Here is a 114475-nt window from a genome sequence, read left to right as displayed (position 1 = left end):
GATGGTCACGGGCTTGAACAGCACCTTGTCGTCCGGGCCGACGGTCGCAACGCGCAGGCCGCTGCTGTTGAAGATCAGCGCGCTGGCGGGAATGCTGAGCGGCGCCGAGTCGCGCTGAAGGTTGAGCTTCACGCTGGCATAGCCGCCGGGCATCAGCTCGCCGGAGGAATTGTCGAGCCCGAGCTGCATGCGCGTGGTGCCGGAGGCGACATCGACCGCCTGCGAAGAGGCTTCCACGGTCGCCTGGAAGGTCCGGTTCGGGTATTCCGGCAGCGTGATGGTGGCCTTGGCGCCGATCTTGATGGCTGGCACGTAGTTCTGGGGCACGTTGACGTAGACGCGCAGCTTGGTGATATCCGAGATCACGAACATCGCCGGGCCCGAGCCGCCGCCGGCATTGATCAGTGCGCCGACGTCGGTATCGCGTGCGGTGACGACGCCGTCGAACGGCGCGGTGATCTTCTTGTAGCCGGCCAGTGCTTCCAGCCGCTCGACATTGGCCTTGCCCGAATTGACCGCGGCATTCTTGTTGGAGAGATCCGCCGTGCGCTCGTCGATCTCCTGCGCCGAGACGAAGTTCGAGGCGACAAGCGTCTTGCGCCGGTTCAGCGTCGCTTCCGACAGCCGGGCGCTGGCCTGCTGGCTGGCGAGGTCGGCGCGGGCTTGCAAGAGCTGCTGATCGAGGTCCGGCGCCTCGATCTCGGCGATCACCTGCCCTGCCTTGACGCGGGCGCCGATGTCGGCGTTCCAGCTCTTCAGGTATCCCGACACGCGCGCAAAAATCGGGGCGCGATAATAGGCTTCGAGCCGGCCGGGCAGATCGAGGGTGGCGTGGAGCGCCTTGGCGTTGGGTTGGGTCACCGCGACGCTGGGAATGGCCTGATCGTCGGTCCATTCCTTCAGCTTGGTGCCCTGCTCCTCGCGGGCTCGGATGCCGGTACCGACGACGAGGCCTGCCGCAATCAGCGCCACCACGCCGAAGATGCCCAGTTTCCGGTGCGACACCGGGGAGCGGGGTTCAGTGGGCGACATGCGCGGTCTCCAATGGGGCGGCGGCCTTCGCGCCTTGTTTCTTATGTACCATGCTGAACACCACGGGAACGAACATCAGCGTGGCGAAGGTTGCAAAGATCAGGCCGCCGATCACGGCGCGGCCGAGCGGCGCGTTCTGCTCGCCGCCTTCGCCCAGCCCCAGGGCCATCGGCGCCATGCCGATGATCATGGCGAGCGCGGTCATCAGCACGGGACGGAACCGGACGAAGCCGGCTTCGAGCGCCGCCGCGATGGGATCGCCGAGTTCCTCGTAGCGCTCGCGGGCGAAGGAGATCACGAGCACGCTGTTGGCGGTGGCGACGCCCATGCACATGATGGCGCCGGTCAGGGCCGGCACCGACAGCGTCGTCTCGGTCATGAACAGCATCCAGACGATGCCGGCGAGCGCGGCAGGCAATGCGGTGATGATCACGAACGGATCGGACCAGGACTGGAAGTTCACGACGATCAGGAAGTAGATCAGCACGACGGCACCGAGCAGGCCGAACAAAAGCCCAGTGAAGGCACTGTTCATGGTCTGCACTTGGCCGAGCAACACGACGGAAGAGCCCTTCGGCACGTCCTTGGCGGTGTCGGCGATGAGCTGGCGGATATCGGCCGCGACGGCACCGAGATCGCGGCCCGTGGTCGTGGCAAAGATCTGCACCATCGACTGGATGTCGTATTGCGAGACCACCGCACTCGAGGTCGAGCGCTTGATGTCGGCGATGCCGCCGAGGATCGGCGATTGAGGGTTGCCGGCAGCCGTGATCGGCAGCGTCTGCAGCGCGCTGAGCGAGTCGATCTGATATTGCGGTGTCTGCATCACGATCGAGTAGGACACGCCGTTGTCGGGGTTGAGGTAGTAGGTCGGCGCCACCTGCGAGGAGCCGGCGAGGTTGACCACGAGGCTGTTGGTGACGTCGCGCTCGGTCAGGCCGACATACTGCGCGCGGGTGCGGTCGACGTCGATGTTGAAGGTCGGGTTGTTCGGCGATTGCTGGATACGCGCATCGGCTACGCCGGGAATCTTGCGGACCTTCGCCAGCAAATTATTGGCGTAAGCGAAATTGGCGCTGAGATTGGCGCCGCGGATCTGCAGGTCGATCGGCGCCGGCGCGCCGAAATTCAGGATCTGGCTGACGATGTCTGCGGGGAGGAACGCGAAGCTGACGCCGGGGAACAGCCGCGGTAGCTGCTCGCGCAGCACCTTCACGTGCTCCTCCGTCGGCTTGTGGCCTTCCTTCAGCTTGATCTGGATGTCGCCATCCTGCGGACCGATCACGCCGGTGTTGTTGTAGGTCATGTTGATGCCGGAGATCGGCATGCCGATATTGTCGGTCATGGTCTCGATCTCGCCCGGAATCAGCTTGCGGACGGCCTTCTGGATGTCGGCGAGCTGATTGGCGGTCTCCTCGACGCGGGTGCCGACTTGTGTGCGGACATGCATCAGGATGTTGCCGGCATCGACCGCGGGGAAGAAGTTGCGCCCGAGGAACGGCACCAGCGCGAAGGACGCGCCGACGACGCAGAGAAAACCGATCACGAACACGCCCCGGTGCGCCAGCGCGAGGCCAAGGAAGTTGTGGTAGCCGCTGCGGATACGCTCGAACCGCGCTTCGAATCCGCGCTGGAACCAGACGAAGGGATTGCGCGATTTGGGCGGTCCGCCTTCGTGATGGACATGAGCCTTGAGCAGATAGTTCGCCATGGTCGGCACCAGCGTGCGCGACAGGATGAACGACCAGATCATCGCGAACATCACGGCTTCCGCCATCGGCACGAACAGGAAGCGCGCAACGCCGGTGAGGAAGAACATCGGCACGAACACGATGCAGATGCAGAGCAGCGACACGAAGGCCGGCGTCACGATCTGGTTGGCGCCGTCAAGGATCGACTGCTCGACCGGCTTGCCCTGCTCGAGATGGTAGTTGATGTTCTCGATCGTCACCGTGGCATCGTCGACGAGGATGCCGACCGCGAGCGCAAGGCCGCCGAGCGTCATGATATTCAGAGTCTCGCCGATCGCCGACAGCATGATGATGGCGCCGAGCACCGAGAGCGGGATCGAGACCGCGATGATGATCGTTGAGCGCCAGCTGCCGAGGAACAGCAGGATCATGACGCTGGTGAGCAGCGCCGCGATCACGCCCTCGACGGCGACGCCCTGGATTGCGCCTCGGACGAATACCGACTGGTCGCCGATGAAGCCGATCTTCAGCGCCTCCGGCATCTGATCCCTGACGTCGATGACCTTCTGCTTGATGCCGGCAATGATGTCGAGCGTCGACGTCGCGCCGGCTTTCAGCACCATCATCAGCACCGAGCGGTTGCCGTCGACATGGACGATATTGGTCTGCGGCGGATTGCCGTCGCGCACGGTCGCGACGTCGCGCACATAGACCATGGCGCCGTTGACGGTCTTGATCGGCAGATTGCCGAGCTCGTCGATCCGCAGCGGCGAATTGTTGAGCTGGATGTTGTACTCGAACTGGCCGATCTTCTGGGTGCCGACCGGCGTGATCAGGTTCTGGGCAGCCAGCGCATTGGCGACGTCCTGCCCCGAGAGACCGCGGGCCTGGAGCGCGGTCGGATCGAGGTCGATCTGGACCTGGCGCTGCTTGCCGCCGAAGGGATACGGGATCGCCGCGCCGGGCACGGTGACCAGGGGCGTGCGAAGCTGGTTGATGCCGATATCGGCGAGATTCTGCTCGGTAAGTCCCTCACCTGACAGCGCGACCTGGATGATCGGCACGGTGGAAGCCGAGTAGTTCAGGATCAAGGGCGGCGTCGCGCCCGGCGGCATCTGCTTGAGCAGCGTCTGCGAGATCGCGGTGACCTGGGCGTTGGCGGTGCGGATGTCGACGTTCGGCTGAAAGAAGATCTTGATGATGCCGAAGCCGTTGTACGAGTTGGCCGTGATGTGCTCGATGTCGTTGACCGTCGTCGTCAGCGCACGCTGGAATGGCGTGGTGATGCGGCCGGACATCTGGTCGGGCGGCAGGCCGGTGTACTGCCAGACCACGCCGATCACGGGAATGCGAATGTCCGGGAAGATGTCGGTCGGCGTCCGCAGCGCCGCCAGCGGTCCGATGATCAGCAGCAGAAGCGCGAGCACGACGAAAGTATAGGGCCGGCTCAGGGCGATACGGACCAGTGCAATCATGCGCCAGGCAATTCCAGGTCAAGCAAGAATGTGGAAGCCGCCCCCGCGGCGATCCCCATTCCCCTTTACCCGAGCACCGCCGGAAACGCTAACCTCCGGGAGCCTTCCCGCATTCACTTCCCTGCTACCGCACTGCGAAATCTACATCGCAGCCATGCGGCCGTGCCTCACACGGCGCGGACGGAGTTGAGGAACTTGCCGACCTCGAGCTTGAGCCGGTTGGAATCGCGGGACAGCATCTGTGCCGCCGACAGCACCTGCGAGGAAGCCGTGCCGGTCTCAGTCGCACCGCGCTGCACGTCGGTGATGTTGGAAGAAACCTGCTGGGTGCCTTGCGCTGCCTGCTGCACGTTGCGAGCAATCTCCTGGGTCGCTGCGCCCTGCTCCTCCACGGCCGCCGCGATCGCCGAAGAGATCTCGGACAGACGCTCGATGGTCGAGGAGATCTCCTTGATCGCGCCGACCGAATCGTTGGTCGCGGCCTGGATGCCGGAGATCTGCTGGCCGATCTCGCCGGTCGCCTTCGCCGTCTGCTCGGCGAGCGCCTTCACCTCGGAAGCCACCACGGCGAAGCCGCGGCCGGCTTCGCCGGCGCGCGCCGCCTCGATGGTCGCGTTGAGCGCCAGCAGGTTGGTCTGTCCGGCGATGGTGTTGATGAGCTCGACGACGTCGCCAATGCGGGCAGCTGCCTTGGAGAGCTCGCTGACGCGCTCGGTGGTGCTGCGCGCCTGGCCGACGGCATCGCCGGCCATGCGAGCCGATTCCTGCACCTGACGGCTGATCTCGCCGACCGATGACGCCATCTCCTCGGTCGCCGAGGCCACCGACTGCACGTTGGTCGAGGCTTCCTCCGAAGCGCCGGCAACCGTGGTCGCGAGTCGCTGGGAGCGGTCGGCGGTCGATGTCAGCGTCGAGGCGGAAGCCTCCAACTGGGTCGAGGCCGACGACACCGTCTGGACGATCTCGCCGATCATGGTTTCGAATTCGCGGGTGATGTTGTCGACGCGGCGGCCGCGCTCGATCTTGGCTTCGGCGTCGGCCGCAGCGGCTTCGTCGGCAGCCTTCTTGGCGATCAACGCCTCCTTGAAGATCTGGAGCACGTCGGCCATGGCGCCGATCTCCGTCTTCTCGCCCCGGTGCGGCACTTCGGCAGACAGGTCGCCCTTGCCCAGTGCCTGCATCGGTTCGGTGATTGAGTTGATGCCGTTGGAGACGTCACGGACGAGATAGAAGCTGAGACCGATGCCGATCACGACGGCGATGCCGAGAATGACCGAAACCAGCATGAAGGCATAGGCATAGCTATCCGCTGCATCCTGGGCGGCCTGGTCGCCGCCCTTGTTGTTGAGTTCGATGTCCTTGTTCAGAACCTCGTCGGCCTGAAGCCCGATCTTGTTGACGGTCTTGGAGTTGAGTTCCTGCGCTTCGCGGGGAAGCTTGCCAGCCTCCTTGCGCGACAGCGCCATGACCTCCTCGGTGCCCTTCTTGTACTCGTCCCAAAGCTTGGACCACTGGCTGTAAAGCGCCCGCTCTTCCGGGGAGGTGATCATCGGCTCGTACTTGGCGCGCACCTTGGCGAGCGCCTCAGTCACGGTGGCCGCGGTCTTCTCGGTCGCCAGCTTGTCGTCGAGCGTTTCGGATAGCATGTGCTGGCGGACTACATTGCGATAGGTGATGACGCTCGCCCGAAGCTCGCCGAGCACCCGCACACTGGGCATCCAGTTCGTGGTGATGTCGACGGTATTGGCGTTCATCGACCGCATCTTCATGACAGCGAGGACGCCCATGCCGGCCATCGCAACCAGCAAGAACGCCACGACACTGATGATCTTGGCGCGAATGGAAATGGTGGCGAGCATCGTTGGGTCTCTTTGTACTGAAGCCGGCGCGCGTCCGGGAATTACGAATCAACCAAAGGGAGCAGCGCCGACATCCAACACCAGAGCAACTGAGCAGATGTTAACTACGCCTCCGTACGAGTACGGAAGCCAGAAAGAAATGAACGGGCGGCTAAGAACGCCCTGCGCTCAGCGCATGAGCCCAAGCGCGTCGGAGAAAAACGCCGGGCCGCCGAAATTCCCCGACTTCAGAGCGAGCAGCATCTCGCCAGCCTCTGCGCCCACCGCGCGCAGCACCGGAACGCCTGCTGCAATTTCTACTCCGACGAGAAATCCAGGAATCTTCAACCGATCGACCACGGCGCCGGACGTCTCGCCGCCGGCAACGACCAGGCGCCTGACGCCGGCCTGCACCAGCCCTTCGGCGATATCGGCCATGGCCTGTTCGATGGCGTGGCCGGCGGCGTCGCGGCCGTGGCGTGACTGAACGGCGGCGACGGCCTCCGGCGTTGCGCTAGAAGCAACCAGAACGGGACCATCCGCCAACCGCGGCCGAGCCCAGGCCAGCGCGCGCTGCGCTTCGCCACCGCCCGCGACGATTTGCTCGGGATCGAGGTGCAGCACGGGCATGACGCGCTCGGCATTGGCGATCTGCTGAAGCGTTGCCTGTGAGCAGCTTCCGGCAAGGCAGGCTGACGGGCCGCCGACGGCCGCGCCCGTCCCGCTGCTTGCTGACGCCGCCTTGACCTTGCCTGTCGAGACCAGCGCCCGCGCCAGCCCGAGGCCGATGCCGGAGGCGCCGACCGATAGCCGATGCTCGGCGGCAACGAGCCCGATGGTCTCGAGATCGCGGTCGAACACGGCGTCGGTGATTGCAGCGCCGATGCCCTTGCCCGCGAGCTCCGCCAGCCGCGCCCGGACCGCATCTGCGCTGCGAGTGACGGTAGCGAGATCGACGAGGCCCACCTGCGTCTTGCTCTGGCGCGCGAGCACGCGCACCAGGTTGGAATCGTGCATCGGGTTGAGCGGATGATCCTTCAGCGGACTTTCGTTCAGCGGCACGGCGCCGACGAAGAGGTTGCCCTGATAGACGGTACGGCCGGTCTCCGGGAAGGCCGGCGTCACCAGCACGATGGCCTCGCCGCAATCGGCGCGCAGTGTGTCCATCACCGGGCCGATATTGCCGGCATCCGTGGAATCGAAGGTCGAGCAGATCTTGAACAGCACGTGGCGCGCGCCGCGGCCGCGCAGCCATGTCTCCGCCGCGCGCGAGCGCGACACGGCAAGGCCCGCCTCGATCGAGCGGCTCTTGAGCGACACCACGACCGCGTCGACCTCGGGCAGCGCGAGATCGTCCGCGGGCACGCCGATGGTCTGGACGGTGCGCAAGCCCGCACGCGTCAGCGTGTTGGCGAGGTCGGAGGCGCCGGTGTAGTCGTCGGCGATGCAGCCCAGCGCAAGTGTCACGGCTTCACTCCAGCATAAGGCTTGAACCAGGCGAGCCCATCGGTGGTCTTGCCGCGCGGATTGTATTCGCAGCCGACGAAGCCGGCATAGCCGAGCCTGTCGAGCTCTTCGAACAGGAACGGATAGTTCAGCTCCTCGCCGTCGGGCTCGTTGCGCGAGGGGATGCTGGCGATCTGGACGTGCCCGATGATCGGCATCATCTCGCGCAGGCGCATGGTAACGTCACCGTGAATGATCCCGCAGTGATAGATGTCGAACTGGAGCTTCAGGTTCTGAAGGCGGAGTTCCTGGATCAGGTCGCGCGCGAAGCCGAAATCGTTGAGGAAATAGCCGGGTACGTTGCGTGCATTGATCGGCTCGATCACGACGTCGATGCCGTGGGGCGCGAAGAACTCCGCAGCCCACGCCACCGACTTGTAGAAGGCCTCGATCGCGACGCGCTCACCCCGATTGGCGATGCCTGCCATCAGGTGCAGGCGCTTGACGCCGGTCGCCTTGGCATAAGGCAGTGCCGTCTCCAGGCTCGCCTTGAGATCATTGAAGCGCGAGGGAAGCGCCGCAAAGCCCTTCTCGCCGGCGTTCCAGTCGCCCGGCGGGAGGTTGAACAGCGCCTGGGTCAGGCCGTTGCGTTTGAGCCGCTCGCCGACCACCTCGGCCGGATGCTCATAGGGAAAGAGAAACTCGACGGCGGTGAAGCCGGCTGAAGCAGCGGCATCGAAGCGGTCGAGGAACGGCACCTCGGTGAACATCATCGAGAGGTTGGCGGCAAAACGGGGCATTGGAGTCCTCTTCGTTACTTGTCGCCGGGAAGCTTCACGCCGGTGACCTGCGCATACATCCGCGCCACCGAAGCGTCGTCATCGCGGCCCATGCCGGCAGCTGCCGTCATCAGGAACATCTGCAGCGCGGCTGCGGACACTGGCACCGGGAATCGCGCGGTGCGCGCCATGTCCTGGATAATGCCGAGGTCCTTGACGAAGATCTCGACCGCGCTGCGCGGCGTGTAATCGCCGTCGAGCACATGCGGCATCCGATTCTCGAACATCCAGGAATTGCCGGCGGAGGCCGTGATCACCTCATAGACCTTGCGGATGTCGAGGCCCTGCTTGGCAGCGAAAGCCATGGCTTCCGATGCGGCGGCAATGTGCACACCGGCAAGAAGCTGGTTGATCATCTTGAAGGCCGCGCCCTGCCCCGCGGCATCGCCGAGCTCGTAGAGCTTTGCCGCCATGGCATCCAGCGCGGGCCGCGCCTTGGCAAAGGCGGCGGAGCTGCCGGAGGCGAGGATGGTCAGCTCGCCTTGCGCGGCGCGCTGCGCCCCGCCGGAGATCGGCGCATCCAGATAATGCCGGCCGGTCGCCTCCAGCTGCTTGGCGAGGCGCCGCGCCACATCCGGATCCATGGTCGCCGAGGAGATGAAGACGCTGTCCTTCGGCATGGTCTCGGCCGCGCCATCCTTGCCGAACAGGATGGCCTCGGTCTGGGCCGCGTTGACCACGACGCTGACGACGATGTCGGCGGCCTTGGCTGCTTCGGCCGGCGTCTTTGCTCCCGCGCCGCCGTCTTTCACGAAACGCGCGACCGCGTCGGCCGAGACGTCGCAGCCGGTGACGGCATGGCCGGCGCGCTTCAGCGAAGTCGCCATGCCATATCCCATCGAGCCGAGCCCGACGACGGCGATACGCTGATTTTGTGACGTGGAGGCGGACATATGCAACTGACCCTTGCGAGCGTTTCCCGAATAGCCGCCCTTTGCGGCGGCTTGGCAATCGAATAACACGGCTTGGCCGCGCTGCCAAAGCGTGAGACAAGCAGGCATGACGGCCATGAGCAACGAGACAAGGCTGCGCGAGGATATCTGCCGCTTCGGACGGTCCTTGTTCGAACGCGGGCTGACGCCGGGCTCCTCCGGCAATATCAGCGTGAGGATGGACGATGGCGGCTGGCTGGTGACGCCGACCAACGCCTCGCTCGGCTTCCTCGATCCGGCGAAGCTGTCGCGGCTGGATAGCCAGGGCCGGCTGGTTTCGGGCGATGCCCCGACCAAAGAAGTTCCTCTGCACACCGCGCTTTACGACACGCGCGGCAGTGCGCGCGCGGTCGTGCATCTGCACTCCACCCATTCGGTCGCGCTCTCGATGCTGCCCGAGATCGATCCACGCTCCGCGCTGCCGCCGATGACGGCGTATTACCTGATGAAATGCGGCGCCACCGCCCTCGTGCCCTATTACCGCCCCGGCGATCCCGCGGTTGCCGATGCAATCAAGGGGCTGGCGGGGAAATACTCATCCGTGCTGCTCGCCAATCACGGCCCCGTGGTCGCCGGCGACACGCTGGAGGCGGCGGTGTTCGCGACGGAAGAGTTGGAGGAGACGGCGAAGCTGTACCTGCTGCTGCGCGGAATGAACCCGCGGTATTTGTCGCCGGAGCAGGTGACGGATCTGGTGAAGGTGTTCGGGGTAACGCTACCGGAGCATAGGCATTGAGCCCGGCTCTATCCTCGTCATTGCGAGCGCGGCGAAGCAATCCAGAATCCCTCCGCGGAAAGACTCTGGATTGCATCGCTGCGCTCGCTGACGGAGGATACGGCTACGACGCTTCGCTCATCCGGGCTACGGCAGCATGCTCGGAGCTACAGCCCCAGATACGCCCTGCGCACGTCCGGATTGCCCCTGATCTCGGCTGCCGCGCCCTGCATCAGCACACGGCCGGTTTGCAGGATGTAGGCGCGGTCGGCGATCTCCAGGCACTCCGCCATGCGCTGCTCGACTATCAGGACGGTCATGCCGGTGTCACGGATGAGCTTCACGGCCTGGAAGATCTCATCCACCAGCTTCGGCATGATGCCCTGCGAGGGCTCGTCCAGCATCAACAGCCGCGGACGCGTCATCAGCGCGCGGCCGATGGCAAGCATCTGCTGCTCGCCGCCGCTTAGCGTCTCGGCGCGCTGCTCCAAACGCTCCTGAAGGCGCGGGAACAGCTTGAAGACGAGGTCGAGTGGCTCTTCGCGGTTCGCTTCGCCCCGGTAGAGATAGCTGCCGAGGCGAAGGTTGTCGCGCACGGACAGGCGCGGAAACAGGCGACGGTTCTCCGGCACATAGGCGATGCCAGTGGCGGTGATGTGGTGCTGCGCCATGCCGTCGAGGCGCTTGCCGTCGAACGTCACGGTGCCCGAACGCGGCCGCTCGGCGCCGGCGATGGATTTGAGCAGCGTCGACTTGCCCGCGCCGTTGGCGCCGGCGACGCAGACAATCTCGCCTTTCTCGACCTCGATCGAGACCGCGGAGATCGCGACCAGGCCCTGGTAGGCCGTCGTGACTTCACGCACCGACAGCATGACGATCTCCCAGATATGCCTTGATCACCTTGGGATCACGGACGACGTCGGCCGGCTTGCCCTCGACCAGCACCTTGCCGAGGTCGAGCACGATGGCGCGGTCGACCAGCGGCATCACGATCTCCATGACATGCTCGACCATCAGCACGGTGATGCCGGCATCGCGCACCTTGCGCACCAGCGCCACGCCGGTCTGCGCTTCGGTCGGCGTGAGACCGGTGAGGACTTCGTCGAGCAGCAGCAATTTGGGCTCGGTCGCGAGCGCACGGGCGACTTCGAGGCGGCGCTTTTCGGCCGGCACGAGGTCGCTCGCGAGCACGTCGGCGCGCGCGGCAAGGCCGGTGAACTCCAGCACCTCATGCGCCTTGCGGCGCGCTTCGCGCATCACGGTGTTGCGCAGGAGCGCCCCGACGATGACGTTGTCGATGACACTCATGCTCTCGAAGCTCTTGACCACCTGGAAGGTTCGCCCGACCCCACGCTGGCAACGCTCGGCCGCCGGCAAGCTGGTGACATCCTCGCCGTCGAATAGAATCGAGCCTTGCGTCGGCGGCAGCACGCCGGCAATCAGATTGAACAGCGTCGACTTGCCGGCGCCGTTCGGCCCGATCAGGCCGACGATCTCGCCGCGTCCGACCGTGATCGAAACATCGCTGTTGGCGACGAGGCCGCCGAACCGCTGCCAGACGCCGCGGGTTTCAAGGAGCGCGGTCACCGCGTGGCTCCCTTCGCTTTTGAACGCGAGAACAGGCTCACCAGCCCCTGCGGCAAAGCCAGCGAGATCAGCACGATCAGCGTGCCATAGACGATGAGATCGACGCCGCGGCCGGAGCCGCCGATATAGGAGCGCGTGAGTTCAGTGAGCGGGATCAGGATCACGGCGCCGAGCAGCGGCCCCCACAGCGTGCCGATGCCGCCCAGCACCGCTGGCAACGCCATCAATAGCGAGAATTGGAAGCCCATGACGCTTCCGGGGTCGATATAGGAAACGAACTGCGCATAGAAGCTGCCGCCGACCGCGACCAGGAAGGCGGAGACTGCTGCAGCGCCCATCTTCGAGTTGAACACGACGACGCCAAGGCTCTCGGCCGCCTGCGGATTGTCCTTCACCGCCCGCCACCAATAGCCCCATTTGGAATCTTCCAGCCACCAGGTGACGAACCAGGCGATGCAGGCGAGCGCCAGCGCGAAGTAGAAGTATGGCAGTTTCGAGCGCGTGAACTGGAATTTCAGCCAGCTGTCGCCGCGCACGGGAATGTCGATGCCGAGGGCCGCGCCCGCCCAGTCCCAGTTCTGGATCAAGAGCAATCCGATCTCGGCGATCACGATGGTGGCGATCGCGAAGTAGTGGCCGCCGAGGCGGAAGCAGGGATAGCCCAGCGCCATGGCGATTACGGCCGAGATCAGCCCGCCGGCGATCATGCCGAACCATGGCAGCACGCCGAACTTGGTGAACAGCAGCGCAGTGGTGTAGGCCCCGAGCCCGAAATACAGCGCGTGCCCCAGCGAGATCTGCCCGCAATAGCCGGACAGGATGTTCCAGCTCTGCGACAACGCCGCGTACATCAGGGTCAGCACCATGATGTTCTGGACGTAGACGTCCTTGACGAACAGCGGCACGATCGCGGCGACGGCCGCGAGCCCGGCGGCGGTGATGAGGTCGCGGCGACGCCGCTCGACGAAATTCGTATCCATCACATCGACCCGAACAGGCCACGCGGCCGGATGAACACGACGAGCAGATAGACCGCGTAGATGCCGACCGACTTCAACGATGGCGGCAGGATCAACGCGGTGGTGGCTTCGACCAGGCCGACGATGATGCCGCCGGCAAAGGCGCCGAACACGCTGCCGAAGCCGCCGAGCGCCACCGTGACATAGGCGATCAGTGCAAAGGATGCGCCGACGTCGGGATAAATGTAGAAGAAGGTCGCCATGATGGCGCCGGCTAGCCCGACCAGCGCGCCGCCAAGGCCCCAGCCGAGTGCGAACACCCGGTTCTTGTCGATGCCGACGAGGGCCACCGCGCCGGGATCCTCACGGGTCGCCTCGAGCGCGCGGCCGAAATCGGTGCGGTTGATGAAGAGGTAGAGCCCGCCGAACGCGGCGATCGCGACCAGCGCGCCGAACAGCTGTGGCTGCGGCAGGAAGATGCCGGCGACCGATACCGTCTTGCCGCCGAGCCATGAGTTGGGGACGCTACGATAGTCGGCCGTGAAAAACAGCTGCGCCAGGCCGCGCATCACGATCGCGAGGCCAAAGGTCGCGAAGATCTGCACCATGCCGACATTGGCCTTGGCGCGCATCGCAAACCGCACGATCACGAGGTAGACCGCCGCCCCCAGCACAAATAAGGCGGCGGCGGCCAGCGGCGCCGACAGCAGCGGATCGATCGCGAAGAACGTGAACAGGAAGAACGTCACGTACATCGCGAGCATCAGGAATTCGCCGTGGGCGAAGTTGACGACGTCCATCAGGCCGAAGATCAACGCCAGGCCAACGGCGATCAGTCCGTAGAGCAGCCCCATCAAGAGGCCGCTCGCAAGACTCTGAATAATAGTTTCGGCTGTCACGTGGCTTCGTCCCCCGCCCGGTCGCCTGATCGCTTATTTCATCGGCCAGATCGCATCGGCCACCGCCGCCTGCGTCGGGAAGATGGTGACGAACTTGCCGCCGACATACTGCAGGAGCACCGGGTCGGCGTCGTTGTTCTGGCCCATCTCGTCGAACTTGACGCGCTTCCAGGGCATGATGGTCTGCTCGCCCGGCATCTCGGTCGCGGCCAGCGCGTCTCTGATCTTCTCGCCGTCGGTGGATTTGGCGCGGTTGATCGCGTCAGCCATGATGATCATGGCCATGAACTGCCGCGACGTGTTGTCGTTGAGGTCCTTGCCCGACTTCGCCTTGAACAGATCGTTGATCTTGCCGACCATCGGCCGCTTGGCAGCGAGATCGAGCGAGAAGCTGCCGCGGGTGATCGCGCCCTCGAGCTTGTCGCCGACCGCGTCATACAGCGCCTTCTCGGAGAAGCCGGCGGCCTGCGCCACGATGGCGTTCGGCTTGTAGCCGAGCTCGGCCATGGTCTTGACCAGCAGAATGCCGTCGGTGGTGTAGCTCGAGGGCATCAGCACGTCGGCATTGGCGGCCTTGAGCTGCTGCACCTCGGCCGAGAGTGACGGCGAGTTGGCGCGGTACTTGATGTCGGCGACGATCTTGTAACCACGCTCGGCTGCGAGCTTGGTCTGGGCGTTGGCGGAGTCGGTGCCGAAGATCGTGTCTTCGTGGAACAGCGCCAGCGTATTGGCCTTGGCGCCCTTCTTCTTCATTGCGTCGAGGAAGTCGAACATCCCGGCCGAGAACATCTCGTCATGCGGCGAGGCGCGGAAATAGTATTTCAGGCCGCGGCGATGCAGGCTCGGCGAGGAGTTGTCCGCCGAGATGAACGGAGTCTGGTAGCGTTCGCAGATCTGGCTGATCGTGACTGCGACCGCGCTTTGATAGGTACCGAGGATGGCGCAGACCTTTTCCTGCGTGATCAGGCGCTCGGCTTCGGCCCGCCCCTTCTGCGGGTCGCCCTGGGTGTCGGCATAGACGAGACGGATCTTGGCACCACCGAGACCCGGCAAGCCGACGCCTTTGGCAAGCGGAAGGTCGAGGTCCTGGTCGTTGTTGATGATGTCGACCGCCGTCTCGAACGCGCGCTGCGCATCGACACCCACCTGGGCGCCGGACCCCGACAACGGATAGGTCGCGCCGATCACCACTTCAGAAGTTTGCGCGCGCGCGGCTAGCGGCAGCAGCGCGGCAGCGGCGGTGGCTCCGAGCAGAACGTCGCGGCGAGTGATCGTCATTGGCAAAGTCCCCTATTATTCGAATTTTGCGTGTATCGCATGAAACGATTGTCAGATGGCGTAAAGCGCGAACAAGCAGCAGATGCTGCCTACTATATCACGGCCATGGTCCTGTTCTTCATATCCGTCACCAGCATCAGGCCGGGCGAATGCGTGATGGCGAACGGCAGCTTGGCAGCGTTGATGACCGATTGTGGCGTCACGCCGCAAGCCCAGAACACCGGGATCTCGTCGTCGGCAACCGGCACCGGATCGCCGTAGTCGGGCTTGGCGATGTCCTTGATGCCGATCAGATGCGGATGGCCGAGATGCACGGGAGCACCGTGCACGGCCGGATAACGCGAGGTGATCTGCACCGCACGGATCGCGTCCGCCGGCTTGAACGGACGCATCGACACTACCATGGGACCGGCGAACGGACCGGCCTCGCCGCAGGCGATGTTGGTGCGGTACATCGGCACGCGCACGTTCTGCTCGATGTGGCGGATCGGCATGCCCTCGTCGAGCAGCGCTTCCTCGAACGAGAAGGAGCAGCCGAGCACGAAGGTGACGAGGTCGTCGCGCCAATGCTTGGTGACGTCGGTCGGCTCGTCCACGACCTCGCCGTCGCGCCAGACCCGGTAGCGCGGCACGTCGGTGCGGATGTCGAGATCAGCGCCGAGCGAAGGGATGAAAGGGCTGCCGACGTCGGACATGCCGATGATCGGGCACGGCTTCGGATTGAGCTGGCAGAAGCGGTGGAAGGCGCCGGCATATTCGGCCGGCAGGATCGCCAGATTGCCCTGGACGAAGCCCGGAGCCACTCCGGCGGTGGAGGCGACCAATCCCTCACGATAGGCGAGCCGGGCCTTGCGGCTCGGGAGCGTGTCGGGCGTTTCAGTTTGCTGCGCTGCCACCAAAACAGTCATGTGATCGACCTGCCTATAAACTCGACAAAGACAGCCAACACCAAGCGTGCTATAAAGTCTAATCGTCGTTTCTAATCAATCTCGATAAATCTATTTTATCGACTGGGAAAATCCTTCCAATGCTGGACTTCAGGTCGATCGAGACGTTCCTCTGGGTTGTGAAGCTCGGCAGCTTTCGCGGCGCCGCACAACGGCTCAACACAACCCAGCCGGCGATCTCCCAACGCATCGCCCAGCTCGAGCGTGAGATGGGGGTGAAGTTGCTCAACCGCGACCATCGCGTGGCCTCACCGACCCCAAGCGGCCGGCAGATGATGGTCTATGCGGAGAAGCTGATCGGCCTGCGCGCTCAGATGATGGCGGAGATCGGCGATGCGTCCGCGATGCGCGGCGTGATGCGGCTCGGTGTTGCCGAGACCATCGTGCACACCTGGCTGCCGCGGCTGGTGAAGAGCGTGAACGAGATCTATCCGAACCTGTCGCTCGAGATCGAAGTCGACATCACGCCGAACCTCACGGCACGCCTGCTCGCGCAGGAGATCGAGCTCGCCTTCGTCGTCGGGCCGCTATCCGCTTCCGGCGTGCATAATCGCGTGCTCGCCGACTATCCGATCGGCTTCCTCGCCAGCCCCTCGCTCGGGCTCGGCAAGGGCCCGTTGACGCCGGCGCAGCTCGCGCGGTTTCCGATCATCACTTTCCCGCGCAAGACCAAGCCCTACGAGGTCGTGCGCGAGGTGTTCGACCGGCCGGAGCTGCCGCCGATCCGGCTGCACGCCTCCGCCTCGCTCGCGACCGTGATCCACATGGCGATCGAAGGGCTCGGCATCGCCGTGATCCCCGACGCCATCGTCGAGAACGAGCTGGCCGACGGGCGGCTGCAACTGCTCGATACCGATCTTGCGATCGCGCCGCTCACCTTCACCGCAAGCTGGCTCGCCTCGCCCGACGTCGTCGCCGTGGAGCGCGTCGCCGAGTTGGCCCGGCAGATTGCGCAGAGCAGCCTCGCGGTTGACGCGCCCGCGCTGGCGCGCCATTGAAAAAGAGCCGGATTTTCTACCGTCATTCCGGGGCTCGCGCAGCGAGAACCCGGAATCTCGAGATTCCGGGTTCGCCCTTCGGGCGCCCCGGAATGACAGCGACCAATGGAAGAGACGCATGAGCCGAGCCGCCACCAATCTGCAAATCGATTCCGCCCGCCTCTGGGGCTCGATCCACGAGACCGCAAAGTTCGGCGCGACGGCCAAAGGCGGCGTGCGGCGGCTGACGCTGAGCAACGAAGACAAGCAGGTGCGCGACTGGTTTCGCAAGGCCTGCGAAGACGCCGGATTGGAGGTCCATGTCGATGCGCTCGGCTCGATGTTCGGCCTCCGCAAGGGCCGCGACATGTCGAAGCCGCCCGTCGGCATCGGCTCGCATCTCGACACCCAGCCGACCGGCGGCAAGTATGACGGCATCCTGGGGACACTCGGCGCGCTGGAAGTGATCCGCACGCTGAACGACGCCGGCATCGAGACCGAGGCCCCGATCTGCGTCGTCAACTGGACCAACGAGGAAGGCTCGCGCTTCGCGCCCGCGATGATGGCCTCCGCGGCCTATGTCGGCGATTTCACCACCGACGACATTTTGTCGCGCAAGGACGCCGAGGGCACCACGGTCGGCCAGGCGCTCGATGGCATCGGCTATCGCGGTGACAAGCCGGTCGGCTTCCAGAAGCTCGGCTGCTTCGTCGAGCTGCACATCGAGCAGGGTCCGATCCTCGAGGCCGAAGGCAAGACCATCGGCGTGGTCGATTCCGGCCAGGGCGTGCTCTGGTACGACGGCAAGATTTCCGGCTTCGAGAGCCATGCGGGCTCGACCCCGATGCCGCTGCGGCGCGATGCGTTGGCGACGCTGTCGGAAATCGTGCTGGCGATGGAGTCCATCGCCAAGAAACATGGGCCGAACGCGGTCGGCACCATCGGCGAAGCCGTCATCGCCAATCCCTCGCGCAACGTCATTCCCGGCGAGATCGCCTTCACCATGGACTGCCGCAGCGCGGACGGCGCCATCATGGACGCGCTCGATCGCGATTTGCGCGCCGCCATTGCCGAGATCGCCGACCGCCGCAAGGTCGAGGTCAAGGTCGATCTGGTCTGGCGCAAGCCGCCGACGCATTTCGATCCCAAGCTCATCGCCGCGGTCGAGAACGCAGCGAAGACGCTCGGCTATTCCTCTCGTCGCATCACCTCCGGCGCCGGCCACGATGCCTGCAACCTCAACACCACCATGCCGGCGGCCATGGTGTTCGTGCCCTGCAAGGACGGCATCAGCCACAACGAGCTGGAGGACGCGACGCAGCCGGACTGCGCCGCGGGCACCAACGTTCTCATGCACACCGTGCTGGCAATCGCCGGCGTCGCTTCCTGATTTGGAGAGGATCATGCGCGGAGTTTTCGTCGACGCCAACGAAGCGCTTGCCGTGATCATGGAGCGGCTGGAGAAGCCTGGGGATCCCAAGGTCCGGATCCACAGGGACCCCGACATCAAGCCGGAGCAATATCCTGAGATTCTCGACGGCGCGGAGATCGCCATCGTCGATCATACGGCACTGCCGACCGAGGTCGCGAAGAAGTGCACCGGGCTGAAGCACGTCGTGTTCCTCGGCACCGGCGCGCGCAGCTACATGAATCCGGAGGAGCTCGCAGAGCTCGGCATCTCCGTACATCTGATCAAGGGCTATGGCGACACCGCAGTGGCCGAATCCGCGATCGCGCTGATGTGGGCGTCGGCCCGCGTCATCGCGATGATGGATCGCGAGATGCGCGGCGGCAACTGGCTGCGCGAGGACGGCATGCAGCTCACCGGCAAGACGCTCGGCCTGATCGGTTTCGGCGGCATCGCCGCTGAGGTCGCGCGCATCGCGTCCGGCAGCGGCATGAAGGTGATCGCCTGGAATCGCTCGCCCAAGAGCCATCCCGGCGTCGAGTTCACCGATCTCGACACCGTGCTGGCCAAGAGCGACGTCGTGTCGCTGCATCTGCTGCTCAACGACGAGACGCGCGGCATGATCACGCGCGAGAAGATCTTTGCGATGAAGCCCGGCGTCATCCTCGTCAACACCGCCCGCGCCGCGATCGTCGACGAGGCCGCCATGATCGACGCGCTGAAGTCGGGCCACATCCGCCATGCCGGCCTCGACGTCTTCAACATCGAGCCGCTGCCGGGCGATCATCCGCTGACGAAATTGCCGAACGTGACGCTGTCGGCGCATTCGGCCTTCCGCACGCCGGAGGCGAGCGAGAACCTGATTGGCGCGGCATGGGAGCACTGCCGCCGGATCGTGAAGGGGTAACAGAAGACAACAATGGCCGACTATCGCACCATCAAGGCAGAGCCACTCACCAACGCCATCCGCGCCATCGTCAAGGCCGGCGGCTCCTCGGACCGCGAAGCCGATCTCGTCGCCACCAATCTCGTCGAGGCCAATCTCAAGGGACATGACTCGCACGGGGTCGGCATGATCCCGCGCTATGTGCAGAGCGTCACCACGGGCGGGCTCGCCGTGAACCAGCACGTCAAGATCGTCCTCGACACGGGTCCGCTGCTCACCCTCGACGGCCTCACCGGCTACGGCCAGGTGATCGGCCATGAAGCGATGGAGCTGGCTGCCGAGCGCGCCAAGCGCAACGGCGTGTGTCTCGTTGGCCTCTCCAACTCGCATCACATCGGCCGCATCGGCCACTGGGCCGAGCAATGCATCGACCACGGGCTGGTCTCGATCCACTTCGTCAACGTGATCTCGCGCCCGATCGTGGCGCCCTGGGGCGGTAGCGATGCGCGCCACGGCACCAACCCCTTCTGCGTCGGCATTCCGCGCAGGGGCAAGCATCCGATCGTGCTCGACTTCGCCACCAGCCGGATTGCACAGGGCAAGACCCGCGTCGCCCACAACAAGGGCGTCGAGCTCGAGCCCGGCACCATCATCGACAATGAAGGCAAGCCCACTGTCCATCCGCGCTATACCGTGATCCCACCCTACGGCGCCATCCTGCCGTTTGGCGAGCACAAGGGTTCGGGTCTCGCGCTGGTGTGCGAAATCCTCGGCGGCGCGCTCTCCGGCGGGCAGGTGGTCAAGGGCCCGTCCGACGGCAAGTACAACGTCCTCAACGGCATGCTCTCGATCGTCATCGACCCGGACAAGCTCGGCACCGGCGAGAACCTCGCACGCGAGGTCGAGAGCTTCGTCGCCTGGCACACCGGCTCGTCACCCGGCCCCGGCGTCGACAAGGTCAAGATCGCCGGCGAACCCGAGCGCGAGACCAAGAAGAAGCGCCTCGCCGAAGGCATTCCGGTCGACCCGACCACCTGGCAGGACATTCTGGAGGCCGGGAAGAAGTTTGGGCTGGACCAGACGGCGATCGAGAAGATCGCGAGCTAGTCCGGAATGAGGCGGGTCCCTCGGCGTGCCCCGATCTCATGCACAATTGCGCAAGAGAAACTGGACCGCGGCGAAAACGTCGGCGCACCAGCGGTGCGGATTGAACCGCCCCGCTTCGCATTGCGACAACGCGGATATCCCGCCTCCAGCCGCCCCAGAGGTTCACATGCTCTCCCGTCTCGCAAAGTTCGTGTCCGGTTCAAATCGGCCGCACGCCTCCGACCTCTACCTGCAACGGCTCGCCATTTATGAAAGCGAGCTCGACGAACCCGAACGCACATTCACGGGCGGCACAGAACGCCGCATCGACATCCATGCCTTCGGCCGCGATTTCGTACCGGAGTGCCAGGAGGGCTCCGACGAAGGCTATGTCCTTCTGACCAACGGCATGAGCGAGCAGCGGATGCCCGGGGTACATGGCGACGCCAAGCCGCGCGCAGAGCTGATGTGGTACGTCCGCGAGCCGACGGAGGAGATTTGCGCCAATCTGCGCTGGCTCGCCAACCTGCCGTTCATCGACTCCACCTGGTTCGGCTTCGGTCACCGGGTCGCGTTGCCGAGACCGCCGGTTGCAGGAACGGACTTCGAGACTTTTCTGTTTCTCACGCCGATCATCGCTCCCGACAAGCGGATTGCCGAAACGCTGGAGATCGCGGGCGATCCAGTGGAGATCCTGACCGTAAACCTGATCTCGCATCAGGAACTCGCACTGATCAAGTCCGAGGGACTGGATCCGTTTCTCGATCTCCTCGACGAGAACGACTATCCGCCGATCTTCGATCCGGCGCGGAAGTCGTACGTGTAGTCGAAGGGGTGGGTTATGCCAGCGGCCTGCGCTTTGCGCTGCCGCCGGCGAACCCACCTTACGCAATTCGCTTCAGTCCACCATATCCGCGACCGCCTTGCCGCACGCAGTGGTGTCGGCGTTGCCGCCGAGATCCTTGGTGCGCAGCGTGCGCTCGGCGAGCGTGCGCTCGATCGCCTCGACGATCGATTTGCCGGCTTCCTTCTCGCCGAGATGTTCGAGCATCATCGCACCCGACCAGATCATGCCGATCGGATTGGCGATGCCCTGCCCCGCGATATCGGGCGCCGAGCCGTGCACGGGCTCGAACACCGAGGGGAAATCCCCCTCCGGATTGATGTTGCCTGACGGTGCGATGCCGATGGTGCCGGTGCAGGCCGGGCCGAGGTCGGAGAGAATGTCGCCGAACAAATTGGAGCCGACCACGACGTCGAACCAGTCCGGATGCAGCACGAAGTTCGCGGTCAGGATGTCGATGTGGTACTTGTCCCACTTCACGCCGGGAAACTTCTTCGCCATCGCCTCCACGCGCTCGTCCCAATAGGGCATGGTGATGGAGATGCCGTTCGACTTCGTCGCCGAGGTCAGGTGCTTCTTCGGCCGCGACTGGGCCAGCTCGAAGGCGAATTTCAGGATGCGGTCGACGCCGGTGCGGGTCATCACCGTCTGCTGCGTCACGAACTCGCGGTCGGTATCCGGGAACATGCGGCCGCCGACGGAGGAATATTCACCTTCCGTGTTCTCGCGCACCACCCAGAAGTCGATGTCGCCGGGCTTGCGGTTCGCCAGCGGCGACGGCACGCCGGGCATCAGCCGCACCGGGCGCAGGTTCACGTACTGGTCGAACTCGCGGCGGAATTTTATCAGCGAGCCCCACAGCGAGACGTGGTCCGGGATCTTGGCCGGCCAGCCGACCGCGCCGAAAAAGATCGCGTCGTGCTTGCCGATCTTTTCCTTCCAGTCGTCCGGCATCATCTGGCCGTGCTTCTCGTAATAGTCCCATGACGAGAAGTCGAAATGGTCGAAATGCACGGCGACCCCGTGCTTCTTCGCCGCCGCCTCCAGAACGCGCAGGCCTTCGGGCATCACTTCCTTGCCGATGCCGTCGCCGGGAATGACTGCGATCCGGTATTGTTTCTTGCTCATCGAGAGGTCCTTGGTTGGTTCGGCAGCCGCCGCCTTTTGACCGCACTGCAATGGACCAAACGCGGCGACAGCGCAACGCTGCACTGCAATGTTGACCGTGGCACGACTGAGCGCCTACTGGTTTGATCCTGTTCCCATCCCGCGAGAGTACCCCTCATGGATCTGCATCTGCGTGGCAAGCGCGTCCTGATCACGGGCGCCTCCAAGGGCATCGGCGCGGCTGCCGCCGAGGCATTTGCCGAAGAGGGCGCGCACCTGCTGCTGGCTGCCCGCAGCGGCGACCAGCTCAAGGCGCTGGCGGATCGCTTGCGCTCGGCGCACCAGATCGATGCCGCGACCAGCGTCGTAGACCTGCGCAAGGCGGAGGACGTGGCACGGCTCGCCAGGGAAGCCGCAGACATCGACGTGCTCGTCAACAATGCCGGCGACATTCCCGGCGGCTCGATCGACAAGATCGATGAGGCGACCTGGCGGCACGCCTGGGAATTGAAAGTCTTCGGTTACGTCAACCTCACGCGGCAGGTCTATGCGCAGATGAAGGCGAAGGGCGGCGGCGTGATCGTCAACGACATCGGCGCGGCCGGCGAGAAATTCGACGCCAATTACATCTGCGGCAGCGCCGGCAATGCCGCGCTGATGGCCTTCACCCGCGCGCTCGGCGGCAAGAGCCTCGCCGACAACATCCGCGTTGTCGGCATCAATCCCGGCCCTGTCGGCACCGACCGTCACGTCACCCTGCTCAAGACGCGCGCCAAGCACCAGTTCGGCGACGAGAGCCGCTACAAGGAATTCCAGAAGAGCCTGCCGCTCGGCCGCCCCGCGCATGCGCGCGAGATCGGCGATCTCATGGCGTTCCTGGCGTCGGATCGCTCGGGATATACCTCGGGGGTGATCTACACGGTCGATGGCGGCATCAGCGCCGGCTGGGGTTAGTTTCTTCCGTCATTGCGAGCGAAGCAAAACGATCCAGGAATGCCCCAGCGGTCACAAACTGGATTGCTTCGCTGCGCTCGCAATGACGACAGGCCAAGCACGGGAGTAAAATAATGTCTCAAGACCTGATCCGCCAAACCGCTTGCACCGTCGTCGACAAATTGCGGTCGGGCGACGTCTCGCCGCTCGAACTGCTGGACGTGGTGGAGAAGCGCATCAAGGAGGTCGACGGCAAGGTCAACGCACTGCCGACGCTGTGTTTCGATCGCGCGCGGGATCATGCCAAGGCGCTGATGCAGAAGCCGGCCGGCGCGCGTGGCCTGCTCGCGGGCCTGCCGGTGCCGATCAAGGACCTCACCGACGTTGCGGGCGTGCTGAACACCCAGGGCTCGCCGATCTTTAGGGATAACATCCCCGCAAAGTCCGACCTCATGGTCGAGAACCTCGAAGCCAACGGCGCAGTCGTTTACGCGAAGTCCAACACGCCGGAATTCGGCGCCGGTGCCAACACCTTCAACGAGGTGTTCGGCGCGACGCTCAATCCCTGGGATACTTCGAAATCCGCGGCCGGCTCCTCCGGCGGCGCGGCGGTGGCGCTGGCGACCGGCATGGCTTGGCTCGCGCAGGGCTCCGACATGGGCGGCAGCCTGCGCAGCCCGGCGAGTTTCTGCGGCGTGGTCGGCATGCGTCCGAGCATCGGCCGGGTCGCGCACACGCCCAAGGCGGGCATCGACCGCAATCTCGGCGTGCAGGGCCCGATGGCCCGGAATGTCGACGATCTCGCGCTGCTGTTGGATGCCATGAGCGGCGACTATGCCGCCGATCCGTTGTCGCTTCCCGCGCCGCTGACCTCGTTCCTGTCGGCCGCACAGTCCGGCAAGAGGCCGAAGCGCATTGCCTATTCGCCAGATCTTGGAATCACACCTGTCGATCCCGAGGTCAAGGCGATCACGCGCAAGGCGGCTGAACGCTTTGCCGAGGCCGGCGCCGTCGTCGAGGAGGCGCATCCGGACTGGCGCGAGGCGCATGAATGCTTCCACGTGTTGCGCGCCTTCGACTTCGCGATCAGCAAGGCACAGCTTCTCCGGGCCAAGCGCGACCTGCTCAAGCCCGAGGTGATCTGGAACATCGAGGAAGGCCTCAAGCTCACCGTCGAGCAGCTCGAGCGTGCCGAGGCCCAGCGCGTCGCCATGACCGCGCGCGCGGTCGAGTTCTTCAAGAGCTATGATTTGCTGCTGACACCCACCACGATCGTGCCGCCCTTCCCGGTCGAAAATCGCTATGTCTCCGAATGCGCCGGCAAGCGATTCGACAATTACGTCGAATGGCTCGGCATCGTCTACGCCATCACGCTGGCCTGCTGCCCGTCGCTGTCGCTGCCGTGCGGCTTCACGGCGTCCGGCCTGCCGGTCGGCGTGCAGGTGGTGGGGGCGCCGCGCGCCGATGCGCAGGTGATCGCCGGCGCGAAGGTGCTGGAGGACATTCTGGGCTTGCGCAGCACGACGCCGATCGACCCGAAGGTGAAGAACTGACCTATTCCCGATGACGACACCACCTCGCATCGCCCTCATCCATGCCCTCAAGCACTCGATCGCGCCGATCGAGGCCGCGTTCGCGCAGGCGTGGCCCGCGGCACGACTGATGAACCTGCTCGACGACAGCCTATCGGCGGATCTCGCGCGCGACGGGGTGCTCACCGACGCCATGACGGAGCGCTTCCTGGCGCTCGGCGATTATGCGGCAGCGACGGGAGCCGACGGGATCCTGTTCACCTGTTCGGCCTTCGGTCCCTGCATCGATGCTGTCGCGCGCGCGCACGCACCGACGCCTGTTCTCAAGCCGAACGAGGCCATGATTGAACGTGCGGTGACCATGGGCAAGCGCATCGGCCTGCTCTCGACCTTCCCGCCGACTCTGGTCTCGATGCCGCCGGAGTTTCCCACCAGCGTCGAGGTCATACCGAGACTCGCCGAAGGCGCGCTGGCGGCCCTCGACCGCGGCGACCGCGCCACGCACGACCGGCTGATCGCCGAAGCTTCGCGCGATTTGCGCGATTGCGACGTCATCGCGCTCGCACAGTTCAGCATCGCCGCCACCGCGCCGCTGGTCGCCAAGGCCACCGGCCGTCCTGTCGTGGCCACGCCTGATAGCGCCGTCGACAAGCTGATGAAGCTGCTGAACGCGAAGACTTAAGCACCGGCCTTCTTGCGGCGCCGCGCATCCTTGATCGCAACGGCCAGGGCCGCCTTCGTCTCGTTGACAAAGTCCTCGACCAGCTCCTCGCGCGTGGCATGCGCGGCTTCGCCGGTGAACAGTCCCTGCTCGGCGAGCATCACCACGCCATGCAGCGCCGCCCAGATCTTGAGCGCCTGCCGCTCGCGCAAATAGCCGACCGCCGGAGCCTCCAGGGCCTCGATCACGAGCGCAAAGGTTTCGCGCGTCGCCTCGTGCAGCTCGCTGCCCTTGGCCGCACATGAGACCGTGCGCGAGGCGAACATCAGCCGGTAGATACCGTTGCGACGCAGGCCGAAATCGAGCGTGGCCAGCGCAAGCCGCGACAGCTTCGATTGCTTCGAGGGCGTTGTCATCGCCTCGCGCAGAATTGCACTGAGCTGCCGGAAGGCTTCCGCCGTCACCGCCGCGAGCAAAGCCTCGCGGTCTGCAAAATGCCGATATGGGGCCGGCTGCGACACGCCGAGCTGCCTGGCCAGCGCCTTGATGCTGATCGCCTCGGCGCCGCCCCGTTCCGCTTCGCGCAGCGCGGCCTTGATCAAGGCATCGCGAAGATCGCCATGGTGGTAGGTCTTCTCGGGCTTGCGAGCGAGTTGTGAGCGCATGTTGAACGAAGCCTATGAGATTGCGCTTGACAGGGGAAGCCCAACGCGAATGTAATAGGATATAACTTAGACAAGACCTAAATGAGGAAACGCGCCGCCTTCGGGCCCGGCGCCTACGACCGAGGAAGCCGCGATGACAGAGCGACTGAAGGTTCACGTCGATCCCGACAAATGCCAGGGCCACGCCCGCTGCAAGGCGCTCGCGCCGGAGCTGTTCGAGCTCGACGAATACGGCAACGCCCATGAAGCCGGAGACGGTATCGTTCCGCCGGGCCTGGAAGACAAGGCCTGGCTCGCCAAGTCCAATTGTCCTGAAATCGCGATCGATGTGATCGAGGAGTAGCGTGGTTTCCGCGCGTTGTGCGTGCCTTCAGCGAACACGAGCCCTGGAGCTTTCGAGATGTCCGACGTCAGCCAGCCCGCCGCTCATCCGCCCGTGACCGACTGGGTCCACGATTTCGATCACACCGATCCGCAATGGACCGACGACCCCTTCCCCATTTGGGACGAGCTGCGCGCCACAAGCCCGGTCGTGCACACGAATCGCTTCCTCGGCTGCTATCTGCCGACGACCTATGAGGCCGTGCGCGAGATCGCCAACGACACCGAACATTTCTCCTCCCGCCGCATCATCGTCCGCGACGTGCGTCCCGAGATCAACAGGAATGCGGCGCCACCGATCACCTCTGATCCGCCGGAACACAAGCCGGCCAAACAGCTTCTGCTGCCGCCGTTCACGCCCGACGCAATGAAAAAGCTCGAGCCGCGGGTCCGCGCCATCTGCAACGAGCTGATCGACGAGTTCATTGCCGAGAAGAGCGTCGACGCGGCCGCGCGCTACACGAAGCACATTCCGGTGCGGGCGATCGCGCACATGCTCGGCATTCCCGAAGGCGACAGCGATCTCTTCGTGGGCTGGATCCACATGATCCTGGAGCTCGGCATCAAGGACGAGACCAAGCTGCTCCAAGCCGTCCAGGAGATGAGCGCCTATTTCAGCGCCCAAATCGAGGCGCGCAAGACGAAGCCGACCGACGACCTGATCTCCTACCTGATGAACGCGAGGGACAAGCAGGGCAATCCGCTGGAGGACTCCCATGTGCTGGGCTCGCTGCGCCTGCTCCTGATCGCCGGCATCGACACCACCTGGAGCGCGATCGGCTCCTCGCTCTGGCATCTTGCGAAGACGCCTGCCGACCGCGATCGGCTGATCGCCGAGCCCGAACTGATCCCGACCGCGGTGGAGGAGCTGCTGCGGGCCTATTCGCCGGTGACCATGGCGCGCGAAGTGGTCAAGGAGACCACCATTTCGGGCTGCCCGGTCAAGGCCGGCAACATGGTGCTCTTGTCTTTCCCGGCCGCGAACCGCGATCCCAAGATGTTTCCGGACGCTGACAAAGTCGTGATCGACCGCCGCGAGAACCGCCACGCCGCCTTTGGCCTCGGCATTCACCGCTGCATCGGTTCCAACCTTGCGCGTATGGAAATGCAGGTTGCGCTGGAGGAATGGCTGAAGCGGATTCCCGACTTTAGACTTGACCTGGCAGGCACCGTGACCTGGTCGCAAGGCACGGTGAGAGGTCCCCGCCAGTTGCCATTTCTGCTGGGAAAGGCGATGTAGGCCTTTCCCCCAGATAGTACGGAGAGGCCGGGACGTGACAGAGCAAGCAATCAACCCGGCCTCTGAGCATTTCGACGTCGCCGACGCACAACGGCGGATCAAGGCGATCTTCATCGGCTCCATCGGCAATCTCGTCGAATGGTACGATTTCTACGCCTATACGGCGTTTGCGCTCTACTTCGCTCCCGCGTTCTTCCCCGGTCACGACCCCGTCGTCCAGCAATTGAACGTCGCCGTCGTCTTCGCGGCGACCTTCCTGATGCGGCCTCTCGGCGGCTGGTTCTTTGGCTATCTCGCCGACCATTTCGGCCGCCGCATCTCGCTCACGCTCTCCGTCGTCTTCATGTGCTTCGGCTCGCTGATCATCGCGCTGACGCCGACCTACGCGACGATCGGTTTCGCCGCACCGATGATCCTGGCGCTCGCCCGCATCATCGAGGGCCTGAGCCTCGGCGGCGAATATGGCGCCAGCGCCACCTATCTCAGCGAGGTCGCGGATCCCCAGCACCGCGGCTTCTATTCCAGCTTCCAATACGTGACGCTGATCGGCGGCCAGCTCACCGCGATCATCGTGCTGCTGCTCCTGCAAAAGGTCTTCCTCACGCCAGAGCAGCTGAAGGACTGGGGATGGCGCATCCCCTTCGCGATCGGCGCGGCGCTCGCGATCTTTGCCGCGGTGATGCGGCGCGGCTTGCACGAGACGGAGGCGTTCGAGGAAGCCAAGAAGGTGGTGAAGCCGACCGGCTCGATCGCCAACCTGCTGCGTTATCCGCGCGAGCTCTTGCTGGTCGTCGGCCTCACCGCCGGTGGCACCGCGGCGTTCTACACCTTCACCACCTACATGCAGACCTTCGTCAAGCTTTCGGTCGGGCTGACCGAGGACCAGACCACGTTCGTGATCTTCGGCACGCTGATCTTCGCGACCATCCTGCAGCCGATCTATGGCGCGATCTCCGACAGGATCGGACGCAAGCCGCTGCTGATCTTCTTCGGTGTCGCCGGCACGCTCGCCACCGTGCCGCTGCTGATGACACTGAAGGAGACCAAGTCGCCTTTCGTCGCATTCATCCTGATCTGCGCCGCCTGGCTGTTCGTCGCCGGCTACACCTCGATCAACGCGGTGGTGAAGGCCGAGTTGTTCCCGACCAATGTCCGCGCGCTCGGCGTCGGCCTGCCCTACGCCATCACGGTCTCGATCTTCGGCGGCACGGCACCTGCGATCGCGCTCTATTTCAAGAGCATCGGGCGCGAGGAATGGTTTTATTTCTACCTTGCCGGCATCATCTGCCTGTCGCTGATCATCTATGCTACGATGCGCGACACCAAGCATGCCTCCGCAATGCATCGGCACGAGTAGGCCATGAGCGACGAGACGCCATCGGACAGCAAGCTGACGCGCACCAAGCAGAAATGGGCGCACGAGGGGCGCTTCCTCACCGGGAAGATCACGCGGCCGGAGGACCAAAGGCTGCCGCCCGGCCAGCACCTCACCAAGGACTGGCCGGTGCTGGATCTCGGGGTCGTGCCGCCGGTGTCGCGCGAACGCTGGCACCTCGACGTCTATGGCGCGGTCGAGACACCCGTGTTCTGGACCTTTGCCGAGTTCGCGAGTCAGAAGCAGACCCGGTTCACATCCGACATTCACTGCGTGACGACCTGGTCGCGCTATGACAATGAGTGGGAAGGGCTCGCGACCCGCGAGCTGCTCGCACTCTGCCAGCCGCGCGAGGATGCGCAGTTCGTGGTGCTGCACTCCTATGACGGCTACACCACCAATCTCGCACTGGAGGACTTTGCCGCCGAGGACGCGCTGCTCGCCCATAGCTGGTCGGGTCAGCCGCTGACGGAGGAGCACGGCGGCCCGGTGCGGCTGGTCGTGCCGCATCTGTATTTCTGGAAGAGCGCCAAATGGCTCCAGGCCATCGAATTCCGGACCAAGGACGCGCCGGGCTTCTGGGAAGTTCGCGGTTATCACAACCGTGGCGATCCCTGGGCCGAGCAGCGCTATTCGGGCGATTAGGTTCAAGCAAGGACGGGGGAAGCCCATGCCGACGGAACGCTTTCAATTCACGGGCGAAGGCGGCCATCAGCTCTCGGGCGCGCTGGAGCTGCCGGACGGCGAGCCCGCGGCTTTCGCGCTGTTCGCGCATTGCTTCACCTGCGGCAAGGACACGCTGGCAGCCAAGCGCATCGCGGTCGCGCTCGCCGCCAAGGGCATCGCAGTGCTGCGGTTCGACTTCACCGGGCTCGGGTCCAGCGAGGGCGATTTCGCCAATTCGACGTTCTCATCCAACGTTGCCGACCTCGTGCGCGCGGCCGATCACCTGCGCAATGTCCGAAAGGCACCGTCGATCCTGATCGGCCACAGCCTCGGCGGCGCGGCGATCCTCGCTGCAGCAGGCCAGATTCCGGAAGCCAAAGCGGTCGTCACCATTGCAGCGCCCTCCGATCCCGCCCACGTCACTGGTCTCTTCAGCGAGCACCTCGACCACATCCGCACTCGGGGTGAGGTCGAAGTCTCGCTCGCGGGACGCCCGTTCCGGATCAAGCGTGAATTCCTCGACGACATCGTCGAGCAGGAGCTGATGAAGGACATCGCCGGCCTGCACAAGGCGCTGCTGGTGATGCACTCGCCGGTCGACGATACCGTCGGCATCGACAATGCGACCAAGATCTTCGTGTCGGCGAAGCACTCCAAGAGCTTCGTCTCGCTCGACCACGCCGACCACCTGCTGTCGAAACCGGCCGATGCTCTCTACGCAGCCGATGTGATCGCGGCCTGGGCAAGCCGCTACGTCGAGACAGCAAAGCCCGCCAAGGCGATGGATCTTCCCGAGGCGCCGCGCCAGGTCGTGGTGCAGGAGACCCGCAAGAGCAAATTCAACCAGATCATCTCGGTCGGACCGCACCATCTGGTGGCGGACGAGCCTGTGGCTGCCGGCGGCGAGGATGCCGGTCCCGGGCCCTATGATTTCCTGCTCGCAGGCCTCGGCGCCTGCACCTCCATGACCATGCGCCTCTATGCCGACCGAAAATCGCTGCCGCTCGACCGCGTCACCGTCACGCTGAAACATTCCAAGATCCATGCCAAGGACTGCGCGGAATGCGAGACGCGCGAGGGCATGCTCGACCAGATCGAGCGCGACATCGCGATGGACGGCGCTCTCGATGCCGAGCAGCGCAAGAAACTGATGGAGATCGCCGACAAGTGTCCGGTGCACCGGACGCTGAGCTCGGAGATCCGGATCGTGACGAAGGCCGTGGAGTAGCGCGTCATTGTTTGAGCATGATCTTTTTCGGAAAACCGCTTCACACTTTTCCGGATCATGCTCTAGAAGCACGATGCCATTGTCCGCACCGCCGCGCTGATCTCGCTCTCGCGCCAGGCCGCAAAGCCGAGCAGCAGCCCGTGATCTCTGGGACGGCCAACCGCAAGGCTGGACAGAGCTCGCGTTTCGACGCCCGCGGCGACCAGTCGCTTGACCACGGCCTGATCGGCCCGACCGCGCTTGAGGCGAGCGACCAGCTGGATGCCGCCGGGGGGCACCTCAACCGAGAGCACCTCGCCCAGATGCCGCTGCAGCTCCTCGACGAGGTGATCGCGGCGCGCGTGATAGAGCCGGCGCATCCGGCGCAGATGCGCAAGGAAGTGCCCATCGGCAATGAATTCGGCCAGCGCCTCCTGGATGTGGCTGGCGGCGATCAGTCCCGTGTGCTGCTGCGCGATCTCCAACGTGCCGACCAGCGCCGCCGGCGCAACCAGATAGCCGAGTCGGATGTCCGACCTCATCGCCTTCGAGAAGGTGCCCACATAGAACACGCGGCCATGGGCATCCAGCCCTTGCAAGGCCGGCACCGGCCGGCTGTCATAGTGGAATTCGCCGTCGTAATCATCCTCGACGATCCAGGTCTTGCCGGGCCGGCTTGCAGCGAGAAACTCGGTGCGGCGGGCCAGCGACATCAGCCGGCCGGTCGGGTGCTGATGCGACGGCGTCATGAAGATCAGCTTCGGAGCGGCGAGGCCCGGCATGAGCTGCATGCCCTGTTCGTCCAGCCTGATGCCGGTGATGCGCGCGCCGGACGCGCGGAAGGCGGCCGCCGCGCCGGGATAGCCGGGGTCCTCAACCCATACATTGTCCCCCGGCGAAATGAGCGTGGCAGCAATCAAGGTCAGCGCGGCCTGCGCACTCGGAAGGATCATGATCTGGTCCGCCGTGGCGCGAACGTCCCTGCTGGTTGCCAGATAATGCGCCAGCGTCTCACGCAGGCGCAGCCGGTTGACCGGCCCGAGCTCGCGCCTTCCTGCACGCACGGCACTGCGCCGCAGGCACCGCGCCCAGACTTCGTTCGGAAACTCCCTGAAATCGCCAAGCCCGGGACGTAGCGGTTTGAGCTGCCCCCGATAGGACATCGGCCAGTCGGCCCGTTGGAGCTTCGCAGCCCAGGGCGAGAGCCGCGGCTTGCGGGCGCGCTCGCCCGCTGCGGCGGCACCCGCTTGTTTGATGCGTTCGCGCCCGTCGATCATGACCACCGGACGCCGGCCATGGGACGCCGCGAGATATCCCTCGGCCGCGAGTTGCTCGAACGCGTATGTGACTGTGTTGCGCGAGACGCCGAGGTCGCTCGCAAGCTGTCGGCTCGACGGCAGCGCGCGGCCTTTGCCGAGACGCCCGGTCGCGATCAGGCTTCGGAGCTGGCTCGTCAGCTGCGCCACCAGCCCCTCGCCACCGGTCCGCTTCAGCTCGATCAGCCCCGAGACCATCGGGTCAAATACTGGCACCCCGTTCTTCTCCAATCTGGCACTTCTTTTCATGCCAGTTGGGATGTTATCCGGCGTCCCGGACTGCTTCAAGGACCTGCGACATGAACACCCTGTCACCCCGCACCGCCATCGGCCTATTCCTCATCGTGGTGCTGGCCTGGGGCGTGAACTGGTCGGTGACCAAGCAGCTCGTGCAGTTTGTCCCGCCGCTGTGGAGTGCGGCGATCCGGAGCTGGATCGCGCTGGCTGGATTGTTCGTGCTCCTTGGCCTCAGCAACAATCTGGTGATCCCAGAGCGACGCGACATTCCCGTGATCCTGAGCGTGGCGCTGCTGCACATGACGCTGTTCTCGATCCTGGTTGCCGGGGGCCTTCGCTTCCTGCCTGCAGGCAAGGGCGTCGTGCTCGGCTACACCACGCCGCTCTGGGTCGCACTTGCCGCGCCGCTGCTCGGAAAGGACACGCTGACCGCGCCAAAGCTCGCCGGCGCGCTGCTCGGGCTGATCGGCCTTGCCGTCATCCTGAATCCGTCCTCGATCGACTGGAGCAACACCAACGTGCTGCTCGGCGCCGGCATGGTCATCCTGGCCGCAATCTGCTGGGCCGCGAACATCATCTATATGCGCGCGCATCGCTGGATCGGGTCGCCGCTCCAGCTCTTGTTCTGGCAGGTGCTGGTGGCGACGATCGTGCTGTCGGTCGGCGCGATGGCTCTGGATGGCCTCCCGCGTGTGGCGTGGTCGTGGCGGCTTGTGTTGCTGTTTCTCTATTCGGGACTGATCGGAACTGTGCTGGCCTATTGGGCGATGTCGATGGTGAACAAGAGCATCTCGGCCCTGACCACGTCACTCGGCACCACCGGAACGCCGCTCGTCGGCATCGCCAGCGCGGCGATCCTTCTGGGCGAGCCCATCGACATCAGCCTTGCGATCGCGGCCGCGTTGATCGTCTCCGGCATCGGCCTTGCGACGCTCGGCGACCGGATGCTGCGCGGTCAGGCCACCGCGAGTGGCTGAACCCGCAAGCTCCCGCGCAGGCCGGCCGCGGTGCCAAGCAGGATGCCGGCAACGGCAACGAAAGAGCCCAGCGCCAGCGTCGATAGGCCGGTGAGCCCCTGCCCGATCGAGCAGCCGAACGCCATCACGCCGCCGACACCCATCAGCGCGGCGCCGCCGGCCGAACGCAGCATGTGTCGCGGCGAGGAATAGCCTTCGAGCTGAAAACGGCGCGTGGCCAGCGCGGTGATCAGGCTGCCAGCGAAGACACCGGCGACCGTCGCGACGCCGAAGTTGGGCGTCAGGCCGGTCGAGAGCATGGCGTATTGCAGGCTATCGGCGATCGGCGCGACGAAGGTGAGCGACGTCACCGGCACCGGATTGAACTCGTCCGCACCGAGAAAACCGGTGACGAACCAACCACCGGTCACGAGCAGGCCGACGATGACGCCCGCCGCGACCTGACCCGGCGACCGCCGAAACGACGGATGCGCGAATGCAAACAGGATCAGCGCGACGACGATCGCGGAGGTCGCGAGCGCCCGCGAGGTCGCTTCGGCCGCACCGAACGCTGCCAGCAGCGATGGCAGCGAGTTCGCGTTGACTGTGATCTGCGAGGCCTGAACCAGCGCAATGCGCGCCGGCGCGATCAGGCCCTTGAGCGTCATCTGCGCAGCGATGGCGAGCACGATCACGACGACGAAGGACCTGAGATTGCCGCGCCCGAGCAGCACCAGTGCGCGCGAGCCGCAGCCGTTCGACAGCACCATGCCGTAGCCGAACAGGAGGCCGCCGAGGAACAGCACCGGCACCGAGAAGGATTGTTGCAGGTAGATCGATTTGCCGAGGTCCGCCATGCCGCTGCCCGCCAACAATTGGCTGGCGGCGATCGCAACGGCCATCGCCAGCGCATAGGTCCGCACCAGCCGTCCGTCCCCCTGCGCGAGCCAGCCGCGCATGCTGCTCATCAGACAGAAACCGCTGAGCAAGCCAACCGCGCCATAGATCAAGCCAATGACGAGGCCGGCGAGGATGACTAGCTGCGTGGATGACTCCATTTCTAAGGCTTCAGGACCACGCGATCGCGCGAGGAGCCTGCGACGGCGACGTAAGCCTCCTTGGCGCGCTCTAAGGGATAGATCGCGCTCGCCTTGATCGTGAACGGCTTCAGATGCCCGCTCGCAAAGCCCGGGCTGAGGCCCCGAAGCACAGCACCGGTTGCGGCCGAGGACAGACCCAGCGTGTCGATACCGACATAGGTGTGCTGGCCGCGGTAGAACTCGAGGATGTTGAACTGCACGATGCGGTCGATCGCGGCGATCAGGATCTGCCGGCCGCGCAAAGCAAGCGACTTGTGAGCCGCCTGGAAATAGGGATCGCCGACCGTGTTGAAGACGATGTCAGCGCCCTTTCCGCCGGTCAATTCACGCACGCGTTCGGCGACATCGCTCGCGGAGCCGTCGATCACCTCGATCGGCGCATTGGTGTGGCCTTCATAGGCCTCCGCCTTGCGCACCACGCCAATGACGCCTGCGCCTTGCCAGGTCGCGATCTGGACGGCGGCCTGGCCGACCTTGCCGTTAACGCCGAACACCAGCACGGTTTCGCCGCACTTCGGCACGCCGGCCCGACGAAAGCCTTCCATGGCCGTGACGAAGGGAACGCCGATGCCCGCGGCTTCCTCCCAGGACACCGCCTTCGGCTTCTCCACCACGGCATCGGCTTCGACCACGAGATGGGATGCGTGGGTGCCCTCGCGGCGAATGCCGAGATCACCGGACGAGCCGAACACCTCGCGGCCGATCGTGCCGGCCGGACCGTCGATCACCACGCCGGCATAGTCACGGCCAGGCGTGCGCGGGAACACGGCATAGGGCATCAGCCCGGTCGCAGCCTTGACGTCGGACGGATTGACGGCGGCAGCCTTCACTTCGATCAGAAGATCGTCCGGACCGCGCGTGAGCGTTCGACGCTCGACCACCGGAGCGAGCGCAACGGCGTTTTCGGCCTTGGCATTGAGGCGCACGCAGCGCGCTTCGACGGTTAGGGCATCGGCTGGCGACATCGGAAGACCCGCGATTTATCGCCGGCCTTGTCGCCTCTGGGGCCAGTCGAGTCAACCGCCTGCCCTCAACCTGAGGAGCCTGCGAAGCAGGCGTCTCGAAGGATGCAGGCCCCCACTGCTACAGCCAGCCTTCATGGTTCGAGACGGCGCTGCGCGCCTCCTCACCATGAGGAGCAGAGCTAGTCCTTCGGCCGCTTGTCGTAGAGGCGTTTGGCCTTGCCCAGCGAGCGCTCCAGCGTGGCCGGCGCAACCACTTTCACCTTGGAGCTGATCCCGATCGTGTTCTTGATGTGCGTCGAGACGCGCTCGGCATGATCGACGAGCCCCCGGCCGTCCCAGCTTTCCGACCTCGCCTCGGCGATGATGGTCAATTCGTCCATCCGGCCCTCGCGGGTCAGCTCCAGGACGAAATGCCCGCCGCACCAGTCGGTCGCGAGCAGCACCTCCTCGATCTGGGTCGGGAACAGATTGACGCCGCGCAGGATGATCATGTCGTCCGAGCGGCCCGCCACCTTCTCCATCCGCCGCATGCCGGGGCGTGCCGTGCCCGGCAGAAGCCGCGTCAGGTCGCGGGTGCGATACCGGATCACCGGGAAAGCTTCCTTGGTGAGCGACGTGAAGACCAGCTCGCCCTTTTCGCCGTCGGGCAGCACCGCGCCCGTCTCGGGGTCGATCACTTCCGGGTAGAAATGGTCCTCCCAGATGTGCAGCCCGTCCTTGGTCTCGATGCATTCCTGCGCGACACCGGGGCCGATGACTTCCGAGAGGCCATAGATGTCGGTCGCATCCATGTCGAAGGCGTCCTCGATCTCGGCCCGCATTGCATTGGTCCAGGGCTCCGCGCCGAAAATGCCGATCTTGAGCGAGCACTGTCGCGGATCGAGCTTCTGCCGCTTGAACTCGTCGAGGATCGCCAGCATGTAGCTCGGCGTCACCGTGATGATGTCAGGGCGGAAGTCGTTGATGAGCTGTACCTGCCGCTCGGTCATGCCGCCGGAGATCGGCACCACGGTGCAACCGAGCTTTTCCGCGCCGTAGTGCACGCCGAGGCCGCCGGTGAAGAGGCCGTAGCCGTAGGCATTGTGGATGATCATGCCGGTGCGGCCGCCCGCGGCGCGGACCGAGCGCGCCATCACGGCGGACCAAGTGTCGATGTCGGCCTGCGTATAGCCGACGACGATCGGCTTGCCGGTGGTGCCCGATGAGGCGTGCACGCGCACCAGCTTTTCGCGCGGCACTGCGAACATGTTGAAAGGATAGTTGTCGCGAAGATCCGTCTTCACGGTGAACGGAAATTTCGAAAGATCGGAGATCTCGCGGAAATCGGACGGATGCACGCCAGCCTTGTCGAAGGCCTTGCGGTAATGCGCGACATTGTCATAGGCGTGCTTCAGCGACCAGGCCAGCCGCTGCGTCTGCAGCGCCATGATCTCGTCGCGCGAGGCGCGCTCCTGCGCGTCCATCTCGGCGCTATAGGAGCTGCCGCCTTCCTTGCGTCTCGTCAGAGCCATCCTCGTTTCCCCACATTGGTTCGTTCTTCTTATTTGTCTTGCTGCGGCAGCCACGTGCCCGGAATGACACGCGAATGCCCGCGGAATTCCGCGATGACGATATCGCCTGCGGTCACGCGCACGTCGTAGATGCCGGAGCGGCCGCCGCGGGTGACCTCGCGCGCTTTCGCGATGAGGCGGTCGCCGAGCTTGCCGGGCTTGATGAAGGTGATCTGGCCTTGCGCCGCGACGACGCGCTCGTTATGCGAGTTGCAGGCAAACGCAAAGGCGGAATCTGCGAGCGTGAAGATGAAGCCGCCATGGGCGATGCGCTGGCCATTGACCATATCAGGCCGCACCGTCATCGCCAGCGTCGCGAAGCCCGGACCGATCTCGACGATCTCCATGCCGAGGCCCTTGGAGGCATCGTCCTCCGCCCACATCGCGTCAGCACAGGCGCGGGCAATATCCTCAGGCGACAGGGCAGCTTTGACGTTCACGCGCTTCTCCCGGTCAAATATCTACCCACGATGCTCTGCTGCCTGGTCAAAACTGTCAAACATGATCGTAATCGACCACGACCCGCTCCGACGATGGCTTGGCCTGGCAGGTCAGGACGAATCCGGCCTTCAGCTCCCAGGGTTCCAGCGAATAGTTGATGTCCATCGGCGCCTCGCCTTCGACCAGCTTGGCGCGGCAGGTCGAGCACATGCCGCCCTTGCAGGCGAAGGGCAGATCGACGCCGGCGCGCAGCGCGGCATCGAGGATCGCTTCGTCCTCGGCAATGGGCACGTCGCGGCGCTTGCCGTCGATGATGAGGGACGCGATCGCCTTCGGCGGTGCGTCGGGGGCAACGACCTTCTTCGGCCGCGGCTTGCCGCCGAATTCGGAGACGAAGCGCTCGACATGGATACGGTCTTCCGCAATGCCGAGACCGCGGCAGGTCGCCTCGATGTCTTCGCTCATGCCTGACGGCCCGCAGATGAAGACGTGATCGACGCTTGCCGCCGGCACAAGCGAGCGCAAGAGCACCTTCACCTTGTCGCCGTCGAGCCGGCCATGCAGGATCGGGATGTCCTGCTCCTCGCCCGAGATGACGTGGAAGATCGAGAGGCGTTCGATGAAGCGGTCCTTCAGCTCCTCCAGCGCCTCCAGAAACATGATGTTGTCGGTGGCGCGGTTGCCGTAGAACAGGAAGAAGCGGCTGTCCGGTTCGCGCGCGAGGATGCCCTTGGCGATCGACAGGATCGGCGTGATGCCGGATCCCGCGGCAAAGCCGACATGGATGCGCCCGCTATCGGCGGGCGGGATCACGCCGAAGCGACCCGTCGGCGTCATCACGTCCAGCTCGTCGCCGCATTTCAGCTCGTCCGCCGCCCAGCTTGAAAACGCGCCGCCATCGACCTTCTTGACGGCGATACGGATCTCGCCGTCGTCGGGGCCGGAGCAGATCGAATAGGAGCGGCGCACCTCCTCGCCATCGAGCGAGGCGCGGAGGGTGAGGTACTGACCGGGCGTGAAGGCGTAGTCGCCAGCGAGCTCACCGGGAATGGCGAAGGTCATCGAGACCGCGTCGGAGGCCTCGCGGCGGAGATCCTTGACGGCCAGGCGGTGAAAGCGCGGTGCGGTTGCGGACATTACGGGCACCCCGGATTCGAACCGTCATTGCGAGGAGCCCTTGCGACGAAGCAATCCAGGCTCCCACCGCAGAGACAGGCTGGATTGCTTCGCTGCGCTCGCAATGGCGATGAGGTTGGCATCACGGGCCTCAATGGCACTTGAAATAATCGAAGGGTTCGCGGCAGGACTTGCAGCGCCACAGCGCCTTGCAGGAGGTCGAGCCGAATTCGGACAGCAGCTCGGTCTCGTCGGAGCCGCATTGCGGGCAGGCGACGGCCTGCTCGCCGAACAGCGCACGGCGCGAGCTTGCAGGTTGCGGCGGCGCGATGCCGTAGGCGCGCAGCTTGCGGCGGCCCTCCTCGCTCATCCAGTCCGTGGTCCAGGCCGGCGACAATACCGTGCGCACTTTGGGACGACGGAAGCCCGCGCGTTCCAGCGCGATTTCGATTTCGAGCGCGATCATGTTCATGGCCGGGCAGCCCGAATAGGTCGGCGTGATCGCGACCTCGACATCATCGCCGTCGAGCACGACATCGCGAAGCACGCCGAGATCGGCGATGGTGAGCACCGGAATCTCGGGGTCGACCACGCCCGCCGCAGCGTCCCAGGCGCGCTGGCGCACTTCGCTTTCGTGCTCCAGCACCGTCACCATGTCAGCCCCGGAAAGGTGCGCTGCATCGACTGCAAGTTGGACAGGAGATGGCCGAGGTGCTCGCTGTGCCGGCCGGAACGACCGCCTTGCTGCATCCAGTCGTTCTGCGGCAATTCGAGCGTCGCCTCGCGGACGACGTCGGACAGGGTCGTCAGCCAGCGGCCGCGCAGGTTTGCGGGATCAACAGCGATACCGGCGTTGATAAGAGCGCGTTCGCCGTCATCGACGGCAAACATCTCGCCGGTGAAGGCCCAGAGATGGTTGATCGCTCCTTGCGACCGGGCATGGCTTTCGTCCGTGCCGTCGCCGAGCCGGATGATCCACTCCGAGGCATGGCGCAGATGATAGGCGCTCTCCTTCTCCGACTTGGCGGCAATGGCGGCAAGCGTCGTATCGCGCGAGGTCATCATCGCCCGCCAGTAAAGATCGGCGAAGGCGGAATAGAAGAACTGCCGCACCAGCGTCTGGGCGAAATCGCCATTAGGCTGCTCGACCAGCAGCAGATTGCGGTACTGCCGGACGTCGCGCAGATAAGCGAGCTTGTCCTCGTCGTTGTCCTTGCCCTCGGCCTTGGCGGCGTAGCCGTAGAGCTCGCGCGCCTGACCGATGAGATCGAGCGCGATGTTGGACAGCGCCATGTCCTCTTCCAGCATCGGCGCATGCCCGCACCATTCCGACAGCCTGTGACCGAGGATCAGCGCATCGTCGGCGCGGCGCAGCGTGTAGAGCACCAGCGGCGTTTCGGAGACCTGGATGTTGGCGCAAGACATCACTTCAAGCCCATCACATGTGCCCCACTTCTTCCGGCACCTCATAGAAGGTCGGGTGCCGGTAGATCTTCGATTCCGCCGGCTCGAACATCATGCCCTTCTCGGCGGGATCGCTCGCGGTGATCGCGGTCGACGGCACGACCCAGATCGAGAGCCCCTCGCCGCGGCGGGTGTAGATGTCGCGGGCGGCCTGCAGGGCCATCGTCGTATCGCTCGCATGCAGCGATCCCACATGCTTGTGCGCGAGCCCGTTGCGGCTGCGAATGAAGACTTCCCACAGCGGCGTGTTCGGCGTGCCCATAATGATCTCCCTATTCGGCAGCCTGAGCTATCTGACGCTGCGCACGCTTGGCGGCATAGGCGGCCGCCGCCTCGCGCACCCAGGCGCCCTCCTCGTGCGCCTTGCGGCGCGCGGCCATGCGGTCGCGATTACAGGGGCCGTTGCCGGCGAGCACCTGCTTGAACTCGGTCCAGTCGATCTCGGAGTAGCGCCAGTGCCCGTCGGCGTCCTGGATCATGCCGGGATCGGGAATGGTGAGGCCGAGATGGTGCGCCTGCGGCACGGTGGCATCGACGAATTTCTGGCGCAGCTCGTCATTGGAGAAGCGCTTGATCTTCCATTTCGTCGAGGTGTCGCTATGCTGGCTCGTCGCATCGGGCGGGCCGAACATCATCAACACAGGCCACCACCAGCGGTCCAGCGCGTCCTGCGCCATCGCCTTCTGCTCGTCCGAGCCGCGGCACAGCGTCAGCATGATCTCGTAGCCCTGGCGCTGGTGAAAGGACTCCTCCTTGCAGACGCGGATCATCGCGCGCGCATAGGGACCATAGGAGCAGCGGCATAGCGGGATCTGGTTCATGATCGCTGCGCCGTCGACCAGCCATCCGATGGTGCCGATGTCGGCCCAGGTCAGTGTCGGATAGTTGAAGATCGAAGAATATTTCGCTTTGCCCGCGAGCATGGCGTCAACCAGCTCTTCGCGCGAGGTGCCGAGCGTCTCGGCGGCGGCGTAGAGATAGAGCCCGTGGCCACACTCGTCCTGCACCTTGGCGAGCAGCGCCGCCTTGCGGCGTAGTGTCGGCGCACGCGTGATCCAGTTGCCTTCGGGCAGCATGCCGACGATTTCGGAATGGGCGTGCTGGGAAATCTGGCGGGTGAGCGTCTTGCGATAGGCCGCCGGCATCCAGTCGTTCGGCTCGATGCGCTCCTCGGCATCGATGCGGGCCTGGAACTGCGCGGCTTTGCCTGCGTCCTCCAGACCGCGATCGTCGGTCTCGGCCGTGTTCAGCGCTTGGGTGTACATGCGCATCCTCCCGATTTGTTGGCAGGAAATATATAACACAAATTAGTTCATGCAAGATATTTCTGTAACATGTCAGTCAGGCGCCGAACCTCCGTTCCAGGAGCTTCCGCGCCGGCGGCAGGGCTCCCTTCTCGTTGGTTCCATGGCCATCGAGCCATTGTTCTGATGGAGCGAGCAGCGCGCGATAGATCTCGCCACAGAGGTCGCGGGCGGCCCGGCCCGGCCAATCCGCCGGCAGCAGGCTCTCCGGCAGCAGCGGATCGCGCAGCACGACGCGGCGGTAATAGTGGATCAGCAGGATGCGCGCGGTGAAGGCATCGGCTTCTGACAAATCGGCGCCGCGCCCGAGGGCAGCCCGAAGCGGCTCGAAGGTCTTCATGAATTTCAGATAGGCGTCCGCGGTGCGCTGCAGCGGCCAGCTTGCGCTGAGCAACCGGCGGCCGCTGTCATCCTCCGCCGAGACTTCGAGACGGATTGCGCCTGCGGCTTCGTCCGGCACCGGCACGCCCGACGGCGCGACCCAGACGCCCGGCAGCGGACTGCCGAAGCCGGCATTGCGGAGCGCCTCGCGCGAGGCGTCGCGGTCCTCCCCATTGCCGATCAGGAGCAACTCGAAGCGGCCCGTCCAGTCGGAGGGCGGCGGATCGTAGATGTGACGTGTGGCGGCCTCGAAAGTCTGTCGGCCCTTGTCGGCAAGGCGGTAGAAACTGTTGCGGCCGACCTTTTCGCGCATCAGCCAGCCGTCCGCTGCGAGACGGGACATTGCGGTCCGCACCACGCCGCTGTCGATGTCCAGGCTTTCGAAGAATTGCAGCAGCGTGCCGAGCCACACCACACCGCCACGGGGCACGATGGCGTCGCCGAACACGGTGATGACGATGGAGCCGGTGCGCGACGGCTCGCGCTTGAGCTGGTCGATGATGCGGGACAACGGATGCGCCATGCGCGAGGCATAGCGCGTTTGGTGCGGGCGCGACAATGGACGCGAGCGCTAATGCGAGAGCCGGGCTCGATCCTTCGAGACGGCGCTTCGCGCCTCCTCAGGATGAGGTCTGATCGTCTTTTCGTGGCATCCGCGCTCTCAATGCTCATGGTGAGGAACGCGGCAAGGCCGCGCGTCTCGACCATGCAGGCCCGCCTACCGATGCGGGTCGGGATACACCACGCTGCGCCAGCCGCTGCGGTCGAAGGGCTGCCACTGGCCGTCCTTCTGCGCGAGGCGGTCGGCAACCGCATAGACCGCTGCGGGATGATGGCCCATGCCGCAATGGCTGCTTTCCACCTCGATGCTCTCGGTCTGTGCGCCCGACTTCTCCATGCAGCCCTGCCAGGCGCAAACGCCGTCAGTCCGGCTGAAGATGGCGGTGGTCGGCACCGGCGGCGGCACCGCGAGCTCGCCGCCAAAACGCGGATCAACCTCGTCGGCCTTGCGCCCGCTCGCCCATTCGTAGACACGCCATGCGTTGGTCGAGCGCGGATCGCCGGCGAAGGGGCTGCCGAGCGTGATGACCTGGCGCACGCGCTCGGGCATCATCTTGGCGAGCTGGCGCGCATAAAGGCCGCCGAGGCTCCAGCCGACCAGGCTGATCTTGCGGCCGTGCTTGTCGCTGAGCTCTTCGACCAAATCCACCATGGCGTCCTGCACGCCCTCGCGCAGGCCGTAGTTGCGACCTTGACGCCAGCCGCTCACCGCATAGCCCTTGCTGGTCAGAAACGCCCGCAGCGCGCGTGTCGAGACATCGGAGGCTACGAGGCCCGGCAGCACCAGCACCGGATGCCCATCGCCGGGCGGCGCGAGGCTCAGCAGCGGCAGCGCGCCGAGGAATGCGCCGAACTCGTGGATCGCGCGCCCCTCCAGAAACATCAAGGTGCGGGACGGCGGACGCAGCGTCTGGGCAGTTGCGGTCATCAATATTTCCCCTGGGAAGAATTCCTGGAAAGGCCGCCGGCGACGAGGCCGACAAATGGGCATGAATTCCAATGCACCGGCTTCTTGATCGTTCCGCAGCGCAACATGAATCAGCTAGGCGGCCGGTTCCCAACATTCAAGCTGGAGAGGCGCGAGGTCACAATAGGCCCGCGCGTTAATGCCAACGGCCGTGACGGAAAAGTCACAACCATCGGAGCAGGAATTCCACGGAGTAGAGCGCAAGTCCGGCGAGCCCTCCGATCAGCGAACCGTTGAAGCGGATGTATTGCAGGTCACGTCCGATGTTGATTTCGATCAGCGAAATCAACTGCGACATATTCCACGCCTTGACCTGGTCCGAGATGAAAGTCGAGACGCCGCCTTTCTGATCGGCGACGAAGCTGCGCAGAACGGTCACCAGGCCCTTGTTGATCTCGCCGCGCAGTTCGGCATCGCCGGCGAGCGCTTCACCTGCGGCAACGAACATGCCGGCCAGATGATGCTGAAGCACCTGCGTCTCGCCGCTCGCGCTGCGCTCGATGAAGGAGCGCGTGTTGGCCCAAACGGTGCGAGCAAGGGCCGCAAGCTCGGGCCGCGCGAGGAGATCGCGCTTCAATCCGTCGATGCGGTCGATATAGGCTTGGTCGGTGCCGAGCCGATCGACGAATGTCAGCACCATGCGGTCGAACTCGCCGCGGAATGGATGTTTGGGATCGCTGCGGACCTCGTTGAAGAACGCGGTGGCGGACGCCACGATCTTGTTCACCAGGAATTTGTCGGCGCGGTAGAGCCTGAGCAGGGTCGGCAGTTCCGCGCGCACCTTCTCGCGGATCATCGCCATCGTTTCCTGCTGGTTCAGCGTCTCGTGCATCACGCGCAGGAGATCGTCGAACAGGATCTGGTGCCGCCCCTCCGCCACGAATCCGCGCAGCGTGCCGGCGGCCAGCGGCGCAAGGTCGATCGCCTGGAGCTGCGACGACATGCGGCGGATGATGAAGGTCATCAGGCCGGAGCTCTCGGTCGCGGAAACGGCCTCCGGCAACAGGCGTAGCGCGAAGCGCGCCAGATCGTCACTGCGCTTGCGGTCGCGCAGCCAGTCGGCGACGAAGGAGCCGAAGTCGATCTCCTTCAGCTTGGCCTCGACCGGGCCGGCCTCGAGGAAATGCACCTGGATGAATTCGCCGAGCTTGTCGGCGATGCGGGCCTGATTGCTCTGGATGATCGCGGTATGCGGAATCGGCAGACCGAGCGGCCGCTTGAACAGCGCGACCACCGCGTACCAGTCGGCGAGCCCGCCGATGGTCGCGGCCTCCGCGAAGGCCGCGATGAAGCCGAAAATGGGATGCACCGGCAACAACCACTTGGCGACCACGAACAGCGCCAAGGTCGCGGCCAGCACCAGCGTCGCCAACGTTTTCACACGGCGAAGCTCGGCCGCGCGTTCGGCGTCACCGGGAGTGTCGAAGGAATAGGTGGCAGGTGGGATCATGACTGCTTTCACCCTACTCGTCATCGCCAGCGAAGCGAAGCAGTCCAGATTCTTTCCGCGGAGACATTCTGGATTGCTTCGTCGCAAGGGCTTCTCGCAATGACGGCAGCAACGCAAAAACAAAAGGCCCGCCGAAGCGGGCCTCGAATTCAGTTTGTCGTCACGCCGGATCAGGCGGTCTTGGTGTAGACCTTGGCGAAATTGTCCTGTGCGGACTTGGCACCGTTGGCGGCGAGCTTGCCGAAATAGTCGGCGGTCGCCTTGGCGCGCGAGACGAACACTTCACCGCGGGCGCGGAGCAGGCTCGACTGGATCTCGACGGCCTCGCTGACCGACTTGGCGGACGCGAGCTTGTCGATGCCCGAGAAGAACGCGTCGGCGTCTTCGTAGATCGCCTGCTGGATGTTGCGGCTGATCTTGCCGGCCTCAGCGACGGATTCGGTCACCGCGTTCTCGACCGCGGCGGTCACGCGCTCGGAGCCGGCGAAGGCTTCGGCGGCACGGTCCTTGGCGGTGTTGGCGGTCTTCTTGACGAACTCGCGGGCAGCCTCGGGAACTTCCAGATTCTGGATGTTCTTGAAAGCGTCCTTGAAGCCCTCGAAGGCGGTGTTGGTTTCGGTGGTCATGGGGTTCTCTCCATCCTCATTGGTCTGAGCTATGGGCTCACCCCGTCCGCATTGGCCCGGGGCACGGCTTATATGGCACGGTTAATTGTGCGTCGCAATATCCATATTGCAGTGCGATATCACGAAATCGTGAACAGCCTTAATAGGAGGCACTATGCTGCCTGTCCGGCCAGAAGGTTCCCGGCCGCTGGTTCCTAGTGCTGGACGGCCCCCGGCAGCCCATAAGCCTCCATCTGGGCCTGGACCTGCGCGATGTTGTGCCCGAGCACGACGATGTCGTGGGTTTTGCCATCGACGTCCCGGACATGATCGCGCAGCAGCGCCTCGGCCTTGAAGCCAAGGCTCTCGAACAGGGCAATCGCAGCCTGCTGGTCGACCGTCATCTGGACCGAGAGCTTTTCCAGGCCGGCGCCGAGTGCAAGTGCAAAGGTCTCCTGCGAGAGCGCCTTGCCCACTCCCTGCCCGCGCACATCGGACGAGACCACCATGCGGATCTCGCCGACATGAGGCGACCAGGAATGCGGATCGCGCACTAGCGTGCCGCAACCGACGACCCGGCCGTCCTTCACCGCGAGCAGGCTCGTGATCGCGCCGCGCTCGATTTCCTTGACCCAGGCCGAGAGCACCTTCGGCTGGCTGATATTGCGCGGCAGGAACAACAGATCATGGGTCGGAAGACCCTGGCCGAAGGCGAGCACCGCCGCCTCGTCGCCGGGCGACATCAGGCGGATCTCGATATCGCCGGCATCGGTCTTGACCTGACGCGGATAGGAACGGTGCTCACTCATGTCGATCTCTTTCCCAGCCAGGAGTCCAGTTTCGGCCACAGCCGCTTCACCGCATTGGCACCGGCGACCAGCGAGACGTGACCGCCTTTCAGCATCACCTCTTCCTTGTCCTCCGAACCGATCTTCGTGATCAGGTGCTTTGCGGCGTCATAAGGCACGATGTGATCGTGCTCGGCCACCGCGTGCAGGATCGGCACCTTGATGTCTTCGAGCTTCGCCGCGCGGCCGCCGACCGACATGGTGTCGTTGAACAGCTTGTTGTCCCACATCAGGTCCTTGGTGATGGTGCGGAAATATTCGCCGGCGAGCGGCAACGTGTCGGTCGCCCAGCGATCGAACATCCGGTAGGACTTGACGAACTCGTCGTTCCAGATGTTCTCCCAGAGCTGGATCTGGCTCACCGTGCGCGAGGCCGGGCGCAGCATCTCGAACGAGGACAGGATCATCTCCGGCGGCACGTTGCCGACGCTGTCGACGAGACGGTCCACGTCGAAATAGCGGCGATCGGAGAAATTGGAGAACAGCTTCATCTCGCGGAAGTCGATCGGCGTGGTGAAACAGATCAGATTCTTCATCGGCCCGTCCTTGTGGATCGAGCCGTACAGCAGCGACAGCACGCCGCCGAAGCAATAGCCGATGACGGAGACGTCCTGCTCGCCGGAATCGGCCTGCACGCGGCGGACGCAATCCGGGATGAAGTCGAGGACGTAGTCCTCCATCCGCAGGCTCTTCTCCTCCGGCCGCGGCGCGCTCCAGTCCAGCATGTAGACGTCGTAGCCGCGCCTGAGCAGGAACTCGATGAAGCTCTGGCCGGGGACGAGGTCGAGGATGTAGCCGCGGTTGGTCGTTGCCATCACGATCAGCACCGGCACCCGGTAAATCTCGTCCGACATCGGCCGGTAGTGATAGAGGCTCATCGTGCCGCGCGAATGCAGCACGTCCTTGGGTGTCGAGCCGAGCGTCGGGCCGGAGGTCGAGAAATATTCGACGCCCTTGATGCTGCGCTGGATCGCACGCTGCACCTCGGACTGGATGCGCTCCGGGATAGATGCGAAATCAAGTCCCGTTTGCGCGTTCATGTCTGCGCTCCGCCTCCGGAGGGCGGGCGCTTCGTCCGCGGCGGCCGCGGCGCGCTGTCCAGGCCCGCCGAGATTCCGGAACTCGCCGCCATCTGGCTCAGCAGGGACTTGATCTCGCCGATCTGGGCTTCGATGGATTGGAGTCGTTCCGCAAGACCGGTGACCTGCTCCCGGCTCGGCAGGTTCATCGTGACGAGATACTTCTCCATGACCTCGCCGAGCTGCTTCTGAGCACCTGCAGCAACTCCGCCCGCACGGTTCATCGCCTGGGAAAACTCGGGCGACGACATGGCCTGGTTGGCGAAGGAGTTGAACCCCTTCTCCATCTCGCCCATCATCTTCTGCCACATGGCAACGGGGTCATTGATCTTGTCGGTCATCGGCGTCCTCCTGAAATCAAGAGCTTCGATGCCCTTCTTTTTCGGCCATACCACACCGTTGCGAGGGGCCGGTCAACCGGCAAGCGGCCCGGTGCCGCACTCACGGCTTCTTTGCAGCGCCAAAGCGTGCAATACAGCATTGATCAGCAGCGAGGGATCGCGACCGTGACCGTCCACCAGCCGCCCCAGACCGTCCGCGCCAATGGCATCGACATCTGCTACGAGATCTTCGGCAACGACAATGCCGAACCGCTGCTGCTGATCATGGGGCTCGGCGCGCAGATGATCCATTGGGACGATGCGTTCTGCGAGCAACTCGCCGCGCGCGGCTTTCGTGTGATCCGTTTCGACAACCGCGACATCGGCAAGTCGAGCCATCTCACGGGCGGCAAACGGCTGACGCCGTTCGAACTGTTGAAGCTGCGCTTGTTCCGGATTCCCGTGGCGGCGACCTACAAGCTGATCGACATGGCAAAGGACACGGTCGGCCTGATGGACGCGCTCGGCATCAACTCGGCGCATCTGGTCGGGGCGTCCATGGGCGGCATGATCGCGCAGGAGGTGGCGCTGTCATTTCCCCACCGCGTCCGTTCGCTGACCTCGATCATGTCGACCACGGGCAATCCGCGCGTACCGCCACCGACCCGCGAGGCCGCCGCGATGCTGATGGCGCCGCCGCCACGCAGCAAGGAGGAATTCATGGTCCGCTTCGGCCAAACCTGGAAGGTGCTGCGCGCCGGGCATTTTCCCGAGGAGGAAGCGCTGGACGTCGGGCGGGCCGAGCGGGTGTTCGCGCGCGGGCTCAATCCCGCTGGCGTCGGCCGGCAGCTCCGCGCCGTGCTTGCCTCCGGCAGCCGCAAGGAACGGCTCCGCGGGGTGAAGATTCCGACGCTGGTCATTCACGGCACCGTCGATCCCCTGGTTCGTCCCGAGGGCGGCAAGGACACCGCCGAGTCGATCCCGGGCGCGAAGCTCCTGATGATCGAGGGCATGGGCCACGCGCTGCCGATGCGGTTCTGGCCGGAGATCATCGGCGCGATCGACAAACACGCGCATGGCGCGGCGGCACAGGCGGCATAGACCGCCGGTGTCCTTGCGGTGACTATGTGAGCGGCCGGTTACTCTCTTAACGCCAGCCGGCACGGAAGCTATACAGGCCCTCGTCAATCGCAAAGAGGCTCGGCCTCGCGGAGCTCCCATGCATTCCATCGTTCGGCTAGGCGCAATGATCGCTGCTGCCATTCTCGTGCTCTCACTCGCCGCTGGCGCCGCCATGGCGGGTAGCGCGCAAGAAGAAGCCAATCGCAAAACCGTGCTCGACTTCTACGAGAAGGGTCTCAACCAGAAGGACGCTGACGCAGCCCTCGCCCATGTCGGCGACCGCTACGTCCAGCACAACCCCAACGCCGCCGACGGCCCCGAGGGCTTCCGGAAATTCATCGGCTTCCTGCGCGAGAAGTTTCCGAACTCGCACAGCGAGATCAAGCGCAGCTTCGTGGATGGCGACTTTGTCATCCTGCACGTTCACTCCGTTCGCGAGTCCGGCACCAGGGGCCGCGCCATCGTGGACATCTTCAAGCTGGAGAACGGCAAGATCGTCGAACACTGGGACGTCGTTCAGGACATTCCTGAAAATCCGGCAAACGGCAACACGATGTTCTAGCCAGGAGGCGTAGCCCGGATGGAGCGCAGCGTAATCCGGGAAATCCGTGCGCGCCGATCGACCGCCCCGGATTGCGCCGCGCTCCATCCGGGCTACAAGTCGGGCCGACTAGCCTTTCCTCGCGATCCAGATCAGGTGGCGCGCACCGCCGCCTCTTCCGGTGGCGCGAACGTTGATTTCATTGACGTCGAAGCCGGCACGGCCGAGGCGCTTGGTGAAAGCCGCGTTGGGTCCCGAGGACCAGACGGCGAGCACGCCACGCGGTCGCAACGCCGTCTTCGCCGCCGTGAGCCCGCTCGCATTGTAGAGCGCATCATTGCCCTTCCGGGTCAGTCCTTCCGGTCCGTTGTCGACGTCGAGCAGGATGGCATCGAAGGCCGACCGCTTTGCCCGGATGATCTCGCCGACATCGGTCTCCTGGATGCTCACCCTGGCATCGTCGAGACTGTCGCCGAACACCTCAGCCATCGGACCCCGTGCCCAGGTGACCACCGCAGGCACGAGTTCGGACACCACGATCTTCGCCTTGCTTCCAAGCACGGCCAGCGCCGCGCGTAGCGTAAAGCCCATGCCAAGGCCGCCGATCAGGACGACGGGCTTTGCGACATTCTCGATCTGCTTTGCCGCCAGCGTCGCGAGCGCCGCTTCAGAGCCCGACAGGCGGCTGTTCATCAGCTCGTTGCTGCCGAGCTTGATGGAGAACTCCTTACCCCGCCGCATCAGCCGGAGCTCTTCGTCGGAGCCGGGGATCTTGGCGGTGTCGATCTTTTCCCAGGGAATCATGCCAGAGCTTTAGCACGATTAATCCGTAGCCCGGATGGAGCGCAGCGAAATCCGGGAAACACTCTCGTGAGGAAAAGACCGCCCCGGATTGCGCTGCTCCATCCGGGCTACGGCAGCGAGGGCTTGGCCTACCCTCCCGCCCAGACGTCGAGCACATAGCGGTTCTTCGCACCCATCTCATCGATCCAGCGTGCGCTGGCAGCGGCATCGCTGCCGCTCTTCTCGCCGTGGATCGCGACGAGGGCCGCCTTCACGTCGGGCTCCATCTTGCTGCCATCGCCGCAGACATAGATGATCGCACCCTGCTCGATCAGCGGCCACACCTTGTCCTTTTGCGCGGCGAGCACATGCTGCACATAGCTCTTCGGCCCGGCCGCGCGCGAGAACGCCGTGAACAACTCGGTGATGCCGCCCGCCGCAAGCGCCTTGAGTTCATCGGCGTAGAGAAAATCCTGGTCGGGATGACGGCAGCCGAAGAACAGCATGGCCGGTCCGAGGGTCGCCCCCTTCGCTTTGCGCGCGGCGCGCTCCTGGAGGAAGCCGCGGAAGGGCGCAAGGCCCGTTCCCGGGCCTATCATGATGATGGGCACGGAAGGGTCATCGGGCAGCCGGAAGCCGGCCTTGGTCTCGCGCACCGTCGCATAGATCGCATCGCCTGCGCGCCGGTTGGCGAGATAGTTCGAGCAGATGCCTTTGTAGACACCGCGGCCGGAAGCGGCCGGACCTTCGACCACGCCGACCGTAACGCTGCAACGCGCCGGATCTACCGACGGCGAGGACGAGATCGAGTAATAGCGCGGTGCCAACAGCGAGAGCATTTCCAGATAGACGTGGAACGGAAGCTCGCAAGCGGGGTACTCGAGCAGCAGGTCGAACACCGATTTGCGTTTGGCCAGAATCTCGCTCCGATAACGCTCGAGCGGCTCAGCCTCCTCGCCGACGAAGGCCAGCAATTTCGGCTTGGTGACCGGGCAGCGGGTGTGCTCGGCCATGATCTGGATCTGCTTGCGCGTCGCGACCTGCTGCAGCTCGACGAATTCGCTCAGCAGGCGGCCGACCGACACGGCCGCGCCGACCGGCAATTGCGCGCGGCGACCCTCGGTAACCTGGAGCCTGATCTGGTCGGCGGGCAGGAAGCCGAAGCGGCGGGCAACAGAATCCACCAGCGTGGGATCGTTGCGCGGAACGACGCTCAAATGGTCGCCGACGCGATAAGTCAGATTGGACGGCAGTTGCACCTCGATGTGCCGCGTCGAGCGCTCCGACGGATTAGCTCCGCTCTTGTTCTGAAGCTCGTCGTTGACCAGCACCTTCATCGCCACCGCGCCACCCTGGGCCACGATGGTGTTGACCGCGGTCACCGCCACCGGCTCGATCGCGTAGAGCGGATCGTCTTCCGCGGTCCGGGTGAAATTCCAGTCGATGCCGAATTCCTTGGTGGCGACCTGGGCCGCGGCCGGGAACCATTTCTGGAACTGGCCGTCGAGATCGCTGCGCGCATCGCCCTCGCCGCGCGGATAGACCGCGCGTGCACCGTGCTTCGACAATTGCTCGTCGATGAAGCGCGGCACCGATTGATAGGTCGCGGCCCAGTCGCTGTTGCCGCAGCCGAACACGGCGTAACGCACGTTGGCAAAGGCATCGTTCGGCAAATCGCTGCCGAGCCATTTGACGAACTGCGTCGCATTGTCGGGCGGTGCGCCATTGTAGGAGGCGCAGATGATCAGCACACCGCCCTCCTGGGGCAGCTTGCCGACGTAATCGTCGAGCGGTCCAAGGTGAACGGCAAAGCCATTGATCTCGGCGAGATCGGCCATGCGCGTTGCGAGCTCCTCGGCGGTGCCGAGATTGGAGCCGTACAGTACCAGCATCGGCGTGTTGTGGCCGGGCCGCGTGGTGGGCTGGCGCTGCGCCTTCGGCGCCGAAGCCACGGCCGCGACAGGCCCGCCATAAGCGCCGCGCTCACGGTCGGCCCGCGGGCGGACCTTGATCTTGAAGCCCTCCGGCTTCATCGTCAGCGTCTCCTTCAGGTGCATCTGATAACGCTGATGATCGATCAGCTTGAAGCGCTGGAGGATCATGCCGAGGGCGAGCGCCGCCTCGTGCATGGCGAAGCCGCGCCCGATGCAGGCGCGCTGGCCGTTACCGAACGGCTTCCAGGCATTGATCGGCCGCTTGGCTTCCGCCTCGCGGCTGAAATTCTCGGGATCGAAGGCATCCGGATTGGGTCCCCAGACCGAGGGATCGCGATGCAGCGCCGTCACCAGGATGGTGGTGAAGGTGCCCTTCCGGAGCTTGTACTTTCCGCCGCCGATGGTTTCGTCGTTCAGCGGCGAGATGCCATAGGCCGGCGCCGGCGGCCACAACCGCAGCGCCTCTTTCAGGATCTGCGTGATGTAGGTGAGCTGCGTCACCTGCTGATAGGTCGGCTTCGCATTGACATCGGGACCGAAGACGCGGTCGACCTCGTCATAGGCCTTCTTGAGAATGTCGGGATGCTTGAGCAGGGCATACAGCGTGTAGGACAGCAGGCCGCTGGTGGTCTCGTGGCCCGCGATCAGGAAGGTGTTGATCTGGTAGCGGATGTTGACGTCGTCGAGCTGTTCGCCGGTGGCGCGGTCCACGCCGGTCATCATCGCGGCGAGCATGTCCTTCTTGTCGTCGACGGCGTCCGCGCTCTTGCGGCGCTCCGCGATGATCTCATCCACCATCTTGTTCATGAAGGCGACGTCTTCGGCGAGCGTCTTGCGCCGCTTCTGCATCCAGAGCTGCTCGAACGGCAGGCCGCGCGTCATCATGATGGTTTCGAGCGAGCGCACCAGCGATTCGACGAAGGGATGGTAGTCGCGGCGGTAGAACGAGTTGAACCGGTACTCGAAGCCGCACAGGCCGATCGTGTCCAGCGTCAGCGCCGTCATATCATGGACGACGTCGATCTCGTCGTCGGCGTTGAGCCGCTCCCATTTCTGGACCAGTTGCTCGGCGATATCGACCATGCTCGGATGGTAGGACTGCATGGCGCGGTTGCCGAACGGCTGCAGCAGGATGTTGTGCGCCTTGCTCCAGTTCGGCTCCTTGGTATCGGCCGTGAACAGGCCGTCGCCGCCGACCGCACGCACGCGCCGCAGCGCGCCGCGCACCGTCTTGTCGAAGCGCTTCTCGTCGGAGAGCTCGTCGACGAGATCATGGCCGGAGACGACGACGATCGGCGAGCCCATCATGTCGAGCCAGAAGATCGGACCGAGCTCCTTGGCAAGCCGCGTCAGATGCTGCACGGGGGCGGCTGCGTCGAGCGACAACATGTTGCCGACCACGGGCTTGGTCGGCGGATGCGGAATTGGATCCAGTCGGTTCTTGGATGACATTAAACGTGCTTCCCCCTCATCGCGTCATTCCGGGGCGATGCGCAGGATCGAACCCGGAATCTCGAGATCGCGGGTCCGGTCCTTCAGACCGCCCCGGAATGACGTCTCACTCAAACTGGCGACTGCGTCGTCAGCCAAACCGCCTTCTACGCCATTCGATCAGCTTGGCGCTGACCTCTTCCGGCTTCTCCTGCTGCGTCCAATGGCCGCTGTCCTTCACGAGATACTTCTCGAGATCTCCGATCAGCTTCTCCATGCCGTCGGCCGCCGATGGCGGCAGCACCGCGTCGTTCTCGGCCATGATCATCAGAGACGGCACGTGCACGTGGTGGTCCAGCCCTTTCGACCGCTCCCAATTGCGGGTGAAGTTACGGTACCAGTTGATGCCGCCGGTGAAGCCGGTTGTCGTGAACGTATCGACGAACACCTTCTTCTCCTCCGCCGACAGGATCGGCGTCCGCGGATCATGCTTGGCGTCGTAATTCGCGATCATCTGCGGAAACGCCAGGTTGATCCGGGGCGAAGCTCCGACGCCGGCAATCGGCTCTTCGGCCGGCGTACCGGCGGGCCGCGCGACAGGCTTGCGCATGAAGGCATCAAAGGTTTCTTCAACGCGGCTGCTGAAGATCCTGTCCGGCTCGCGGGCGGGATCCTGGAACTGGACGATGTACATCTGGTCGCCGAAGCGCTGGCGGAACAGCGCGATCGGGTCCGCCGGCGCACGGTCCCAATGCGGCGTGTTGACGCCGACCACGCCGGCGACGCGCGTGGGATGCCGCAGCGGCATCTGCCAGACGACGAAGCCACCCCAGTCGTGGCCGACGAAGATCGCTTTGTCGATCCCGAGATGATCGAGCAGACCGACGAGATCGCCGGTCAAATGCTCCATGTCGTAGTCCTCGACCGGCTCCGGCCGATCGGACGCGCCATAGCCGCGCTGGTCGGGCGCGATCACGCGGATGCCAGCTTCGCTCAGCGCCTTGATCTGGTGGCGCCAGGAGAAGGCGAGTTCGGGCCAGCCGTGGCACAGCACGACCGGCGGCTTGTCGTCGGCCGGACCCGCCTCGTAATAGCCCATGCGGATTCCGTTCGTTGTCGCGAACTTGAGCGGCGGCATTTCAATCATCACGAACTCCTACTCGGCAGCGCCCTTGATGTCCGCGGCCGGCGGCGCGTAGGCGGCCTCCAGCGCAGCGAACTCTTCCGGCAACATGTCACACATCACCTGCACGTGCGGAATGATGTTGGCGCCGACGATGAAGCCGAAGTCGAGCTGGTCGCGATAGCTCTGCACGGTGATGTTGAGCGCCTGCCCGTGAGTCGAGATCGACACCGGGAAGATGTGCAAGAGCTCGGCGCCCGCGGCATAGAGCGTCTGCCGCGGTCCCGGCACGTTGGACACCGTGATGTTGGCGGCCGGCGGCAGCATGTCGGACAGGTTCGAGCGGCTGTAGAGCAGCGCCAGGATCTGCACCATGATCGGCGCGCCCAGCATCGAGATGTTGGAGACCTGCGGCATCAGCGCCCGCAGCGGATGCGACATCTCCTTGGACTTGGTCGATTGCGCGATGATGGCCTCGAGCCGCGCCTTGGGATCGTCGATATTGGTCGCGATCGAACAGATCATGCCGAACACCTGGTTGTTGGCCTCGGTGTTGCCCTCCTCGCGCAGCGAGATCGGCACGGCGGCGGTCAAGGATTTCGCCGGCAGCGTGCCGTATTGCTGCAGGTAGCGGCGGACCAGGCCGGAGGCGAGCGCCAGCACGACGTCGTTGAGCTTGCCGCCGGCCAGCTTGGCCAGCGCCTTCGCTCGCGAGAGCGAGATCGACACGCCGGCGAAACTGCGCTCCGAGGAGATGGTCTTGTTGAGCATGGTTGGCGGCGACACCATGCTGGCGAGGCTCTCGCGCGATTTGGGATCGGCGACCTTGCCGAGCACCTCGGAGACGCTCTTGAGCACGGTCGGGATGTTACCGGCAAAGCGGACCGCACTCTCGATCTGGTACATCGCATTGTCGAACAGGATCGAGCCGATGTCGCTCTTACCGGTGCGCGGCAGTTGCAGGTTCTTCGCGGCGGCCGAAGCATCAAGCGGCTGGCTGAAGAGCTGCTGATAGGAATCGAGCAGGTTCGCGGCGATGTCGCGCGGCTCCTGTCCGGGCTTACTACCAGCTGTCGGCGGATCGACCTGCCGCGGGATCGGCGAGATGTCGTAGATCATGTTGGTCAGGGCCGCACCGGCACCACCGTCGATGGCGGCATGGTGCATCTTGGAATAGAGCCCGACCTCGTTGTCCTTCATGCCCTCGAATACGTAGAACTCCCAGAGCGGGCGGGCGCGGTTAAGCAGCTTGGCATGCATCCAGCCGACGATGCGCTCGAGCGTGGCGCGATCGCGCGGCTGCGGCAGGCTGGCGCGGAAGATGTGACGGTCGATGTCGAACTGGTCGTCCTCGACCCAGGAGGGATGATCGATGTCGAGCGGCGCCTTCTCCAGCCGCGCCTTGAGGATCGGCGCGATGTGCAGGCGCGAGACGATCATCGCCTTGAAGTCTTCGAAGAAGTCGCCCTTGTAATCGTCGGGCAGGCGAAAGATCGCCATGCTTCCGACATGCATCGGCATTTCCGGTGTTTCCAGATAGAGAAACGACGCATCCAGTGACGACAGCTTCTTACCGTCAGCCATAGTTCCCTCCCGCAAGATTTCGACGGGCGCCTTGATGGCGCTTCTCGTCAGGCCGATACTGCCTGTTCCGCCGGGGCATATGCAATGGCAAACGGCCCGGCCCGGTCAAATGGCGAGAATTCCCCCTCCGGCTGCGCCAGGCGGTCCGCCACGGCCCACAGCGCTGCGGGGTTCACCCCGAGCCCGATATGGCTCGCCAGGTGCACCTCGATATTCTCGGCGCGGTCGGATGGGCGCAGCACGCAGGTCCGCCAATTGACGACACCGTCGGCGCGCGAATAGACCGACGTCGTCGGCACCGGCAGGTCCCCGGCGATCGCCTCGCGCAACGCGGCCAAATCTTCGACCCGCTCGCCAGACATCGCCTCGTAGAGCCGCGTAGCGTGGGTCGCCCGCACGTCGTTGGCGAAGGGGCTGCCGAGCGTCACGACATAACGCACCATGTCGGGCGCCCAAAGCGCGAGATCGCGGGCGTAAACGCCGCCGAGGCTCCATCCCACCAGGCTGACCTTGCGTCCGGTGGCGGCGTGGATCTCGGAGAGGCGCGACCGCAGAGAATCCCGCATCCGTGCCACCCCGCCGAGATTGCGGCCCATCCGCCAGGCATGTGCCTCATAACCGAGCTCGCTGAGATAGCGCCGCATCGGCGCCATCGAAAGGTCGCTGGCGAGGAACCCCGGCAGCGCCAGCACCGGATGGCCGTCGCCCCTCGGCGCGCGCATCAGGAGCGGCGACAGCAAAAGGCTCGCATTGAACTCGAACAAGCCGCGCGCCTCGGCCAACAGCAGGCCGAGAGGCGGCGGGCGAAGCCGGCCCTCTTCCAGCGTCCCGTCCCGTCCGGGCGACACTATTTCTTCTTGTCGCTGCTGCGCGTGCCACCGAGGCCCGCCATCGTGACGAACATGTCCTGAAACCGCTCGGCAATCTTCGGATCGAAGGTGAACCAGCTCTGGATCAGCGATTCCGGCGAGACCTTCTCGATGTTGCTCAGCACCTGCTGCTGCAGCTTCTCCATCACCGCCGTCTGCATCGGTGCCACATCGGGCAAACCGAAGAATTGGCGGGCCTCGAGAGGGGTGCAGTCGATTTCAATGTTAACTTTCATATCCCCTCCGGCTGAGATTCGAGCGGCCTGTCGCAGTATCGCCGCGACTTGTGGTGCGACGCAAGCGACCTGACGCCGGCCTGACATGTCCCGACCCGCAATCGGCCAAGTATGGTCAACCAAAGTCGAAAGCCGCAAGTCCTCTATGCCCGGCGGCATGATCAGCATTGCTGCCCAGCGGCGCAACTTTGGCGCGTTCCTTGCTGGAATGGCGCTTGCACGGGTCGAGAACTCTGGGCAACATGGATTGATCGGCCGGCCGAACAAATCAAAAATCATCGGCACGGCAGAGTGGAGAGGGTCAAGAATGTCAGTAGGTCGAAGTCTGTTTGCGGCGACGCTCGCCGGTGCGCTTGCGTTGTCGGTTTCGCCGGCGTTGAGCCAGACGCTGCGCTATGCCAACCAGGGTGACCTGAAGTCGCTCGATCCCTATACCCTCAACGAGAGCACCACCCACGCCCACCTCGGCCACGTCTATCAAGGTCTGACCGCGCGCGACAAGGATCTCAAGATCATTCCGGCGCTGGCGGAAAGCTGGGAAACTCCGGAGCCGACCCGCTGGCGCTTCCATTTGCGCAAGGGCGTGAAATTCCACAACGGCGATCCCTTCACCGCGGACGACGTGCTGTTCTCCGCCGATCGCGTCCGCAAGAAGGGGTCCAACATGCAGACCCGCCTTGCAGCCGACGTCAAGGTCGTCAAGGTCGACGATTACACCGTCGACTTCATCCTGCCCTCGCCCAACCCCATCCTGCATAACTCGTGGGATGTTTGGTACATCATGGACAAGAAATGGGCGGAGGCGAACAACGTCGTCGATCCGACTCCGGTCGCGGCGACCACGCCGAGCTACGCCTCGCTCAATGAAAATGGCACCGGCCCCTTCATGATCGAAAGCCATCAGCCCGGCGTGAAGACCGTATTCAAGGCCAACCCCAACTATTGGGGCAAGGTGGAAGGTAATTTGAAGGAGATCATCTTCACCCCGATCTCTTCCGACGCGACCCGCGTCGCCGCGCTGCTGTCGGGCGAAGTCGACGTCATCGAGCCGGTGCCGATCCAGGATATTTCCCGCGTCGATTCCAGCCCGAACGCGCAGGTCCTGAAAGGGCCGGAGCTACGCACCATCTTCCTCGGCTTCGACCAGACCCGCGACGAATTGCTCTACTCCAACGTCAAGGGAAAGAATCCGTTCAAGGACGTCCGCGTCCGCGAGGCCTTCTACAAGGCGATCGACATCGAGCTGATCAAGACGCGCGTGATGCGCGGATTGTCGACGCCGTCGGCGCTGATGATCGCCCCGGAATTGTTCGTGCTCTCCAAGGACTTCACGCGGCCGAAATTCGACCCTGACGGCGCCAAGAAGCTCCTGACCGAGGCCGGCTATCCCGACGGCTTCGAGGTCACCATGGATTGTCCGAACGATCGCTACGTCAACGACGCCGCGATCTGCCAGGCCGTGGTCGGCATGCTTGCCCGCATCGGCGTCAAGATCAATCTGTTGGCGCAGCCGAAGGCTCAATATTTCGCCAAGGTCTTGAAGCAGGGCAACTACCAGACCTCGTTCTACCTCTTGGGCTGGACGCCGAGCACGATGGATTCCCACAACGTGCTCTATGACATCATGGGCTGCCGCGACGATGCGAAATCCTCGCGTGGCGAGGCCAATCTCGGCGGCTATTGCAACAAGGAGTTCGACGCCATTACGGACAAAGTGCTGGTTGAAACCGACACCTCCAAACGCAACCAGCTGATCAAGCAGGCGTATGAAATCAGCATCAAGGATTGGGCCTACATCCCGCTGCACCAGCAGGCTCTGGCCTGGGGCGTATCGAAGAAGGTCAACCTGCCGCAACGTGCCGACAATCTGGTCATGTTCCATTGGGCGACCAAGAAGGAATAGCGTCCGTTGAACACGAGGTCCCGGAAGCGTTAGGCGTCCGGGACCTTTCCTTTTCCGGCTGACAAGGACGTCAGCCGCACGCACACCCAAGGTCAGTGGAAGGCATGCTCGCTTTCACCCTTCGCCGCGCCCTTCAGGCCATCGGCGTCATGTTCGCCGTCGGCATCATCGCGTTCTCGATGTTCCGCTTCGCTGGCGACCCCGTCAACCAGATCGTCTCGATCGACACGCCTGCGGCCGAGCGCGCAGCCGTGCGCAAGTCGCTCGGCCTCGACGATCCCGTGCCGGTCCAGTTCGTGCGCTATTTCGCCGATGCCGTTCAGTTCAAGTTCGGCGTCTCCTACCAGTTCCGCCAGCCGGTCTCGACGTTGTTGATGGAGCGAATGCCCGCGACCCTCGAACTCGCAATCTGCGCGACGGTCTTTGCGATGGTTCTCGGCATCCTCATGGGGGTCTATTCGGCGCTCAGGCGGGACACCTTGCTCGCCAAGCTATTCCAGGCGGTGTCGCTGATCGGCATCTCGCTGCCGACCTTCCTGATCGGCATACTCCTGATCTATCTGTTCGCGGTGACATTGGGCTGGCTGCCCTCGTTCGGCCGCGGTGAGGTGGTCAAGCTCGGCTGGTGGACGACGGGCCTGCTCACGCTGTCGGGACTGAAGGCCCTGATCATGCCGTCGATCACGCTCGGCCTGTTTCAGATGACGCTGATCATGCGGCTGGTGCGCGCAGAGATGCTGGAAGTGCTGCGAACCGACTATATCCGCTTCGCCCGCGCCCGCGGGCTGACCACCCGCGCCATTCATTTCGGCCATGCGCTGAAGAACACGCTGATCCCCGTGATCACGGTGGCCGGGCTTCAGTTTGGCTCGGTTATTGCATTTTCGATCATTACCGAAACCGTGTTCCAATGGCCGGGCATGGGACTTTTGTTCGTGCAGGCCGTGCAAAACGTCGATATCCCGATCATGGCCGCCTACCTGCTGATGGTTTCGCTGATCTTCGTCACCATCAATCTGGTGGTCGATATCCTCTATACCGTGGTCGATCCGCGCCTGCGCTCGACCGTCGGTCGCGCCGCATAAGGCAGCCCGCATGTCCGACGCAGTGGTTTCCAATTCCGGCGAGCAGAGTGCAAAGCCGCCCCGAGCCGCCCAGAGCTGGTTCAGCCGCGCGCTCGACAGCGATCTCTTCTATTCGTTCCGCCGCTCCAAGCTCACCATGGTGGCGGCGGCGATCACACTCTTGTTCTTCCTGCTCGCGATCTTCGCCAACTGGCTTGCGGTGCAGAACCCCTTCGACCCCGCACAATTGCAGTTGATGAATTCGCGGATCTCACCGTTGTGGACCGCGGACGGCCAGAGCCCGTTCCTGCTCGGCACCGACGAGCAGGGCCGCGACGTGTTCTCCGCCATCCTCTACGGCATGCGCATCTCGCTCGCCGTCGGTGTTGCCGGGGTGATCTTCGCCGGTGCGCTCGGCATCGCGCTCGGCCTGATCGCCGGCTATTTCGGCGGCGCTGTCGACGGCGTGATCATGCGCATCGCCGACGTGCAGCTCACTTTCCCCGCCATCCTGATTGCGCTGCTGGTCAACGGCATCGCGAAATCGGTCCTCGGCAACCGCTTGGACGCCACCAGCATGCTGGTCGTGCTGGTGATCTCGATCGGCCTGAGTTTCTGGGTGGGTTATGCCCGCACGGTGCGCAGCTCAGTCATGGTCGAGAAGAACAAGGACTATGTAGCCGCCGCGCAGCTGATCGGCCTGCCCGCACCGAAGATCATGCTGCGGCACGTGCTGCCCAACACGATGGGCCCGATTCTGGTCATCGCCACGATCAACCTGGCGCTCGCCATCATCACCGAGGCGACGCTGTCCTTCCTCGGCGTCGGCCTGCCGGACACCATGCCCTCGCTCGGCACGCTGATCCGGATCGGCAACAATTATTTGTTCGCAGGCGAATGGTGGATCGTCGCGTTTCCCGGTCTAGCGCTGGCGGCGCTGATCCTGTCGATCAACCTGCTCGGCGATTGGCTGCGCGACGCGCTCAACCCGAAACTTCGATGAGCGTGCGTTCCAAATGACCGAACCCGTCCTCTCCGTGCGTGATCTTCATGTGGAGTTCGCCTCCCGCCGTGGCTCGCTACGCGCCATCGACGGCGTCTCTTTCGACATCGCCAGGGGCGAGGTGCTCGGCGTTGTCGGCGAATCCGGCGCCGGCAAGTCCGTCACCGGGCTCTCCGTGATCGGCCTGATCGATCCGCCCGGCCGCATCGCCGGCGGCGAGATCCATCTCGCTGGCCTGCGCATCGACAGTTTGCGGCCCGAGGAGATGCGCCGCATCCGCGGAAAACGGATCGGCATGATCTTCCAGGATCCGCTCACCTCGCTCAATCCGCTCTACCGGGTCGGCGACCAGCTCGTGGAGACGATCCGGACTCATCTGAATCTGTCCGAAACGGCGGCCCGCCGTCGCGCCATCGACCTCTTGGCCGAGGTTGGCATTCCCGCACCGGAAAAGCGCATCGACGGCTATCCGCACGAGTTCTCCGGCGGCATGCGCCAGCGCGTGGTGATCGCGCTGGCGATCTGCGCCGAGCCGGAGCTGATCATCGCGGACGAGCCGACCACCGCGCTCGACGTCTCCGTGCAGGCGCAGATCATCTCGCTGATCAAGCGGCTGGGCCGCGACCACGGCACCGCCGTAATGCTCGTGACTCACGACATGGGCGTGATCGCCGAGACGTCGGACCGGGTCGCGGTGATGTATGCGGGCCGCATTGCCGAGATCGGTCCCGTGCAGGACGTCGTGAAGAACCCGCTGCACCCTTACGCCAAGGGCCTGATGGGCGCGATCCCGACGCTGGCCGGAGACCACGACCGCCTCGTGCAGATTCCCGGCTCCATGCCGCGCCTGTCGGCGATCCCGCCGGGCTGCTCGTTCAATCCGCGCTGTGCCTTCGCCTTCGATCGCTGCCGGGTCGATCGCCCCGAACCGCTGCCGCGCGGCGCGCAATCGGTCGCCTGCCATCTCTATGACAATGTGCCGGCGGAGAGCGCAGCATGAGCGCTCCCTTCGTTCAGGCGACAGACCTGCGCCGCGTCTTCGACGTCTCGAAGCCCTGGCTCAACCGCGTGCTCGAAGGCGGGCACCTCGAATATCTCAAGGCGGTCGATCACGTCACCTTCGATATCCGGAAGGGCGAGACGTTTGCATTGGTCGGCGAATCCGGCTCCGGCAAGACGACCGTAGCCCGCATGGTCGTCGGCCTGCTGCCGCCGAGCTCAGGCGACGTGCGGATCGACGGTGTGTCGATGACCGATTCCCGGCAGGCGGCGGCCCGTCGGAAGCTGCGCCGCCGTATCCAGATGATCTTCCAGGATCCCTATGCGAGCCTGAACCCCCGCTTCCGCGTCGATGCCATCATCTCCGAGCCGATCCGCGCCTTCGACCTGATCCAGGGCGAGCGTGACATCCAGGCCCGCGTCAGCGAGCTGCTCAGCCTCGTCGGCCTGCACCCCGACGACCGGCTGAAATTTCCGCACGAATTCTCCGGCGGCCAGCGCCAGCGGATCGCGATCGCGCGGGCACTCGCATCGGACGCCGAATTCATCGTCTGCGACGAACCGACCTCGGCGCTCGACGTCTCCGTGCAGGCGCAGATCCTGAACCTGATGCGCGACCTCCAGGACAAATTCGGTCTGACCTACATGTTCATCAGCCACAACCTCGCCGTGGTCCGCCACATGGCGAGCCGCGTCGGCGTGATGTATCTCGGCCGCATCGTCGAGATCGCGGAAGGACGCGAGCTGTTTGCGCGCCCGCGCATGCCCTACACCAAGATGCTGCTCGGTGCGGTGCCCGATCTCGCCATGAGCGGCCGCCAGCGCATACCAGTGAAAGGCGAGATCCCGAACCCGATCAATCCCCCCTCCGGCTGCGCCTTCAATCCGCGCTGCCCACTGGCGTTCGATCTATGCCGCAAGGAGACGCCGGAACTGATCGGCGGCGTCGCCTGCCACGCGGTCAACACCGCGCCGGCCCCGGCGTGACGCGCGCGTGCCATGCAGCCTGCGCATTTGGCGCTGGCGTGGCCCTGTGATCAATTGCGCGCGTCGCAAACGAGGTACCCCATGGCCAGCAACGTCAATCCCGATCCGTTCACGACGAGGCCGGAGATCGAAGGCACCTTCGGGGTCGTCGCCACCACGCACTGGATTGCGACCGCCGTCGGCATGAGCATTCTGGAAAAGGGCGGCAATGCCTTCGATGCCGGCGTCGCCACCGCCTTCACGCTTCAGGTGGTCGAGCCGCATCTCAACGGACCCGGCGGCGACGTGCCGATCATCGTCCATGACGTCAAGCTTGGCCGCACCGAGGTGATCTGCGGCCAGGGCCCGGCCCCGGCGCGCGCCACCATCGCGCATTACAGGAGCGAAGGCCTCGACATGGTCCCCGGCACCGGCCTGCTCGCGGCCTGCGTGCCCGGCACCTTCGAATCCTGGATGATGCTGCTGCGCGACTACGGCACGATGCGCGTGCGCGACGTGCTGGAGCCGGCGATCTCCTATGCGCGCGACGGCTATCCGCTGGTCGAGCGCGCCTGCGCCACGATCCAGACCGTCGAGCAGCTGTTTCGTCAGCACTGGCCGACCTCGGCCGCGGTCTATTTGCCGAACGGCGAAGTGCCGAGGCCCGGCACGCTCTTCACCAACAAGACGCTGGCCGCAACCTATGCCCGCATTCTCGGCGAGGCCGAAAGCGGCGGCGGCGGCCGCGATGTCGAGATCGAGCGGGCGCGGAAGGCCTGGTCGCGGGGCTTCGTTGCGGAAGCCATCGACAAATTCTGCCGCACGCAAGAGGTCATGGACGTCAGCGGCTCACCGCATCGCGGCGTGCTCTCGGCGGACGACATGGCGCGCTGGCAGCCGACGGTCGAGGCCCCGCTCACCTACGATTATGGCCGCTACACCGTCTGCAAGGCCGGCGTCTGGAGCCAGGGCCCTGTGACGCTGCAACAGCTCGCGCTGCTCAAGGGCTTTGCGCTCGACGGCCTCGACCCGACCGGTCCGGAGTTCATCCATCTCCAGATCGAATGCGCGAAGCTCGCCTTCGCCGACCGGGAAAAATTCTACGGCGACCCCAAGTTCACCGAGATCCCGATCGCAACGCTGTTGTCGAACGCCTACAACGACGAGCGGCGCAAGCTCGTCACCGACAGGGCCTCGCTTGATTTCATCCCCGGCTCCGTTGAAGGCTTTGGCGGCGTGGTCAAGCTGCGCCGCGCAGAAGGGCAGCGCGAAGCGGTCGGTGCGCTTGGCGCCGGTGAGCCGACCGTGGGTCGCTTCGGCGAAGTGCGCGGTGACACCGTGCATTTCGACATCATCGACAAGGCCGGCAACATGGTGTCCTCGACGCCGTCCGGCGGATGGCTGCAGTCCTCGCCGATCATTCCGGAGCTCGGCTTCTGTCTCGGCAGCCGCGCCCAGATGTTCTGGCTGGAGGAAGACCATCCCGCCGCGCTCGCGCCGGGCAAGCGGCCGCGCACCACGCTGTCGCCCACCATGGCGCTGCGCGATGGCGAGCCGTATCTCGCCTGGGGCTCGCCCGGCGGCGATCAGCAGGACCAGTGGATCACGCAGTTCTTCCTGCGCCACGTCCATTGCAACCTCAACCTCCAGGAGGCGATCGACGCGCCGGCCTGGCACTCCGAGCATTTCCCGATCTCGTTCTGGCCGCGCACCGCGCGCCCGGGTGTGCTGGTGGTCGAGAACCGCGTGCCCAAGGCCACGATCGAGAACCTGCGCGAGCGCGGGCATATCGTCGAAGTCGGCCCCGACTGGTCGGAAGGCCGCCTCACCGCGGCCTCGCGGGTTGGCGTTCGCCGCCGCGCCGCCGCCAACCCGCGCGGCATGCAAGGCTACGCGGCGGGACGCTGAGGGCAGCACATGACCTGGTCGATCATCGCGCGCGATCCTGCCACCGGCCAGTTCGGCATCGCGGTTGCGACACGCTTCTTCGCCGTCGGCGCACGTGTCCCGTACATCGCTGCCGGTCTCGGCGCCATCGCAACGCAGGCCTTCGTCAATCCCTATTACGGCATCGACGGCGTCAAGCTGCTACGCGAAGGCCTCAATGCCCACGACATCCTCGCCACACTGCTTGCAACCGACGACGGCCGCGAAAGCCGCCAGATCCATGTCATGGATGCGAGCGGCGAGATCGCCGCGCATACCGGGCGAGATTGCGTCGACTGGTGCGGCCACATCGCAGGCAGCGGCTTCTCCATCGCCGGCAACATGCTGACGGGCGCCGACGTGCTCGACGAGACCGCCAAGACCTACATCGCCAATGACAGCCTGCCCTTCCCGCGCCGCTTGCTCGCGGCAATGCGCGCGGGCGAAGCCGCCGGCGGCGACAAGCGCGGCAAGCAATCCGCAGCGCTGCTGATCCACGCCGAGGAGGAATGGCCGGCGCTGGACATTCGCGCCGACGATCATCCCGATCCGCTCGGCGAGCTCGAGCGGCTCGAGCAGGTCAGCCACGAGCTATGGGTGCACTTCCGCGCTTCGATGCCGACGCGGCAGAACCCGGCCGGCAACACCGATCGCAGCGTCATCGACGCCAGCATCGCAGCAGCGCGCGCGAGACGATCATGAGCGCGGCCCCTCTCATCGGGATTACGGATCTGCGCGTCCGCTTCCACGGCGACGACGGCCGAATCACCCATGCGGTGGATGGTGTCGACCTCAGCGTCGCCACTGGCGCCACGCTCGGCCTCGTCGGAGAATCAGGCTGCGGCAAGAGCGTGACCTCTCTTGCGATCATGGGCCTGCTGCCGAAGCAGAGCGCGGAAATATCGGGCGCAATCCGCTTCGACGGCTTCGACCTGCTGAAGACCTCGGACCAGACTTTGCGCGACTTGCGCGGCAACCGGCTTGCGATGATCTTTCAGGAGCCGATGACATCGCTCAACCCGAGCTTCACCATTGGCGACCAGATCGTTGAGACGATCCTGCGCCATCGCGGCGGGTCGCGGCGCAACGCACGCGAGCGGGCGATCGAGCTGCTGCGCCGCGTCCACATCCCCTCGCCCGAGCGCCGGATCGACGAATATCCGCACAAGCTCTCCGGCGGCATGCGCCAACGCGTGATGATCGCGATGGCGCTCGCCTGCGACCCGAAGCTGCTGATCGCGGACGAGCCGACGACGGCACTCGACGTCACCCTTCAGGCGCAGATCCTGGAGCTGATGCGGGAGCTGAAAGCCGCAAGCGGCGCCGCGATCATCCTGATCACCCACGACCTTGGCGTGGTCGCCGAGGTCTGCGACGAGGTCGCGGTCATGTACGCCGGAGAGATCGTGGAGCGCGCGCCGGTGGACGAATTGTTCGCCGCGCCGCAACATCCCTACACGGTCGGCCTGCTCGGCTCGATCCCGCGGCTCGATCACCGCGCCGAGCAGCTTGCGACCATCGAAGGTATGGTGCCGAACATGGCACAGCCTCCCGCCGGCTGCCGTTTCGCCGCGCGCTGTCCTTTCGTGCTGGACAGCTGCACCAAGGCGCCGCCCCCGCTGATCGAAATCAACCCCGGCCACCTCTCGCGCTGCATCCGCGCGCCGCTCGAATTGTTGGTGGCGTGATGGCGCTGCTCGAGGTCCAAGGCCTGGTCAAGCATTTCGTCGCCGAGCGCACGCTGTTCGGCCGGGCGCTCGCGCATGTCAAAGCGGTCGATGGGGTTTCGTTCTCGCTTGAAGCCGGCAGGACGCTGGCCCTGGTTGGCGAGTCCGGCTGCGGCAAGTCCACCGTGAGCCGCCTGGTCCTGCGGCTGATCGAGCCGGATGCGGGCATGGTCCGCTTTGACGGTCGCGATCTCCTCTCGCTCGATGCCGGAGCCCTCCGCGCCTTCCGCCGCCAGGCGCAGATCATCTTCCAGGACCCATACGCCTCGCTCAATCCGCGCATGACGGTCGGCCAGATCCTCACCGAGCCGCTGGCGCTGCACGGTCTCGTGCCGGCCCTACGGCGACGCGAACGGGTGGCTGAACTGCTCCGGCTGGTCGGTCTCGAGCCGCGGCTCGAGCGCCGCTACCCGCATGAATTCTCGGGCGGCCAGCGGCAGCGCATCGCGATTGCGCGTGCGCTCGCGGTCGAGCCGAAACTGATCATCTGCGACGAGCCGGTCTCGGCGCTCGACGTCTCCATACGCTCGCAGATCCTGAACCTGCTGCGCGAGCTCCAGGACCGGCTTGGCCTTGCCTACATTTTCGTCTCGCATGATCTGGCCGTCGTCAAACACATTGCCGACCACGTCGCGGTGATGAATCTCGGCCAAATCGTCGAGATGGCGGAGGCGGACGCGCTGTTCGCGGCACCTGCGCACCCTTACAGCCGGGCTCTTTTGTCCGCGATCCCCGTGCCTAAACCGCGGGCAAAGCGCAGCCGGATTGTGCTGCAGGGAGAGATTCCCAGCGCGCTGAACCCGCCGCCGGGATGCCGCTTCCACACCCGCTGTCCCTACGTCATCGACCGCTGCCGCAGCGAAATGCCAGAGCTCGTGGCAGATGGCATCGGACATGCAACGGCCTGCCACCGAAGGTCGGAGCTGCCGTCGTCCGCGGCGATCGTGCCCATGGACGGTGGTTTCTCCCCGGTCCTGGAGAAATTGGTCGCAGCCTTCAGCGGCGGGCCGACGGCAGCGCACGGCGCCGGGGCTGGCTCATTGGGGGCGGACTCCGCACCGGCGTGAAACAGAGGTGAGAACGATGAGCATTATGCGTGTGACAATCCTGACGTCGGCATTGCTGGCGTCGCTCATGGGCGCAGCCCAGGCACAGACCACGCTTCGCATCGGGATCGCGGAAGACCCTGATATTCTCGATCCCAGCATCGGCCGTACCTATGTCGGCCGCATTGTCTTCTCCGCCTTCTGCGACAAGCTGTTCGACATCGACGAGAAGCTCAACATCGTGCCGCAGCTTGCGCTGTCTCATGAGACCTCGGCGGATGGCAAGGAGATGACGATCAAGCTGCGGCCAGGCGTCAAGTTCCACGACGGCGAACCGCTGGACGCGGAAGCAGCCAAATTCTCGATCGAGCGTCACATGACGCTTCCGACCTCGTTCCGCAAGTCCGAGCTCGCCAGCGTCGACCACGTCGAGGTGGTCGACCCCCTCACCATCAAATTGGTCCTGAAGACGCCCTACTCACCCCTGATTGCCCAGCTCACCGATCGCTCCGGCATGATGGTCTCGCCCAAGGCTGCGAAGGCGGCCGGTGAGAAGTTCGGCCTGCATCCGGTCTGCGCCGGCCCCTATAAATTCGTCGAGCGCGTTCAGCAGGACCGCATGGTGTTCGAGAAGTTCGCCGACTACTGGAACAAGGACAACATCCACATCGACCGCGTCGTGTTCCAGCCGATCGTCGACGCCACCGTGCGCCTTGCCAACCTGAAGTCCGGAGCGCTCGATCTGATCGAGCGCGTTCTCGCCACCGACATCAAGGACGTGCGCGCCGACTCGCGCCTCGTGCTGTCGACAGCACCCGAACTCGGCTATCTCGGCCTGACCGTCAACATCGGCAATGACAAGAGCAAGGGCCCGCTGAGCCAGTCGGCAAAAGTCCGGCAAGCGCTCGATCTGTCGATCGATCGCGAGGCTCTCAACCAGGTCGTCTTCAACGGCGAATTCACGCCCGGCAATCAATGGGTCAGCCCGACGCATCCCTATTACCAGAATGCATTCCCGGTTCGCGGCCGCGACGTTGCCAAGGCCAAGGCGCTCCTGAAGGAAGCGGGTGTCACCCCACCGGTGACAGTGGACTACATGGTCCCGAAGGGCGCGGAGAACGAGGCCGTCGCCCAAGTCGTGCAGTCGATGGCGGCAGAAGCCGGCTTCGACATCAAGATCCGCGCGGTCGAGTTTGCGACCACCTTCAAGCAGGCCCAAGCCGGCGAATTCCAGGTCTTCCAGATCAACTGGAGCGGCCGGATCGACCCCGACGGGAATTCCTACATCTTCATGCGCAGCAAGGCGCCGCAGAACGACGGAGGTTTCTCCAATCCTGAGGCCGACAAGCTGATGGAGGAGGGGCGAGCAACAGCGAACGTCGACGAGCGCAAGGCGATCTATGCCAAGCTGACCAAGATCCTGCTCGACGACCTGCCGATCATCTACATCTATCACCGCACGCTTCTGATCGCGCACACCAAGAAGCTCGACGGCTATAGGCAGATGCCCGATGGCCTCGTGCGCGTGGTCGGGCTGAAGTTCAAGTGACCTGGCTGCACCTATGAAACGACCGGCGTCATGCTGAAGTTCCTCGCCCGCCGGATCGCGCAGATCGTACCGACGCTGTTCTTCGTGTCGGTGCTGATCTTCTCGCTGCAGCAATTGCTGCCCGGCGATCCCGCGCTGGTGATGGCCGGCGAGGAACGCGACCCCGCCGTGATCGAGCAGATCCGCCAGCAGTACAAACTCGATCAGCCGATCCCGGTCCAGTACGTCTACTGGCTCAAAGGCGTCCTGACAGGCAATTTCGGCGAGTCGCTGCGCAACAAGATGCCGGTACGCGAACTGATCGCGCAGAAGCTTCCGGTGACGCTCCAGCTCGGCTCGATGGCGATGCTGATCGCGTTTTGCATTGGCATTCCCGCCGGCATCGTCTCTGCAGTGAAAAAGGGCACGGCCTGGGATTATGGGGCGAATCTGTTCGCGCTTTGGGGCATCTCGACACCGAATTTCTGGCTCGGAATCCTCTTAATCTTCCTGTTCTCGATCAAGCTCGGCTGGCTGCCGGCTTCGGGCTATGTGCCGCTGACAGAAAACTGGCGCGCGAGTCTCGCCGCCACCATCATGCCGGCCTTCGTGCTCGGAAACGCGATCTCTGCGATTCTGATGCGACATACCCGCAGCGCCATGCTCCAGGTGCTGGAGAGCGACTATGTCCGCACCGCTCGCGCGAAGGGTCTTGCCGAGCGCTCTGTCATCCTCAAGCACGCCATGCGGAATGCGCTGACGCCGATCGTCACGCTTGGCGCGCTCGAGCTCGGCACGCTGCTGTCGGGCGCGGTGCTGACCGAGCAGATTTTCTCCATTCCAGGCTTCGGCAAGCTGATCGTGGACGCCGTCTTCAACCGCGACTATGCGGTTGTGCAGGGCGTGGTGCTGGTGACCGCCACCGTCTACATCACGCTGAACCTTGTTGCCGACGTCGCCTATGTCCTCGTCAATCCGCGACTACGAGGCTAACCCATGACCGACGCCGCCCTGCCCGGTCCCGTCACGCAAGCCTACGAGCTGGATAGCCCGGCGCGCCGCGCCAGGCGGCGGCTGTTCAAGCGCAAGGCAGCGGTGTTCGGGCTTCTCGTGATCACAACCTTCATCCTCCTTGCAGCCGTGGCGCCGCTCGTCGTGCCTTATGATCCCATCGCGACGAGCTGGAGCCTGGTGCGCAAGCCACCGACGACGGCGCACTGGTTCGGCACCGACGAGCTCGGCCGCGACATCCTGAGCCGCGTCGTCTACGGCGCGCGCGCTTCCCTGCTCGCTGGCCTGATCTCGGTCGCGATCGCACTCGGTATCGGCGTGCCACTCGGGCTGCTGGCCGGCTATCGCGGCGGCTTCACCGATGCGCTGATCAGCCGGATCACGGATGCGATGCTGGCGTGCCCATTCCTTATCCTGGCGATCGCGCTCGCCGCATTTCTCGGCCCGAGCCTCGGCAACGCCATGATTGCGATCGGGATCTCGGCCACTCCCATCTTTATCCGCCTCACGCGCGGTCAGGTGCTGGTCGTCAAGGCAGAAGATTATGTCGAGGCGGCGCGGGCGCTCGGCAATCCGCCTTGGCGGATCGCGGTCTCGCATATCCTGCCGAACATCCTGCCGTCGCTGCTGGTGCAGGCGACCCTCTCGATCGCGGCCGCCATCATCGCCGAGGCTGCTCTCTCCTTCCTCGGCCTCGGCCAGCAGCCGCCGGCGCCGTCATGGGGTAGCATGCTCAACGCCGCTCAGCGCTTCCTGACCCAGGCGCCGTGGATGGCGATCTGGCCGGGACTTGCGATCTTCCTCGTGGTGCTGTCGCTGAACCTGCTCGGTGACGGTCTTCGCGACGCTCTCGACCCGCGCCAGCGTTAGATCACGACCTCCCGCATCACGCGGCGGCAATCCATCTCATATTCGAGATCAACCACAGGCGGACGGGCGAAATGCCAAGTCAGGCCGGAGCGCAACGCGCCGCGGCGGACCAGTTCGTCGACCAGCGTGTGGTGGAAGTCGTGCACTGAATAGGCCTGCACGCCGGTGGTATCCTTCCAGCCGAAGCCGAAAGCGGTCATCCGGTTCTCCATCTGCGAGGTCGTGGTGAAGCGCACCTTCTCGCGTAACCCCTCCGGGCTGAGGTCGCGATAGCGCACCGTGCGCTCGACATAGGTCCCGCTGCCTTCCCGCGCCTCGGCGCCACCGGCGATCACGAAGCTCGGCGTGTTTGACCGTGTCGGACGTGTGAAGGAGAACGCGTAGAACGAGGGCTCCGCCGGCGGATCGATCTCGGGACAGACGTTGCTGCGCGCGACCGGATTGGTGGTGCCGTCGAAGATGCCCCATTCCGACAGCGTCTTCACGTAATGCAGGTTGAAGGCACGAAAGCCCTCCTCACTGAAAGCCGCCGGCGAGCGCAGCTCGCAGGCGCAGAACGCCGTCAGCGGGCGTCCCGCCTCCTGGATGAACTTCGCCGCCAGCGCGAACCCTGCCGCAAGCGGCATCAGGCGGTCGAAGCGGACGCGCTCGATCTCGTATCCATCATCTGCGGCAGCACCCGCCGAATACTGAAACACCGACGGAATGAAACGATAATTTCCGGCAGAGAAGTCGCGGATCATGACGAACTCCTATTCCAGTTGGATGCGAATGCCCTTGGCGCCGTTGAGAAGACGCTTCAGGTGAAAGCCCGCCAAGGCATCGTCGGCATGCATGCCGACCAGCGCGGCGAAGGCCGGCATGGCGGCAGCGTCGCCGGCTTCCATCTTGGTGAAAGCCTCGGAATACAGCGCCGCTTCCGGCGCTTCGAATTTCGCCTGCGGCAGCGGCTCGAACGCACGCAGCGGCTCGCTGCGTCCACGCAGCATCAATTCACCGATGGGACGGCCTTGGAAGTTCTCGGCCGACTTGGCAACGCTGGCGCTGACGCAGATGCGCGTTCCCAGATGCTTGTTGGCGGCCTCCAGCCGCGCCGCGATGTTGATGGAATCTCCGTAGGCCGTGTAATCGAAAAAGCGGTTTCCGCCGAAATTCCCGACCAGCGCCGGTCCGGCGTGAATGCCGATGCGAGTCGTGCCGAAGCTTACTCCCCGAGCCTTCTGGCGCACGCAAAAGTCCTGCGCCCAGGCGTCGAGATCATGGGCGCAGGAGACCGCACGCGTCGCAAAATCCGGCTGGTCGCCGGGGGCATTGAACAGAACCTGGATCGCATCGCCGATGATCTTGGCGACGGTTCCCTCATGCGCGAAGACGATCTCGGTCATGCCGCCGACATACTCGTTGAGCAGCGCGCCCAGCGTCTCGGGCGGCGCGCTTTCCACCAGCGAGGTGAACCCGGTGATGTCGGTGAAGATGGTCGCGACCTCGCGCCACTGCACCTCAATCCCCTCGCCTTCGCCGCCGGCCGCGAGACGCTTGGCGAGCTGCGGAGAGAAATGGCGCGACAGCGCAGCGTGGGCGCGCTCGGCCTCCGCCTGGCGCCGGCGCACCTCGCGCAGCATCTCGACGTGGCGAATGGTCTTGTCGATCGTGGCTTCCAGGTCGGCGAAATCGATCGGCTTGGTCAGGAAGTCGAAGGCGCCGCGGTTCATGGCAGTGCGGATGTTGCTCATGTCGCCATAGGCGGAGACGATGATGGTCGACTTCTTGTCCTCGGCCTCCTGGAGCTTGGCGAGCAGCGACAGCCCGTCCATCCTGGGCATGTTGATGTCGGAGACCACCATGTCGACATGCGGGTTCTGCTCGAGCGATTGCAGCGCCTCGAGGCCGTCGCGCGCGAACTTGATATCGATCAGTCCGTCGCGGATCTGCCTGCGGAACTTCTGCAGGATCAGCGCCTCTAAATCCGGCTCGTCATCGACGAAGAGGATGGTCGCAGTCATGCGGCTTGCTCGAGCCTCGTATCGATTTCCTGCCGCAGCAGCGCAAAGTCGATCGGCTTGGTCAGCAGCCCGACGGCGCCGCGCTCGATCGCCTTGCGACGCGTTTCGGCATCGCCATAGGCCGTGATCATGATGACGGGAACGTCCGGATGGGCGGCACGCACCTTGGGCAGCATGTCGAGCCCGCTCATGCCGGGCATGTTGATGTCGGAGAGAATGAGGATCAGCGAGGGATCGCGAACCTCGGCGGCGACCCTGAGCGCATCGGGCGCAGAGGGTGCGAATTCCATCTGGAAGCGGCCGGCGCGCAGCTCGCGCCGGAACTGCTGCCGGAACAGCGCCTCGACGTCGGGTTCGTCGTCGACGACCAGGATGTAAACGTTCAAGTCTTGCCTCCGGAAGTGCCGCCTGCCGCCATCGTGCGCGGCAGCGTGATGATGAATTCGCTGAATACACCTTGGGCGGTGTTCACGTCGATCGTGCCGCCATGCTGCTTCACGACGATATCATGGCTCATGGAAAGGCCGAGGCCGGTGCCCTCACCGGCCGGCTTGGTGGTGAAGAAGGGATTGAACATCTTCTCCTTCACTTCGGGCGGAATTCCGGTGCCGTTATCGCGGATCCGGATTTCGACGCTGCCGCCGAGATCCTTGGTCGCAACGCTCAAGGTGGGCTCGAAGGCGTCGCCCTCGCCCTCCTTGCGCTTGGCCGTGGCATAGAACCCATTCGAGATCAGATTGAGGAAGACGCGCGTAATCTCCTGCGGATAGATGTCGACCACGCCCGCCGCGGGATCGAGGCTGCGCTGGAGCGTGACGTTGAAGGCAGGCCGTTCGGCCCGGGCGCCGTGATAGGCCAGGTTGAGGCTTTCCTCCACGATGCCGTTGATATCGACGGCGCGATGCTCGCCGGAGCCCTCGCGCGAATGCAGCAGCATGTTCCTGACGATGGAATCGGCACGTTTGCCGTGCTGCACCACCTTCTCGAGGTTGCCCCTGAGCATTCCGGTCAGTTCGTCGATCTCCTCCTTCGTCTTGCCGTCCAGTGCGGCCGATCGCAGGGTCTCGGTGAGCTCGTCGATCAGCTCCGTCGACACCGACGAGAAATTGTTGACGAAATTGAGCGGGTTCTTGATCTCGTGGGCGATGCCTGCAGTGAGCTGTCCGAGGGACGCGAGCTTCTCGGTCTGGATCAGGCGATCCTGCGCGGTGCGCAGATCGTTCAGGGATTGCCGGAGCTCTGCGGTACGCTGCTCGACCTTGTTCTCGAGGTCGGCATAGGATTCCTGCAAGCGCGCGCCCATGTCGTTGAACTGGTTGGCGAGGCCTTCCAGCTCGTCCCCGGTTTTGATCGAGATGCGCTGGGAGAAGTCGCCACCGCCGATCCGCTCGGCGCCGCTGCGCAGCGCCTGGATCGGACCGACCATGCGGCGGGCCAGGAATATTCCGGCGAGCACCGCGAAGATCGATGCCGCCAGCAGCACGATCGCGAGCCGCTGCAACGAGGCGTAGAGCGCGGCATAAGCTTCCTCGACCGGCAGCTCGACGAACATGGTCCAGCCCAGCGGCTGGATCGGAGCCGAGGCCGTCAAGACCTTCTGACCCTGGATATTGCGCGCTTCCTCGATCACAACCGGCATGGTGCCGCCGGCGGCCTGTGCGGCGCGGACCTGTGCGAGGCCGGACATGTCGGTATTGCGAAGAACGAGACTGATATCCGGATGCGCGATCAGGCGTCCCCCCGGTCCGACCACGTAAGCGTGCCCGTGCTGGCCGACCTTGATCTGGGACACGACGTCCCAGATCAGCTTGAGATTGACTTCCGCGATGCTGACGCCGGCATCCTTGCGCGCGCCGGCTAGCGCCAGCGTCATGTAGGGCTCGGAATCCCTACGGAAATAGACCGGCCCATAATAGACCTTGCGCGCGACCGCATCGGTGAATTTCGGATCGCTCGACAGATCGATCCCGCTGTCGAGCGCGTCCATCGCCAGCCGCGAGACCCGCAACCGCTCCTTGCCCGTCGAGTCCACCTGGGCGAGCTCGGTAATGGCAGGCACCTGGCGCAAAAGGCGCAGCGCGTCGAAGCGGCGTTGCTCGATCGAGCCGCCGGACCAAGGCAGTTGCGTGGTCCAGCCGAGCTGGCTCTCGATCTCCTTGACGAACTGGCCAATCTTGGCCGCGGCCGCCTCGGCCTGCTCGTGCTGGACCCGGATCAGCGAAGCCTTGTGCTCGCGATAATAGAAGAAGACCTCGAACAGGCCGTTGGCCAGCAGCGCGATGGCGACGACGGCCACGAACAGCGCGACATATTTGGTGAATAGCCGAGTCCTGACTCCCTGCCCTGTCGTCGCGCCGGCAGCGACGCCCGCCGGTGCCGCGCTCGGCAGCGTCCTGGCTCGCGGGGCATCGGGATGGAGGGAGAGGCTCATCCCCGGAACCTAGCAAGAAGACGCGACCTTGTCTCTCGCAGGCGCGGGAGAGCGCCCGCTTGAAGCACCAGCGCAACGAAAAAGGGCGGCAACGGGAACCGCTGCCGCCCTCTGGTTTGCTTCACTTGCGACCTCAGGTCGGCCGCAGGGCCTTGTCGGAGCCGAGGTCGAGATCGGCAATCTGCTTGTTGCGCTCCGAATCGGCCGTCGCGCGATGATCGGTCGCCAGCACCACATAGACCGCCGGCAGCACGAACAGCGTGAACAGCGTGCCGATCGACATGCCCGCCACGACGACCAGACCGATCGAGAAGCGGCTGGCCGCGCCCGCACCGGTCGCAGTCAGGAGCGGGATCAGGCCCGTCACCATCGCGGCCGTGGTCATCAGGATCGGCCGCAGACGGATGCGGGCCGACATCTCGATCGCGGAGCGGCGGTCGAGCCGCTCGTTGACCTGGAGCTCGTTGGCGAACTCCACCATCAGGATGCCGTGCTTGGTGATCAGGCCGACCAGGGTGAGCAGACCGACCTGGGTGTAAATGTTGATGGTCGCCATGCCGAAGAACAGCGGGATCAGCGCGCCGACGATCGCCATCGGCACCGAGATCATGATCACCAGCGGGTCGCGCAGACTCTCGAACTGCGCCGCCAGAACCAGGAAGATGATGATCAGCGCGAAGCCGAAGGTGATCGCGAGCTGATTGCCTTCCTGCACGTACTGCCTGGAGTCCGCCAGATAGTCGTGGCTGAAGCCTTGCGGCAGCTTCTTGGCCTCGCCTTCGAGGAAATCGACCGCCGCGCCGACGGTCACGCCGGGCATCGGCACCGCCGAGAACGTCGCCGAATTGAGCTGGTTGTAGTGCGTCAGCGAATTCGGATCAGTCTTGGTCCTGATCGAGACCACGGTCGACAACGGAAGCTGTTGGCCGGTGTTGGTCGTCACATAATAGCCGCCAAGCGATTCCGGCGAGAGCCGCTTGCCGCGCGGCACCTGCGGGATGACCTGATAGGAACGGCCCTCGAGATTGAAGCGGTTGATGTAATTGCCGCCGAGCAGCACCGCCAGCGTCGAACCGAGGTTCTGCATGTTGACGCCGAGATCCTGCGCCTTGGTGCGGTCGATCGTCACCTCGACGTTCGGCTGGTTGTAGGCGAGGTCGCTGTCGGAGACGATGAACATGCCGCTATTGCGTGCGGATTCCTTCAGCTTCTCCATCTGCTCATAGACGGTCTGGAAGCTGGCCGTGGAGTTGATCACCATCTGGATCGGCAGGCCGCCGGGTCCGCCCGGCAACGGCGGCAGGTTGAACGCGAACGCCTGCACACCCTCGATCTTGGAGAGCTCGGCCTGCACCAGCGGCTTCAACGCGATCGACGAGCGTGTGCGCTCGTCCCACGGCTTCAAGAGCATGCCGGCAATGCCGCCCTGCGGGCCGTTGATGCCGTTCAGCACGAAACGCAGATCGGTCTCGGGAAACTTCTGGAATTCCTTGTCGAGCTTCTCGCCGTAAAAATCGACATAGTCGATGTTGGCATATTTCGGCGCCTTGGTCACCGCAAACACGATGCCCTGATCTTCCTCGGGAGCCAGCTCCTTCGAGGTGTGCATGTAGAGGAAGCCGACGAGCCCCAGGATCGTGACGGCGAACAGGCCGGTGATGGCCTTGTAGTCGAGCGAGCGGTCGAGCTTGCGGCCGTACCACCGCGTCATGGCGCCGAACACCCGGTTCACGAGCTTGGCGAAACGGCCCTCTTCCGTGTTCTTCAGCAGCACCGAGCACATCATCGGCGACAGCGTCAGCGCGACCACGCCCGACACGATGACCGAGCCCGCCAGCGTGAAGGCGAATTCCCGGAACAGCGAACCGGTGAGGCCGCCGAGGAAGCCGATCGGCGCATACACCGCCGCAAGCGTGATCGTCATCGAAATGACTGGCCCGACGATTTCGCGCGCGCCCTGCAGCGACGCCTGGACCGGCGTCTTGCCCTCCTCCAAATGGCGATGGATGTTCTCCACCACGACGATGGCGTCGTCGACCACGAGGCCGATCGCGAGCACCATCGCGAGCAGGGTCAGGAGATTGAAGCTGAAGCCCAGCGCCAGCATCATGGTGCAGACGCCGATCATCGACAGCGGAATGGTGACGACGGGAATGATGACCGAGCGCAGCGAGGCCAGGAACAGGAAGATGACCACGATCACGATGATCACAGCTTCGCCCAATGTATTCCGCACCTCGTCGATCGAAGATTGGATGAACTTGGTGGAGTCGTAGGCGACCTTCATCTTCATCGAGGGCGGGAGGTTGCGTTCGAGCTCGGGGAACAGCGCGCGCACACCCTTGACCAGCGTCAGCGGGTTACCCTGTGGCGTCGCCTGCACGCCAATGAAGATCGCGCGCTCGCCGTTGAAGGCGACGCTGGCATCCGTGCTCTGGGCCGCAAGCTCGACGGTGGCGATGTCCTCCATCCGTACGAAGCCGCCGTCCTTGGCCTTGACGATCATCTTCTTGAACTGATTGACGTCGGTCAGGCCCGTATTCGTCGACACGTTCGAGACGATGAGATAGCCCTTGGTCTGGCCCGCCGCGGACTGGAAGTTGTTGGCGCTGATCGCCGCGGCAACGTCCGCTGGCGAGACATTGCGGCCGGCCATCTTCACGGGGTCGAGCCACAGCCGCATCGCAAAGGTCTGGCCGCCGAGAATGTCGGCCGAGGCCACGCCGTCGACGGTCGACAGCACCGGCTGCACCACGCGCGTCAGATAATCCGAGATCGCCGAACCCGACAGCTCCTCGGACGAGAAGCCGAGATACATCACGGCCGTGGTCTGGCCCGTGGTCTTGGTGACGATCGGGTCGTTGGACTCCTTCGGAATCAGGTACTTCACCGAGTTCGTCTTTGCCAGCACCTCGGTGAGCGCCTGGTTCGGATCGAAGTTCAGCTTGATGTAGACCTGGATCGTCGAGGTGCCGAGCACCGAGGAGGAGGTGATGTAGTCGACGCCTTCGGCGGACGCGACCGCCTGCTCGATCGGCGTGGTGATGAAGCCCTGGATCAGGTCTGCGGAGGCGCCGGGATAGACGGTCGTGATGTTGATGACCGTGTTCGACAGCTTCGGATATTGGCGAATCGGCAGCACCATCGCCGCACGCAGGCCGATCAGCAGGATCAGCAGGCTGACGACGACCGACAGCACCGGTCGCTTGATGAAAATATCAGTAAAGGCCATCGCGGCGATCTCGATTCTTTGTCTCAAGAAAAGTGATCCGGCCGAGCCGGATCACTTGAGTGTATGTGTCAGTAGCGCGGCGGCTGCGCCGGAATTGCCGGGGCCGGATCGGTTGAGATCGAAACCGGCGCGCCCGATTGCAGCTTGAGCTGGCCGAGGGCGACGACCTTGTCGCCTGCCTTCAGGCCCTTGACGATCTCGACGCGGCCTTCGACCCGGTTGCCGGTCTGCACGAAGGTGCGCACCGCGGATAGGCTGGTCTTGCCGTCCTCTTCCTTCTTCTCGGTGATCACGAACACGGAGTCGCCATACAGCGTGTAGTCGACCGCCGTTTCCGGCACGGTGATCACGGCCGGCTTCTCCGGCAGCACCACCGTGGTGGTCACGAACATGCCGGGCTTGAGGATCTTCTCCGGATTGGCAATCGTCGCCTGCACGCGGATATTGCGGGTGTCGGTCGAGATTTGCGGCTCGATCGTGGTGATCTTGCCCTCGAAGGTACGGCCCGGATAGGCGTCGACCTTCAACCGCACGACCTGTCCAACCTTCAGGCTGCCGGAATCCTTTTCCGTCACCGTGAAGTTGGCCCACAACTCGGACAGATCGGTCAACGAGACGATCGCCGTGCCGGCGGTGAGATACTGGCCGACCTCGACCTTGCGCATGCCGAGATCGCCGGAGAACGGCGCGCGCACCAGCTTCTGCGAGATCAACGCTTCGGTCTTGGCGATGCCCGCCTGCGCCTGGTCGTAGGCGGCCTGCGCGGTATCGACGGTCGCCTGCGGACCGAACTGGCGCGCGGCCAGCTGCTTGGCGCGGTCGAGCGAGAGCTGCGCGACGGTGGCCTGTGCCTTGTAGTTGGCGAGATCGCCCTGCTCCGGCGCATCGAACAGCTGCACCAGCGGCGTGCCGGCTTCGACACGCGTGCCCGGCTCGAACTTGATCTCGGTAACGCGGCCGTTGACGTCGGCGGAGACGTCGACCTGATGCACGGCAACGAGGCTGCCGACCGCCGTTAGCAGGTTCGGCACCACCTCGGACTTCGCCTCGGCCGCGCTGACTGCGGTCGGCGGCGGCTTGTTGTTGGCGAAGAATTGCTTGATCATCTGGCCGCGGAAATAGTTGAACCAGACGAGACCACCGACGAGCACGGCCAGAAGCGTGCCGACGATGATGAACCAGCGCACCGGCTTGACCGGACGCTTCGGCGCTTTGTCGATCGGCTCGCCCGATATCTTGTGTTCGGCTACGATGTTCATGTCATGCACTTTCTGCAATCGCCGTCCTGCCCGCGTCCGTGGCCTGATCGTGGCCCAGATGCGAAGCAATTGCGGCGTCGTTAAGTCCGATACCCCTCAGGAGGAACTCACAGAGCTGCCGCTCCAGATCGTTCGCCTTGCCGTAAGCGAGACAGGGCGTAGCCGGCAGCCTGGTCAGCGCCACGGTCATCACCGCATGATGCGCGAACCAGAACAGGTTGAGCGGATCGCCCGTGCAGGGCCGCGCATCACCACTTGCAATCGCCCGTTCCAGCGAGGTGACGAAGACGGTCCCGATCAGCGTCTCGATCTTGGCATACAGCAAGCGGGCGAATTCGCCATCATCCAGATGGCTCGTGGCCATCAGCCGCAGGCGCTGCGCTTCTTCCTGGTCGGGCCCGTCCGCGATCGCGAGGAAATGCTGGACCATGCCGCGGATCAGCTCGACAAGGGCAGCCGTCGACGGCTCCCGCTCGAGCAGCTCCATCAGGGCCGGGTCCGCCTCGCATTCGTCGCTCAGGATCTCGGCGTAAAGCGCCGCCTTGGACGGGAAATGCTTGAACAGCAGCGCCTCGGAAATGGCAGCGGCGGCCGCCACGCTCTTGGTCGTGGTGCCGTTATAGCCGTGTCGGGCAAAGCAGCGTTTCGCGGCACCGAGGATCAATTGACGCCTCAGGTCGCTCGTCATACGCAATGAGCTCATGCTAGTGAGTAAGCACTCACCCACGCAAAAGTCAAGCACTATGCTGCATCGCAACCTCTAGATTCGATAGAAGTCGCCTGAGTACACGGCCTCCGTGCAGGACGGAGGCGCCAAGCCGGCCTCCTAGATCGGCTGGAAGCCGAGGTCACCACGGATCCGGTTGACGATGTAGGTCCCGTCCCGGGTTGGCAGGATCCGCTCCAGATTGGCGCTGTCGATCTTCACATTGGCAAAGCGGGGCCCGGCCGAGACGTCGTGGACGGCCTTGGCGAAGGCCTCCACCTCGGCCATGGTCGAGATCGACTGGCTGTCGGCAATGCCGCAGGCCTTGGCGACGCCGACGAGATCGGCGGCTGCAGAGGTGTGGCTGGTCTGGCCGCCCGTCTCGCCATAAGCCTCGTTGTCCAGCACCACGATGGACAGGTTGGACGGTTTCTGCAGAGCGATGGTGGCAAGGCTGCCCATGCCCATCAGCATCTCGCCGTCGCCGGTGATGACGAGCACGGGCAGCTTCGGCTGCGCCAGCGCCAGCCCGAGACCGATCATCGCGGCGCCGCCCATGCCGCCCCAGAGATAGAAGTTGCGGGCGTGATCGCCAGCCGCGCACATGTCGTTGGTGGAGGCACCCAGGCCTCCGATCGCAACCACGTCCTTTCGGTTGGCCAGTAGCGTGGACACCACCTGGCGGCGGTCGAGGAGATTGGCCTTGTTCATTTGGTGAAAACCTTGGCGCCGATCAGGCGCTGCGACAGAAGGACGGCGGTGGGGGTGAGCGCGTTGAAGGCCTGCGATGCAGCAGCCTCCAGCACGGCCGGCACCTCGGCGGCGTGCGAGGCGCGCAGCACCTGGACGCCGGAGAGTTCGAACACGCCTTGCGTGGTCGATCCCATCGGCACCTGCCACGGATTGAATTCACCCCACTCGCCGCGCATCGTCACGAGGGTGAGGAACGGAAAGCGCAGGATCGGGATCAGCGAGAGCATGTTGATGCAATTGCCGACGCCGCTCGACTGCATCAGCAGCACGCCGCGCTGCCCGCCGGTCCAGGCGCCCGCCAAGAGCGCAACGCCCTCCTCCTCCGTCGTCAGCGGAATGCCGCGCATCGTCGAGGAGCCCAACACGCGCTGGATCAGCTTGGAATGGCCGGCGTCGGGCACGTAAGGCACCTGCCGGACGTCGAAGCGTTGCAATGTCGCGAAAATATCGTCTGGCCAACTCGGGGCCGTGTCGGGAGCGTCAGCGCGCGCGTGCATTTTCCTGTCCGGTCGGCTAGCAGTGTTTCGAAGACTGTAGACGCAGGCACGCGTCGACCAGAACAACAAAAACGGCATATCGGCTTTAACCGGCGAGTATAACGGGATGAACGCAGATGCGAAGGCGCTGGCGGCTAGCTTCGACCTCGAGAAGCTGACGCCGGAGTTCTACGACAACCCCTATCCGACCTATCGTGCACTGCGGGAGAACGAGCCGGTCAAGCGCCTGCGCAATGGCACCGTGTTCCTGACCCGCTTCGACGATCTCGTCACCACCTACAAGAACACCAAATCGTTCAGCTCGGACAAGAAGCGCGAGTTCGCGCCGAAATACGGCGCCACGCCGCTTTACGAGCACCACACCACGAGCCTCGTCTTCAACGATCCGCCCGCGCATACCCGCGTGCGCCGCCTGATCATGGGCGCGCTGTCGCCGCGTGCGATCGCGGGCATGGAGAGCGATCTCATCAAGCTGGTCGACGGCCTGCTCGATGCGATCGCCGCCAAGGGGACTTGCGAGCTGATCGAGGATTTTGCCGCGTCCATTCCGATCGAAGTCATCGGCAATCTGCTCGACGTGCCTCACGACGAGCGCGGACCGCTGCGCGACTGGTCGCTGGCGATTCTCGGTGCGCTCGAGCCGGTGGTGTCGCCGGAAGCGGCTACGCGCGGCAACAAGGCGGTGACGGACTTCCTCGCCTATCTCGAAACGCTGGTCGCGCGGCGGCGCGCAAGGCCCGGCAATCCCGAGCGAGACGTGCTGACGCGCCTGATCCAGGGAGAAGAGAACGGCGAGCGGCTGACGGAGAAGGAACTGCTGCACAATTGCATCTTCCTGCTAAATGCCGGCCACGAGACCACGACCAATCTGATCGGCAACGGCCTCGTCGCGCTGGACCGCAATCCCGACCAGAAGCAGCGCCTGATCGACCACCCCGACCTGATCAAGACCGCGGTCGAGGAGGTGCTGCGCTACGAAAGCTCGAACCAGCTCGGCAACCGCATGACGACCGAGAAGGTGGAGCTCGGCGGCGTCATGCTCGATGCCGGCACGTCGGTGACGCTGTGCATCGGCGCGGCCAACCGCGACCCCGCGCAGTTTCCGGACCCCGAGCGTTTCGACATCGCGCGCACGCCGAACCGGCACCTCGCCTTCGCCACCGGCGCGCATCAATGCGCGGGCATGGCGCTGGCGCGGCTGGAGGGCGCCGTCGCGATCTCACGCTTCCTGGCGCGCTTCCCGAACTATGCCGTCAGCGGCCAGCCGGTGCGGGGTGGACGGGTCCGGTTTCGGGGCTTTTTGAGCGTGCCCTGCGCGCTTCGCTGAGGGGGGCGAAAACAAAACTGCGAAAACAACCCCATGCACAGTAGAAAGTTGGTCGGCGGACGACGTGCTGTGGTTCGGCAGAACCATCTGAGAATCCGGGCAAATCGGCCGCGCCGCGCCGTCGGACGCATCAGGGCTTCCGAGTGGGCAGAGCGATACCCACATCAGTTTGAGCGCGGCCGGCGCACCCGTTGGGCCGCCGGCGCGCAGCAATGGAGTGACGGCAGATGAGCGCGTCGGTCACTGATTTCGTTGCGACGGAGGCACGCTTTGGCGCCCATAATTACGAGCCGATCGGCGTCGTCCTGTCGCGCGGCGAAGGTGTCTGGGTCTGGGATACCGAAGACAACCGCTACCTCGATTGCCTCTCCGCTTATTCGGCGGTCAACCAAGGCCACTGCCACCCCAAGATCCTGGCAGCGATGGTGGAACAGGCGCACAGGCTGACGCTTACCTCGCGCGCCTTCCACAACGACCAGCTCGCCCCCTTCTACGAAGAGATCGCGGCGCTGACCGGCTCCCACAAGGTGCTGCCGATGAACAGCGGCGCCGAGGCGGTCGAGAGCGCGATCAAGTCGGTGCGCAAATGGGGCTATGAGGTGAAGGGCGTGCCGGACGGCCAGGCCGAGATCATCGTCTGCGCCAATAATTTCCACGGACGCACGCTGGGCATCGTCGGCTTTTCAACCGACCCCGGGACGCGCACGCACTTCGGCCCGTTCGCGCCCGGCTTCAGGATCATCCCGTTCGGCGACGCCGCGGCGCTGGAAGCCGCCATCACGCCAAACACCGTCGCCTTTCTGGTCGAGCCGATCCAGGGCGAAGCCGGTGTCATCATTCCCCCATCCGGCTATTTCACTGAGGTGCGGGAGCTCTGCACCGCCAACAACGTGATGCTGGTGCTCGATGAGATCCAGACCGGGCTCGGCCGCACCGGCAAGCTGCTTGCCGAACAGCACGAGGGAATCGAGGCTGACGTGACGCTGCTCGGCAAAGCCCTGTCCGGCGGCTTCTATCCGGTGTCGGCCGTGCTCTCGAACAACGACGTGCTCGGGACATTGAGGCCCGGGCAACACGGTTCGACCTTTGGCGGCAACCCGCTCGCCTGCGCCGTGGCGCGCGCGGCGATGCGCGTGCTGGTCGATGAAGGCATGATCGAGAACGCGGCCAGGCAGGGCGCGCGCTTTCTGGACGGCTTGAGGGATATCCGCGCCAACACGATCCGCGAGGTGCGTGGCCGCGGCTTGATGCTGGCGGTCGAGCTTCATCCCGAGGCCGGGCGGGCACGCCGCTACTGCGAGGCGCTGCAGGGCAAGGGCATCCTCGCCAAGGATACCCATGAGCATACGATCCGCATCGCCCCGCCGCTGGTGATCACGACCGACCACGTCGACTGGGCGCTGGAGCGGTTCGCTGCGATCCTGACGCAGGATTTCTCTTGAGCTGCCTGCGTCGGAAGATCGCAATGCCGGCCGTGGCCAAGAACGAACGATTGCGCCGTCTGTGCGTTGAAAGTCGTGGGCGATTACGAGTTGGGAGCCAAGATCATGCTTCCGCGTGGCGTTTGCCTGACGGCTGTTTTGGTTGGCGTCTCGATGCTGACGACGAGCGCGCCGGCCCAGGGACCCCTCGGACACGGACGGGGTGGAGGACCGCCAGGGCCAGCCGCAGCGCCGCCAGCAGGACCACCAGCCATGGCCCGACCAGCAGCACCACCGGCCATGGCCCGTCCGTCAGCACCACCGGCCATGGCTCGTCCGGCGGCACCGCCGGCCATGGCTCGTCCGTCGGCGCCGCCTGCCATGGCGCGTCCCGCCGCGCCGCCAGCCATGCCGCAGCGACCGGCGATGGCGCCACGTCCGGCGCCTCCGGCGCCGCACATCGCCTCACCGCCACCGCGCTCGACCCCTCATATCAGTGCCCCCCGAACCGCCCCGCAGGTGGCCGCGCCCCGGCGCGAATTCCATCGGCCGCCGGCAGCGGCCGAACGTCCGGCCATGGCGCCGCGGCCGACGCCGCATATCGCCGCCCCTTCGCGTCCAAGTGCACCCCCGGCCGTAAGCCAGCGACCGGGGCCGCCGCGTGAGATGCTGTCGCGCCAATCCGCGGAACGCCAAGACCGCATCGACCGCTTGCAGCAGCGCGTGCAGCAATTGCAATCGCAGAAGCCGGAAGGCGCAAGGGCGCAGCAACAGCAGCAACGGTTGCTGCAGTCGCAGAGCCGTCTTCTGGAGCGCGAGCAACGTGTCCAACAGCGCTCGCAGCAGGTCGAGCAACGGCAGCGCGAAATGCTGTCGCGCCAGACGACGGAGCGCCAGACTCGCATCGAACGCCTGCAGCAGCGTGTGCAGCAATTGCAGTCGCAAAGGCCGGAAGGCACGCAAGCGCAGCGCGCACAGCAGCGACTGCTCCAGGCGCAGAACCGCCTGCTCGGCCGTGAGCAGCGCGCGCAGCAAATGGATCTCGCGCGCCAGCAGCGGCTTGGACTGCAGGCTCCGGCGGGGCGCGCTCCGGCACTTGCAGCCGCCGCGCAGGCCGCCGAGCGCGGACGGTTTGCGGCGCGCTTCCGCGAGCAGGCCACGTCGCAGACTCAAGCGGCGCTCGTCACGCGCCAAAGCGGCTGGGGTCCCCGACAGGCCTGGCGTCACCGTCATCCCGCGGTGTTCGTGGCGTGGCTGGGGCCCGTGTTCTGGCCTTACGCCTATTCCGACATCTTCAACTACACGTTCTGGTCCCATGGCTACGAGCCCGGATATTGGGCATACGCCTATGACGACTTCGTCGACACCGTGTTCTGGGGTGGTGACGGCCCCTATTCCGCCTATGCCAGCACCAACCCGTATGACTATCCGCAAGCCGGCGGCGGCAACCGCGCGCGCCAGCGTGCCAGTGTGCCTCCGCAGATGCTTCAGCAATTGTGCGCCACGCCGGACAAGGGCGTGACCGCCTGGCCGCTTGCCGATATCGCACGGGCGGTGCGGCCGACGCCGGAGCAACGCACACTGCTTGATGAGCTCAAGTCGGCGGCGGCCAACGCCGCCGGTGTGTTCAAGGACTCCTGCACGGAGACTTATGCACTGACTCCCCCTGGCCGCTTGCGGGCGATGATGAACCGCATCAGCGCGACGCTTGAAGCCGTCAAGATCGTTCGACCGGCACTGGAGAATTTCTACAACTCGCTCAGTGACGAACAGAAGGCCAGCTTCAATGCACTTGGTCCCAATGTCGGCGAGCGTTCGCCGCAGCAGCAGGAGGCCAGTGCCGAAGGCTGCGCCGATCCGAAGTCCGGGCTCACGCAGTTGCCGATCCAGAGGATCGAGGCTGTGCTCCACCCCGCAGGTAAGCAGAAGGAGGCGCTCGACCGCCTCAGCGAAGCGACGGCGAAGGGCGTCGAGGGCCTACAGGCGGCCTGTCCGAACGATGCGCCGCTGACACCGGTAGGACGGCTGGAGACGATGCAGCACCGGCTTGAGGCTATGTTGACCGCCGCCAAGCTGGTCGAACCCGCCCTGGACGAGTTCTATGCCACGCTGAGCAGCGAGCAAAAGGCGCGCTTCAACACGCTGCAGCAGGTCGCAAGCCCGTGAGAGCAGCGCACGTCCGCCCTCTCAACTGAGGCGGTCTCCCTCTTCCTCGCGTTACCATTGTGGCCGACGCAGGGGCCTGAAGTCGGGCAGGCAGGCGATCGCTTGTTCCAGCTCTCTTGCAATTGCACTGTAGCGAGCAAGCGCCCGCGCATAGACGTCGCGCTTGAGCTGGCTCCTTGCTGCCTGTTGAAGGCGCTCGCACTCAGCCATTTGCATGCGGAGCAGTTCTAGATGGGCCAGCATCTCCTTCATGGACAGCTAATCTATCCCACATCGGCTTTGGTTCAACGGCGAACTTGGACAAGCGCCAGGGCAAGCCACGAGAACGGTCGGATGAGGTCGGCAATGGGTCGAAGACCTCAGGTTGAGAAAATCTAGTCCGTTCCGCTGCGATGAGCGGACATCCGCCTGACGAGGTGCAGCTTCGCAGATGGGCCAGGAGCGGAAGTCAGCATGGCCCGAGATGGGAAAGGCCTTCAACTGAGGCCGCCTTAGTTCATCTTGCGCCGGAGCTTCTACAGTATTTCACGGAGATCGTTCGCGTACTCCTCGATCACGCGCCGCGCCAAATCCAACCGGGAGGGCTTGGTTTCCTGTACCTCGCTCTGCTTGTCGGGATCGGCCATGAGCCCGGGTTTCCTGCGTCAACTTCCGTTACGCAATACCGCACTTGGCTGCGACACCTGATCGATTTCGCCCTTTCAAATGCGCAGGCGGACCAAGCCACCTGATTTGCTCGCGATGCAAGCGGCGTCAGCGACGACGCGGCCTGGCAGGAGTTGTCGGGACGGCGGGATTCGTGAGATAAGGATTGGCCACACAGCAGGCTGCGGCCCGAGCCGGAAGCCTGACATTGCTGGTAGCTGGTGAATCCACAATCGCCCGCGCCTGCGAAGTCGTTGCACGCAATACCGCCGCTCGCTCCGACCGGGATTACGCCATTCGCGAAGATGGTCGCAGACGTCGCGAGGGCAAGAATGAGGGTGCGCATTTTTTCTCTCCTCACGTTGCAGTGCCCCAGCTGACGGTGCGACCAAAACGTGTGGGCCCGATGTGAACCGGCTCACATCGGCGGATGCAAATCTTTGAGATCGACCGCGCGATGTGTAAGGAAGCCTGTCAAGTCCGAGTTGGGTCACAAGCGGGCCATCACCCTGCTGGCTGACTTGAGTCCGTTTTCGGCGAGATAGCCGACACTTCGATGCTTGAGAGATAGTTCACCTGCGGGCGAAGAGGCGAAATTGACCCGGGTCACGCGAAAAAGTAAGGCCCTGCCGATGAAGTGATCGGCAACCTTGAACCTTCGCGCGGCTCCGATGACCCACGCACGTGGGCAGGGAAACGGAGGTTTCCATGACCAGTTCCAATGGACGCCAAGTTCATCTTTATCGGTTGATGATAGCGCGCGCAGTGGGATTGTGTGCGGTCACATCTTTCGGCATCAACACAGCCCATTCACACGACCTGATGCGACCAGAACTGAACGCTTGGTTCAAGAGTCTCAAGAACAAGGCAGGTGAGCCGTGCTGTGATGGAGGGGACGGCCAATATGCGGAGGCCGAGTGGGATACGGCAAAGAATGGCTATAGAGTCCTTCTGAAGAATCCGCAGCGACCAAGCGAACGCGGGCAATGGTTTGACGTGCCAAACTCTGTCGTGCTCAACCGGCAGAACCTCGGCGGCAGGGCGATGGTTTGGTGGTGGCCATCCTACGCCGATGGCAGAATGACTCCTTTGTGGCGCTGCTTCATTCCCGGACCGGAGGGATGATCCTCCCTTGGGAAACAGAGCATCCTTAAGTCCGCTACGGGTCAAAAGCAGCGGTCAACTCAGCCGTCATATGGAGAGATGTTGATCATAACAGGATTGCAACGCAGCGCCCATCGCGGTGGGCGTCACGGTGCAATTCCGCACCACGAGGGAGGGAATGGAAATGAAACGTTCAGTTTTGTTCTCGCTGTGCATCCCCCTTATGTCTACGGCTCCGGCGTTTGCCCAAGACGTCAAGCAGGAAGCCAACAAGATCGCTTCCGCCTATGAGGGTTGCTACGCCAAGCAAGACCCGGCGTGCGTGGCCGCGCTCTACACCAAGGACGGCATTTTTATCAACCCGGCCGGAAAGCATGACGTCGCAACTTATTATGCTGGTGCTTTCAAGGCAGGTTTTAACAAGCTCGATGCCACGGTCGATGATGTGTGGCAGGTCGATAATGATACCCCGGCAGCGGTGGGCAAATTCCACATCACCGGCAAGAACGACAAGGGCGATGCGTTGGATGCATCGGGTACTTGGACCGCTACCTATGTCAAAGTAGACGGCCAATGGAAGATCCGGCACCTGACTGCGTCTCCGGCTCCACCCAAGAAAGACTGATTGTTAAAGCGCAAGCGCCCGTCTCGCAGGAGGTGGGCGTTGCGGCAGGACGCAAGCTCGACTCGCTTAGGAAACGTGCCTCCTCCATGCCGCTACCTCCTTGACATTCACCACACCGCGATACGGCGTGCCCTCTCACGTTTTCGCGGCCACGAAATCAAGACGACCGGCGACGGCGTTCTTGCTACTTCGGCGGTCAGGCACGCGCCGTGCGCTGCGCTTGCGCCATCGCCGACGAAATCAGGCCGCTGGGCATTGGGGTCCGCGCCGGACTTCATACCGGCGAGTGCGAAGTGATTGGCGACCATATCAGCGGCATCGCAGTTCACATCGGAGCGCGCGGCACTCGCCGGCGCGAGCGAGGTGTTGGTATCGGGCACGGTTAAGGACCTTGTGGCGGGTTCCGGCTTGCGTTTTTGGTGATCGCGGAAATCATTCGCTCAATGGTGTCCCCGGAGATTGGCGCATCTTTGCAGTCGAACGGTGAATGGGCCGTTCTAACCAATTCGGAGTGACACTCCTCGGCTTTTCTCTCGCGCCAAATGTCTCTTGCGGGTCACAAGCGGCGCTCAGCGGGCATCGCCTTAAAAGGCCGCTGCGGGGCCAGAAGCCAACGTCTCAGCAGTCAGCGATGCTGCTAATTCTTCTCCATGAATGAGAGCACCGCTTGGTCATAGGCGATGGGATTCTCTGACGAAACGGTATGGGAGCTTGCCGGAATCACCACCCTCTCGCTTTTAGGCAGGCACACTTCGAGCTGATCTACAATCCGATGAAAGAAGCGTGGGCTTCGTTCGCCATTGGACACCAGCGTGGGTGCTGTGATCATCTTCGCCATATCGCAGGTGAAAGCCGCGCGCGGCCGCTTCGTGGTCGCATCGGCCAGATATGATGCAACATTGTCGAAGTTCATTTTCTTGTCGGCTTCAGAACGACGCTCGTAGTTGCCGGGGCCCCCGACGCCATCTACGAAGAGAGGGATACCCCGCTGCACGTCGCCGGCCTTGAGAGCCTCCCTCCCTGCCGCCAAGCGTCTACCGAACTCCCGCAAGATGTCTGCGCCGTCTGGCGTGCCGTTGAGAAGGCCGACTGCGGGCGGCTCGTTAAGTGCAAGACTGACAACCATATCCGGGTGTGTAGCCGCGAAGAAAAGGACCGCGTGCGCGCCCGATGAATGGGCCACGATCCTTGCCTTTGAGTATCCCAGAGCACGCACGAGGGCCGCCAAGTCCTCCGCATGCACATCCGCCGCGCCATCCGGCATCCCGTCCGGGCTTCGTTCATTCGGGTAATTGTTTCGGCGACTGTACGCAATTGCGCGATATCGGGCGGCGAACTTTGGAAGCTGCTCGCTCCACATTCGGTAGTCTTGCAAACCACCGTGGACAAATATGACGGGCTCGCCCTGTCCTGCTTCAACGTAAGCGATTTCATACCCATTGACGGAGACTCGCTTAACTTCGTCAGCCATCGCCAAACTGCCGAAGATCGAGACCAATGAAACGACAGCAAAGAATGCATTTATGGACATTGCGACCTCAAAAGTTCAATCGCAGAGAGAAATATGCCTCCTCAGCATTCTATGCGTTCCTGGTCGAATTGTCTCCTATGGGTCAACAGCAGCCTTCCGCAGACATCGCCGTGACGGCCAGCTATGGGCCAATTCCGGGAGTGGACTGTGCCTACTCGATCACCTCGTCGGCACAGTCGAGAAAGGAAGCGGGAATTCCCGATGCCGAGCAATTTCGCTGTCTTTGAGTTTGTTGGTAAGCAAGCATTTGGTGGGCTGCTCCGGTCATTGAAAGGTTGCGGTTCACGCGTCAGGTCAACCACGCATCATAAGATGATTAGAACCAGCGTCGCCCCCGGCTTGGGTCCGCGTTGATTGAGCAAGCGCGCGCTCAGCTTCCACCAATAGGCTGTCGGGCATAAACGCTTCCACTACTCTGCACAGGACCGGGCGGCGCCCCACGGCAGGGGGCGTCGCCCGACTGCTGTCAGATCGTCACGCGGCTGCCGTCGAAGCGCGTGAAGGAGAAGCCGTCGAAAGGTTCGCGGAGGGTCATGCGCTCGTCCCGCAGCATGCCGATAGCCACTTCCTCGCCGATCGCCATTGAGGCGGCAGCGTCGGAACGCCAGTGGATGCCCGCCCAATTCCGTCCGAAACCGAAATTTACCGCGAGCTTGTTCAACTCTCCACCAATCGTGAGTGGCGGGCCGTTATAGGGCACCAGCTTCGTCGGGTCAGCCGGATCGGGCTGTACCGGGTTGGCGATGACGCGGCTCTCGTCGAAAAACGCCTTCAATATCGTAGCCGTGACGGCACCAACGCTCGTGGCACCGCCGGGATAGGTGGAGTGGAAGGGCGCGCCCTCGGGATAGGTTTGTGACAGAAGATAGGTGCCGTATTTGGCCTTGCTGCGCTCAAGGGCTTCCGATTTCAGGAAGCTATCGTGCAGCGGGTAGTCGCTTACGCCATTGGCGAGGCGATGGTGTGCCAGAGCGCCGTAGGCTTCCGGTCGCACAGCCCGGTGCACGAAATACTTCTGCCAATAGGACGCGCGCACGGAGTTGCTGATCCCCGTGGCGAGTAGCGCCTGCACATGGGGCAATCCGAAGGTGCCACCCCCAGGCCCCTGGGTTTTCGATTTCCGATACGGGCTCGACGGGTAGGACACGGGCTCGGCCGGTGGGTACATGCCGGAATAACGTTGGTCCTTCCCGCCGGCGGGCGTTGCAAGGATAAGTGCCGCCGCCCACCCAAGTGCAGGACCAATGTGGATATATTCCGCGAGATCTCTTCCTGTCGTGATGTATCGAGGTGTCGCGTCGAACTGCAATTGACGTTTCGGTGCGGTGCCGTTCTGGATCGCCAGCCACTCCTCGTATTCGGTCAGGAATTCGCCGGTGGGCAGCGCGGTGCGAATTTGAGCGCTGATCCATTGTGCGGCATAGGGCACGTCGCGGAGCAGGAATTGCGAGATCATCGGGCCGTCCAAAACGCCTGGAGGCGTAACGGAGCGGCCCTTCGGGTCAGTCGGGTCGAAGTAAAGCGCATTGGCACGGAACAGCGTACCGGGTGTGACCCGCCCACCAGACTTCGGCCCCCGGAAATCGGTAAGCTTGTTGATCTCCTCGGTTGCTGCAAGCACGTCGCGATTGGAGGTGTCGTCGCGCAACTCGGTAAGCGGAACGTCGCGAAGCAGGGATTGCCAATATACCTCGACCGCCTCGCCGCCGCGCTCCGCACCTGCAAGGGCCGGCGCCGGCGGTATCGCAATCTGAGTAGGGTTCATGCCGCTCAGACTGACGGCCTCCGTGCCGACGGGATTAACCAGTTTGCGCGTGCCGCCGAGCGGGATTTTCTCGAAATCAGCGGGATCGCCCGACTGGCAAGCGGTAGCGAGGGCCTGCCATGCCGCTTGCTCCACTTCGCCGCGTTTGTCGTGCGGCAGGCCCCGTGTATCGGAGCCAATCTTGTTGGTGTAGCGCGCCTCATCGCCATTCGTCGGGTGGGGCGCGATGGGAATTTTCTCGTTGTTGCTTGCGCAGGCCGCTCTGACTTCGAAGGCGCGGCGCTTGAACGCCGCGTCCAGCGGTCGGGCCTCCGCGCCCACGCCCACAGTCTGCGCCGCGGCCGGGGCTACTCCGGGCATGCCCGGCGGAGACGCGAGCACGGCGGCTCCAACTGCCATGCCGGCCCCGCCGAGGAGCGAGCGGCGAGTGACCGCCGTGGTCGGCAGGGTCGGCGATGCCAGGTCATATTCAGTCGAAATGGTGGGGTGGTCAGCCATGGAGATATCCTCCCTCGCAGGCACGCTCTGGGGCCCGCGTTTCAGATTCAAAGCATCCGGGCGCGCCTTGCGCGCACCCGCGTTAGAATGCGAATGTGAAGGACCGGCGAAAAAGGAAGTCGGTTTTTCGAGTGCAATGCTGCCGATGGCACGACTGCTGTCCGTTTAGTCCCGCGAGGAATTCGGCATTTCCCGCCTGCGACGACAGCTACTTAAAAGTACACGATCTCGTGCGTCCGGAAAAGACGCCTGAATCTTTGGACGAGTTCCGCTTAGGGTCAAACTCGGCTGTCTAGACCGCCGGAAGCCGCTTCCGGTTTACACTCGATAGCGGACGCGCGGCTAGCAACGAGCTGGGCAGCATCGGGCCACGAACGGACATGACCGAATTATTCGATCACCTCGTCGGCGCGCGCGAGCAACGCTGGGGGCAGGGTCAGGGCGAATGCTTTCGCCGCCTTCAGGTTGATCAGGAGTTCAAATTTGATCGCCTGATAAATCGGAATGTCACCCGGTTTGCCACCTTTCAGGATTTTGTGCACGTCATCGGCCAAATGCCTGAACAGCTCGGAAAGATCGAGGGCATAACCCATCAGCGCGCCGGCTTCGACGTAATCGCGGTAAGGACATATCGTCGGCAAACGTTTTTTCTCGGCGAGCTCGGCGATGAGCTGGCGGTTGGCGTAAAGGTCGCCCTCTCCGCTCACCAGCACCGCGTCCGGGCGTTGCTCCGCTATCGCATTGAAGACGCGCTCAATCTCCGAGGGGCTCCCCTCCTGCGGAAAGACAAAAGCCAACGAAACTCCCAAACGCGCGGCGGTATCCCTCAGGATTTGCCCCACAGACCCTTCCCATCCGCCGCGCATCCCCAGGAATACGGCCTTCTGCATCGAAGGAATGGCCTCTTTCAAGAACTCCAACCGCTTGCCCCAGATCTCGATGCCAGCATCAAGCGTGATGCCGGTGAGGTTGCCGCCGGGCCGGTGCAGGTTGGTCACCAGTCCCGCCTGCAGCGGATCCAGCATGAAAGCAACAATCGGTATCGTAGTGGTTGCGGCCTTGAACACGGTTATGACGGGATTGGTTCCGGTGACGATGACATCCGGGTTGCGAGTCACGATTTCACGGGCCACTTCGGCATAACGGTCGTGACGTCCTTCGGCCCAGTAGCGTTCAATGATCAGACTCCGTCCTTCCACGTAACCCAAACGGCGCAACTCGCCGAAAAAGGCGCGCCATGCGCTGCCCCCACCCGTTTCAGTCAGGAGCGCGGGCGGGATTGCCGGATGGAACATCGCCATCCGCGGAGGTCTCGCCGCTTGCTGCGCGCGCGCCGCCAACGGCATCGCCGCCGCTCCGCCAAGTATCGTGACAAACTCGCGCCGTCTCACTCGACTCTCTCGTGCACGTGACGAGACCGACAATATCAGACGATCTCGCGCATTGCGCGCCCCGGGCAATGCTGCGTTGCGATCGGTTACCGCGCGCAAGGACCGCTGCGGGTCAAAATCGGTCCTGCCATCGCTCGAATTGGACGCAAGTACGTCTCCAATCGTCTAGAAGCGGACGCCGGATCGGAAGGGCTCCGGGCTGAAAATGACCAGCCTCACTAGCTAAGGAGGTCAACATGACCGTTACTTCAAGCACCATCCTCGCCGTCTCGAAGCACGTTCCTTGGAACAAGGGGAAGATCGTCGGCGCAAAGCCGCCGCTCCGTCCGAAACACGTCTGGTCAGTCCGAACCAAGCTCCAGGTCGAAGGCCGAATGCGCGATCTGGCACTGTTCAACGTCGCCATCGATAGCAAGCTGCACGGCTGCGACGTCGTAGCCTTGAAAGTTGATGACCTTGCGCCGGGCGGATATTCGGCCGACCGCGCGACCGTCCGACCGAAGAAGACCGGCCGGCCAGTAAAATTTGAACTGACGGAATCGACCCGGCAGGCAATCGATGATTACCTGCGGGGCTACGGGCAAGAAGTCAGGAGAATACCTGTTCAGTGGCCGGCGGCTGAGTGAACATATGACGGCCCGCTAGTATGCCCGCCTCCTATCCCGCTGGCTCGACATCGGATTGGACCCGCATCTGTTCGGGACGCACTCCCTTCGCCGGACCAAGGCGAACCTTGATCTATCGGCGAACCGGCAACCTACGAGCTGTACGGCTCCTTCTGGGGCATACTAAGATCGAGGGCACCGTTCGATATCTCGGAATCGAGGTCGACGACGCCCTCGCGATAGCAGAACAAGTCGACGTCTGATTTCGGGGGGCAGACGCGCTCTGCGCTGCCCTCACGGACGGCTTCGGGCCAACAGCGGAAGCAGGCAAGCTTTACCCGATCCTTCGTCGGCTTCGATTACCGTCCAATTGCCCGCCACTGAAATGCTTCGAAACGGCGCGGTGGGGGTTCCATTTCGCACCCGCACCCGCTTTCCACATCGCAGATCGATCATCCCCACAATAAGTCTTGGCCGCGCGGCGTGAAAGCCAATACGCTGTGTGATGGCAATGACGCCAGACGCACTCGTGAGTCGCAACAGCGGGTATCAGCATTGCGGACAAGAGTGCGTGCGCGAGATCCGTTGAGAGGCTGCGCGATGACCGATCTTTCCTTGAAAGCCGCGACACCTGCTCCACCTGCCACCGATGCCGAGCCGAGCCTGCACCGGGTCATGGGCCCGTGGCTCCTCCTGCTGTTCATCGTCGGCGACATTCTCGGCACCGGGATCTATGCGCTCACCGGCCAGGTGGCCAAGCAAGTGGGAGGCGTCGTCTGGCTGCCGTTCCTCGTCGCCTTCGTCGTGGCGCTGATCACTGCGCTGAGCTATCTCGAACTCGTCACCAAGTATCCGAAGGCCGCAGGCGCCGCGCTCTACACCCACAAGGCGTTCGGCATCCATTTTTTAACGTTCATCGTTGCGTTTGCGGTGATGTGCTCGGGGATTACCTCCGCTTCCACTGCCTCTCGAGCTTTCTCTGCAAACATGTCGAGCGCGCTTGGCCTGGGCTTGTCGGGGTTCGGCATCACCATGACTGGTCTCGTCTTCATGGCGGTTGTTGCCGCGGTCAACTTCCGCGGCGTCGGCGAAAGTGTGAAAGCGAACGTTGTTCTGACTTGCGTCGAGCTAACCGGCCTGCTGATCATCATCTTCATCGGCCTGTGGGCGATCGGCCTTGGCCAAGGTGACGTCTCGCGTGTCATGCAGTTTAAGGTCAGCGATACCGGTCTGGTCTGGCCGGTGATTGCCGCGACCACGCTCGCCTTCTTCGCCATGGTCGGCTTCGAAGATTCCGTCAACATGGCCGAGGAATGCAAGGAACCGACACGGGATTTTCCAAAAGTGCTGCTCGCCGGCCTATTCATCACGGGCGTAATCTACGTGCTGGTCTCGATCTCGGCGATTACGCTGGTTCCGCCGGAGCAACTCGGCGAAGGAGAGACGCCGCTGTTGAAAGTGGTGCAGGCCGGCGCGCCGAACTTTCCGGTCTGGATCTTCGGCTTCATCACCATGTTTGCGGTCGCCAACTCCGCCCTGATCAACATGCTGATGGCGAGCCGACTCGTCTACGGCATGAGCCGCGAGCATGTGCTGCCGCCGTTGCTTGGCAAGGTGCATGCGGGTCGGCGCACGCCCTATATCGCGATCGGCTTCACCACGCTGCTGGCGTTCGCACTGATCACCTTCGTCGGCGAAGTGCCTGCGCTCGGCGGAACGACCGCGCTGCTGCTGCTCTGCGTGTTTACAGTGGTCAATATCGCGGTGCTGGTGCTGCGCAATGATAGCGTCGCGCACGGCCATTTTCGCACGCCGACGATCCTGCCGGTGCTGGGGGCAATCTCCTGCGCATTCCTCGCGGGGCCATGGACCGGACGGGCGATGGTTCAGTACCACGTCGCGGGGATCTTGATCGCCATTGGTGTCGTGCTCTGGGTGATCACGACGCTAGTCAACCGCGCCCAAGGCGTCAGACCCGCGGAGCCGGACATGGAGACGATCGGCGGCCGGGGACCTGTGAACTAGCTACAGCGCGGGTGGTGCGATGCTGCCCGACGCGGCGAGGTCGGTTATGGGTCAGATTCGGAAGTCGAACTACGCAATCGCGACTTCCGCTTTTCCTACAAAAGCAGCCGCAGAGGCCAAGCCGGATCGGCGTCCGGTTGGGTCTTGGCAGCAGACTTGACACGCGCAAAATCGACCTTCGGCTAAGTCATGACCCGTGCACCGCACCAATTCAGTTAGCAGCCGGGTCGAGGCCGCGATTGGACCGGCCCGGCATGGTGAGCACTGCCCGTTACCACGGCGCGAAAGATCGCGGCCTACTTCCGATTAAACACCTCCGTACACCACGCCTGCTGATCTTCGGGCTTTCCTACAAATGCACACTCAAATGGACCGCCTGTTATGCCAGCAAACTTTCCGGTTCCCTTGACGATGTTCTCGCCTGTTGCCTTGCCATCGGGCGTGGCCACGATGGTAAAGGTTCCCTTCAGTTGGTCGTCGCCGGCACCCCAAGTGAGTTCGCCCTCACCCTTGCCGCTCTCTTGCACAAGATTGTAGGTCCCAGACGCAGGTGCCCTGTGCAAAGGGCCGCTGCCGGCGTCGTTGAACGTGATCCCCCACAGAGTGCCGTAGGCAACACCTTTGTCCACGCGTTCTTGAATTAGTTTCCACCCGCTGTGGATTTTGATCGCTCCCGCGTCCTCAGCCAATGCAGGCACTACCAAACCGGCGGCGAACATCGACGCAAAAAGGAACCTACACATCTTAGTATCTCCTCTTTGGATTTGGCTGCATCAACGCCATGCACTTGAAAGACCGACTTCGCGATATCCAGGCCGATTGTCGCACTGGAACGGGAGAGCGTTACGGTAAGGCGTCGTCCGTCTCGACCTGACTATCGCCCGCGACCAAGATGGTGATCGTCTTCTGGATCTCGTTCCGCGCAAACCCAATCGTGCCGCTCGGCCTGACGCCGCCGGCGAAGTCATCGGGCTGAGCGCCGGTGACAGTATAGTTTACTGAAGCGGCCTCCGGACGGCCCGCTGGTGACTGTGAACGTGAAAGCGGTCGTGCCGTTATCGTCCTCCTGCTTGACGGGGTCCTGAGACGCAATGGCCAAGGTCGGGGTTGCGTTGGACGGACGCGGCAATAACGTCTCCATGATTCAAATTTCGGGTAAGCCCTTCGGCCGCTCACCATAAAATTACGAGGCGGCAAACGAAATCTATGGAAGGATGTATTACTTGCGTGAGCATGAGCAGACATCGTCAGGCTGGGCCGGCATGTCTAAAACGGGCGAAGTGGCGAGATTGACTCGGTCGCCAGAAAGTAAAGCCCTGCCGAGGAGGTAATCGCGACCTCCCCTCAAGTCATGTTTGACGAGATCATACTGCCGAAACGCCAGGCACAAGAAACGTTAGGTCGACTTCGGGGCAAAAGCTGCCGTGGCTGACGGCCGCCAAGCTGGTCGAACCCGCTCTCGACGGGTTCTATGCCACGCTGAGCAGCGAGCAGAAGGCGCGCTTCAACACGCTGCAACAGGCCGCGAGCCCGTGAGAACGGCACGCGTCGGAGTTAATGCGCGACATCGCGCTTTCGCTGCACCTTCCCGGACCATGCTCTACACCACCGTCTTATGCCGCGTGATGCAGGTGCGGAGCACCTCGTCCATCGACCTGCCCCACCAGTCGTTGGAGAAGATCTCGATCTCGGAGTAGCCGGCAAAGCCCTGCGCTTCGACCGCTTGGCGCACCGATTTGATGTCGATGACGCCGTCGCCCATCATGCCGCGGTCGTTGAGGATGTCCTTGGTCGGCACCAGCCAGTCGCAGACATGGAACGCGAGCAGGCGATCCTTGCCGGCGCGCACAATCTGGCCCATCAGCTCGGGGTCCCACCAGATGTGATAGACGTCGAGCGCGACGCCGAGCATGCCGGTGCGAACAGGGTCGAGCCGGTCGCAGATGTCGAGCGCCTGCTTCGTGGTGTTCACACAGGCGCGGTCGGCCGCATAGGCCGGATGCAAGGGCTCGATGGCGAGCGGCAGCTTGGCCTGTTTGGCGTAATCGAGCATTTCGGCGAGCGCGTCCTCGACCTGCCCGCGCGCCGCTGCGATGTCCTTCGAGGTCTCGCTGCCGGGCCGCGAATATTGCGGTAGGCCGCCGACGACGAGGACGATGCAGGGCGCGCCCAGCGCCTTGGCTTCGTCGACGCAGCGCCTGTTGTCGTCGCGCACCTCGCCCCGGCGCGAAGCGTCCGAGGTGAACATCCCGCCGCGGCAATAGCCGGACAGCTCAACGCCGGCGTCGCGCACCGCACGCACCGCGCGGTCGAGACCGACGGTTGCGACCTGGTCGCGCCAGGGATCGATGGCGCGAATGCCGTGCCTGGCGCAGGCATCGATGATTTGAACTAGGTCCCCCTGCTTGCGGACGGTCGCCGTGTTCAGCGACAGCCAGCGGTGGTTGGACGAGAAGTCGCGCATCAGGATTCGACACCGTGGGTGGCGAGCACGGTCTTCATCCGCTGCGTCGCGAGTTCAGGATTGGCAAGCAGGCCGGCCTTGTCGGCCAGACGAAACAGCTCGGCGAGGTGCAGGGTGGAGCGGGTGCTCTCCTGTCCCCCGACCATGGTGAAATGGTCCTGGTGACCGTTGAGATAGGCCATGAACACCACGCCGGTCTTGTAGAACCGGGTCGGCGCCTTGAAAATGTGACGCGACAGCGGCACCGTCGGCCCCAGCACGTCGTGGAAGCCGGCCTCGTCCCCGGCCGCCAGCCGCGACAGCGCGTAGGACGCCGCCGGCGCGATGGCATCGAAGATGCCGAGCAGCGCATGCGAAAAGCCCTGTTCGTCGCCGGCGATCAGCTCCGCATAATTGAAGTCGTCGCCGGTATACATCTTGATGCGCGTGTCGAGGCGGCGGCGCATGTCGATCTCGCGCTGCTTGTCCAGCAGCGAGACCTTGACGCCGTCGACCTTGGCGGCATTGCCGCTGATGATGGCAACGGCCGTATCCATCGCCTTGTCGAGGTCTTTGGTGCCCCAATAGCCCGTCAGCGCCGGGTCGAACATGTCGCCGAGCCAGTGGATGATCACGGGCTCGCGGACCTGCGACAGCACGCGGTCATAGACCTTGGCGTAATCGTCCGCGTTGCGGCCGAGCTTGGCCAGCGCGCGCGACGCCATCAGGATGATGCGGCCGCCGACCTTCTCCACCGCCGAAATCTGCTCCTCATAGGCGCGGATCACGTCGTCCAGGCTCCTGGCGTCCTCGACCGCGAGATGGTCGGTGCCGGCGCCGGAGAACACCAGCGCGTTGCGGCGCTTGGCAGCGGCGACCGAGCGCGTGATCAGCTCCAGCGATGTCGGCCAGTCCAGGCCCATGCCGCGCTGTGCGGTGTCCATGGCTTCGGCAACGCCGAGGCCGAGATCCCAGACATGCTCGCGGAACGCGATGGTCTTGTCCCAGTCGACCGCGACCGAGAGCCAGGGATCGTTGTCGGCGAAGGGATCGGCGACGGTGTGCACGGCCGAGAATGCGATGCGGTTGAGCGGTCCCTCGAGCTTTGCCGGGAACGTGCGCGAGGCAGCTAACCGGTAGGTCTCGATCGAGCGATCGGCCTTGGGCAGCTTGAGCGACAATGACGACATGGGTTGGACTGGCTTGTTCATGACTTCAGACCTCTCCCCGTCATTGCGAGCGAAGCGAAGCAATCCAGGATGCCTCCGCGGCAACAGTCTGGATTGCTTCGTCGCTTCGCTCCTCGCAATGACGGTTTGGTAAACATCGGGGCTTATCCAATCAACCTCAGGCCTTGATCGGGGCGACGTCGATCCAGCGGCGCTCCTTCCAGCTCTTCAGCGCGCATTCGGCGAGCTGCACGCCCTTGGCGCCTTCGAGCAGCGTGAACTTGTAAGGGGCATTCTCGTAGACGTGACGAATGAACATCTCCCACTGCTCCTTAAAGCCGTTGTCGTAGGTGACGTTGTCGGGCAGCTTCTGCCAATCGCCGTAGAAATCGTGCAGCCGCTTCTCGTCGGGATTCCAGACCGGACGCGGCGTCGCCTGCCGCGCCTGGATCACGCAGTCGGAAAGACCCGCGACCGCCGAGCCGAGCGTGCCGTCGACCTGGAAGGTGACGAGGTCGTCGCGATAGACGCGCGTCACCCAGGACATGTTGATATGGGCGATGATGCCCCCTTCGAGCTGGAACGTCGCGTAGGCGGAATCATCCGCGGTCGCCTTGTACTTCTTTCCCTGTTCGTCATAGCGCTCGGGAATGTCGGTGTTGCCGATGCAGCTTACGCTCTGGACGTTGCCGAAGAGGTTGTCGAGCACGTAGCGCCAGTGGCAGACCATGTCCAAGATGATGCCGCCGCCGTCCTCGTCGCGGTAATTCCAGGATGGCCGCTGCGCCTCCTGCCAGCCGCCCTCGAACACCCAATAACCGAACTCGCCGCGCACCGAGAGGATGCGGCCGAAGAAGCCGGAATCGCGCAGGAAGGCGATTTTCTTCAGGCCGGGCAGGAACAGCTTGTCCTGCACCGTGCCGTGCTTGACGCCCTTGGAATTCGCAAGCTTCACGACCTCGACGGCTTCCTCGAAATTCGTCGCGATCGGCTTCTCGCAATAGACGTGCTTGCCGGCGTTGATGGCCTGGGTGAGAAGACCGGGACGCGCCTGCGTGGTCGCCGCGTCGAAGAACATGGTGTCGTTCTTGTCGGCGAGCGCGGCATCGAGGTCGGTGGTCCAGCGCGTGATGTTGAAGCGCTGGGCGAGCGCCTCGACCTTGTCGGCGCTGCGGCCGACCAGGATGGGATCGGGCATGACGCGGTCGCCGTTCTTCAGGCGGACCCCGCCCTGGTCGCGGATCCCGACAATGGAGCGGATCAGATGCTGGTTGAGCCCCATGCGGCCGGTGACGCCGTTCATGATGAGGCCGAGGCGTTGGGTGGTCATGCCAGTTGCTCCTGAAGTGATGTTGGCCGTTCGAGCGGACGAAGCGCCGACCAGTCCGGATGGACCGACGTCGCAAAGCCCACTGTGTTGAGCGATCCCGTCAGGAGATCGCCGTCGTGAATCTTGAGGCGGATGCCCTGCCCGTCATCGGTGTAGAGATCCGGATGCGCGACTGCGAAGGCCGCAGCTTCCGCGGCAGGCGTGTCGCCGAAGCCGTCGACATAATGATGGCCGTTGCGCTCGGCATGGGTCACGCCGATGAAGGCGCCGAGCGCGAGGTCCTGCTGCACGGCGAGGCCGGCCTGGCAGGTGAGGTCCTCGCCGGTCACGAAGAAGCTCTCCCCTTCCGCGCTCCATTTCGCCGCGCGCGTCGCATTGACGATCGACTTATAGAGGCCCTTGCACGATTTCGAGGAGATGCCGTGATAGCCGAGTGCCCGCGCCGCCGGAAAAGCATCGTAGGAATCGTCGGCTTCGTCGATGATGAAGCCGTGCCCGGCCAAAGCGCCGAGCGGCGATTGCCGCGTGATGTCGCGCGGCATCGGCTGCTCGACATAGAGCAGGCGCGTGGCGATCGGGAGCAGCGCGGCGTCACGATCGAGCCGGCCCATGAGTGACTGCAACGCGGCGAGGTCGGCATATTGCTCGTTGGCGTCGAGCGTCACTTTGACGTCGCGCCCAAGCGTGTCGAGCTCCTCGCCGATACGTGCGAGCCGCGTCGCATCGGCAGTGGGATCGCCCGACAGCTTGAGCTTGAAGTAACGTGCACCGGCGTTTTCGCGTGGGTCGGCAACGCCGCCCGTGCCTTCTACGGTATCATCGAGGCCGACGGTATGCCTGATGGCAACGCGCTCCAGCGGCACCCGGCCGGAGAGAAATGTCCTGATGTCCCTCTCGCTCAGGTCAGGTGACAGCCGCGCATCGACGCCCGCGATGTTGGCAGCCGTTCCGTCGAAGAAATTGGTCTCGGCGGCGCGCAGCAGCGCATCGAGGATCGCCTTGTCGATCTCAGCCGGGCCGTAAGCCGCTGCGAGCGGCGGAATGTTCTTCTTCGCACAGGTCGCGACCTGGGCACCGAGGCACGAGGCGTGCAGACCGAACGCGGTCTGATATCCGGTGCGCGCCAGATAGAGCCCGCGCGCGATGTCGAGCGACCACCGCAAGCCGTCCACCGTCTGCGCCGGCGACAGCTCCGGCCGCTTGTCGAACCATTTCGGCACCAGCAGCTCGGCGCTCGCGCCGATCGCGACACCCCGGCCCTCGACCTCGATCTCGACCCGCACGAACAGCTGCGGCGTGGCGTTGATCGTGATTGCGCCAAAGCGGAACGGCCGCGCGAACTGCACGGGACGTTCGAAGAAGTCGATGTCTCGCAGCTTCAGGCGCACGGACATAGTCCTATGAAGGTCGTCATGCCCGGGCTTGTCCCGGGCATCCACGTTCTTTGTTGCACGGAGCAAGACGTGGATGGCCGGGTCAAGCCCGGCCATGACGCTCTAAAATTTCGAGCTAGCTCCATCGCCCTCTAATCCAATGCACCTTGCGAGAAGAAATGCTTGCGGATGCGTTGCACGAGCTCGGTGAAGACGGGATCGGCCATCACGTCGAGCGAGCGCGGGCGCGGCAGCGGCACGTCGTAGATCGCGGCGATCGCGCCGGGGCGCTCGGTCATGACCAGCACGCGGTCGGCCAGGAAGACGGCTTCGGGAATCGAATGCGTGATCAAGAGCACCGTCTTCTTCGTCTCGCGCTGGATCCGCATCAATTCGACATTCATGCGCTCGCGCGTGAGTGCATCGAGGGCGCCGAACGGCTCGTCCATCAGCATGATCTTGGGATCGTGCACCAGCGCGCGGCAGATCGAGGCGCGCTGCTGCATGCCGCCGGAGAGCTGCCAGGGCAGTTTCTTCTCGAAGCCTTCGAGCCCGACCAGCTTCAACAGCTCCTTGGCGCGGGGGAGATACTTGTCCCGGGCCAGGCGCTTCATGTCGATCGGCAGCATCACGTTGTTGAGGATGTTGCGCCAAGGCAGCAGCAAAGCGTTCTGGAACACGATGCCGACATTGCCGTGCGGCGTCGTCACCTTGTCGCCCTCGACCAGGATCTCGCCCGTGGTCGGCGGCAGCAGGCCCGAGATCAGCTTGAGCAGCGTGGACTTGCCGCAGCCGCTCGGACCGACCACGACGAAGAACTCGCCGTCGTTGATGTGGAAGTCGAGCGGACGCAGCGACGGCACGTCGCCGTCGCGTGTCCGGTACGTCTTCGACACGCCCGACAGCTTGATGCCCGACGCATCGCCGGCAGCCCGGCCGCTCACCAGTCTCAGATGCGCGGCCGGCTGCGCGGTTTCGTTCATGACAGTCGCAGGTTTCACGAGCCGCTCTTCGGCAGATAGTCGTTGGTGTAGAAGGCCTTCGGGTTCTCCTTGGCCTTGGCATCGAGACCGCCATATTCGACCATCAGATTGACCGTTTCAGTCATGTTCTGGTCGGTGACCTGGAACGGCCGCTTGCTCTTGGTCTCCGCGGTCCGGTAGAGCGGAATGGTCAGCTCGAAACCCTGCGTCAGCGTATCGATCTTGCCGCCCTTGGGGTTGGCATCGAGGATCGCCTGCGCCGCGGCCTTGGGCTCCTTCTCGGCAGCTTCGACCGCCTTCGTCGTCGCCGACATGAAGCGGCGGACGAGATCGGCATTGGCCTTCACATAGTCGGTGTTGGCGATGATGCCTGAGGACACCATGTTGATGCCGTAGTCGGCGAACTTGATCGGATAGACGTCCTTGCCGGTGGCGTCCTTGATCTTCATCGACTGGTCCATGACGTAGCCGAGCAGCAGATCGGCCTGGCCGTTGATGACGGCGTTGAGCTTGGTCTGGCCGTCGCCGGCAACGGTCTTGAAGTCGCTTTCCTTGAGGCCGGTCTTCTTCAGGAACAACGGCCAGATCTGGGTCATGGAATCGGCCGGCGTGATCGCCACCGTCTTGCCCTTGATGTCCTCGGGCTTCCTGATGTTCTTGTCGGCGAAGCCCATGGCGGACATCGGCGACGTCTGGAGCAGCACGCCGGTGGCAACCACGGGCGCACCCTTGATCGCGGCGCGCATCATGGTGGGCACGTCGACATAGCCGAAGTCCGCGGTCTTGGCGGCGACGGCCTGCGTGGTCGCGGCCGAGCCGCGGCCTTCCTGTATCTCGAGATCGATGCCTTCGGATGCGTAGATGCCCTTGGCCTTGCCGTAATAGAACGGCCCGTGCTCGCCATAGACGTACCAGTTCAGCATCAGCACGACCTTGTCGGCCGCCTGCGCCGGCATGGCCGCGAAGCTCATCAGCACCGCCGAGACAGCCCCTATCCACCGCTTCATCGTCACTCTCCCTTTGCCATTGTTGTGTCGGCCGTTGATGGCCGTTCGTTGCTGCAGTTAAGAGGCGAAAATCACGTCCTCGCGCTGGCTGACGTGCCAGGGAATGACCAGCTTCTCGATCCGGTCGACGACCCAGAACAGCACCACGCCGAGCAGTGCGAGGATCACCAGCGCTGCGAACATGGTCGGCAGGTCGAACGTGCCGATCGAGCGCTGCATCACGTAGCCGATGCCGGAATTGGAGCCGACGAACTCGCCGACGACGGCGCCGACCACGGCCAGCGTCACCGACACTTTCAGCCCTGAGAAGATCGCCGGCAGCGCATGCGGCAGGTTCACCGCGCGAAACACCTGAAAGCGGCTGCCCTGCATGGCGCGGGCGAGATCGACCATGTCAGGATCGACCGATTTGAAGCCCTGCACGGCGGAGACCACCACGGGAAAGAAGCCGAGCAGGAACGCCGAGATCACCTTGGGAATGATGCCGAAGCCGAACCAGACCACGAACAGCGGCGCGATGGCGATCTTCGGCACGGATTGCGAGAACACCAGCAGCGGATAGACGTAGCTCTCCACGGTCTTGGAGCCCGCGATTAGCATCGCCACGGGAATGCCGAACAGCGCCGAGAGCAGGAAGCCGCAGACGGTCGCATAGGTCGTCGGCCAGGACTGGCGCAGCAGCTCCGGCCATTCGGTGCGAAGCACGGCGACGACATCGAGCGGCGACGGGATCTGGTAGGCGGGGATCTTGAACAGCCGGATCGCGAGATCCCAGGCGACGACGATGAAGACCAGGAACAAGAACGGCCGAACCCAGGCTGCATTCAGCAGCTTGGAAACAGCGTTTTGCGGCTTGGGCTCGGCCAATTTTCACTCCCGGCAGTCTTCTTCGTTGTGGGGAGAAATTAACTCGTTGGATAAATACTGTCCAGAGCTTTCCCTGTGGCGTTTTGCGGCGCCGGTTCCGGGGGCTTTTTGGGGACGGGACTATCGCCTCCGTGTCCCGGACGCGCTGCAACGCGAAAGCGTTGCTGCGCAGAGCCGGGACCCAAGAGCCGCGGACTCCGTGGCGCGATGGGCCCCGGCTCTGCAGCGCACCGCAAGAGCGCTGCGCTGCGTCCAGGGCGAGACCGCGCCAAGATCAACGACGTCGTCCCCGCGAAGAGAAATGCAAATCGCGCCTAGCCCCGGTGTCATTCCCCGCGAAAGCAGGGAATCCAGTACGGCGCGGCTTCTCCGTATCCCACTGGCGTCTCTGGAATACTGGATCGCCCGATCAAGTCGGGCGATGACAGCGGAGAGTTTGGCTACACCGCCTGCGCCACCGCACTGCGCGCCTTCGGCGCTTTCGCGATCTCGAACAGCGCCATCGACTGCCCTGTCAAGGCGGCCAGCACGAGGCCGACCATGTGGGCGAGGCGCTCGTCCTTGGCGTCCTTGGCGAGCAGGTCGCGGCCGAAGATCACGCTGAGCGTCGCCGAGTTCGAGAGGTAGAAGAAGCAGAGGCCCGCGATCGAGATGTAGAGCTGCACCGGATCGACTGCGACCTGGAAGTCGCCGCTGTCGACGCCGCGGCGCACCACGGTGCGGATCATCTCGACGAAGGGCGAGTGCATCGACTTGACCTTGGTCGATTTCTTCAGGTGCTTGGCGCGCGCGAGGTTCTCGGTCTGGAGCAGCGACAGGAATTCAGGATTGCGCAGGAAGTAGTTCCAGGTGAACTCGATCAGCCGCCTGATCGCCTCAGGCGGCTCGAGATGTTCGAGATCGAGCCCCCGCTCCTCGCTGCGGATCTTGTCATAGGCGCCTTCGAGCACCGCGAGATAGAGCTCGTCCTTGTTGCCGACGTGATAATAAAGCATGCGCTTGTTGGCGCCGGCCTTCGCCGCGATGCGGTCGACGCGTGCGCCCGCCAGGCCATGGGCGGAAAACTCCTGCTTGGCGGCTTCGAGAATGCGCAGCCGCATCCCCTCCGGGTCACGCTGCCATTTCAGAGTTCGCTTTGCTATCGCTTTAGCCAACTGTCGCTCGCTGGGTGGTGTCGATACGCGTGTAACACGCTCCCGCCGTCATTGCGAGGAGCGAAGCGACGAAGCAATCCAGACTACCACCGCGGAGAAACTCTGGATTGCTTCGCTTCGCTCGCAATGACGCGGCAAAGAACGGAGCCTCAATCCACCGGCTTCGGCGAGCGCTCCAGCAGCACCGTCGGGATGCCGCAGGTGCCGCTGCGCACGGTCATGATGCGCGTGCCCGGCTTGCGGCCGTTGCGGACTTCGGAGACGTCGAGTCCGGCAGCGATCAGGCGGGCGCGGGTGGCGTCGATGTCGGCGACACGCCAGCTCAGACCCCAGAGGCGGTCATGCGCGAGGTCGCCGCCCGCCACCGGCCGGCGCACCACCTCGACGATGAGGTCGCCGCAACGGAAGAACATCAGCTGGCCCCAATCCTGGTGCGAGCGATCGAGCGCCAGATCGAGCCCGAGCCGCGCGCCATAGAGCGCGGCGGCACGATCGGAATCTTCGGTCGTGACCACGACATGGTCGAGCGCCTCGATCGGCGCGATATCGGTTGTGACCGATTTGGGACGCTCGTCGGCGAGCTCGAGGAAGAACATGCGCACGCCACGCGTGAGCTCCGTGGCCGCACGCGCGCGCTTCCAGTGCAGCACGGCCTCGGTAGCCGCATCGCTGCTTTCGACCTCGGCGATCGGGTCCGGCCTCAAGGCCACGCGATCCAGCCGGCGATGCATCTTGCCGATGTCTGCGACACGAAAGCACAGGCTGGCGAGCACGCCGTCCTGGTCGTCGAGCAGCGCGCGCATGCGGTCGGCGGTGACGCTGAAACCGCTCGGCGCCATCAGCTCGATCGTCATGTTGTCGAGGGTGAACAGCGCCCGGTCGGCGCCCTCGCCGGAGTTCTGCCAGGCCGGCGCGCGAGCGAGCAGCGTCTGGTAGGCCGCCCTGGCTGCACCGATATCCCGGACCAGAACGACGACGTGATCGAGGCCGGTGATCATCTCTTCCCCCTTGATCGACCCTTGATTGAGTCGGGAACCCCTCAGGCCAAAGACGGCGTTTGTCCGGGCTTGGCATTAGCCTGCCATGGTCGTATTCCGGCAATATGCTGACCTCAAGCGCTTCGGGGCGGTTTTGCGGATAATTTCAGCGTCCCTCCGGAGCGGAACCGGTGTTAGAGTAATTCCGCCCGCCGGGACCACCAGCGCATCACGGACAAGCAATGCAGGCTCTCTTCATCGGACAGACCTATATCGACGTCGTCTTCATCACCGACCATATGCCGACCGGCGACGAGAAGCACGTGGCGTCGGACTACGCGGTCTCCTTCGGCGGCAACGCGGTGACGGCGGCGTTCTGCTGCGCCAAGCTCGGCATCGTGCCCGACCTGATCGCGACGGCGGCCAATGACTGGCTGGGCCGCATGTTCCAGGACATGTGCGCGAAATACGCGATCTCGCTGCACGGGCGGAAGGTCAACCAGTCCTCGCTCTCCTTCATCATGCCCAAGGACGGCAAGCGCGCCATCGTCCGCTGCCGCGACGACGAGCACATCCATCCGTTCCCGATGCTCAATCTCGGCGGCTGCCGCGCGCTGCATGTCGACGGCCACCAGCCGGATGCCGCGATCCACTACGCCAAGGTCTGCCGCGAGGCCGGTATCCTGACCTCGCTCGACGGCGGCGGCCTGCGCACCAACACGCATGAGCTCTTGGAATTCATCGACGTTGCAATCGTGGCAGAGCGGCTGTGCGAGCAGATGGATCTGACACCGGAGAAGATGCTCGACTACCTCAAGGGCCGCGGCTGCAAGATCGGCGGCGTCACCATGGGCGAGAAGGGCCTCTTCTGGTACGACGAAACCGGGACCGTGCAGGTGATGCCGGCGATGCCGATCCCGCGCGAGCGGGTGATCGACACCAACGGCGCCGGCGACGTCTTCCATGGCGCCTATGTCTATTCCTACCTGGCCCATCCCGGCAAAAGCTGGCGCGAACATTTCGATTTTGCCCGCGCCGCCTCGACCTTCAAGATCCAGCGCCTCGGCAACGAGGCCGGCCTGCCGACGCTGGTCGACATCGCCAAGGTCAGGCACGAGTTCGAGGTCAGGGTCTAGAGTCAGATGGGGCGCGTCTTCGTCGCCGGCAGCATCAACATGGATGTGGTGGCGACGGCCGATCGCCATCCGCGCGTCGGCGAGACCGTGGCGGGCAAGCAGGTGCTGTATTTCCCGGGCGGCAAGGGCGCCAACCAGGCGGTCGCAGCGGCGCGCCTCGGCGCTGCGACCACGCTGATCGGCAGGCTGGGCAAGGATTCGTTCGGGGCCGAGCTGAGGACGTTCCTGGGCGACCAGGGCATCGAGCTCAGCTACGTCCAAGAGACGACTGACGCCCACACCGGCACCGCGATCATCACGGTCGCCGACGCCGACAATACCATCGTCGTCATTCCCGGCAGCAACGCGCTTCTCAGCGCGGACGATGTCGGCGTCGTCCCGCTCGTGAAGGGCGACGTCGCCGTCAGCCAGTTCGAGATTCCGCTGCCGGCGATCGCTGCCTTCTTTCAGCGCGCGCGTGCGGCTAGCGCGACGACGCTGCTCAACCCGGCGCCGGCACAAAGCATCTCCGGCGAACTGCTGGCGCTGGTCGACATCCTCGTGCTGAACGAAACCGAGCTCGGCTTCCTCGCCAATGTGGAGCTCTCGGAGAGCGATGAGACCGCACGGATCATTGACGTCGCGCGACAACTTCAGGCGCGCGAGGACCAGGCCATCTGCGTCACGCTCGGCAGGCGCGGCGTGCTGGCGCTGGCCGGGCGCGAGCAGATTGTCGTGCAGGGACGCGCGGTGAAGGCGGTCGACACCACCGGCGCCGGCGATTGCTTCGTCGGCGCGCTCGCAGCTCAATTGGCCGAGGGTGCGGCCTTGCGTGCCGCCCTCGCCTTCGCCAACGCCGCCGCATCGATCAGCGTGCAGCGCATGGGCGCGGGGCCGTCGATGCCGACGGCCGCGGAAGTGGCTGCCGTCCTCAAGAACGGCTGATCACGCCAGCGCGCTCTTCAGGTCAAAGCTCTCGTCGGCGGCCTGCTCGGGCGTGATCGAACGGTCCATCGCCTGCAAGCGGCGGCCGAACATGTGGTCGCCGGCGCGGTTGATCGACTCGATGCCGAGCAGCCTGTCGCCCTTGTAGCAGAATACCGAGAACGCCTTCCTGGCGGGATCACCACGCAGCACGACGCGATCGTAGCCGGTAGTAAGGCCCGCGATCTGCAGCTTGTCGTCGCCCTGGTCGCTCCAGAACCAGGGATGGCTGTCATATGGCTTTCTGTCGCCGGTCAGCCGGGCCGCGAGGCAGCGGGCGTGATCGGTGGCGTTCTGCACCGATTCCAGCCGCTGCGATCCGCCGAAGCGCGGGCTGGCGAACAGCGCGCAATCGCCGATCGCGGAAATGTCGGGATCGGCGGTGGAGAGATATTCGTCGACGATGATACCGGCGGCGACCGGGAGTCCAGCGTCCGCGGCAAGCTCGATGTTCGGCAGCACGCCGACGCCGACCACGACGAGGTCGGCGGGCAGATGCCGCCCGTCGCTCAAGGACACGCCCGTGACCTTGCCGCCCTCGGCTTCGATCGAGGTGGCCTGGACGCCGAGATGGATGCGGATGCCGGCCTCGCGATGGCGTTCTTGAAAGTACTCCGAGACCTCCGCCGTCACCGCACGTGCCATCACGCGCGGGGCAAGCTCGAGCACGTCGACCTCAAGCCCCTTGATCCGCGCGGTGGACGCGAATTCGAGGCCGATGAAGCCGGCGCCGATGATCACCGCACGCTTCTTCGACGGCATGATCTGCCTGAGCGACTCGCTGTCGTCGAGGATGCGCAGATATTTCACGTCGGCCAGGTTGGCGTTGGGCAGGTCGAGCAGCCGGTTGCGCGCGCCCGTCGCCAGCACGAGGTGGCCGTAAGGCAGCGCCTCGCCGGATGCGAGCAACAGCTTGTGCGCCGCGCGATCAATCGACACGGCACGGCCCGCGATCAGTTCGATGGTCTGATCCTGATAGAACTTCTCGGGGCGGAACATCAGGCTCTCTGGCCCCGCCGAGCCCTTGATGTAAGCCTTGGACAGCGGCGGCCGCTGATACGGCAGATGCGCCTCGTCATTGATCAGGCAGACGCGCCCGGAAAACCCCGCCTGACGCAGGGAAGCCGCAACCTGGTAGCCGCCATGGCCGGCACCGACGATGATCACCGGACCACCCGTCATCGGACAGCCCACTTTCGCAAGACACGAGCGTGACCCATGTCGTCTCCTCTCACGCTGATTTTGGTTTGCTGGCCTTTTGGAGGAGCCGGCGCTCGTGTCCGTCCCTTGGCGAAGGCGGCCCCATTTGAGCCTATCGTTCGGCCCAGTGCAAGAGCGGCCGGGGCACTGGCGGCCCGGGGCACTGACGGCCTGGGCACTGACGGCACGGGGATTGTCACCCCTCGCCTTCTGCGATTTAGTTGCGGCAGCAAACCTCATGCCGGGGATTTCAATATGCCAGCGCCCGTCTCGAAGCCCGACGATCCCGCCCTGCTGCGGATCGACGGCCCGATCGCAACCATCACGCTCAACCGCCCCGCCGCCTACAACTCGATCAATCTCGCGATCGCGCAGAAGCTCGAGCAGCTCGCGATCGCGCTCGAAGGCGACGACAGCATCCGCGTTGTCGTGCTCGAAGGCGAAGGCCGCGCCTTCTCGGCCGGCGGCGATCTGCAGACGATCGGGGCCGCCGCCGAGGCAGGCACGGTGACACCTGTGGTCGGCGAGCTGCTGAAGCACTATCACGCCTTCATCGAGATCATCCGCCGCATGCCGAAGATCTCGCTGTCGAGCGTGCACGGCTCAGCTGCCGGCGCCGGCATGGGCCTCGCCTTCGTCACCGACCTCTGCATCGCCGCAGACGATGCCAAGTTCACGCCGGCCTATGCGAAGATCGGCGTGTCGCCGGACGGAGGCTCGACGGTCGGCATCGTCGGCACGGTCGGCTCCCGCCGCGCGCTGCAGATCTTCCTTGCCGAAGACAATTTCACCGCGCAGCAGGCCTATGAATGGGGCCTGGTCGCCAAGATCGTTCCCGCCGCGGAGCTGAAGTCAGCGACGCGGCAACTCGCCGAGCGTCTGGCACAGAATCCGCCGGCGGCGATCGCCGGCACCAAGCAGCTGGTCTATCAGGCTGCGACCACGCCGGTGAAGCAGCAGCTCGATGCCGAGGAGCACAAGATCATCATGGCGATGAACACGGAAGAGTTTCGCGCCGCCGTGAAGAAGTTCACCAGCAAGGGCAAATAGCGCCGCGGCCGCTCAGCCCTTCGCGGCGCCGGGCCCGGTCCGCTGCATGAAATCGAAGTCGCAGCCCTCGTCGGCCTGCATGATGGTCTCGTTGAACAGCCAGGCGTAGCCGCGCCGCGCCTCCTCGGCCGCAGCGGGAGGCTTCAGCGCGGCGCGGCGCCGCTCGAGCTCGGTGGCATCGACCAGCAGCTCGATGCTGCGCTTGGCCACATCGAGGCTGATCATGTCGCCGTTCTGCACCAGCGCCAACGGCCCGCCGACGGCGGATTCCGGCGTGATGTGCAGAACGATGGTGCCGAACGCGGTGCCGCTCATGCGCGCATCCGAGATGCGCACCATGTCCTTGGTGCCGCCGCGCGCGAGCTTTTTCGGGATCGGCAGATAGCCGGCTTCCGGCATGCCCGGCGCCCCCTTCGGGCCGGCATTGCGCAGCACCAGCACGTCGTCGGCGCTGACGTCGAGATCGGGGTCGTCGACCCGCAAGGTCATGTCCTCGACGGATTCGAACACGACGGCGCGCCCGGTATGCTGCAGCAGCTTCGGGCTCGCGGCCGATTGCTTGATCACGGCGCCGCGCGGAGCGAGATTGCCGTGCAGGACCGCGAGGCCGCCTTCCTTCTTGATCGGATTGTCGCGCGGGCGGATCGCGTCTTGGCCCGGCACGTCCTCCGCATTCGCCGCGATCTCGCGCAGTGTCTGGCCGGTGATGGTCTTCGCGTCGAGATCGACGAGATCGCCGAGCTGCGCCAGCAATTTCGGCACGCCGCCTGCGTGATGGAAATGCTCCATGTAATGCTCGCCGGACGGCTTCAGGTCGACCAGCACCGGCACCTCGCGGCCGATCTGGTCGAATTTTTTGAGATCGAGGCGATGCGGCGAGCGATGCGCCATCGCCGTGAGATGGATCAAGCCATTGGTCGAGCCGCCGATGGCCTGGAGCACGACCTGCGCGTTCCTGAACGAGGCCGGCGTCAGCACCTCGCTCGGCTTCGGCCCCTTCGCCTTCGCCATTTCGGCGGCTACCCTGCCGCTCGCCTCCGCCGAGCGAAAGCGCTCGGCGTGCGGCGCCGGGATCGTCGCGCTCATCGGCAGCGACAGGCCCATGGCTTCGATCATGCAGGCCATGGTCGAGGCGGTGCCCATCACCATGCAGGTGCCGACCGAGGGCGCCAGACGGCCGTTCACGGCTTCGATCTCGGCATCGTCTATGTCGCCAGCGCGATATTTCGCCCAGAGACGGCGGCAGTCGGTGCAGGCGCCCAGCACCTCGCCCTTGTGATGGCCGACCACCATGGGCCCAACCGGGATGACCACCGTCGGCAGATCGGCGCTGATCGCGGCCATCACCTGCGCCGGCAGCGTCTTGTCGCAGCCGCCGATGACGATCACCGCATCCATCGGCTGCGCGCGGATCATCTCCTCGGTGTCCATCGCCATCAGATTGCGCAGATACATCGAGGTCGGATGCGCAAAGCTTTCGGCGATCGAGATCGTCGGAAACACGAACGGCATCGCGCCGGACAGCATCACGCCGCGCTTGGCGGCCTCGATGATCTGCGGAACGTTGCCGTGGCAGGGATTGTAGTCGCTATAGGTGTTGGTGATGCCGACGATCGGACGCTCCAGCGCGTCGTCGGAATAGCCCATCGCCTTGATGAACGCCTTGCGCAGGAACAGCGAGAAGCCGGCATCGCCATAGCTCGTCAGACCCTTGCGCAAACCACTCGTCATCGTGCCGCTCCTTCCATGCTAACCATCGTGGTATCGCCCCAGGTCGGATTGTCAATAAGATCGATCTAACAGTCGCGTGCGCTACGGCACCCAGCGCGCTGCCTCGTGCGCCAAGCGCTGGCGGATGCTGAACGGCATCGTTCGCCGCGCGAAGAATGTCGTCGCGACCGTGCGGT

103 protein-coding genes and 2 pseudogenes (1 of these 105 only partly in view) are annotated in these 114475 nt (G+C 64.3%); 40 read left to right on the top strand and 65 right to left on the bottom strand.

All coding sequences use genetic code 11. The annotated features are described in order from the left end of the window. The 6 genes from LPJ38_RS17695 to ltnD all read right to left on the bottom strand — a co-directional run. A protein-coding gene (locus LPJ38_RS17695; RefSeq protein ID WP_145627907.1) for an efflux RND transporter periplasmic adaptor subunit crosses the window boundary here: on the bottom strand, positions 1-1032 show its 5' portion. 165 nt of this gene lie to the left of the window's left edge; the window shows 1032 of its 1197 coding nt (coding positions 1-1032); it begins with the start codon at positions 1030-1032; its stop codon lies beyond the left edge, outside the window. Continuing rightward, positions 1019-4198 (bottom strand): efflux RND transporter permease subunit, encoded by a 3180-nt coding sequence (locus LPJ38_RS17690; RefSeq protein ID WP_145627909.1) that lies wholly within the window; start codon positions 4196-4198, stop codon positions 1019-1021. The genes LPJ38_RS17695 and LPJ38_RS17690 overlap by 14 nt, the downstream gene beginning before the upstream one ends. A 167-nt stretch (positions 4199-4365) precedes the next feature. After that, positions 4366-6057: a methyl-accepting chemotaxis protein gene (locus LPJ38_RS17685; RefSeq protein ID WP_145627911.1), complete on the bottom strand. Its 1692-nt coding sequence runs from the start codon at positions 6055-6057 to the stop codon at positions 4366-4368. 168 nt (positions 6058-6225) lie between these two features. Then, positions 6226-7503, bottom strand: coding sequence for a 3-oxo-tetronate kinase (gene otnK / locus LPJ38_RS17680; RefSeq protein WP_145627913.1), 1278 nt, complete (start codon positions 7501-7503; stop codon positions 6226-6228). Then, entirely contained in the window at positions 7500-8282 is a 783-nt protein-coding gene (otnI, locus tag LPJ38_RS17675; protein WP_145627915.1) for a 2-oxo-tetronate isomerase, read from the bottom strand. The genes otnK and otnI overlap by 4 nt, the downstream gene beginning before the upstream one ends. Before the next feature lie 14 nt (positions 8283-8296). Then, a complete protein-coding gene (gene ltnD / locus LPJ38_RS17670) occupies positions 8297-9214 on the bottom strand; it encodes an L-threonate dehydrogenase (RefSeq protein ID WP_145627916.1) in 918 nt (305 codons plus the stop codon). A 106-nt stretch (positions 9215-9320) separates the two neighbouring features. Between ltnD and otnC the strand changes: the two genes are divergently transcribed. Then, entirely contained in the window at positions 9321-9989 is a 669-nt protein-coding gene (gene otnC, locus LPJ38_RS17665) for a 3-oxo-tetronate 4-phosphate decarboxylase (RefSeq protein WP_167520196.1), read from the top strand. A gap of 146 nt (positions 9990-10135) precedes the next feature. On the opposite strand, the gene LPJ38_RS17660 is transcribed toward otnC, so the two are convergent. The 6 genes from LPJ38_RS17660 to LPJ38_RS17635 all read right to left on the bottom strand — a co-directional run bounded on the left by LPJ38_RS17660 (position 10136) and on the right by LPJ38_RS17635 (position 15599). Further along, complete coding sequence (locus LPJ38_RS17660) at positions 10136-10840, bottom strand: ABC transporter ATP-binding protein (RefSeq protein WP_145627920.1); 705 nt, start codon at positions 10838-10840, stop codon at positions 10136-10138. Further along, positions 10824-11555, bottom strand: a complete 732-nt coding sequence (locus LPJ38_RS17655; protein ID WP_061848980.1) for an ABC transporter ATP-binding protein — start codon at positions 11553-11555, stop codon at positions 10824-10826. Before LPJ38_RS17655 ends, LPJ38_RS17660 begins: the two co-directional genes overlap by 17 nt. Further along, the gene (locus LPJ38_RS17650; RefSeq protein WP_145627922.1) at positions 11552-12535 is read right to left on the bottom strand and encodes a branched-chain amino acid ABC transporter permease; all 984 of its coding nucleotides are present in this window, start codon (positions 12533-12535) and stop codon (positions 11552-11554) included. The genes LPJ38_RS17655 and LPJ38_RS17650 overlap by 4 nt, the downstream gene beginning before the upstream one ends. Next, entirely contained in the window at positions 12535-13368 is an 834-nt protein-coding gene (locus tag LPJ38_RS17645) for a branched-chain amino acid ABC transporter permease (RefSeq protein WP_231088668.1), read from the bottom strand. The genes LPJ38_RS17650 and LPJ38_RS17645 overlap by 1 nt, the downstream gene beginning before the upstream one ends. A gap of 78 nt (positions 13369-13446) precedes the next feature. Further along, positions 13447-14691: an ABC transporter substrate-binding protein gene (locus LPJ38_RS17640; RefSeq protein ID WP_145627926.1), complete on the bottom strand. Its 1245-nt coding sequence runs from the start codon at positions 14689-14691 to the stop codon at positions 13447-13449. A 92-nt stretch (positions 14692-14783) separates the two neighbouring features. Beyond that, positions 14784-15599 (bottom strand): putative hydro-lyase, encoded by an 816-nt coding sequence (locus tag LPJ38_RS17635; RefSeq protein WP_145627928.1) that lies wholly within the window; start codon positions 15597-15599, stop codon positions 14784-14786. Positions 15600-15718: 119 nt separating this feature from the next. Between LPJ38_RS17635 and LPJ38_RS17630 the strand changes: the two genes are divergently transcribed. The 5 genes from LPJ38_RS17630 (at position 15719) to LPJ38_RS17610 (ending at position 20821) form a co-directional block, all read left to right on the top strand. Further along, positions 15719-16636 (top strand): LysR family transcriptional regulator, encoded by a 918-nt coding sequence (locus tag LPJ38_RS17630; protein WP_060735474.1) that lies wholly within the window; start codon positions 15719-15721, stop codon positions 16634-16636. 118 nt (positions 16637-16754) lie between these two features. Beyond that, positions 16755-18005: a Zn-dependent hydrolase gene (locus tag LPJ38_RS17625; protein ID WP_145627930.1), complete on the top strand. Its 1251-nt coding sequence runs from the start codon at positions 16755-16757 to the stop codon at positions 18003-18005. A 13-nt stretch (positions 18006-18018) separates the two neighbouring features. Next, positions 18019-18930: an NAD(P)-dependent oxidoreductase gene (locus LPJ38_RS17620; protein ID WP_145627932.1), complete on the top strand. Its 912-nt coding sequence runs from the start codon at positions 18019-18021 to the stop codon at positions 18928-18930. Positions 18931-18942: 12 nt separating this feature from the next. Next, a complete protein-coding gene (locus tag LPJ38_RS17615; protein WP_145627934.1) occupies positions 18943-20016 on the top strand; it encodes a malate/lactate/ureidoglycolate dehydrogenase in 1074 nt (357 codons plus the stop codon). 166 nt (positions 20017-20182) lie between these two features. Next, on the top strand, positions 20183-20821 hold the full coding sequence (locus tag LPJ38_RS17610; RefSeq protein ID WP_145627936.1) for a suppressor of fused domain protein: 639 nt from the start codon (positions 20183-20185) through the stop codon (positions 20819-20821). Between the two features lie 72 nt (positions 20822-20893). Here LPJ38_RS17610 and LPJ38_RS17605 read toward each other — a convergent pair whose 3' ends face one another. Beyond that, positions 20894-21967 (bottom strand): tartrate dehydrogenase, encoded by a 1074-nt coding sequence (locus tag LPJ38_RS17605; protein WP_145627938.1) that lies wholly within the window; start codon positions 21965-21967, stop codon positions 20894-20896. Between the two features lie 156 nt (positions 21968-22123). Here LPJ38_RS17605 and LPJ38_RS17600 point away from each other — a divergent pair, with 156 nt between their 5' ends. From LPJ38_RS17600 to LPJ38_RS17590, 3 genes are all read left to right on the top strand, one after another. Continuing rightward, a complete protein-coding gene (locus LPJ38_RS17600) occupies positions 22124-22900 on the top strand; it encodes an SDR family oxidoreductase (RefSeq protein ID WP_145627940.1) in 777 nt (258 codons plus the stop codon). Positions 22901-23013: 113 nt separating this feature from the next. Beyond that, entirely contained in the window at positions 23014-24432 is a 1419-nt protein-coding gene (locus tag LPJ38_RS17595; protein ID WP_145627942.1) for an amidase, read from the top strand. A gap of 10 nt (positions 24433-24442) precedes the next feature. Continuing rightward, a complete protein-coding gene (locus tag LPJ38_RS17590; protein WP_145627944.1) occupies positions 24443-25093 on the top strand; it encodes an aspartate/glutamate racemase family protein in 651 nt (216 codons plus the stop codon). Here LPJ38_RS17590 and LPJ38_RS17585 read toward each other — a convergent pair. Beyond that, entirely contained in the window at positions 25090-25737 is a 648-nt protein-coding gene (locus LPJ38_RS17585) for a TetR/AcrR family transcriptional regulator (protein ID WP_145627946.1), read from the bottom strand. The genes LPJ38_RS17590 and LPJ38_RS17585 overlap by 4 nt on opposite strands. Positions 25738-25870: 133 nt before the next feature. On the opposite strand from LPJ38_RS17585, the gene LPJ38_RS17580 reads away from it, so the two are divergent. The 5 genes from LPJ38_RS17580 to LPJ38_RS17560 are packed head-to-tail and all read left to right on the top strand — an operon-like array spanning position 25871 to position 30627. Next, positions 25871-26080, top strand: coding sequence for a ferredoxin (locus LPJ38_RS17580; protein ID WP_008550182.1), 210 nt, complete (start codon positions 25871-25873; stop codon positions 26078-26080). Positions 26081-26137: 57 nt separating this feature from the next. Further along, positions 26138-27358 carry a cytochrome P450 gene (locus tag LPJ38_RS17575; protein ID WP_145627948.1) on the top strand — a complete coding sequence of 407 codons (1221 nt, stop codon included), beginning with the start codon at positions 26138-26140 and terminating at the stop codon, positions 27356-27358. Positions 27359-27392: 34 nt separating this feature from the next. Continuing rightward, positions 27393-28715 (top strand): MFS transporter, encoded by a 1323-nt coding sequence (locus LPJ38_RS17570; protein WP_145627950.1) that lies wholly within the window; start codon positions 27393-27395, stop codon positions 28713-28715. A 3-nt stretch (positions 28716-28718) separates the two neighbouring features. Then, the gene (locus LPJ38_RS17565) at positions 28719-29378 is read left to right on the top strand and encodes a sulfite oxidase-like oxidoreductase (RefSeq protein WP_145627952.1); all 660 of its coding nucleotides are present in this window, start codon (positions 28719-28721) and stop codon (positions 29376-29378) included. A 25-nt stretch (positions 29379-29403) separates the two neighbouring features. After that, the gene (locus LPJ38_RS17560) at positions 29404-30627 is read left to right on the top strand and encodes a bifunctional alpha/beta hydrolase/OsmC family protein (protein WP_145627954.1); all 1224 of its coding nucleotides are present in this window, start codon (positions 29404-29406) and stop codon (positions 30625-30627) included. A gap of 62 nt (positions 30628-30689) precedes the next feature. Here LPJ38_RS17560 and pdxR read toward each other — a convergent pair whose 3' ends face one another. Then, entirely contained in the window at positions 30690-32120 is a 1431-nt protein-coding gene (gene pdxR, locus LPJ38_RS17555) for a MocR-like pyridoxine biosynthesis transcription factor PdxR (protein ID WP_208750479.1), read from the bottom strand. 101 nt (positions 32121-32221) lie between these two features. Here pdxR and LPJ38_RS17550 point away from each other — a divergent pair, with 101 nt between their 5' ends. Beyond that, positions 32222-33136 carry a DMT family transporter gene (locus LPJ38_RS17550; protein ID WP_145627959.1) on the top strand — a complete coding sequence of 305 codons (915 nt, stop codon included), beginning with the start codon at positions 32222-32224 and terminating at the stop codon, positions 33134-33136. Here the strand turns inward: LPJ38_RS17550 and LPJ38_RS17545 are convergent. The 16 genes from LPJ38_RS17545 to LPJ38_RS17470 form a co-directional block, all read right to left on the bottom strand. Continuing rightward, positions 33115-34173: a YeeE/YedE family protein gene (locus LPJ38_RS17545; RefSeq protein WP_145627961.1), complete on the bottom strand. Its 1059-nt coding sequence runs from the start codon at positions 34171-34173 to the stop codon at positions 33115-33117. The genes LPJ38_RS17550 and LPJ38_RS17545 overlap by 22 nt on opposite strands. Positions 34174-34175: 2 nt before the next feature. Beyond that, the gene (locus tag LPJ38_RS17540) at positions 34176-35180 is read right to left on the bottom strand and encodes a quinone oxidoreductase family protein (RefSeq protein ID WP_145627963.1); all 1005 of its coding nucleotides are present in this window, start codon (positions 35178-35180) and stop codon (positions 34176-34178) included. A gap of 179 nt (positions 35181-35359) precedes the next feature. Continuing rightward, a complete protein-coding gene (paaK, locus tag LPJ38_RS17535) occupies positions 35360-36691 on the bottom strand; it encodes a phenylacetate--CoA ligase PaaK (RefSeq protein WP_145627965.1) in 1332 nt (443 codons plus the stop codon). 29 nt (positions 36692-36720) lie between these two features. Further along, entirely contained in the window at positions 36721-37170 is a 450-nt protein-coding gene (gene paaI, locus LPJ38_RS17530; RefSeq protein ID WP_145627967.1) for a hydroxyphenylacetyl-CoA thioesterase PaaI, read from the bottom strand. Between the two features lie 55 nt (positions 37171-37225). After that, a complete protein-coding gene (gene paaE / locus LPJ38_RS17525; protein ID WP_145627969.1) occupies positions 37226-38308 on the bottom strand; it encodes a 1,2-phenylacetyl-CoA epoxidase subunit PaaE in 1083 nt (360 codons plus the stop codon). A 130-nt stretch (positions 38309-38438) separates the two neighbouring features. Then, entirely contained in the window at positions 38439-38942 is a 504-nt protein-coding gene (gene paaD, locus LPJ38_RS17520; protein ID WP_145627971.1) for a 1,2-phenylacetyl-CoA epoxidase subunit PaaD, read from the bottom strand. Then, a complete protein-coding gene (paaC, locus tag LPJ38_RS17515) occupies positions 38936-39712 on the bottom strand; it encodes a 1,2-phenylacetyl-CoA epoxidase subunit PaaC (protein WP_167520198.1) in 777 nt (258 codons plus the stop codon). Before paaC ends, paaD begins: the two co-directional genes overlap by 7 nt. A 13-nt stretch (positions 39713-39725) precedes the next feature. After that, the gene (paaB, locus tag LPJ38_RS17510; RefSeq protein ID WP_145627975.1) at positions 39726-40013 is read right to left on the bottom strand and encodes a 1,2-phenylacetyl-CoA epoxidase subunit PaaB; all 288 of its coding nucleotides are present in this window, start codon (positions 40011-40013) and stop codon (positions 39726-39728) included. Positions 40014-40023: 10 nt separating this feature from the next. Beyond that, positions 40024-41016: a 1,2-phenylacetyl-CoA epoxidase subunit PaaA gene (gene paaA, locus LPJ38_RS17505; RefSeq protein WP_167520199.1), complete on the bottom strand. Its 993-nt coding sequence runs from the start codon at positions 41014-41016 to the stop codon at positions 40024-40026. A gap of 76 nt (positions 41017-41092) precedes the next feature. Then, positions 41093-41959: a phenylacetic acid degradation operon negative regulatory protein PaaX gene (gene paaX / locus LPJ38_RS17500; protein WP_145627979.1), complete on the bottom strand. Its 867-nt coding sequence runs from the start codon at positions 41957-41959 to the stop codon at positions 41093-41095. Between the two features lie 195 nt (positions 41960-42154). Further along, positions 42155-42925 carry an esterase/lipase family protein gene (locus LPJ38_RS17495; protein WP_145627982.1) on the bottom strand — a complete coding sequence of 257 codons (771 nt, stop codon included), beginning with the start codon at positions 42923-42925 and terminating at the stop codon, positions 42155-42157. Between the two features lie 202 nt (positions 42926-43127). Next, a complete protein-coding gene (locus tag LPJ38_RS17490; RefSeq protein ID WP_145628358.1) occupies positions 43128-44414 on the bottom strand; it encodes a DUF445 domain-containing protein in 1287 nt (428 codons plus the stop codon). A gap of 170 nt (positions 44415-44584) precedes the next feature. Continuing rightward, positions 44585-45040, bottom strand: a complete 456-nt coding sequence (locus LPJ38_RS17485) for a phasin (protein WP_145627984.1) — start codon at positions 45038-45040, stop codon at positions 44585-44587. 194 nt (positions 45041-45234) lie between these two features. Beyond that, positions 45235-45828 carry a GNAT family N-acetyltransferase gene (locus LPJ38_RS17480; protein WP_167520200.1) on the bottom strand — a complete coding sequence of 198 codons (594 nt, stop codon included), beginning with the start codon at positions 45826-45828 and terminating at the stop codon, positions 45235-45237. Continuing rightward, positions 45825-46907 carry a PHA/PHB synthase family protein gene (locus tag LPJ38_RS17475; protein ID WP_145627988.1) on the bottom strand — a complete coding sequence of 361 codons (1083 nt, stop codon included), beginning with the start codon at positions 46905-46907 and terminating at the stop codon, positions 45825-45827. Before LPJ38_RS17475 ends, LPJ38_RS17480 begins: the two co-directional genes overlap by 4 nt. Next, on the bottom strand, positions 46904-47287 hold the full coding sequence (locus LPJ38_RS17470) for a hypothetical protein (protein ID WP_145627990.1): 384 nt from the start codon (positions 47285-47287) through the stop codon (positions 46904-46906). The genes LPJ38_RS17475 and LPJ38_RS17470 overlap by 4 nt, the downstream gene beginning before the upstream one ends. Positions 47288-47452: 165 nt before the next feature. On the opposite strand from LPJ38_RS17470, the gene LPJ38_RS17465 reads away from it, so the two are divergent. Continuing rightward, on the top strand, positions 47453-48367 hold the full coding sequence (locus LPJ38_RS17465; RefSeq protein WP_145627992.1) for an alpha/beta fold hydrolase: 915 nt from the start codon (positions 47453-47455) through the stop codon (positions 48365-48367). Positions 48368-48485: 118 nt separating this feature from the next. Further along, positions 48486-48950, top strand: coding sequence for a nuclear transport factor 2 family protein (locus LPJ38_RS17460; RefSeq protein WP_145627994.1), 465 nt, complete (start codon positions 48486-48488; stop codon positions 48948-48950). A 108-nt stretch (positions 48951-49058) separates the two neighbouring features. Here LPJ38_RS17460 and LPJ38_RS17455 read toward each other — a convergent pair whose 3' ends face one another. From LPJ38_RS17455 to LPJ38_RS17430, 6 genes are all read right to left on the bottom strand, one after another. Then, positions 49059-49733: a spermine/spermidine synthase domain-containing protein gene (locus tag LPJ38_RS17455; RefSeq protein ID WP_145627996.1), complete on the bottom strand. Its 675-nt coding sequence runs from the start codon at positions 49731-49733 to the stop codon at positions 49059-49061. Positions 49734-49861: 128 nt separating this feature from the next. Beyond that, positions 49862-53098, bottom strand: coding sequence for a bifunctional cytochrome P450/NADPH--P450 reductase (locus LPJ38_RS17450; protein ID WP_145627997.1), 3237 nt, complete (start codon positions 53096-53098; stop codon positions 49862-49864). Between the two features lie 130 nt (positions 53099-53228). After that, on the bottom strand, positions 53229-54224 hold the full coding sequence (locus tag LPJ38_RS17445; RefSeq protein WP_145627999.1) for an alpha/beta fold hydrolase: 996 nt from the start codon (positions 54222-54224) through the stop codon (positions 53229-53231). A 9-nt stretch (positions 54225-54233) separates the two neighbouring features. Next, positions 54234-55784, bottom strand: coding sequence for a wax ester/triacylglycerol synthase family O-acyltransferase (locus LPJ38_RS17440; RefSeq protein ID WP_145628001.1), 1551 nt, complete (start codon positions 55782-55784; stop codon positions 54234-54236). Between the two features lie 47 nt (positions 55785-55831). Continuing rightward, positions 55832-56632 carry an esterase/lipase family protein gene (locus LPJ38_RS17435; protein WP_145628003.1) on the bottom strand — a complete coding sequence of 267 codons (801 nt, stop codon included), beginning with the start codon at positions 56630-56632 and terminating at the stop codon, positions 55832-55834. Then, complete coding sequence (locus LPJ38_RS17430) at positions 56632-56889, bottom strand: DUF6489 family protein (RefSeq protein WP_008550241.1); 258 nt, start codon at positions 56887-56889, stop codon at positions 56632-56634. The genes LPJ38_RS17435 and LPJ38_RS17430 overlap by 1 nt, the downstream gene beginning before the upstream one ends. A 307-nt stretch (positions 56890-57196) precedes the next feature. Between LPJ38_RS17430 and LPJ38_RS17425 the strand changes: the two genes are divergently transcribed. From LPJ38_RS17425 to LPJ38_RS17370, 12 genes are all read left to right on the top strand, one after another. After that, positions 57197-58792: an ABC transporter substrate-binding protein gene (locus LPJ38_RS17425; RefSeq protein ID WP_060735458.1), complete on the top strand. Its 1596-nt coding sequence runs from the start codon at positions 57197-57199 to the stop codon at positions 58790-58792. A 104-nt stretch (positions 58793-58896) separates the two neighbouring features. Further along, a complete protein-coding gene (locus LPJ38_RS17420) occupies positions 58897-59877 on the top strand; it encodes an ABC transporter permease (protein WP_145628005.1) in 981 nt (326 codons plus the stop codon). A gap of 10 nt (positions 59878-59887) precedes the next feature. Next, positions 59888-60859 (top strand): ABC transporter permease, encoded by a 972-nt coding sequence (locus LPJ38_RS17415; RefSeq protein WP_145628006.1) that lies wholly within the window; start codon positions 59888-59890, stop codon positions 60857-60859. Between the two features lie 13 nt (positions 60860-60872). Next, the gene (locus LPJ38_RS17410) at positions 60873-61859 is read left to right on the top strand and encodes an ABC transporter ATP-binding protein (RefSeq protein WP_145628008.1); all 987 of its coding nucleotides are present in this window, start codon (positions 60873-60875) and stop codon (positions 61857-61859) included. Continuing rightward, positions 61856-62845, top strand: coding sequence for an ABC transporter ATP-binding protein (locus LPJ38_RS17405; protein WP_145628010.1), 990 nt, complete (start codon positions 61856-61858; stop codon positions 62843-62845). The genes LPJ38_RS17410 and LPJ38_RS17405 overlap by 4 nt, the downstream gene beginning before the upstream one ends. Before the next feature lie 81 nt (positions 62846-62926). Beyond that, positions 62927-64732 carry a gamma-glutamyltransferase family protein gene (locus LPJ38_RS17400; protein WP_145628011.1) on the top strand — a complete coding sequence of 602 codons (1806 nt, stop codon included), beginning with the start codon at positions 62927-62929 and terminating at the stop codon, positions 64730-64732. Positions 64733-64741: 9 nt separating this feature from the next. Beyond that, positions 64742-65452 carry a DUF1028 domain-containing protein gene (locus LPJ38_RS17395; protein WP_145628013.1) on the top strand — a complete coding sequence of 237 codons (711 nt, stop codon included), beginning with the start codon at positions 64742-64744 and terminating at the stop codon, positions 65450-65452. Continuing rightward, entirely contained in the window at positions 65449-66438 is a 990-nt protein-coding gene (locus tag LPJ38_RS17390) for an ABC transporter ATP-binding protein (protein ID WP_145628015.1), read from the top strand. Before LPJ38_RS17395 ends, LPJ38_RS17390 begins: the two co-directional genes overlap by 4 nt. Then, the gene (locus LPJ38_RS17385; RefSeq protein ID WP_167520201.1) at positions 66438-67544 is read left to right on the top strand and encodes an ABC transporter ATP-binding protein; all 1107 of its coding nucleotides are present in this window, start codon (positions 66438-66440) and stop codon (positions 67542-67544) included. Before LPJ38_RS17390 ends, LPJ38_RS17385 begins: the two co-directional genes overlap by 1 nt. A gap of 16 nt (positions 67545-67560) precedes the next feature. After that, positions 67561-69072 (top strand): ABC transporter substrate-binding protein, encoded by a 1512-nt coding sequence (locus LPJ38_RS17380; protein WP_145628018.1) that lies wholly within the window; start codon positions 67561-67563, stop codon positions 69070-69072. A 30-nt stretch (positions 69073-69102) separates the two neighbouring features. Beyond that, the gene (locus LPJ38_RS17375) at positions 69103-70044 is read left to right on the top strand and encodes an ABC transporter permease (protein WP_145628019.1); all 942 of its coding nucleotides are present in this window, start codon (positions 69103-69105) and stop codon (positions 70042-70044) included. A gap of 3 nt (positions 70045-70047) precedes the next feature. Then, positions 70048-70932 carry an ABC transporter permease gene (locus LPJ38_RS17370; protein ID WP_145628021.1) on the top strand — a complete coding sequence of 295 codons (885 nt, stop codon included), beginning with the start codon at positions 70048-70050 and terminating at the stop codon, positions 70930-70932. On the opposite strand, the gene cnbZ is transcribed toward LPJ38_RS17370, so the two are convergent. The 9 genes from cnbZ to LPJ38_RS17325 all read right to left on the bottom strand — a co-directional run bounded on the left by cnbZ (position 70929) and on the right by LPJ38_RS17325 (position 81813). Next, positions 70929-71675 (bottom strand): 2-amino-5-chloromuconate deaminase CnbZ, encoded by a 747-nt coding sequence (gene cnbZ / locus LPJ38_RS17365; protein WP_145628023.1) that lies wholly within the window; start codon positions 71673-71675, stop codon positions 70929-70931. The two genes, LPJ38_RS17370 and cnbZ, sit on opposite strands and share 4 nt — an antisense overlap. Positions 71676-71684: 9 nt before the next feature. Continuing rightward, a complete protein-coding gene (locus LPJ38_RS17360) occupies positions 71685-72935 on the bottom strand; it encodes an adenylate/guanylate cyclase domain-containing protein (RefSeq protein ID WP_145628024.1) in 1251 nt (416 codons plus the stop codon). Next, positions 72932-73321: a response regulator gene (locus tag LPJ38_RS17355; protein WP_008550277.1), complete on the bottom strand. Its 390-nt coding sequence runs from the start codon at positions 73319-73321 to the stop codon at positions 72932-72934. Before LPJ38_RS17355 ends, LPJ38_RS17360 begins: the two co-directional genes overlap by 4 nt. Next, entirely contained in the window at positions 73318-75366 is a 2049-nt protein-coding gene (locus LPJ38_RS17350; RefSeq protein WP_145628026.1) for a sensor histidine kinase, read from the bottom strand. Before LPJ38_RS17350 ends, LPJ38_RS17355 begins: the two co-directional genes overlap by 4 nt. A 133-nt stretch (positions 75367-75499) precedes the next feature. Further along, positions 75500-78598 (bottom strand): MexW/MexI family multidrug efflux RND transporter permease subunit, encoded by a 3099-nt coding sequence (locus tag LPJ38_RS17345; RefSeq protein WP_145628360.1) that lies wholly within the window; start codon positions 78596-78598, stop codon positions 75500-75502. 68 nt (positions 78599-78666) lie between these two features. Further along, positions 78667-79857, bottom strand: coding sequence for an efflux RND transporter periplasmic adaptor subunit (locus tag LPJ38_RS17340; protein WP_145628028.1), 1191 nt, complete (start codon positions 79855-79857; stop codon positions 78667-78669). Position 79858: 1 nt separating this feature from the next. After that, positions 79859-80545 carry a TetR/AcrR family transcriptional regulator gene (locus tag LPJ38_RS17335; RefSeq protein WP_167520202.1) on the bottom strand — a complete coding sequence of 229 codons (687 nt, stop codon included), beginning with the start codon at positions 80543-80545 and terminating at the stop codon, positions 79859-79861. A gap of 138 nt (positions 80546-80683) precedes the next feature. Continuing rightward, positions 80684-81274: a thiamine pyrophosphate-dependent enzyme gene (locus tag LPJ38_RS17330; protein WP_145628030.1), complete on the bottom strand. Its 591-nt coding sequence runs from the start codon at positions 81272-81274 to the stop codon at positions 80684-80686. Beyond that, the gene (locus LPJ38_RS17325; RefSeq protein ID WP_145628032.1) at positions 81271-81813 is read right to left on the bottom strand and encodes a phosphonopyruvate decarboxylase; all 543 of its coding nucleotides are present in this window, start codon (positions 81811-81813) and stop codon (positions 81271-81273) included. The genes LPJ38_RS17330 and LPJ38_RS17325 overlap by 4 nt, the downstream gene beginning before the upstream one ends. 106 nt (positions 81814-81919) lie before the next feature. Between LPJ38_RS17325 and LPJ38_RS17320 the strand changes: the two genes are divergently transcribed. Continuing rightward, positions 81920-83140, top strand: a complete 1221-nt coding sequence (locus tag LPJ38_RS17320) for a cytochrome P450 (protein ID WP_145628034.1) — start codon at positions 81920-81922, stop codon at positions 83138-83140. 227 nt (positions 83141-83367) lie between these two features. After that, a complete protein-coding gene (gene rocD, locus LPJ38_RS17315) occupies positions 83368-84582 on the top strand; it encodes an ornithine--oxo-acid transaminase (RefSeq protein ID WP_145628036.1) in 1215 nt (404 codons plus the stop codon). A 103-nt stretch (positions 84583-84685) separates the two neighbouring features. On the opposite strand, the gene LPJ38_RS37960 is transcribed toward rocD, so the two are convergent. Then, complete coding sequence (locus LPJ38_RS37960; RefSeq protein WP_145628037.1) at positions 84686-85030, bottom strand: hypothetical protein; 345 nt, start codon at positions 85028-85030, stop codon at positions 84686-84688. 107 nt (positions 85031-85137) lie between these two features. Between LPJ38_RS37960 and LPJ38_RS17305 the strand changes: the two genes are divergently transcribed. After that, complete coding sequence (locus LPJ38_RS17305) at positions 85138-86727, top strand: Spy/CpxP family protein refolding chaperone (RefSeq protein WP_145628039.1); 1590 nt, start codon at positions 85138-85140, stop codon at positions 86725-86727. Between the two features lie 51 nt (positions 86728-86778). On the opposite strand, the gene LPJ38_RS17300 is transcribed toward LPJ38_RS17305, so the two are convergent. Beyond that, entirely contained in the window at positions 86779-86979 is a 201-nt protein-coding gene (locus tag LPJ38_RS17300) for a hypothetical protein (protein ID WP_145628040.1), read from the bottom strand. Between the two features lie 622 nt (positions 86980-87601). Beyond that, positions 87602-87718: pseudogene (locus LPJ38_RS38310) on the bottom strand (hypothetical protein); the annotation flags it as partial. Between the two features lie 362 nt (positions 87719-88080). On the opposite strand from LPJ38_RS38310, the gene LPJ38_RS17295 reads away from it, so the two are divergent. Next, positions 88081-88497 carry a hypothetical protein gene (locus tag LPJ38_RS17295; RefSeq protein ID WP_145628042.1) on the top strand — a complete coding sequence of 139 codons (417 nt, stop codon included), beginning with the start codon at positions 88081-88083 and terminating at the stop codon, positions 88495-88497. A 157-nt stretch (positions 88498-88654) separates the two neighbouring features. Then, complete coding sequence (locus tag LPJ38_RS17290) at positions 88655-89101, top strand: YybH family protein (protein ID WP_145628044.1); 447 nt, start codon at positions 88655-88657, stop codon at positions 89099-89101. Positions 89102-89208: 107 nt separating this feature from the next. Here LPJ38_RS17290 and LPJ38_RS17285 read toward each other — a convergent pair whose 3' ends face one another. From LPJ38_RS17285 to LPJ38_RS17270, 4 genes are all read right to left on the bottom strand, one after another. Beyond that, positions 89209-89481: a hypothetical protein gene (locus LPJ38_RS17285; RefSeq protein ID WP_158644728.1), complete on the bottom strand. Its 273-nt coding sequence runs from the start codon at positions 89479-89481 to the stop codon at positions 89209-89211. Between the two features lie 257 nt (positions 89482-89738). Continuing rightward, positions 89739-90632 (bottom strand): alpha/beta fold hydrolase, encoded by an 894-nt coding sequence (locus LPJ38_RS17280; RefSeq protein ID WP_145628046.1) that lies wholly within the window; start codon positions 90630-90632, stop codon positions 89739-89741. A gap of 466 nt (positions 90633-91098) precedes the next feature. After that, positions 91099-92895: a vanadium-dependent haloperoxidase gene (locus LPJ38_RS17275; RefSeq protein ID WP_145628048.1), complete on the bottom strand. Its 1797-nt coding sequence runs from the start codon at positions 92893-92895 to the stop codon at positions 91099-91101. Positions 92896-93284: 389 nt separating this feature from the next. Continuing rightward, on the bottom strand, positions 93285-94286 hold the full coding sequence (locus LPJ38_RS17270) for an ABC transporter substrate-binding protein (protein WP_145628050.1): 1002 nt from the start codon (positions 94284-94286) through the stop codon (positions 93285-93287). A 236-nt stretch (positions 94287-94522) separates the two neighbouring features. Between LPJ38_RS17270 and LPJ38_RS17265 the strand changes: the two are divergent. Together LPJ38_RS17265 and LPJ38_RS17260 are read left to right on the top strand one after the other, a co-directional pair. Further along, a pseudogene (locus tag LPJ38_RS17265) lies at positions 94523-95154 on the top strand (tyrosine-type recombinase/integrase). A 337-nt stretch (positions 95155-95491) separates the two neighbouring features. Continuing rightward, the gene (locus LPJ38_RS17260; protein WP_145628052.1) at positions 95492-96916 is read left to right on the top strand and encodes an APC family permease; all 1425 of its coding nucleotides are present in this window, start codon (positions 95492-95494) and stop codon (positions 96914-96916) included. Positions 96917-97212: 296 nt separating this feature from the next. Here LPJ38_RS17260 and LPJ38_RS17255 read toward each other — a convergent pair whose 3' ends face one another. Next, complete coding sequence (locus tag LPJ38_RS17255; protein WP_145628054.1) at positions 97213-97659, bottom strand: hypothetical protein; 447 nt, start codon at positions 97657-97659, stop codon at positions 97213-97215. A gap of 676 nt (positions 97660-98335) precedes the next feature. Here LPJ38_RS17255 and LPJ38_RS38305 point away from each other — a divergent pair. Beyond that, the gene (locus tag LPJ38_RS38305) at positions 98336-98452 is read left to right on the top strand and encodes a Spy/CpxP family protein refolding chaperone (protein WP_145628364.1); all 117 of its coding nucleotides are present in this window, start codon (positions 98336-98338) and stop codon (positions 98450-98452) included. Positions 98453-98516: 64 nt separating this feature from the next. On the opposite strand, the gene LPJ38_RS17250 is transcribed toward LPJ38_RS38305, so the two are convergent. The 9 genes from LPJ38_RS17250 to LPJ38_RS17210 form a co-directional block, all read right to left on the bottom strand. After that, positions 98517-99380 carry a sugar phosphate isomerase/epimerase family protein gene (locus LPJ38_RS17250; RefSeq protein WP_145628056.1) on the bottom strand — a complete coding sequence of 288 codons (864 nt, stop codon included), beginning with the start codon at positions 99378-99380 and terminating at the stop codon, positions 98517-98519. Next, positions 99380-100570, bottom strand: a complete 1191-nt coding sequence (locus LPJ38_RS17245; RefSeq protein ID WP_145628057.1) for a dihydrodipicolinate synthase family protein — start codon at positions 100568-100570, stop codon at positions 99380-99382. The genes LPJ38_RS17250 and LPJ38_RS17245 overlap by 1 nt, the downstream gene beginning before the upstream one ends. Before the next feature lie 136 nt (positions 100571-100706). Continuing rightward, a complete protein-coding gene (locus tag LPJ38_RS17240) occupies positions 100707-101858 on the bottom strand; it encodes a Gfo/Idh/MocA family protein (protein ID WP_145628059.1) in 1152 nt (383 codons plus the stop codon). Next, on the bottom strand, positions 101855-103252 hold the full coding sequence (locus LPJ38_RS17235) for an enolase-like domain-containing protein (protein WP_145628061.1): 1398 nt from the start codon (positions 103250-103252) through the stop codon (positions 101855-101857). The genes LPJ38_RS17240 and LPJ38_RS17235 overlap by 4 nt, the downstream gene beginning before the upstream one ends. 131 nt (positions 103253-103383) lie before the next feature. Then, positions 103384-104214 carry an ABC transporter ATP-binding protein gene (locus LPJ38_RS17230; RefSeq protein WP_167520215.1) on the bottom strand — a complete coding sequence of 277 codons (831 nt, stop codon included), beginning with the start codon at positions 104212-104214 and terminating at the stop codon, positions 103384-103386. A gap of 14 nt (positions 104215-104228) precedes the next feature. Next, positions 104229-105221 (bottom strand): ABC transporter substrate-binding protein, encoded by a 993-nt coding sequence (locus LPJ38_RS17225; protein ID WP_167520203.1) that lies wholly within the window; start codon positions 105219-105221, stop codon positions 104229-104231. Between the two features lie 57 nt (positions 105222-105278). Next, positions 105279-106088, bottom strand: a complete 810-nt coding sequence (locus LPJ38_RS17220; RefSeq protein WP_061849030.1) for an ABC transporter permease — start codon at positions 106086-106088, stop codon at positions 105279-105281. A gap of 440 nt (positions 106089-106528) precedes the next feature. Continuing rightward, positions 106529-107188, bottom strand: a complete 660-nt coding sequence (locus LPJ38_RS17215; protein WP_145628067.1) for a TetR/AcrR family transcriptional regulator — start codon at positions 107186-107188, stop codon at positions 106529-106531. A gap of 203 nt (positions 107189-107391) precedes the next feature. Beyond that, positions 107392-108240 carry a VOC family protein gene (locus LPJ38_RS17210; protein WP_145628069.1) on the bottom strand — a complete coding sequence of 283 codons (849 nt, stop codon included), beginning with the start codon at positions 108238-108240 and terminating at the stop codon, positions 107392-107394. Between the two features lie 221 nt (positions 108241-108461). On the opposite strand from LPJ38_RS17210, the gene LPJ38_RS17205 reads away from it, so the two are divergent. Further along, the gene (locus LPJ38_RS17205) at positions 108462-109355 is read left to right on the top strand and encodes a sugar kinase (protein ID WP_145628071.1); all 894 of its coding nucleotides are present in this window, start codon (positions 108462-108464) and stop codon (positions 109353-109355) included. 6 nt (positions 109356-109361) lie between these two features. Beyond that, on the top strand, positions 109362-110279 hold the full coding sequence (gene rbsK, locus LPJ38_RS17200; protein ID WP_145628073.1) for a ribokinase: 918 nt from the start codon (positions 109362-109364) through the stop codon (positions 110277-110279). Here the strand turns inward: rbsK and LPJ38_RS17195 are convergent, their stop codons facing one another. Then, complete coding sequence (locus tag LPJ38_RS17195) at positions 110280-111500, bottom strand: NAD(P)/FAD-dependent oxidoreductase (RefSeq protein WP_145628075.1); 1221 nt, start codon at positions 111498-111500, stop codon at positions 110280-110282. 273 nt (positions 111501-111773) lie between these two features. Between LPJ38_RS17195 and LPJ38_RS17190 the strand changes: the two genes are divergently transcribed. Continuing rightward, positions 111774-112568, top strand: coding sequence for an enoyl-CoA hydratase/isomerase family protein (locus LPJ38_RS17190; RefSeq protein ID WP_145628076.1), 795 nt, complete (start codon positions 111774-111776; stop codon positions 112566-112568). 12 nt (positions 112569-112580) lie between these two features. Here the strand turns inward: LPJ38_RS17190 and LPJ38_RS17185 are convergent, their stop codons facing one another. Beyond that, positions 112581-114299 carry an IlvD/Edd family dehydratase gene (locus LPJ38_RS17185; protein WP_145628078.1) on the bottom strand — a complete coding sequence of 573 codons (1719 nt, stop codon included), beginning with the start codon at positions 114297-114299 and terminating at the stop codon, positions 112581-112583. Positions 114300-114475: the final 176 nt, after the last annotated feature.

The sequence above is a fragment of the Bradyrhizobium daqingense genome (genome assembly GCF_021044685.1).
Lineage (GTDB): Bacteria > Pseudomonadota > Alphaproteobacteria > Rhizobiales > Xanthobacteraceae > Bradyrhizobium > Bradyrhizobium daqingense.
The sequence above is the reverse complement of the archived record's forward strand: the minus strand, read 5'-3'. Positions and strand labels throughout refer to the sequence as shown.

What these genes read in the sequence shown, in the direction of transcription:
- LPJ38_RS17690 (WP_145627909.1), bottom strand. Translation starts at nt 4,198, where the DNA reads ATGATTGCACTGGTCCGTATCGCCCTGAGCCGGCCCTATACTTTCGTC.
- LPJ38_RS17685 (WP_145627911.1), bottom strand. Translation starts at nt 6,057, where the DNA reads ATGCTCGCCACCATTTCCATTCGCGCCAAGATCATCAGTGTCGTGGCG.
- otnI (WP_145627915.1), bottom strand. Translation starts at nt 8,282, where the DNA reads ATGCCCCGTTTTGCCGCCAACCTCTCGATGATGTTCACCGAGGTGCCG.
- ltnD (WP_145627916.1), bottom strand. Translation starts at nt 9,214, where the DNA reads ATGTCCGCCTCCACGTCACAAAATCAGCGTATCGCCGTCGTCGGGCTC.
- otnC (WP_167520196.1), top strand. Translation starts at nt 9,321, where the DNA reads ATGACGGCCATGAGCAACGAGACAAGGCTGCGCGAGGATATCTGCCGC.
- LPJ38_RS17660 (WP_145627920.1), bottom strand. Translation starts at nt 10,840, where the DNA reads ATGCTGTCGGTGCGTGAAGTCACGACGGCCTACCAGGGCCTGGTCGCG.
- LPJ38_RS17650 (WP_145627922.1), bottom strand. Translation starts at nt 12,535, where the DNA reads ATGGATACGAATTTCGTCGAGCGGCGTCGCCGCGACCTCATCACCGCC.
- LPJ38_RS17645 (WP_231088668.1), bottom strand. Translation starts at nt 13,368, where the DNA reads ATGGGGCTGCTCTACGGACTGATCGCCGTTGGCCTGGCGTTGATCTTC.
- LPJ38_RS17640 (WP_145627926.1), bottom strand. Translation starts at nt 14,691, where the DNA reads ATGACGATCACTCGCCGCGACGTTCTGCTCGGAGCCACCGCCGCTGCC.
- LPJ38_RS17635 (WP_145627928.1), bottom strand. Translation starts at nt 15,599, where the DNA reads ATGACTGTTTTGGTGGCAGCGCAGCAAACTGAAACGCCCGACACGCTC.
- LPJ38_RS17630 (WP_060735474.1), top strand. Translation starts at nt 15,719, where the DNA reads ATGCTGGACTTCAGGTCGATCGAGACGTTCCTCTGGGTTGTGAAGCTC.
- LPJ38_RS17625 (WP_145627930.1), top strand. Translation starts at nt 16,755, where the DNA reads ATGAGCCGAGCCGCCACCAATCTGCAAATCGATTCCGCCCGCCTCTGG.
- LPJ38_RS17620 (WP_145627932.1), top strand. Translation starts at nt 18,019, where the DNA reads ATGCGCGGAGTTTTCGTCGACGCCAACGAAGCGCTTGCCGTGATCATG.
- LPJ38_RS17615 (WP_145627934.1), top strand. Translation starts at nt 18,943, where the DNA reads ATGGCCGACTATCGCACCATCAAGGCAGAGCCACTCACCAACGCCATC.
- LPJ38_RS17610 (WP_145627936.1), top strand. Translation starts at nt 20,183, where the DNA reads ATGCTCTCCCGTCTCGCAAAGTTCGTGTCCGGTTCAAATCGGCCGCAC.
- LPJ38_RS17605 (WP_145627938.1), bottom strand. Translation starts at nt 21,967, where the DNA reads ATGAGCAAGAAACAATACCGGATCGCAGTCATTCCCGGCGACGGCATC.
- LPJ38_RS17600 (WP_145627940.1), top strand. Translation starts at nt 22,124, where the DNA reads ATGGATCTGCATCTGCGTGGCAAGCGCGTCCTGATCACGGGCGCCTCC.
- LPJ38_RS17595 (WP_145627942.1), top strand. Translation starts at nt 23,014, where the DNA reads ATGTCTCAAGACCTGATCCGCCAAACCGCTTGCACCGTCGTCGACAAA.
- LPJ38_RS17590 (WP_145627944.1), top strand. Translation starts at nt 24,443, where the DNA reads ATGACGACACCACCTCGCATCGCCCTCATCCATGCCCTCAAGCACTCG.
- LPJ38_RS17585 (WP_145627946.1), bottom strand. Translation starts at nt 25,737, where the DNA reads ATGCGCTCACAACTCGCTCGCAAGCCCGAGAAGACCTACCACCATGGC.
- LPJ38_RS17580 (WP_008550182.1), top strand. Translation starts at nt 25,871, where the DNA reads ATGACAGAGCGACTGAAGGTTCACGTCGATCCCGACAAATGCCAGGGC.
- LPJ38_RS17575 (WP_145627948.1), top strand. Translation starts at nt 26,138, where the DNA reads ATGTCCGACGTCAGCCAGCCCGCCGCTCATCCGCCCGTGACCGACTGG.
- LPJ38_RS17565 (WP_145627952.1), top strand. Translation starts at nt 28,719, where the DNA reads ATGAGCGACGAGACGCCATCGGACAGCAAGCTGACGCGCACCAAGCAG.
- LPJ38_RS17560 (WP_145627954.1), top strand. Translation starts at nt 29,404, where the DNA reads ATGCCGACGGAACGCTTTCAATTCACGGGCGAAGGCGGCCATCAGCTC.
- pdxR (WP_208750479.1), bottom strand. Translation starts at nt 32,120, where the DNA reads ATGGTCTCGGGGCTGATCGAGCTGAAGCGGACCGGTGGCGAGGGGCTG.
- LPJ38_RS17550 (WP_145627959.1), top strand. Translation starts at nt 32,222, where the DNA reads ATGAACACCCTGTCACCCCGCACCGCCATCGGCCTATTCCTCATCGTG.
- LPJ38_RS17545 (WP_145627961.1), bottom strand. Translation starts at nt 34,173, where the DNA reads ATGGAGTCATCCACGCAGCTAGTCATCCTCGCCGGCCTCGTCATTGGC.
- LPJ38_RS17540 (WP_145627963.1), bottom strand. Translation starts at nt 35,180, where the DNA reads ATGTCGCCAGCCGATGCCCTAACCGTCGAAGCGCGCTGCGTGCGCCTC.
- paaK (WP_145627965.1), bottom strand. Translation starts at nt 36,691, where the DNA reads ATGGCTCTGACGAGACGCAAGGAAGGCGGCAGCTCCTATAGCGCCGAG.
- paaE (WP_145627969.1), bottom strand. Translation starts at nt 38,308, where the DNA reads ATGTCCGCAACCGCACCGCGCTTTCACCGCCTGGCCGTCAAGGATCTC.
- paaD (WP_145627971.1), bottom strand. Translation starts at nt 38,942, where the DNA reads ATGGTGACGGTGCTGGAGCACGAAAGCGAAGTGCGCCAGCGCGCCTGG.
- paaC (WP_167520198.1), bottom strand. Translation starts at nt 39,712, where the DNA reads ATGTCTTGCGCCAACATCCAGGTCTCCGAAACGCCGCTGGTGCTCTAC.
- paaB (WP_145627975.1), bottom strand. Translation starts at nt 40,013, where the DNA reads ATGGGCACGCCGAACACGCCGCTGTGGGAAGTCTTCATTCGCAGCCGC.
- paaA (WP_167520199.1), bottom strand. Translation starts at nt 41,016, where the DNA reads ATGTACACCCAAGCGCTGAACACGGCCGAGACCGACGATCGCGGTCTG.
- paaX (WP_145627979.1), bottom strand. Translation starts at nt 41,959, where the DNA reads ATGGCGCATCCGTTGTCCCGCATCATCGACCAGCTCAAGCGCGAGCCG.
- LPJ38_RS17495 (WP_145627982.1), bottom strand. Translation starts at nt 42,925, where the DNA reads ATGACCGCAACTGCCCAGACGCTGCGTCCGCCGTCCCGCACCTTGATG.
- LPJ38_RS17490 (WP_145628358.1), bottom strand. Translation starts at nt 44,414, where the DNA reads ATGATCCCACCTGCCACCTATTCCTTCGACACTCCCGGTGACGCCGAA.
- LPJ38_RS17485 (WP_145627984.1), bottom strand. Translation starts at nt 45,040, where the DNA reads ATGACCACCGAAACCAACACCGCCTTCGAGGGCTTCAAGGACGCTTTC.
- LPJ38_RS17480 (WP_167520200.1), bottom strand. Translation starts at nt 45,828, where the DNA reads ATGAGTGAGCACCGTTCCTATCCGCGTCAGGTCAAGACCGATGCCGGC.
- LPJ38_RS17475 (WP_145627988.1), bottom strand. Translation starts at nt 46,907, where the DNA reads ATGAACGCGCAAACGGGACTTGATTTCGCATCTATCCCGGAGCGCATC.
- LPJ38_RS17470 (WP_145627990.1), bottom strand. Translation starts at nt 47,287, where the DNA reads ATGACCGACAAGATCAATGACCCCGTTGCCATGTGGCAGAAGATGATG.
- LPJ38_RS17460 (WP_145627994.1), top strand. Translation starts at nt 48,486, where the DNA reads ATGCATTCCATCGTTCGGCTAGGCGCAATGATCGCTGCTGCCATTCTC.
- LPJ38_RS17455 (WP_145627996.1), bottom strand. Translation starts at nt 49,733, where the DNA reads ATGATTCCCTGGGAAAAGATCGACACCGCCAAGATCCCCGGCTCCGAC.
- LPJ38_RS17450 (WP_145627997.1), bottom strand. Translation starts at nt 53,098, where the DNA reads ATGTCATCCAAGAACCGACTGGATCCAATTCCGCATCCGCCGACCAAG.
- LPJ38_RS17445 (WP_145627999.1), bottom strand. Translation starts at nt 54,224, where the DNA reads ATGATTGAAATGCCGCCGCTCAAGTTCGCGACAACGAACGGAATCCGC.
- LPJ38_RS17440 (WP_145628001.1), bottom strand. Translation starts at nt 55,784, where the DNA reads ATGGCTGACGGTAAGAAGCTGTCGTCACTGGATGCGTCGTTTCTCTAT.
- LPJ38_RS17430 (WP_008550241.1), bottom strand. Translation starts at nt 56,889, where the DNA reads ATGAAAGTTAACATTGAAATCGACTGCACCCCTCTCGAGGCCCGCCAA.
- LPJ38_RS17425 (WP_060735458.1), top strand. Translation starts at nt 57,197, where the DNA reads ATGTCAGTAGGTCGAAGTCTGTTTGCGGCGACGCTCGCCGGTGCGCTT.
- LPJ38_RS17420 (WP_145628005.1), top strand. Translation starts at nt 58,897, where the DNA reads ATGCTCGCTTTCACCCTTCGCCGCGCCCTTCAGGCCATCGGCGTCATG.
- LPJ38_RS17415 (WP_145628006.1), top strand. Translation starts at nt 59,888, where the DNA reads ATGTCCGACGCAGTGGTTTCCAATTCCGGCGAGCAGAGTGCAAAGCCG.
- LPJ38_RS17410 (WP_145628008.1), top strand. Translation starts at nt 60,873, where the DNA reads ATGACCGAACCCGTCCTCTCCGTGCGTGATCTTCATGTGGAGTTCGCC.
- LPJ38_RS17405 (WP_145628010.1), top strand. Translation starts at nt 61,856, where the DNA reads ATGAGCGCTCCCTTCGTTCAGGCGACAGACCTGCGCCGCGTCTTCGAC.
- LPJ38_RS17400 (WP_145628011.1), top strand. Translation starts at nt 62,927, where the DNA reads ATGGCCAGCAACGTCAATCCCGATCCGTTCACGACGAGGCCGGAGATC.
- LPJ38_RS17395 (WP_145628013.1), top strand. Translation starts at nt 64,742, where the DNA reads ATGACCTGGTCGATCATCGCGCGCGATCCTGCCACCGGCCAGTTCGGC.
- LPJ38_RS17390 (WP_145628015.1), top strand. Translation starts at nt 65,449, where the DNA reads ATGAGCGCGGCCCCTCTCATCGGGATTACGGATCTGCGCGTCCGCTTC.
- LPJ38_RS17385 (WP_167520201.1), top strand. Translation starts at nt 66,438, where the DNA reads ATGGCGCTGCTCGAGGTCCAAGGCCTGGTCAAGCATTTCGTCGCCGAG.
- LPJ38_RS17380 (WP_145628018.1), top strand. Translation starts at nt 67,561, where the DNA reads ATGAGCATTATGCGTGTGACAATCCTGACGTCGGCATTGCTGGCGTCG.
- LPJ38_RS17375 (WP_145628019.1), top strand. Translation starts at nt 69,103, where the DNA reads ATGCTGAAGTTCCTCGCCCGCCGGATCGCGCAGATCGTACCGACGCTG.
- LPJ38_RS17370 (WP_145628021.1), top strand. Translation starts at nt 70,048, where the DNA reads ATGACCGACGCCGCCCTGCCCGGTCCCGTCACGCAAGCCTACGAGCTG.
- cnbZ (WP_145628023.1), bottom strand. Translation starts at nt 71,675, where the DNA reads ATGATCCGCGACTTCTCTGCCGGAAATTATCGTTTCATTCCGTCGGTG.
- LPJ38_RS17360 (WP_145628024.1), bottom strand. Translation starts at nt 72,935, where the DNA reads ATGACTGCGACCATCCTCTTCGTCGATGACGAGCCGGATTTAGAGGCG.
- LPJ38_RS17350 (WP_145628026.1), bottom strand. Translation starts at nt 75,366, where the DNA reads ATGAGCCTCTCCCTCCATCCCGATGCCCCGCGAGCCAGGACGCTGCCG.
- LPJ38_RS17345 (WP_145628360.1), bottom strand. Translation starts at nt 78,598, where the DNA reads ATGGCCTTTACTGATATTTTCATCAAGCGACCGGTGCTGTCGGTCGTC.
- LPJ38_RS17340 (WP_145628028.1), bottom strand. Translation starts at nt 79,857, where the DNA reads ATGAACATCGTAGCCGAACACAAGATATCGGGCGAGCCGATCGACAAA.
- LPJ38_RS17335 (WP_167520202.1), bottom strand. Translation starts at nt 80,545, where the DNA reads ATGACGAGCGACCTGAGGCGTCAATTGATCCTCGGTGCCGCGAAACGC.
- LPJ38_RS17330 (WP_145628030.1), bottom strand. Translation starts at nt 81,274, where the DNA reads ATGAACAAGGCCAATCTCCTCGACCGCCGCCAGGTGGTGTCCACGCTA.
- LPJ38_RS17325 (WP_145628032.1), bottom strand. Translation starts at nt 81,813, where the DNA reads ATGCACGCGCGCGCTGACGCTCCCGACACGGCCCCGAGTTGGCCAGAC.
- LPJ38_RS17320 (WP_145628034.1), top strand. Translation starts at nt 81,920, where the DNA reads ATGAACGCAGATGCGAAGGCGCTGGCGGCTAGCTTCGACCTCGAGAAG.
- rocD (WP_145628036.1), top strand. Translation starts at nt 83,368, where the DNA reads ATGAGCGCGTCGGTCACTGATTTCGTTGCGACGGAGGCACGCTTTGGC.
- LPJ38_RS17305 (WP_145628039.1), top strand. Translation starts at nt 85,138, where the DNA reads ATGGCGCCGCGGCCGACGCCGCATATCGCCGCCCCTTCGCGTCCAAGT.
- LPJ38_RS17300 (WP_145628040.1), bottom strand. Translation starts at nt 86,979, where the DNA reads ATGAAGGAGATGCTGGCCCATCTAGAACTGCTCCGCATGCAAATGGCT.
- LPJ38_RS17295 (WP_145628042.1), top strand. Translation starts at nt 88,081, where the DNA reads ATGACCAGTTCCAATGGACGCCAAGTTCATCTTTATCGGTTGATGATA.
- LPJ38_RS17290 (WP_145628044.1), top strand. Translation starts at nt 88,655, where the DNA reads ATGGAAATGAAACGTTCAGTTTTGTTCTCGCTGTGCATCCCCCTTATG.
- LPJ38_RS17280 (WP_145628046.1), bottom strand. Translation starts at nt 90,632, where the DNA reads ATGTCCATAAATGCATTCTTTGCTGTCGTTTCATTGGTCTCGATCTTC.
- LPJ38_RS17275 (WP_145628048.1), bottom strand. Translation starts at nt 92,895, where the DNA reads ATGGCTGACCACCCCACCATTTCGACTGAATATGACCTGGCATCGCCG.
- LPJ38_RS17260 (WP_145628052.1), top strand. Translation starts at nt 95,492, where the DNA reads ATGACCGATCTTTCCTTGAAAGCCGCGACACCTGCTCCACCTGCCACC.
- LPJ38_RS17255 (WP_145628054.1), bottom strand. Translation starts at nt 97,659, where the DNA reads ATGTGTAGGTTCCTTTTTGCGTCGATGTTCGCCGCCGGTTTGGTAGTG.
- LPJ38_RS17250 (WP_145628056.1), bottom strand. Translation starts at nt 99,380, where the DNA reads ATGCGCGACTTCTCGTCCAACCACCGCTGGCTGTCGCTGAACACGGCG.
- LPJ38_RS17245 (WP_145628057.1), bottom strand. Translation starts at nt 100,570, where the DNA reads ATGAACAAGCCAGTCCAACCCATGTCGTCATTGTCGCTCAAGCTGCCC.
- LPJ38_RS17240 (WP_145628059.1), bottom strand. Translation starts at nt 101,858, where the DNA reads ATGACCACCCAACGCCTCGGCCTCATCATGAACGGCGTCACCGGCCGC.
- LPJ38_RS17235 (WP_145628061.1), bottom strand. Translation starts at nt 103,252, where the DNA reads ATGTCCGTGCGCCTGAAGCTGCGAGACATCGACTTCTTCGAACGTCCC.
- LPJ38_RS17230 (WP_167520215.1), bottom strand. Translation starts at nt 104,214, where the DNA reads ATGAACGAAACCGCGCAGCCGGCCGCGCATCTGAGACTGGTGAGCGGC.
- LPJ38_RS17225 (WP_167520203.1), bottom strand. Translation starts at nt 105,221, where the DNA reads ATGAAGCGGTGGATAGGGGCTGTCTCGGCGGTGCTGATGAGCTTCGCG.
- LPJ38_RS17215 (WP_145628067.1), bottom strand. Translation starts at nt 107,188, where the DNA reads ATGCGGCTGCGCATTCTCGAAGCCGCCAAGCAGGAGTTTTCCGCCCAT.
- LPJ38_RS17210 (WP_145628069.1), bottom strand. Translation starts at nt 108,240, where the DNA reads ATGATCACCGGCCTCGATCACGTCGTCGTTCTGGTCCGGGATATCGGT.
- LPJ38_RS17205 (WP_145628071.1), top strand. Translation starts at nt 108,462, where the DNA reads ATGCAGGCTCTCTTCATCGGACAGACCTATATCGACGTCGTCTTCATC.
- rbsK (WP_145628073.1), top strand. Translation starts at nt 109,362, where the DNA reads ATGGGGCGCGTCTTCGTCGCCGGCAGCATCAACATGGATGTGGTGGCG.
- LPJ38_RS17195 (WP_145628075.1), bottom strand. Translation starts at nt 111,500, where the DNA reads ATGACGGGTGGTCCGGTGATCATCGTCGGTGCCGGCCATGGCGGCTAC.
- LPJ38_RS17190 (WP_145628076.1), top strand. Translation starts at nt 111,774, where the DNA reads ATGCCAGCGCCCGTCTCGAAGCCCGACGATCCCGCCCTGCTGCGGATC.
- LPJ38_RS17185 (WP_145628078.1), bottom strand. Translation starts at nt 114,299, where the DNA reads ATGACGAGTGGTTTGCGCAAGGGTCTGACGAGCTATGGCGATGCCGGC.